Genomic DNA, 102,926 nt, shown 5'->3' with positions numbered 1-102,926 from the left:
TGCCTCTCAGCGGTCCAGCGTCTTCGAGGCAGTGCCGCGGTTCTTCCAGATCAACATGATGTTTCTGACATAGATGACGGTCGCGAGCGACTGTCCGAGGATGATGACCGGCTCGCGCTTCACGACGCCGTAGACCAGCGTCATCAGTCCGCCGCCCATCGAGCAGAACCAGAACGCCATCGGCACCACGCTGTTGCCGGCGCGCTCGCTCGCGATCCATTGCACCAGGAAGCGCGCGGTGAAGAACAGCTGCGCGACGAGGCCGAATGCCAGCCAGAAATCGAACTTGGCGACGAAGACGTCGTAGAGATAGTTGCTCAGCGCCTGACCGTATTGAATGATCATGCGTTCACCTCGGTCACCTCAGGAGTCGGCTTCTTGCGGCGGATCAGCCACCACACGCCGGCGAGATCCATGATGCCGATCCACAGCCGGTCGAAGAAACCGTAGTTCGACACGCCGGAATGACGTGGGCGGTCGATCACGTCGACATAGGCGATGTCGTAGCCTTCGCGGCGGACCAGCGCCGGCAGGAAGCGATGCAGCCCGTCGAAATAGGGCATCATCAGGAAAACGTCGCGGCGGAATGCCTTCAGACCGCAGCCGGTATCGCGCGTGCCGTCCTTCAGGATCGCGTTGCGGATACCGTTCGCCACGCGCGACTGAAATTTCTTGAAGCCGGTATCCTTGCGTCCGACGCGCTGGCCGGCGGCAAGGCCGACGCGCCCTGCTCCCTTCTCGACCGCCGAGATCAGGTCGGGCAGGAAGGCCGGGTTGTTCTGGCCGTCGCCGTCGAGCGTCGCCACGATCACACCGCGCGCCGCGCGCACACCGCTGCGCACGGCCGCGGATTGGCCGCCCGATCTGGCATGGCGGAGCTGGCGCAGATTGTCCCGCTGCGCCATGATCGCAGCGATCCGCTCGCCGGTCGCATCGGTGGAGCCGTCGTTGACGTAGATGATCTCATAGGCCCAGCGGCCATCGAGCGCCGCACCGATCTCCGCGATCAGCGGTGCGATGTTGTCGGCTTCGTTGCGCACGGGAACGACGATGGAAACCGAAGGCTGGGACGTCGACAAATGAAGCTCGTGGTTGGAATTGGCCTGCCACGGGAACCGGCGGTCCGGCAGGCAGCCGCTTTTATGGGGCGGATGCCCCGTGGGCAACCCTTTTGAGGCGGCCCGGTGCCGCTCCCGGAAGAGGCACGATGGTGCCGTCGGCGCGGATGGCAAAGCCGAGCCGTCGGGCCGCGAACCAGTAGCGCACCGCCATGGCGCCGACCATGCCGACCAGGGCGCCGGCCACGACGTCGCTCGGATGATGCGCGAGCAGCACGAGACGCGTCAAAAGGATCACGATTGCGTAAGTGAACATGAACACCCGGAGGCGCGGCCACAATGCCGACACGGCAAATGCCAGGGCGAACGCTGCTACTGCATGCCCGGACGGCAAGCTGGCATGAGCCCCCGTCCCCTCGAACGGTACAAAGTTGAACGGATTGGCCTTGCCTCCGACGAACGGGCGGCCGCGGCCGATGAGATATTTCAGGATCTCGCCGACGAACGCTGACACGGCAACAGACAGAAACATGTATTGGAGCCGCGTGCCCAAGCCGAGCAGCAGTGCGCGGCGAGTCCCGTGCAGCCCCGCAGCAACGAACGCCACAGCCATCAGCGCAGCCCCCAGCACGATCAGCAGATACTCGTCCTTGCCGAAATCGGTGAGGATGCGGATCGGCCACAGGCCGGGCGTGCCGCGCGCCGGCATCAGCTGGATCTCGGTCTGGTCGAACGCGACCATCAGAACGATGACCAGCGCTGCGCCCGCTGCGCTCAGCCACAACGAATGCCGCGCCAGCTTTCGGGCAGCCTCGGCCCGGCGCGAATGCGACGGCGACCGCACGAGCTGCTCCAGGGCACGCCACGATACGGCGAGCAATTGCGCGGCATAGCTCGCGCGCGCGCTGTCGGCGGGCACGGACATCCTACTCCGTGCCTTCCGAGCGGAAGATCGAGATCGAGATCGCGCGCCCTTGCGAGAAGTTATAGCCGTCGATGCGCGCGCCGACCTTGTAGCGCAGCCCGATCGCCTCGGCGCGCTGCACGAAGCTGCGCTCCGAGCGCTGCTCGATCAGCGCGAAGCGGCAGCTCCCCTGCCGCAGGAAATCCGCCGCACCGGAGCCGTCGGTGAGCAAGGTCTGGGTGCCCACCAGGAACACGAGGCTCGGCTCGTGATAACCGGCCGCAGCCGCCTTCGGTCCGACGCAGCTGACGTTGCGAAGCGCGCGCGCGATCTCGATGCTCGGAAATAGCGGCGTCAGTGAAGGCAGCACGATGCCGTAGACGGTCACCGCCAGCATCAGGGCTGCGACCAGCGCGTTGAGCAGCGAGCGCTCGGCCCGGTTGTTGTCGTAGAGCCACCAGGCGAACAGGCCGAAGATCAGCGAGGCCGCGATGAACGGCCAGGCCACGAAGGCCGGCTGCCGCGTCAGCATCACCGCGCCGACGACGGCGATGATCGAGGCGCCCGCGGGGATCGCGAACCACCAGGCCGAACCGCGCATCAACCAGGAGCGCGACAGCACGCGCCGCTCCACCGCGCCTGCGGTGAGGATCGCGATCGCCGGATAGAGCGGCAGCACGTAGTGCGGCAGCTTGGTCAGCACCGCCTCGAACACGATCCAGGACGGGATCAGCCAGGCCAGCAGGAACTGCGCGCCCGGCTCGCGCCGCGCCCGCCACACCGCGGGCGCCGCCATCGCAGCGAGCGGCGCGCCCGGCCAGAACGTGATCCAGAACAGCGCGAGGTACAGTCCGGGCGGCGCGCCATGGGATTCCTGGGCCCCCAACTTGCTCAGCATGTCGCCGCCGACGGAATCAGCGAAGAAGGCATCGCCCGCGCGCCAGAAGATCGCGACGAACCAGGGCAGCACCAGCACCAGCATCCACATCAGCCCCCAGAGCGGGCGCAGCTTCCACAGCCAGGAGGCGTCGCGGTCCTGGATCGCAAGCGCGACGATGGTCAGGCCTGCGAACATCAGGATCAGCGGACCCTTGATCAGGATGCCGACGGCGAGCGCGGTCCAGAAGATCGCGGGCCAGCTCCAGGGCGGATGCGTCTCGTCCTCGGCGCGCTGCCAGGACAGATAGGCCCGCGCCATCGCCCCCATCGCGGCGACGACGCAGAACAGCAGCATCGCATCGGTCTTTGCCAGCCGCGCCTCGACGCCGAGCAGCACGGAGGCGCACATCATCAGCGCCGCCAGCACCGCGGCGCGCCGCGTGACGAAGCCGAGCGCGGCCCAGTAGGTCATGAGCACGGCGCCGATTGCGCCCATCAGCGACGGCAGCCGGTAGACCCAGATCCGCAATTCGGCCTTCGGCAGCTTGAGCATCGATGCGGCTTCGACGGTCGCCGATTGCAACCAGTAGATGCCGACCGGCTTCTTGTAGCGGACGTCCTCCTGAAAGCGGATATCGACATAGTCGCCGCTCTCGACCATCTGCTTGGTGGCCTGGGCGAACCGTGCCTCGTCACGATCGATCGGCGGGATCGTGAAGAAGCCTGGCAGGAACAGCAGCAGCGCGCACAGCACCAGGAAGCCGACCGCGCGCGCATGGCTGGCCGTGGCGATGTCGAGCATGCGCACCAGTCCGCTGCCCGGATTTGCGGGCGATTTCGACTCGCGGGGGGCTCCAAAACGGGGGCTTGGGTAGGTCTCGGCCATTGGTTCCGCTTACGCTGAAACCGCCATCGCCACAACCGCTTGAGGCAGGGTCATTGAATTCGAATGACGACTGTGTCCGCGGCGCCCGTCGCGTCGATCACGGTGAGCCGGGCAAAGCCCGGACCGGGCGGATCGATCAGACGCTGACGGCGGCCGTCGATCTCGCCGAGCGCGGTGCCGTTAACCATGACTGTCATGGGCAGTACGCCGCCGGCGACTTTGACCGGCATGGCTGCGCTCTCCCGGCCACCCGATCGATCGACGTCGATCCGCGAGCCGTTGAGGGGAAACTGAATGTGCAGCGCCTGCTCGCTGCCGGTGCGCACCAGTTCCCCGGCCGGGCGGAACCGCTTCAGCGGCAGCGGCAGCTTGGCGTTGCTGGCCACCAGGGTTCCCCTGGGCGCCTTCGGCAATGGGGCGAGCGTCTTGCCGGTCCTGGCAAAGGCATCGAACAGGATCGGCGCGGCAGCGACCCGCCCGATCAGGCGGGGAACAGGGGTGCCGTCGGGCCGGCCGACCCAGACGCCGATGGTCATCCGGCCGTCGAACCCGACCGACCAGGCGTCGCGATAGCCGTAGGAGGTCCCGGTCTTGAAGGCGATGCGGTTGTGAGCGGCGTTCTCCGGCGGTGGCGTTCCCAGCAACACGTTGCCGACCTGCCAGGCCGCGACCTGATCGAGCAGACGGAGCGGCTCGCGGTCGTCCTTGTCCGTCATGACCTCGCGCAGCGGCTTGGTGGTGCCGAGGCGGGCGAAGCCCGCATAGAGCTGGGCGAGATCCCAAAGCGTCACGCCGACCCCGCCGAGACCCATGGCGAGCCCCGGCGCCTCGTCCCTGGGCAGAACCAGATTGCCGCCGGCCTGACGCAGCCGCGACGCCAACCGGCTGGAGCCGACGCGGTCGAGCAGCACGATGGCCGGCACGTTAAGCGACAATTGCAGCGCCTTCTTCACCGGCACCGTGCCCTGGAAGGTCATGTCGAAATTCTCCGGGGCGTAGGGGCCGAAGCGAACCGGCCGGTCCTCGATCAGGCTCTCGGGATGGACGAAACCGTCCTCGAAGGCGAGCCCGTAGATGAAGGGTTTCAGCGTCGAGCCCGGCGAACGGATCGCACGGGTCATGTCGACCTGCCCTGCCCGGCTCTCGTCGAAATAATCGGCGGAGCCGACGCGGGCGAGCACGTCGCCGCTCTCGTTGTCGACCACGATGATGCCGACCGAGATGTTCGCACCCAGCGCGATGGCGCGGTCGCGCGCCAGCGGCTCCAGCACCTTCTGCAAGTTCGCATCCAGGGTCAGCTTGATGACCGGCCTGTCCTTGACCGTCGAAAGCGCGGTGTCGGAGGCATGCGGCGCCAGGATCGGCATCGGCTTGCGCAGTTTCGGAATCGGAACGGCCTTGGCCTGCTTCGCGTCCTCCGCGCTGACCTGATGCTCCCCGACCATGCGGTCGAGCACGCGGTCGCGGGCGATGCGGGCTGCCTCGGGATGGCGATCGAGCCGGCGCGTCTCGGGCGATTGCGGCAGAGCCACCAGCAGCGCGGCCTCGGCCAGCGACAGCCGCTTCGGCTCCTTGCCGAGATAGGCGATCGAAGCCGCGCGGATGCCTTCGAGATTGCCGCCGTAAGGCGCGAGCGCGAGATAGAGATCGAGGATCTGCTCCTTGCTTAGCGTCCGCTCCAGCTCGATCGCGCGCACGATCTGCCGCAGCTTCGCATGAAGCGAGCGATGGCGCCGCGGCTCCATCAGCCGCGCAAGCTGCATGGTGATGGTCGAGCCGCCCGAGACGATGCGGCCGCGCGTTCCGAGTTGCAGCGCCGCGCGCCCCAGCGCCAGCGGGTCGAGGCCGTTGTGGGCGTAGAAGCGCTCGTCCTCATAGGCGAACAGCAGCTTCAGATAGGTCGGATCGACGTTTGTTTTTGTCTCGACCCGCAGCCGCCAGCGCCCATCCGCCATGGCATAGGCGCGCAGCAGCTTTCCGTTGCGGTCGACGATGGTGGTGGAGACTTGCCGAGCCTCGTCGAGCGGGAGAGGACCGAGCGAGTAGACCCAGCCGACGAAGGTGCAGATGGCGAGGATGAGGGTGAGGGCGAGGGCTGAGAGGAGGCGATGGCCCCTGCCCCGCGCTCCATTGCCGTCGTTCCGGGATGGTCCGAAGGACCAGATCCGGAACCTCGGGATTCCGGGTTCGGCTCTTCGAGCCGCCCCGGAATGACGAGAGCTATGATCCGCCTCGCTCATCCCACTATCACTCACTTCGCTGCCCGCACCTCGACATTACCCGTGCCGGTGCGACCATAGCGCGAGGGATTGTACATGTCCTCGACATAGGCCTGCGGCAGCACATATTTGCCGGGCGACACCGCGCGCACGACATAGGCGACGGTGAAGACCGATTTGGAATCCGAGGCCCGGTCGACCGCTGCGGTGAAGCGGTCGTCGCGGAATTCGGTATCCTCAGGCTCCTCGCCGTCCTCGATCCAGTCCAGCGTGCCGCTGTCGCCCGACGAGACCAGTTTGGGATTGTCGATCTCGAGACCGGCCGGCAGATAATCCGACACCATGATGTGACCGTATTCGGGCTTCGCCTCGGTGATCTTCAGCACCACGGCAAATCGCTGGTTCTGCTTGACCTTGCTGATATCGGCCGGCTTGCCGTCAAGCGTGAAGTAATTGCGCTCGATCTTGAAGCCGTTCGACGCCGCCGGCTCCGGCGTCACCGGCGAGCCCGACACCGAGACCACCGCCTGTACCGGCGCATCGCCGGTGTTGGTGATCTTCAGCGGCTTGCCGCTCAGCGTGTCCGCCTTGTAGCTGCGGTAGAGCGCAGTCTTGACCGGCTGGCCATCCACTTCCATGGAGAGATTCTCCTTTGCCAATGCCCGCGCCGCCAGCACCAGCCACGCGTTCTCCTGCGTGGAGGTGTAGGGCGTGAGCCCGCGCGCGGTCTCGACCCGCGACACTGCCTGCGTCAGCGTCGCCTTCGGCGCGTTGCCTTCGCTGGCGAGCGAGACGAGCGCTGCGGCATCGCGAAGCTGCGAGCCGTAGTCGGTGCGGCCGAACTCCAGGACCGGCTTGGGCGCGAGGCTGTCGAGCGCGGCACCATACACCCGCTCGGCGCGATTGCGGTCGCCGACCAGCGCCAGCGCCGCCGCAAGCTGCGACTTTGCGATCGGCGTCGCGAGGTTGTTCAGCTTGGTGTCGGCGAGATAGCGGAGATCACCGATCGGCGCCGCGCCATTGCGTGCCAGCACGTAGAGACCGTAGGCGAGATCGCGGCCGCCGTCCTTCTCGGGCTCGTTGGCATTGACCACGGAGTTTCGGATGCGGTCGAGCGCGTTCTTGAACAGCACGTCCGGCACCACAAAGCCCTTTTCGCGGGCGCGGGTGAGGAAGTCCGTCACGTAGGCATCGAGCCAGGCATCATCGCCGCCCGCCGACCACAGGCCGAACGAGCCGTTCGAGCCCTGGCGCGCCAAGAGCCGTTCGATCGCGTCGCGGATGCGCTGGTCGACTTCGGTGTCCATCGCGAGATGCGCACCGGCAGCGAGATCGTTGACATAGAGCAGCGGCATGGCCCGGCTCGTGATCTGCTCCGAGCAGCCATAGAGGTAGCGATCGAGCGCCTTGAGGATCGTCGCCGCATCGAGCGCGGTCGACAGGCTCGCCGAGACCGAGACGCTGCCCGTGCCCGGCACGAGGTCGGAGAACATGTCCGAGGTCAGCGTCAGGCTCTCCCCCTTGGCAAGCGTCCGGATCGAGCGCCGCGCCAGCACCTGCGTTGCCGCCTTGACGTCGAACGCGTAGTGGCGCGCCAGCGCGAGGCCATTCGGCCCCTTGATGTCGACGTCGAGCGTCGCCTGCCCTGCCGCGGTCGCATCGAGCGCGAGCGAGAACGCGTTGCGCTGCTTGGCCGCGAGCCTGACCCTGGTCGCGGGATTGCCGGTCATCTTCACCGGGCCGCCGGTCTGCACATTGACGACGTAGTCGCCGGCCTCGCCCTCGACATTGTCGATCTCGAGATTGACCGTGCCGTGGTCGCCATTGAGCAGGAAGCGCGGCAGGGTCGTGGTCAGCACCACGGGATCGCGGATCACGACGTCAGTGTTGGCGCGGCCGAGCTTCGTGGCGGTCCACGCCACCGCCATCACGCGGGCGGTGCCGGCGAACTCCGGAATGTCGAAGCTCACTTCGGCGGTGCCGTCGGCGGCGACCGTGACGATGCCGGAATAGAGCGCGAGCGGCTTTTGCGTGGGCGGCGAGCCCTGGAGCTCGGCAGCCCCGGCGTCGCCGCCGGACTTGATCTGGCCGCGCGTACCCGACATGCCATCGATCAGCTGGCCGTAGAGATCGCGGATCTCGGCGCTCAGGCGGCGCTGGCCGAGATAGTAGTCGTCGGGCGCCGGCGGCTTGTAGTTGGTGAGGTTGAGGATGCCGACGTCGACCGCGGCGATGACGATCTTGGCGTCCTCGCCCGGATTGAGCCCGTCGAGCTTGACGGGGATCTTCAGCGACGAATTCGGCCGGATCAGCGCCGGCGGCGTCAGCTTCACCTGCAGCGTGCGGGTCTGCTTGTCGATGCCGAACCATTTCAGGCCGATGGCGCGGCCCGGCATGCGCTGCGCAGCTGCATCGAGCGGACGGCGCAGCGTCGCCACGACGTAAGCACCGGTGCCCCAGTCCCTGCCGACCGGGAGCTTCACCTGCGCGGTGCCTTCCTTGACGTCAACGGTCTGGGTCGTCAGCAGGCGGTCGCCGAGCACGTTGATGGTCAGCTTGCCGGCGCTGCGGACATTGACCGACACCGTCATGGTGTCGCCGGAGGCATATTGCGGCTTGTCGATCGAGGTCTCCAAGAGATCCGGCGTGTCGGCGCTGCCGTCGGAATACCAGCCGACGTCGAACTGCACCGAGGTCACCGGGCCGTCGGCATCGTTCGACTTCACATCCAGCCGATAACGGCCAGGCTGCGGCGTCAGCGAGATGCGCGACGGCTTCTCGGCAGCGATCGTGACATCCCCGTCGGCGACCCGCAAGGTCGACTTGACCGGCTCGTACTCCCAGTAATTGTTCTGGCGATACCACTGGTAGCGCGACTCCATCTTCAGGAGCTCATAGCGCAAGCCGTCGCGGCGCAACCTCTCGCCCCCGGGCGAGACGAACACGACGTCGAACTCGGCCTTGTCGCCCTCGGCGACGTTCTTGTCGCCGAACAGCGGCTTGACGCCAATCATGGCAGTCGCCGGCGCGATCGGCAGCACGAGCTTGCGCTCGACGGCGCGGCCGCCGGTCTCGACCATGCGGACGAAGATCTGCGCCTCCTGCGGCCGGGTCGAGGCCGGCTGCTTGTCCAGCGTCACCGGGAAAGTCGCAACGCCATTGGCGTCGGCCTCCGGCAGGTTCTCGAGCGGCGCACGCTCATTCGAGGTGGTCTCCTCGTCGTCGACGCCGAATTGATAGCCGGCAAAGCCGGGACGTTCGCTCGCAGGCGCCACCAGCATGTCGCCTTCGAGTGCAAGACCCGAGGCCGGCGCGCCATAGAGGAAATGACCGTCCGCCTTAAGCTCCACAGGAATGTTAGCTTTGATCAGCTTGTCGTTGGCGGACAAGTCGAATTCGATCCGATCGGGGACGTAGTCTTCGACCATGAACGTGGTCTCGCCGACCGAAGCCCCCTTCGGATCGGTGAAGGCGCGCACCCGCCACGTTCCAGTGGGGACGGCCGAGTTGAGGGGCACGGCCAGCGTGCGGCCGCCGGCGCCCTGGTCGGGCAGCACGGCGCGGCGGAATTCGACGCCGTCGGGACGCTCGATGACGAGCGTCAGCGGGCCACCGGTGACGGCATTGCCCTGCCCGTCGCGCAACAACGCGGTCAGATAGACGGTCTCGCTGGAGCGGTAGACGCCGCGCTCGGCGTAGACGAAGGCGTCGGCCCCAGCCGGAACAGCGCGCCCCGAGACGCCGCGGTCGGACAGATCAAAGGCGGAGGCCTTCAGGCTGAGGAAGGCGTAGTCGGCCTTCTCGCCGGTGACGGTGAGCATCGCTGGCGACAGGCCGCCCTCGCCGCGCGCGAGCCCGGCTTCGAACAGCACGTGACCGCTGTCGTCGGTCTTGCGGGTGGCCAAAATCTCGTTGTTGCGGGCGACCAGCCGCACCTCCGCCTTGCCGACCGGATCGGTCGAGGCCAGCGAGTTGACGAAGACATGGATGCCGTCATTGCCGGAATAGGCGGAGACGCCGAGGTCGGAGACGATGAACCATTGCGTCGCGAGCTGGGACTCGTCGTCCGAGCCTGGGCCCTTGGCTGCGGCGGTCATGACGTAGACGCCGGGCTGCAGCTCGCCGAGCGCCTGGTCCACCGGGAATGCCGTGGTGACGTCCTGGTTCAGCGTCATCGCGGTCGCAAGCTCGCCGGACCAGACCTTGACGCCGCGCTCGTCGCCGAGATCGGAGAGCTGGTATTTCGACAGCGTCTTCTGGAAATCGCTGTCGACCACCGTGTTGATCAGGTTGCGATCGCCGATGCGGAAGACGTTGATGTTGACGGCGGGCGTATTGACGCTGACGACGGGGATGCCCCGCTGGCCGGTCTTCGGCAGCACATAGGCACGGCTGGTGAAGCGCACGAAGGGCTTGCGGTCGCGGACATAGATGTTGAACTCGGCCGATTTCGGCAGGCCCTCCTTCACGGTCGACGGCAGGCCGGCGCGCAGATTGACGTTGTAGCGCTCGCCGTGCTTCAGCCCGTCGACGCAGAGCTGCTTGCCTTCTGCCGACAGCGCCGGCTTGTCGGTGCCCGCCAGCGCCAGAAAGGGCGCGAAGTCGGTCCGCTTGGCAAGCTCTTCCGAGAACTGGAAGCAGGCGCGCGGGCTCGCCGAATCCGAGTCCACGGTATAGTCGAGCAGCCGGAAGCCGTGCTCGTCGCGCAGCTTCTCATATTGGCCGCGGACGTCGGCGACCTCGCGCATGTCGAGCGACAGCCGCAGCGAATCCAGCGCCGGCCGCCACAGCTTGCGTTCGGCCAGCGACTTGCCGAGCACCGCGAGCGCATCCGCCTCCTCGCCCGGATTGCCGGCGCGCTGATAGGCGATGTAGGCGGCGGTCGAGGCGCGCTCCAGCAGGAATGTCTGCTCGCTCGAGCTCTTCGGCGAGATCTGGAAGATGACCTTGGCGAGCCGTAGCCAATTTCCGGCATCGTCCGGCGTGGTGGCCGCGATCTGGCCGAGCACCGAGAGGCCGGTGCGATAGTCGTTGCGGCGGAACGCGGCATCCGCGTCGGTGCGCAGCATCGCACTTGTCCTGGCGACCGGCCCTGCCTCGCTCTTGATCTGGGCCTCCAGCTTGATCGCGGAATCGGCGAGATCGTCGCGCTTGAAGGCCTTGTCGGCGGCCTGCGCAGCCGAAAGGCCGAGCGCCAGCGCGGCGCAGATTGTGACGGCGCGAACAAGACCGATCATGGTTGGACTCCCGGAAATCGCGGACGAACGCCGCTTGTCGCAAGAAATGCGCGGAAAGGTGACGGACTCAAGGCGATGGAACCAAAGGATAAAATCGTCGCAATCGCCATGACAAGGCAAGCCCAGAGGAGACCGATCAAGATACCGCTGCGCACGCCGTCCTGATGGCGCAGCAATACCGGACCAGTCGACCGGCGGCGGTGTCCCGGAAGCTCTCCAACGGTCCCGGCGATGTGATCCATCGTCCAGTCCGCTGCCGCTCAACCCGGCACCCTGACACCCCACCGTTCCGCTTTGTCGCGGCATTGAGGAAAACGGTTCGGTTCAGGCTTGGCGAAACACCAGATTTTTCATATTGGCATGTTAGATGAACGGCCAGTCCCCCAAAGCCGGGCGGCTCAAGACGGTCCCGTAGCTCAACTGGATAGAGTAGCGGATTTCTACTCCGCGGGTTGCAGGTTCGAGTCCTGCCGGGATCGCCAGTCCTTATCTTGTCCACCAGCCTCGTTCGTGCATCAGCGTACGCTTCCCCTGCCGTATGATTGCTTGACGCGCCATACGACGCGCAGTCGCCGATCCATCGCCCTTCACGAACGCGTGGGTAACTCCGCTCAGGGCTTTCAACCGAGCGCATCGGCCCTATCTCTCCGCCGGGCGAAGTGTGCCCAAAAAGGATCCCGATGCCTCAACCCGAATGGACGAGAATGGCGATCGCATCTGCGGTGGCGATCGTCGCGATGTCGTACTTGGCGATCGACGCAGGCCTCGTGAATACCAATGTGGTCAAAAAGCCCATCGAGGTGGCGCAGGCATCGATCGTCGGCGCCGCAATGGGTCAGCATTACCTTGCCTTCGCCGTTCAGGAGTGGGCGCGTCGCGGCCACGAGAAACCCGCCTTGGAGCAATGTCTGGCGATCGATTGATGCGGGGCGCGGCTGTCGCCGATGCCGCGCATTCACCCTTCACCTCTGATGCGCCATCCACCACCGCGCAATTGCGGCGGCCAGATCATTCCAAAGCTCCGTCGGAAGATCCGGGACCGCCACCCGGACGCTATACTGGTCCGTGGTCGCATCGTGAAACCACTCGGTCGCCGCGAAATCGAAGCCGAAGCTGCCGGCGTGGCGGATGGGAAATCCCTCCCCGCGCAATTCGCTGCTCATGTCTTCGGCAGCCTGCCGCGCTGCCGCCTCGTTGAGCGCCCGCTTTCCTCGGAGAGTCACGTACAGGCCGTGGGTGAAATGAAGCTCGGCCGAGAGCGACGGAAGCTTCGCAGCAAAATATCGAGCCGCGCTGCGGCCGTTGCGCAAGATTGCCGCGACACGCCTCTGCGTGAGGGCCCAGCACGCCGCGCTGCCTGCGAAGGGCGGGAAGTGCGCCGGCAACGCCGCGCCGCCGAGCAGCCGCACCGCGTTTCGGGTTTCGGACGCGAGACGTGCCCACTCAACGCCCCCTGCCCGCCGCTGGTGATGCTCGTTCCCTTGCACGAAGACGGCTGAACCGAGCCGGCCATATTCCGCTCCGAGCGAATCGAGCTTGTTGTGGCTTCGCACCAACACCTGCGGGATTCCGTATCGCCGGGCCCATCTCAGGACGCGCCTGATGCGGCCTGACCTGCCGGCGAAGCATGTCGTGTCGAAAACCAGGAGATCGAGGCCCGAGCCGTTACAGCGCAGCGCCGCCTCGAAGGCGCCGGCGAAGGAGCAGGAATCCAACAGAAGTATTCGCGGCGAGTTCGCCGGAGCAAACGCATCGCTCAGCGGCAGGTTCAAGACCTCGAGCCGCAAATGCGGGACGAAGCCCCGGATCAGCTCCAGCGTCTCTCCATAGGAGCCTGGAAGCACCATGACATCGGCCTTCTCGACGATTTGCGCGGAGGCGAGCAGCACGGCGGAGATCGCGGCCATGCCCGAGGCGGTATAGACCGCGGTGCTCGTGCAGCCCCAGTCGAGCTCATAGAACAAAGGACCGCGCACCGTGAGATCGGCCCGCTGGTAGTCGTAACTGAACGCGAACGGCCCGCTGACGGGATCGGCCGTATGCGACCACGCTGTCTCCGTCGCCTTCCACTCCTGCAACTCGTGCTCCGCCCTCAGCGCGGCAGTGATCTGGAATTTGGACCTGACAACCTCGTCGACTGAACGCGGACACGGCAGATCGAACCGGCTTCTCAGGCAGTCATTCAACAGCCTGAGTTCCTCGTGCTTTCGCTCCAGATAGGCTCGAATGGTCTCCATGCGCTTCTCGACGGTTCCGATGGGACGTCAACGTCCGGAAAACGCCGTGGGTCCAACGCGCCCGCTGCAACGAACGCGCGTCCTCGCAGTTGAATCCACACAAGGAGGACAGCATGGCTGACATCAGAGAGCACATGAAGATCATCGGCAAGGACGGCGCACATGTCGGCACCGTCGATCGCGTCGAGGGCAATCGCATCAAGCTGACGCGCACGGACCATCATCACTACATCGATACGAAATATGTCGGTGCCGTCGAAGGCGATATCGTCAAGCTGTCGGTGAATGCCGACGCCGTACCGAAGACGGAAGCTGCCTGAAACACTGCTGAATCACTGAGCCCCTTCGGGGGCTTTTTGTTTGTTCACGATCCGACTCCGCTTCGTTCGGAAAGCACTAATCGCGATCGCAGATTGCGGGGCCGAGGATTCGTTAATGACCGGTTCAGCCAGGTCGGTCATGCACTCACGAGCACGGGCCGCAGCCGATAGGCATCGATCGCGGCATTCGACAGCAACAGCCTGCGTCGCTCACCACGCAACATCATGCGGTCGATCCGGTTCAAGATGAAGCGGGGCGGAATCCTTGTGCTCGCCCGTGAGCAGGCCGGACTGGTCGAGATATCGCCAGGCGATCTCGAAAGACTGTGCGCGTAGCTCGGGATCGGTCATAGCCGCACAACGCTGCCGTGGAACGAATGTTCCTGCGCGCCAAGCGCGCGAGCCGCGCAGGAGTTCAGCGCCGCGGATCGATGCGGAACGAACGCGCAATCAGGGCGTTGCACATCCGACTCGAGTGGTGCCGACCTGCCACCCCCGGTCGGCTTTGAAGAACCCTGTGCTTGTCCCCCGAGCACGGGGTTTTTCTCATCTCGGCCGCCCTATCCAACCGGAGCCATGCGCCCGGCCGAACACGAGGAGTCGGTCTGCTCATCGTGAGGATCGCGGGCGAGCTGATGCCATGCCAAGGCCAGCTGGATGAGCCGTTGCCGATCGGTCCCTTTGGCCTCCGCGGCCCGCTTCATCGCGGCCTCGGCTTCGTGCTGTGGATCGTACTCGGTGCACATGAGGCCGACGCTAGCCGGCCATCTGGACAAGCGCGTGGCAATTTCATCCGTATGATTGCGGGGTACTTTCGGGGCGTGGTAGAGCGATCTGTGAACTACGTCACAGCCTGCCCCCGACATCTCCGCTAAAAAGCGCTTCAACGCCTCGTGGGTGATGTCCGGTCATGACACCCAAAGCAGCCAGCGAAGTCATCGTCCCGAAACGACGACATAGCTCGGACCTGCTCGGCATCGCGTATCTCGGCACGATCGGCGTCGTGATGCTGGCCTGGATCGGCAGCCTGGTCTGGGCCACGATCGCATTCTTCAGCTGGCTCGTGTCCTGACATCCGAGGCGATTGGCGTGCCCGCCGCGCGCCCGGGCTGCGGACGCCGATTAGAACAGGCAGAGCAGCGCCTGAGAGAGTTTGATCCCGCCACAAACGATCATGGCCCAGAGCGCCAAGCTGATCTGGATCGCCTCCAGCATGTCCCACATCCCCCGAATCATCCCGACATTTTTCTTTTGAGACTTGCGCGAAGCGGCAGCTGGCGCCAACGCTTATTTGAAGCAATCGCCGGCAAACCAAAAAAAGAGGCGGGCCTGGGCCCGCCTCCGCGCTCCAATCCAACCTGGGAAAACTCAGTAGCACGCGCGGGGATCGGCCTGTACGTATTGGCCGTTCGGATAACGATAATAGCAGGTGCCCTGCGCCCAGTAGTAGCCGGGCTGGGATGCAGCGGTGGCGCCGGCGATGGCGCCCGTTGCGCCGCCGAGAACCGCGCCGGCGGCAGCCCCTGTTGCATTGCCCGAGATCAGGCCGCCCAGCACGCCGCCGACGATCGCACCGCCAAGCGCGCTGGCGCCGGGGTCAGCCGGTGGCGGAGGCGGAGGTGGTGGCGCATAGGCGACCGGAGGCGGCGCATAGGCCACCGGCACGTCGTCGATATAGTCCTCGGAGATGTAGGCAGGCGGGCCAGCCATCCGCTGCGGATAATAATACCAGACCCCACCAACGTCCCACCACCAGCCAGAGCGTCCGTTGTGGACTTCATGCCGCCAGCGCCCGCCTTCCCAGGCGAGATTGCCGCGATAGGTGTGTCCGCCCCAGTCCCGCGCCGGCGCCGGCGCGGGACCGCGGACGACGCGACGTCCCGACGGCGGGCCGCCGGCACCGTGCGGACCGGGACCCGCATGGGGCTGGCCAGCGGGCTGCGCGGACCGGACCGCCTGCTGCGGCGGAGGACCTTTGGGCATGTTCTGATGGGTCGGGGGCGGCGCCCCTGCGCCCCGGCCGGCCGGCGGCGGGCCAGCATCCTTCTGCGGCCTCGCGTCCTGAGCCTGCGCCGGAAGCGCGAGCAACGACATGGCCGAAACCAATGGAATGACGATCTTCATGCGGCTGGACGCACTCATGCGTGCTTGACCCCCTACTTCCTCGATTGCCGTGGCGCCTGCCGCGATGGACGATTCGCCTCGCGCTGGGCTTGATGCCGGCCGACATAAGTGACCTGCTTTGGTCGGCCAAGTCCCGTTACAAATGGTTAAGATCACGGCATTTTTTCGGCCCAAGCGCCATGCCGGAGCGCTCCTAGCGAGCCGGCTGGATCACGTTGCAGTTGCTTCGCCCGGACATCAGACAATCCTGCATCTTGCTGGCTGCGGTGAGATTCCGGGCAAGCCACCAGCCAACGCCCAGAATCATGATCGCGATGATCAGTCCGGCAATCGCACCGCGGCGATCGCCATCGGGCTGGCGCCTCGGTTGACGGTTGGGTCGAGAATTGGGCTTCTCGCCCAGTTCGGATCTGGACTCGGGCTTGGACATGGCCGCCTGATCGCGCTGGCGAGCCCGCTCTATCACCTCTGCGGCGTCGCGTCGCATCCGATCAGCCTGCCGAACTCAGCCTCGGGTCGGCGGGATCGCATCCTTGCGCGAGGTTTCGACCGCCGGGATCGCCCTCTGGACCCGCGGTGCGCAGGTCGTGAGCACGAATGCGGTCTGGCTGCATTCCCAGCCCGCTCCCAGCACGGCACTTTCGATGGGCTGCGGACGAGCGAGCTGCACGGCGGCGCCCGCCACGCTTGCCAGCACGAAAGCGATTGCGAGCGCCTTCAGGCTCGGTCTTGAGATCGTCATGCCCGTGCTCCGTCTCGTATCGGGCGGACGCTAGGCCCCGCCCTCGTGCTCCCTTATGAGGGACATCACAATTCGGCAGTTTTTTCGGGCTACGAGAGATCGTCGGGGGGCGATTTTTCGTTGACCTGATCGGCTGCGATTATGGGTGGCTTCACGACGCGCGCCGATGTACACGCTTCTGCGTCGCGTTGCGCCTGCTATGCCCAGCCGACGTACCAACAGGCACGGATGTAGTATCGAAAGCGAGGAAGACAAGGCTCGTCGATGAGTGGATTCAGGGAACCCGGCTTCACAGACCGGCAGAAGGCGGCACAGGAAGCCCGCAAAAATCTTTTGAACAAATTCAAGTCGCAACCGGGACCCGACGATCCGGCGGTGGCCGCGCGTCGTGCTGAACGCGAAGCACTCGCGGCCAAGCGTGCCGAGGCGAAGGCTGCGCGCGAGGCGGAAAAGGCCGAGCAGAAGCGTATCGAGGAAGAAGCCAAGGCCGCCGAAGCCGCACGGATCGCGCTCGAGGCTCAGGAAGCCGCCGAGAGACAGGCTGCCCTCGAAGCCGAGCAAAAGGCCAAGCGCGACGCGCGCTATGCGGCCCGCAAGGCCAAGCGCAAGTAAGGCGCGCGCCAGTCGCGTCCAATTGAAGTCGAACTGAAGCACCATTCCGGAGGCGGTCCTGAAGGCCGCCACCGGAATTCGGGAGTGCGCGGCCCCTGACTCGTTAGAATTGGGCAGATGCTGCGCGATGACGACGAAGGATCAATGCTTCTTCATCATCCCGTCGTCTTTCTTCATGCCGTCCTTCGACATGTGGTCCTTCTTCATGCCGTCGTCCTTGGACATGGTGTCCTTCTTCATCATGCCGTCCTTGGACATCGTGTCTTTCTTCATCATGCCGTCATCCTTGCCCATCTTGTCCTGGGCGAAGGCGGCCGGGGCAAGCGCGAGGCCAAGCGAGAGAGCGGCAGCCGAGACGCCGAGCACGATGCGGGTGCGAATGGTCATGGTTCATCTTCCCTTCGAGATAGTGGTTGTCAGCGACGGACGCCGCTATTCAATCTCGACGGATCGCCAGCCGGCGTTGTTACGCCGCGGCCGATAAATTTTCGGAGAGCCCCCCCTATCCGCCGTTCAGCGTACCCAAGCGCTCACAACCGGGATCGGAAGTGTGCAGCGCAGCACGGCCGGCACTTGCCGGGACATTCGGTCCCGAACTATCAGATGACAGAATATCGGGTGAAGGACCGGCTAGAATGGGCCACGTGCCGGTCTCGGGAATCTAAGCCCAATCACAAACAAGACTCGTCCAAGGAAATCACACCATGCTTACGCGCCGCCATCTGCTCGCGACTGCCGTCGCCGCGCCCGCCATCCTCCGCTTCGGCACCGGTACCGCGCAAGCCGCGACCACACTGAAAATCTCGCACCAGTTCCCGGGCGGCACCATCGACAAGGGCGATTTCCGCGACCGGCTCTGCCGCATGTTCGCCGCCGAGGTCAGCAAGCGCAGCAATGGCGACATCGCCGCCGAGATCTACCCGAACTCCTCGCTGATCAAGACCAACGCGCAGTTTTCCGCGATGCGCAAGGGCGCGCTCGACATCAGCCTCTATCCGATGCCTTATGCCGGCGGCGAGGTGCCGGAAACCAATATCGGCCTGATGCCGGGCCTCGTGACCACCTACGACCAGGGCCTGCGCTGGAAGAAGGAGCCGGTCGGCAAGGCGCTCACCGACTTCCTCGCCGACAAGGGCATCATCCTGCTCACCTGGGTCTGGCAGGCCGGCGGCGTCGCCAGCCGCTCCAAGCCGATCGTCGCGCCTGAAGACGCCAAGGGCATGAAGGTGCGCGGCGGCTCGCGCGAGATGGACATGGTGCTTCAGACCGCCGGCGCCTCGGTGCTGTCGGTGCCCTCCAACGAAATCTACGCGGCGATGCAGACCGGCGCCTGCGATGCCGGCATCACCTCCTCGACCAGCCTGATCTCGTTCCGCCTCGAAGAGGTCGCGAAGTCCCTGACCTCGGGCGCGGGCACCTCCTACTGGTTCATGCTCGAGCCCTTGATGATGTCGAAGGCGATCTTCGACAAGCTGCCGAAGAACCATCAGGACATCTTGCTCGCGGTTGGTACCGAGCTCGAAGCCTTCGGCCGCAAGGGAGCGCAGGACGACGACATCGAGGTCGCCAAGGTCTACGAGAAGGCCGGCGCCAAGGTCTCCGTGCTCGACGCCGCGACTGTCGGCAAGTGGCGGGACATCGCCCGCGACACCGCCTGGAAGGACTACGGCGCCAAGACCGCGACTGCGGCAAACCTGCTCAAGCTCGCCATCGACGTCGCGGCATGAGTCACGGTCCGCTTCCGGATCGTGACGACAAGACGATCGCCGCCGCAGGGACCGGCCTTGCGGCAGCGATTGATCGCGGTCTCGCCGTCCTCAACAGCATCATCGTGGCGATCGCGGCGATCGCGCTGGTCGCGGCCTGCGCCATCCTGAGTTACAGCGTCCTCAGCCGCGCCCTGTTCAAGGCCGCCAATTACTGGCAGGACGAGGCCGCAGTGTTCCTGCTGGTCGGGGCGACGTTCATGACGGCTGCCTACGTGCAGCAGAACCGCGGTCACATCGGCATCGAAGCTTTCGTCGGCCTGCTCTCGCCGTTGGCGAACCGGATCAGGCTGTGGCTGGTCGACGCCGCAACCTTCCTGTTCTGCGCCTTCTTCACCTGGAAATCCTGGACGCTGGCCCATGAGGCCTATGTCGACGGTCAGGTCTCGAACTCGATGTGGTCGCCGCCGCTCGCCATTCCCTATTCGCTGATGGCGTTAGGAATGAGCCTGCTCTGCATCCAGATCCTCGTGCAGCTTGCGCTGCCATTCGTCGGAGCCAGGCGGCCATGAGCGTTTTCGGTATCGGCCTCGCCTACGGCATCGCGACGCTGCTCGTGATGTTTTCGGGCATGCCGATTGCGTTCGCGCTCGGCGCGGTCGCCGTCGTGTTCATGGGCATCTACATGCCCTCAGCCTCGCTCGATACGGTGACGCAGAACGTCTACGAGGAAATGGCCTCGATCACGCTTCTGTCGATTCCGCTCTTCATCCTGAAGGGCGCGGCGATCGGCAAGTCGCGTGCGGGCCAGGATCTCTATTCGGCGCTGCATGCCTGGCTGCATCGTGTCCCCGGCGGCCTCGGCGTCGCCAACGTGTTCGCCTGCGCATTGTTCGCGGCGATGGCGGGCTCCTCGCCGGCGACCTGCTCGGCGATCGGCTCGGCCGGCATCCCCGAGATGCGCAAGCGCGGCTATTCCGGCGGCTTTGCCGCAGGGATCATCGCCGCCGGCGGCACGCTCGGCATCCTGCTGCCGCCCTCGATCACCATGATCCTGTTCGCGGTCGCGGCCGAAAAGTCGCTGGGACGGCTGTTCCTCGCCGGCATCGGACCTGGCCTGCTGCTGGTCACGCTGTTCGGTGCCTATGCCGTGATCCGCTTCCGAAACGAATACAAGGCGGCTGAGGTGATCTACAAGAATGGTGGCCCCGAGGCTGCGATCCTGACCCGCGACGAGTACACGCTCGCCGAACGCTTCAGCGTGCTGCCGCGGGTGATCCCGTTCGTACTGCTGCTGACCGGCGTCATGATCGCCCTCTATGGCGGCTACGCCACGCCGTCGGAGACCGCGGGGCTCGGCGGCCTCCTCGCGCTGGCGCTGATCGCTGCGATCTACAGCGTGTGGCGGCCGAGCGACCTTGCCCCCATCATGAAGTCGACGATCCGGGAATCGACCATGTTGATGATGATCATCGGCATGTCGCTGCTTTACTCCTACGTGATGAGCTATCTGCACATCTCGCAATCGGTCGCTGAATCCATCGTCGCGATGCACCTGCCGCGCTGGGAGCTGCTGTTCGCGATCCTGGTCATGGTCGTGGTGCTCGGCTTCTTCCTGCCGCCGGTCTCGATCATCCTGATGACGGCGCCGATCATCCTGCCACCCTTGCGCGCCGCCAATTTCGACATCATCTGGTTCGGCGTGGTCATGACCATCGTGATGGAGATGGGACTGATCCACCCGCCGGTCGGCCTCAACATCTTCGTCATCCGCAACGTCGCGCCGGATATTCCCCTGCGCGAGGTGATCTGGGGCACGCTGCCCTTCGTGCTGCTGATGATGCTCGCCGTGCTGCTGCTCTGCTTTGTGCCGGGGATCTCGACTTGGCTTCCGGATCTCGTGATGGGGCCGGACGGGAGCAGGTAACGCTGCCGCAGGGAGGGCAAAGCGTAGCCTGCCCACCAACTGTCAGCGGTTTGCGGAAGCGCGGTGGGCACGGCGCTACGGGCCTTCGCCCCATCCCACGATGGCAGCCGCCATCGTCATTGCGAGGAGCGAAGCGACGAAGCAATCCAGGCTGTCGCCGCGGCGGGATTCTGGATTGCCGCGCTCGCAATGACGGAGAACTACAAAGCCGCTCGCTTCTTCTTCGCATTCAGCGCGGACGCGACGCGGCTCACCGGCGGCTTGCCCAGCACGCCGCTCATCGCGTTGGTCGCCGCCAGCAGCTTGTCCATATCGACGCCGGTCCTGATGCCCATGCCTTCGAGCATGTAGACGACGTCCTCGGTCGCGACGTTGCCGGTGGCGCCCGGCGCGTAGGGACAGCCGCCAAGGCCGCCGGCCGCCGCGTCGATAACGCGAACGCCTTCCTCCAGACCGGCGTAGAGATTGGCGAGCGCCTGGCCGTAGGTGTCGTGGAAATGCATCGCGAGCCTGGCGGGAGGAATGCCGTCGCTGACGGCGCGCAGCATCTCTTTCGCCTTGCTTGGCGTGCCGACCCCGATGGTGTCGCCGAGCGAGATCTCGTAGCAGCCGAGCTCGAACAGCGTGCTCGCGAGATCGGCGACCGCCTTCGGCTTGATCTCGCCGTCGAAGGGGCAACCCAGCACGCAGGAAATATAGCCGCGCACCTTCACGCCATCGGCCTTGGCGCGCGCCAGCACCGGCTTGAAGCGCTCGATGGACTCCGCGACCGTGCAGTTGATGTTGGCGCGCGAAAATCCTTCCGAGGCCGCCGCAAACACAGAGACCACCTTGGCGCCCGCGGCACGCGCGGCGTCATAGCCCTTCTCGTTCGGCACCAGCACGTGGAATTCTGCGCTCTTGATGTGGCTGACGCCGCGCAGCACGGCATCCGAGCTTGCCATTTGCGGGATCGCCTTGGGCGAGACGAAGGCGCCGACCTCGACCGTACTGAGGCCGGCCCCCACCAGCGCCTCGATGAAGGCAATACGGACCTCGACGCCGACGGGCGTCTTCTCGTTCTGGAGCCCGTCGCGCGGCCCCATTTCGATGATGCGGACAGGATCGCTCATGTCACTCTCCCGAAGGCTCGACCACCGCGAGCTCGACACCCTCCTGCACGATGTCGCCGACCTTGCATTTGATCGACTTCAGCACGCCGGCAAAGGGCGCGCGCAGCGTCTGCTCCATCTTCATCACCTCGAGTGTCAGGATCGGCGCGCCCCTGTCGAGCTTGGCGCCCTCCTCGGCCAGCACGGCAACGACCGTGCCGGGCAAGGGCGCAGCAATCTTGTCCTCGCCGGTCTGCTCCTCAGTCTCGCCGCCGAACGGATCCACCCAATGCAAGTCGAAGCGACCGTTGCGGGTGCGCAAGTAGAGCTCATGGCCGTCGATCACGGCCGCGACCGACGATTTGACGCCGTCCAGCGTGAGGTCGAAGCCGCCGTCCTTCGCCGCGACCGTGAACGCCAGCTCGCGCTCGCCGATCACCAGCGTCGAGGGGCCGCTGCCATAGTTCAGCGTGACCTTCTGCTCCGGACCATGGCCGACTCGGAAGGCAAAGCTGCGCTGGCGCCGGCCGACCGGCTGCCAGCCGAAGGTCTGCCAGGGCGAATTCTCCTTCGCATGTGCCGCCTGTTGCTCTTCGTTGATCACAGCCGCCACCGCGGCGCAGAGCTCGAGCTCTCCGGGGGCCGGCACGGCCTGCGTCAGCACCGCGAGCTCACGCTCGATGAAGCCGGTGTCGATCGCATTGGCCCGCACCTTCGGATGCGTCATCAGCGCCGACAGGAACGGAATATTGGTGACGATGCCGCGAACGTCGGTCTCTTCCAGCCCGCGATTCAGCCGCTCGATCGCGACATCCCGCGTCGGCGCCCAGGCGATCATCTTGGCGAGCATGGCGTCATAGTACGGCGAGACCGCATCACCTTCGCGATAGCCGGCGTCGACGCGCAGGCCTCCGGCTTCCGCCGGCAACCGCCAGGTCGAGATTTTTCCGACCGACGGCATGAAGTTCTTGGTGGGATTCTCCGCATAGACGCGCGCCTCGACGGCATGGCCGTTGAGCCGGATCTCGTCCTGCCTCAGCGGCAGCGCCTCGCCGAAGGCGACGCGCAGCTGCCACTCGACGAGGTCGATGCCGGTGATCAGCTCGGTCACGGGATGCTCGACCTGGAGGCGCGTGTTCATCTCGATGAAGAACACGTCCCTGCCGTCGGAGACGAACTCGATGGTGCCGGCGCCGACATAGTTGACCGCGCCGGCCGCCTTTCGCGCGGCGGCGCAGACCGTCTCGCGCTGCGCCGCGTTGAGCGTCGGCGACGGCGCCTCCTCGATCACCTTCTGATGCCGGCGCTGCAGCGTGCATTCGCGCTCGAACAGCGAGAGCAGATTGCCGTGGCTGTCGCCGATCACCTGCACCTCGATATGCCGCGGATTGTCGACATATTTCTCGATCAACATGCGGTCGTCGCCGAATGCGGCCTTGGCCTCGCGCTTGGCGCTGACGATCGCGGGTTCAAGTTCGGCAGCCGATCGCACGATGCGCATGCCGCGGCCGCCGCCACCGGCGGAGGCCTTCACCAAAATGGGGAAGCCGATCCCCTCGGCAGCCTTCGAAAGCGTTGCCTCGTCCTGGGCTTCGCCGTGATAGCCGGGCACCAGCGGCACGCCGGCCTTCTCCATCAGCGCTTTCGAGCCGGACTTCGAGCCCATCGCCGTCATCATCCCGGCGGTCGGACCGACAAAGACGAGACCCGCATCGAAGCAGGCCCGCGCGAAGTCGGCATTCTCCGACAGGAAACCGTAGCCGGGATGCACGGCCTCGGCGCCGGTCTTGCGCGCGGCCTCGATCAGCCGCTCGACATTGAGGTAGCTGTCGCGGGCGCGCGCCGGCCCGAGCAGCATGGCTTCGTCCGCGAGCGCAACATGCATCGCGTCGCGGTCGGCCTCCGAGTAGACCGCGACCGTGCGCAGGCCCATGGCTCGCGCAGTGCGGATGACGCGGCAGGCGATCTCGCCGCGGTTGGCGATCAGGAGCGTGCGAAAACGACGGTAGAGTTTTGAGCGATCCATCGCATCACATCCTGAACAGGCCGAATTTCGTCGGCTCGATCGTCGCATTCGATGCCGCCGAGAGGCCAAGGCCGAGCACGAGGCGCGTGTCGGCAGGGTCGATCACGCCGTCGTCCCACAGACGCGCGGTCGCATAATACGGATGCCCCTGGCTCTCATATTGCGCGCGGATGGGCTCGCGGAATTTGTCTTCCTCTTCCCTGGACCAGCTGTCGCCCTTGGCCTCGATATTGTCGCGGCGGACCTGGCTCAGCACCATCGAGGCCTGTTCGCCGCCCATCACCGAGATGCGTGCGTTCGGCCACATCCAGAGGAAGCGCGGCGAGTAGGCGCGGCCGCACATGCCGTAGTTCCCGGCGCCATAGGAGCCGCCGATCACGACGGTGAACTTCGGCACCGAGGCTGTTGCCACCGCCGTCACCAGCTTGGCGCCGTCGCGCGCGATGCCGCCGGCCTCGTATTTCTTGCCGACCATGAAGCCGGTGATGTTCTGCAGGAACACCAGGGGAATGCCGCGCTGGCAGCACAGCTCGATGAAATGCGCGCCCTTGAGCGAGCTCTCGCTGAACAGGATGCCGTTGTTGGCGATGATGCCGACCGGATAGCCCCAGATATGGGCAAAGCCGCATACCAGGGTCGTGCCGTAGAGCTTCTTGAACTCGTCGAACTCGGAGCCATCCACCACGCGGGCGATGATGTCGCGAACGTCGAACGGCTTGCGACCATCGACGGGGACGACGCCATAGATTTCCTCCGCCGCAAACAGCGGCTCGCGCGGCGGATGCATGTTCAGATTCGGCCGCGCCGGTGGCTTCAAGGTGCCGACGATGCGCCGCGCGATGCCGATCGCGTGGGCATCGTTCTGGGCGTAATGATCGGTCACGCCCGACTGCCGCGAGTGGACGTCGGCGCCGCCGAGCTCTTCCGCGCTGACGACCTCCCCGGTTGCGGCCTTCACCAGCGGGGGGCCGCCGAGGAAGATGGTGCCTTGATTTCGCACGATGATGCTCTCGTCCGACATCGCCGGGACATAGGCGCCGCCGGCGGTGCAGGAGCCCATCACGATCGCGATCTGCGGAATGCCCTGCGAGGACATCTGGGCCTGATTGTAGAAGATGCGGCCGAAATGCCGCTCGTCCGGAAAGATCTCGTCCTGGAGCGGCAGGAAGGCGCCGCCCGAATCGACCATGTAGACGCAGGGAAGATTGTTCTGCCGCGCGATATCCTGCGCACGCAGATGCTTCTTCACGGTCATCGGATAGTAGGTGCCGCCCTTGATGGTGGCGTCGTTGGCGACGATCACGCATTCGCGACCCGAGATGCGCCCCACCCCCGTGATGACGCTCGCCGAATGCACATCACCGCCATAGAGGCCGTAGGCCGCGAGCGGCGACAGCTCCAGGAACGAAGTCCCGGGATCGACCAGCAGGTCGACTCGCTCACGCGCCAGCATCTTGCCGCGCGCGGTGTGGCGGTTGCGCGAGGCTTCGCCCCCACCGCCGGCGACCTGGCTCAACTTTTCCCGCAAGTCAGCGACGAGGGCGCGCATGGCCTCGGCATTGCGCGCGAAATCTGACGAAGACGGATCGATGCTGGAATGAAGCGGCATGGTAATTCCGATGAGGTGAACGTTTAAGCGGTCTCGGCCATCAGCTCGCGGCCGATCAGCATGCGGCGGACCTCGGAAGTGCCGGCGCCGATTTCGTAGAGTTTTGCGTCGCGCCAGAGGCGCCCCACAGGGAATTCGCTGGTGTAGCCGACCCCGCCGAGCGCCTGGATCGCCTCACCTGCCATCCACGTCGCTTTCTCTGCGGAATAGAGGATCGCAGCCGCGGCATCCTTGCGCAGGCTGCGGGCGTGGTCGGCGCGGTCGCAGGCGCGCCCCACAGCGTAGACGTAGGCGCGTGTGGCCTGCCAGGTCGAATACATGTCGGCGAGCTTGCCCTGCATCAGCTGGAAATCGCCGATCGGCTGACCGAACTGCTTGCGCTCGTGCATGTAGGGCACCACCGCGTCCATGCAGGCCGCCATGATCCCGAGCGGGCCGCCCGAGAGCACCGCGCGCTCATAGTCCAGGCCGGACATCAACACCTTGACGCCCTCGCCCACCTTGCCCAGCACGTTCTCCTCCGGGACCTCGCACTCGTCGAAGAACAGCGGATAGGTGTTGGAGCCGCGCATGCCGAGCTTGTCGAGATGCTGGCCGTGGGTGAAGCCCTTGAAGCCCTTCTCGATGAGGAAGGCGGTCATGCCGCGCGGCCCGGCCTCCGGATCGGTCTTGGCGTAGACCACCAGCACGTCGGCATCGCCGCCGTTGGTGATCCACATCTTGGAGCCGTTGAGCACGTAGCGATCGCCGCGCTTGTCGGCGCGCAGCTTCATCGAGACGACGTCGGAGCCGGCGCCAGGCTCGGACATCGCGAGCGCGCCGACATAGTCGCCCGAGATCAGCTTCGGCAGATAGCGCTGCCGCTGCGCGTCGTTGCCGTTGCGGCGGATCTGGTTGACGCAGAGATTGGAATGGGCGCCGTAGGACAGCCCTACGGCAGCCGAGCCGCGCGAAATTTCCTCCATGGCGACGATGTGGGCGAGATAGCCCATGTTGGAGCCGCCATATTGGTCCGGCGCGGTCATGCCGAGCAGGCCAAGATCGCCAAAGCGCTTCCAGAGGTCTGCGGGAAACAGGTTGGCCTTTTCGATCTCGGCGGCGCGCGGGGTGATCTCGGCCTGCACGAAGGCGCGAAGCGTGTCGCGCAACATGGTGATGTCTTCGCCCAGATCAAAGTCGATGCTCGGGATGTTCAAGGCGATTCCTCCGTATTTTGGGGTCCGAACCTAGCCCGGTCCCGGCCCTCTTGCAGTCGAAAAGGTTGCATTTTCCGCCAAACTTGGCGAGGATTTTCCAAAGGAACTTCCGATGCCTTTTCAAGCCGCCACCGCGATCCCGCGCCGCGCCGTGACCCCCGCCGCCTTCGTCCGCGGCGTGGTTGCAGCCTATGAACAATACGGCCGCGATCCCGCGGAGGCATTGAGCCGGGGCCAGGTCGCGGCGGAGCTCGTCAATTCTCCGGATGGGCGGGTCACAGCCGCCCAGTTCGAGGCGCTGGCCGGTCATGCCATGCGCGAGCTCGACGACGAGGCGCTCGGTTGGTTCTCGCGGCGGCTGCCTTGGGGCACCTATGGCATGCTGTGCCGCGCCTCGATCACGGCGCCGACGCTGGAGGTCGCGCTCAAGCGCTGGTGCCGGCATCACCGTCTGGTCACCGAAGACGTGCTGCTCGATCTCGAGGTTGGCGAAGAGACCGCCGTCGTGTCGATCCGTGAATTGCGCGACCTCGGGCCTTGCCGCGAGTTCTGCCTGGTCACCCTGTTCCGCTACGTGCTCGGCTTCTCGTGTTGGGCTGTCGACTCCCGCATCGCGCTTCGCGCGGCCGAATTCCCCTATCCGGAGCCCGGCCACGTCTCGGTCTATCCGACCATCTTCTGCCGGGCCGTCCGCTTCGATGCGGACCGAGCCAGCATCGTCTTCGACAAGCACTATCTGTCGCTGCCGCTCGCGCGCAGCGCGGCCGATCTCGACAGCATGCTCAAGGGCGCTCTCAAGCTGACCGTGCTGCCCTACCGGCGCGACCGGCTGCTGGTCGAGCGCGTGCGCCGCGTGCTCCGCAATGCGCGTGGGCGTCTTCTCGGCGCCGAGGACGTCGCGAGCGAGCTGGCGCTGTCCACCCGCACCATGCACCGGCGCCTGCGCGAGGAGGCAACCTCGCTGCGCGATCTCAAGGAGGAGGCAAAGTTCGAGCTCGCCAAGCAGGAACTGATGCGCGGCCGCACGCCGATCAAGCGCATCGCGGAGATCGCCGGCTTCCGCAACGAGAAGAGCTTTTCGCGCGCCTTCCGCAGCTGGACCGGCGCAAGCCCGCGCGAATTTCGCGGGCGATATCGGTGAAACGCACGCGAACGCGTGCGTTGCATCGTCGTCATGAATTGACGGCCCCCGAGATGGATCTCGGAGGCCGTAACGTCTCTAAACCGTCTCGATTGCAGCGTCAGTGCGAGTTGGACTGGCCGCCCGACCGAAGCTTGCGCGAGTGCGTCTGCTTCGGCTGCAAGGCGAACGCGTCGGTCGGGGTCTTGGCGCCTCCGCTCTGCGAGCAGGTGCCGCCGATACCGCCGGCCGCGGCGCGGCACGCTTCCATCGTCGGATAGCCGCAGCCATGAGCGGCCTGGGCGCCGTTGGTGATGCAGTATTCTTCCGCCTGAGCCGCGGGTGCGGTCATCATCAGAAACGCAGATGCAAACAGCGTCGCAGCAGATGCGACGAACGTTTTCGAAATCGATGTCATGGTGTCTTTCCTGCTTCAGGATCCCACAAAAGAGTCCTCGGCCTGCCAAGCATGCCGAGCTTCGCACCCTGCATCTAGGCGGCGCCGGGAAACCGACAATCACGGCCCGGCGCATTGCAGGACTTCCCAAATCACATGTCACAGTTAAGTTAGTAACTCATGTATTACGATTCGGATTGCATGAACTTCCGATTGTCCGCACGGGAGTTGCCGGATCCCTATCCCGCCGGCGCGGCGGCTTCCTGCAACGGCAGCGGCACGTCCTTCGCCACGCCGAGCACCGGGAAGCTGCGAACGTTCTTCACATCAGGCATCGCCGCGAAATGCAGGAGCTGCTGGCGCATGCTCTCGACGCTCGGCGCCACGCATTTGAGGAGATAATCGGTGTCGCCCGAAATCCGCCAGCACTGCTGGATGCGCGGGATCGCGCCGATCGAGCTCTCGAACGCCTCCAGCACCGGCTGGGCCTGGCTGCCGAGCTGGATCGAGACGAACGACACCACCTCATAGCCGAGCCGCCGCTCGTCGATGACGGCGCGCACCGCCCGGATCACGCCGCGGCTGAACAGCGACTTCAGCCGCCGCAGGCAGTTGGGCGCGGACACCCCGACACGCTGTGCCAGCTCATTGTTGCGCACCCGCCCGTCCTGCTGCAGCTCGGATAAGATCTTCAGATCGACGCCGTCGAGCTGGTCACGCCCCGCCATACCCCGCCTCGCCATGGTTCGTCATGCGAGGCAGCGAAGCACGCGGAGGAATTGATGCCAAGGGTGATGCGAAGGGTGATGCGAAGGGCAGAACCTGGGATGTCGGCCACCGGATGCGAGGTTATAACGTACGGGCGGGATGCCTCTCCGTCGTCATGGCGGACTCGTCCGGGACGAGCCCGGGCATGACGACGGCATCACGTCGTCTGAAGCCGACGCGGCCGGCCGCCCCTCAATGCGTCCAGGGCTCACCGCGCCGGAACGAAAAATTGTCGGCATAGGCAACCGGGCGGCGGATCGAATCCTGCGGCTCGATCACCTGGTAGGCGATGCCCTTGCGCTCGCAATAGGCGATCGCCTCTTCCTTGCTGTGGAAGCGCAGCGTGATCTGCTGCTTCATGTCGCCGGACGAAGTCCAGCCCATCAGCGGCTCGACCGAGCGCGGCTGTTCCGGCTCGTAATCGAGCTGCCATTCCCTGGTCTTGGACCGGCCGGATTGCATCGCGTTCTTGGCAGGCTTGAAAATGCGTGCGGTCATGGCTGGTCCGGGCCTCTTCGTCTTTTCGTTCGATTTCGATGCGTCACGGTGGCAGTTGGTGGAAATCTCGGGGATAGTATAGAGACACCCCGTGGGAACTGATCGGTGATTCCGGCCTCCCCCGGATGCCTCATCGACGGGTATAGTCATTATGCTGCACCGTGACAATTCCGTACCCGCCTTCCGCGCCGGGATCCCGCCTGGCGGCACTGCCTCGCCGACATCAGCATTTCCGTCCTCTCCGAGAGCTCCCGACGCATGGCCTTCCTGAACGTCAGCGCAACGCTTCCCGAAAAGGGGCGCGACCTCCGGCTCGACCTGTTTCGCGGTGTCGCGAACTGGGCGATCTTCCTCGACCACATCCCCGACAACGTGGTGAACTGGGTCACGACCCGCAACTACGGCTTTTCCGACGCCGCCGACCTGTTCGTCTTCATCTCCGGCTACACGGCGTCCTTCGTCTACGCGCGGATGATGCTGGAGCGCGGCTTCGTCGTCGGCGCCACCCGGCTGACCAAGCGGGTCTGGCAGCTCTACGTCGCCCACATCATCTTGTTCGTGATCTACATCGCCTCGATCAGCTATCTGGCGCTGCGCTTCGGCGATTCCGAGATGATCAACGAGTTCAACGTCGCCGGCCTCGTCGACAATGCCACCGAGACGCTGCGCCAGGGCCTGTTCCTGCGCTTCAAGCCGCTCAATCTCGACGTGCTGCCGCTGTACATCGTGCTGATGGGCCTGTTTCCGCCGGTGCTGTGGTTCATGCTGCGCAAACCCGACCTGACGATGGTCCTGTCGATCGCGCTGTGGCTGGCCGCGCGGCACTACGGCCTGAACCTGACCGCCTATCCGGCCGGCCAGTGGTACTTCAACCCCTATTGCTGGCAGGTGCTGTTCGTGTTCGGCGCCTGGTGCGCGATGGGCGGGGCCCGGCGCTCGATGACGCTGATCAATTCGCAGATCACGCTGTGGGTCTGCCTCGGCTATCTCTTGTTCGCTTTGGTCATGACCATGGCCGGCCGCTTCCCCACCTTCGGCAGCATGTTCCCGGAATGGCTGTTCTCGGCCTTCAACCCGAACGACAAGACCAACCTAGCGCCGTACCGCTTCCTCCATTTCGTCGTGATCGTGATCCTGGTGATCCGCTTCGTGCCGAAGGAGTGGCCGGGCCTGGAGTGGAGGGTGTTCGATCCCTTGATCGTCTGCGGCCAGCAGTCGCTCGCCGTTTTCTGCGTCGGCGTGTTCCTGTCCTTCGTCGGCCATTTCGAGCTATCGATGAGCTCGGGCTCGCTGCTCGCGCAGATCTTCGTCAGCATCGCCGGCATCGCGATCATGACGACGGTGGCCTATTACATCTCGTGGTCGAAGAAGCAGGACAAGCCGCTGAAGCCGCCCCCGCCCAAACCGGCGGCGGCTGCGGTCTGAGCCGGCCAAGCCCCTCCGAACGCGCCATCCGGCTGCCCCGCTTTTTGAGCCGGGATCGGATTGACATGAGTCAACAGAGGCGGCGCCGGCACGCATAGTGTCGCCGCGATATGCGCCGCCGCACAGACGTGGCGGCCTCCTCTGGTACAAGGCCCAAAAACATGCCCTCTCATTTCCACGCCGTGGTATGGATCGATCATTCGCAGGCCAGGATCTTCCATCTCGGCCTGAACGGCTCCGACGAAATCACGCTGCATCCGCAACTGGCGACACGTCATCTTCATCACAAGGCCAATACAATCGGCAGCGGCCACGCCGCCCCCGACAAGGCATTCTACATCGAGGTGACCAAAGCCGTCGCCGACGCCGGTGAGATCCTCATCATCGGTCCGGCGAGCGCGAAGACGGAGCTTGCCGGCCACATTCACGCGAGCGCCCCCGATCTGGCCAAGCGGATTGTCGCGGTGGAAGTGGCCGATCATCCCTCGGATGCCGAGATCGTCGCCTACGCAAAGCGTCACTTCAAGCTGCCGCTACCGCGCGTGCAGGCACCGGGATCGGCCGCGGGCGAGCGGCACTTGGGCTAAATCAGGACCGTACGGCCTCAACGATAATCCGGGGCGCGATGACAATTCTCATCGCGCTCAGGCCGCCTCTTCGCCGTCGAACTCGGTGAATTTCCTGTAGATCCAGTCGCGGCCGTCGTGGCGGCGCCAGACCTTGCCGACCACGAACTGGCCGTTGATGGAGCGGCGCGGCACGATCACGGTCCAGAGGTGCCAGATCTCGGTCCAGTTCGACTGCGGACCGACGGTCTTGAGGTTGCGATCGAAAGACATGGCGCAGAACTCGCTGGAGCAGAATTCAACTGACACGCGCGCCGCGACGAACCGTGCTGGGTGACGAACCGCGCTCTGTGTCGCACAGATTGAAGGCGGCCCATCGCGAGCCAGGACCGACCTGATAGCAGCCACTCAAACGACCGCAACAACCGCTCGCCTTTAACCTAACCGATCAACCTTACTTCTCGGGATGGTTCGGCGCGATCGGTTGAAAGCCAGTGCCGATTTTTCTAGAATGCATGTGATTTGAGAACGAGCGCGCTGTTTCTGCGCACGGTGATTTTTGAACTGACGTCGAACTTTGCAAGCAATCTGACGTTTGGAACTATTGGGTTGCGGGGAACAACAATCATGAAATTGCAATGTGCACGGCTGCGCCTCGCGCTGCGAATGACGCCGCCTGCGGCGGTCGTGAGGACGCCGTCACAAGAGCCGCCGCAAGCCGCCAACGACAACCAGGCGGCTTGGTCGTTGGTCCCGTTTCCGTCCGGCTGGTACGCATCGAACTGATCGGCACGGCCGGAAAAGCGCAACGCCGCGCAAGCGGAATATCATCGCTTGGCGGCGTCCGTTTAGATATTGGGCGCTGAAATCCCCAACATGCATATGTCTACGGCGATGCCCGGAAGGTTCGACGAGGCTTTGCTGATGCCGTGCGAAGCGGGCGTCAGGACGTGAAGAATCCGGGGCGGCGGGCGCGCTTCTTCGCGTCATCTCGCAACCAATCCCCGCGCAGCGAATTGCAGCTTTTCCTCACATGCCAGAGTCAGCTTGAGCCGGAGCGCGGCCGTGAATTTTCCCGAACCGGCAGAGAGCCATCATCAACAGACCGAGCGGCCGGGTGCGGTTGACGAGATCGAGGCCCCGGAAAAACGCTCCGACGCGCCGGAGACCGGAAGCTCCCTCTTCGCGCTCCGCGGGGCCAGGCGTCGTTGCAATGGTGATGCCGGGATGGATCTGCGCCCTCGCCTGGATCACCTGGCGCATTGTCGGTGAAATGCTGTCCTGAGGCGGCAGCGCCACATGACATTCAACCTCGGGACTGGTCGGGGCAGCTGGATTCGAACCAACGACCTGCAGTACCCAAAACTGCCGCGCTACCAGGCTGCGCTATACCCCGAATGTCCGGCGAGCCCCGTCGATACACGCTTCCCAAGGCGCCAGCAAGCTTCCAAAGCCGTCAGCAAGGCCGGCAATCGCACCGTCCGCCCTATTTGCTGCCGAACAGGGGATGGCCGACGCGGTCGCCGGGGCGGATGCCGTACTTCTGCGCCGTTCCCGCCACCACTTCCAGCACGGCCCGGGCCGGCCCCCGGGACGAGATGATCTTCGTCGACAGCGGCTCGGTGTTTTCGGCGATGCGCAGAATGCGGCCGTCCGCGCGGATGAAGATCATGTCGAGCGAGACATAAGTATTCTTCATCCACATCGACACTTCCTGCTCGGGATTGAAGTCGAACAGCATGCCCTTGCCGTCTGCCAGTTCCTTGCGATACATCAGGCCGGTCTGCTTCTCCTCCTCGGTCGTTGCCATCTCCACCGAGAATACCTGCACACCATTCTTGGTGACGATCTCGAGCGGCTGAAAGCTGGCGGCGCCGGCGGGCGGGCTGGCGACGGCACAGCCGATGATGACGAGGATGGCGGCAAGCCAGCCCTTTGCAACGGACCAGACGGCCTTTCGATCAAAATTCATGGGGCTCTCGAGGCGCGGGAACTGGGCCAGTCCTTACGCGGCGGCCGTCGAAAAAGAAAGAGGCGCGCCGGCCAGCCGGCACGCCTCAGCTGCTCACGATTGCGGGAATTAGTGTCCTGATAGCGTTTTCCAGCGAAGTGGATACCGGTTCGCGTGAAGAAAACGCGTCAAAACAAGAATCTAGACCTTCGGTTCTGATTCAAACAGAACCGAAGCTCTAGTGCGACTGCAGTCCCGGCGATCCGGTCTCGGGATGGATCTCGGCCGCCATCATGCCCTTGGAGCCAGGCCCGAAGCGGACCAGGACATACTGGCCGGGCCTGAGTTCGGTCATGCCGAAGCGGCGGAGCGTCTCCATGTGCACGAAAATGTCGGGCGTGCCCTCGCCGCAGGTCAGGAAGCCGAAGCCACGCAGCCGGTTGAACCATTTGACCTGGGCCCGTTCCAGCCCGCTGGTCGGGGTGACCGTGACGTGGGTGCGCGGCGGCAGCATCTGCGCCGGATGGATCGCGGTCGACTCGTCCATCGAGACCACGCGGAAGGCCTGGTAACCCTTGGCGCGCTGAATGCATTCGACGACGATGCGGGCGCCCTCATAAGCCGTCTGGAAGCCGTCGCGCCGAAGCACGGTCACGTGCAGAAGGACGTCCGGCCAGCCATTGTCGGGAACGATGAAGCCATAACCTTTGGAGGCGTCGAACCATTTGATGACGCCATGGACCTCGACGAGATTGGCGCTGGTCTCACCAAGCCCGCTGAAGGGACTGAGCGCGCTATCGCGGCCGGCACCACCATGTTCGCCCGGCGTCATTCGCCCGGGCGATACTCCCTGCCCGGGAACTCCGAGCTTCTTGGACTCAAATCCGTCCGACGACCCCATAACCCCGGACCCCACACTGCCATGCAACCCGCCACATTGGCGGCGCTCGAATCACGCGTCCCTAGAGAATCTTCTCAACTCGACGCGACGCGAATCTTTCGACTCAAAAGATAACACTCCCGGTTGCGAGGCATAGACAAAAAAGAGATTCGCCGGAACCTATGAACAGCTTGCACAGCCGCGAATCAAATTGATGCCTCAATTGCCGACAAAGGGCCCGAGCGTCTCGCCGATGTCGTGGTGGATGACGAGATCGGCGATGTCGTCCTGCTCGGTCGGCTCGCGGTTGATGATCACCAGACGTGCACCGGCGCGCTTGGCCATCATCGGAAAGCCCGCGGCCGGCCAGACCACGAGCGAGGAACCGATCGCGATGAAGAGATCGCAGGCTTGTGATAGCGCGGTCGCACGCTGCATTTCGTCGTCCGGCATCATCTGGCCGAAGGAGATCGTGGCGGTCTTCACCGGCTCGTCGCACGCGGTACAGTCGGGCGCCGTGCCATCGTCGTCGAAGCGGCGCCTCACCCAGTCGAGCGGATAGGCCAGCCCACACCCGATGCATCGCGCATAAGTGGTATTTCCGTGAAGCTCAACCACGTGCTCGCTGGCGAAGCCCGAGGCCTGGTGCAGATTGTCGATGTTCTGGGTGATGACGGCGGGAACCTTGCCGGCGCGGTAGAGCGAGGCCAGCGCGCGATGGCCCCGGCCGGGCTTCGCCGCGGCAAAGACCTCCTCCATCGCGAAGCGGCGGCGCCAGGATTCGTTGCGCGCTTCCCGACTCGCGACGAATTCGTCGAATGGGATCGGACGGTAACGCGTCCAAATTCCGCCCGGCGAGCGGAAGTCGGGAATGCCGCATTCGGTCGAGATGCCGGCGCCGGTGAACGGCACGATGGCCCTGGCCTCGGCGATCATGTCGCCGAGGCGCTCGACGCCGCTCTGGATATCCGATGCGATCAATCGCGCCTCCACGAGTCGCTTTGCCTGACAGCAACACGTGCAAGCGACAAGATCATTGACGTTCCTATCAAGCGCGAACGCAATGCGCCCGGCAATTTTTTCCAAACCTTCGCATATCACATTCCTGCAATGCCTCCTCCCCATTGACGCCCTATTCAGGAGCGCCAATGGATGTGTTGACGCGACTCAACGTGATTGCGGCGGCAGCGCTTGAGTTCAGAGGTGCACATACTCAGGTGTAGAGGGGATTTGACATGACCGAAGACGAAGAACGCAAGGCTCGTGAGCGCGATGAGATCGCCGCCCGTGTCGCCGCCTTCCGTGCCACGCAAGAAAAATTCAAGCGCGAGCGCGAAGAATACTTCGTGTCGACGCTGGAGAATGCCCGCAAGGTCGAGCGGCCATCGCTGTGGCCGTAGGCACCGTCGCGCAGGAAAACGCGAAGACGAGCGAATGAAAAAAACCCGGAGCAACGCTCCGGGCTTTTTCGCTATCGGCTGTTACCAATGGCGCCAGTGGTGATGGCGGTAGTACGGCCTGCCGTAATAGGCGTAGGGACCCGGTCCGTAATAATAGCCCGGGCCGCCATAGTAGGCGTAGCCGGGACCGTAATAGCCATATGGGTGGGAGGCTGCGACCGCACCCGCCGTGATCGCGCCGGCGGCAAGGCCGAATGCGAGGCCCGGGCCGATGCCGCGGCCACGCGCCTCGGCCGGCGCAGGGGCGGCGACCGCGGTCACGCCGACGGCCGCGATGGTAGCCAGAACTGCCAGTGTCTTCTTCATGCTCTTCTCCTTCGCGTCTCGCGGGGACAACCGCGAGCGCCTGCGATGGTTGCGCCATGGGGAACCGACCGCAGTGAAAATTGTCGGTGCAGCGGGAACGAAATCACCGGACACGGATTGACGTTCCGAGTGCGGGAGCCTCCGCCATCCGGGTTGAGGCAACGGCACGAAGACCCCGTCAGCATCTCCGCGATGCTGGCGGGGTTTTTCGGTTTCGGGAGCAACTGGCAGCAGACCACAATTATTGCCAGCGGGGCAGACGATCGAGGAGGAAAGTTTGCCGTTATTCGCTTTGCTGGCCCGTATCCGCAGGTTGGTTCCTAGATCCGACGATCAGCACTACGACGAAATCGTCCGCAGCTTCGGTGTCGGCACGCTGCACCCGCCGCCGACGCCGATGAGCGACCGCGAACTGGCGCGGGCGATCGCCGAGTTCCTGAAGGAGCAGCCGTCGAGCGAGTCCGTCGCGACCCTCGGCCGCCGGCTCGACCCCTCCTCTCCGGTATGAGTCCTTTTTATGAGAGCATGGAACCCGGATTGCGCGCGGACGTTGAGTCCCCTTCCCGCGCAGAACGGAAGAAAAAGAGGCCCGACATGCCCGCGTGGCTCGAAGTCTTGCTCAACCTGTCCGGCTATGCCGGCTTCGTGGCGCTCGCCTCGCGCGGCGCCGCCGGCCCGCAGGCGCCGGCCGACGATCGCAGCTACGGCGACGAGCGCTAATTGGCGCGCGCCGCTTGGCCCGCCGCCGTGCGCACCAGCCGGTCGGCCTTGACCGCAACGCGCGTGTCTTCGGCCTGCGGCCGCAGCGAGAAGCTGATCGCCACGAAAGCGATGCAGAACAGCGTGCCGACGATGGCGACGCGCCGGTAGGTGTGCCGGTCGCCTTGGTAAAAGGGCGGCTCTGAAAAAGGTGTCATGACAAAATTGCTTCTTGGCAAAGTCGTTTCTTGCTTGTCTTTGCCGGACACCTACTCCAACCCGCAGCCAGCGCAACGCGATTGGGCTTTTAACCTAACCGGATAGGGTTATCGGCGTCCGTGCAAGCTGTCGTTAGGCAAAGTAGATGCGGACACCTCTGTCGTCCGGACAGGTGAAAGACGCATTTGTTCCGGCTACGACACCATTTCGTTCTCGAAGAACGAATCGGAATCGCAGAAATCGGCGCGGAGCAGTTCTTAACAAACACTTTGCGGCCTCCATCGGAAACCAGCGCGCATCCATGCCGCTCCCCTCGCCTCACTCCATACGGAGGAGACATGGACGCGACTGTGCGAGACATCACGCCGTCTCGTTCCGATACGCGCGGCCGCATCGCCGCCGGCAGGCGCAACTTGTTCTGCATCCGACTCCATTTCGTTCTCGAAGAACGAATCGGAGTCGCGAAAATCAGCATGGAGCGATTCCTAACGATCCGTGAAAGCTCATGCTGACGCATCTTCGGCGGCAGGACTCATTTCGGCAAGCTCATCGTCTCCAAGCTCTTCGGTGACAAATCAGCGCAAACCGCCGGAACAAGATCGCGCTTGCGCGTTGCCGCGTGTCGTCGACGCGGATCACGCCGCCCGCTTCGCCTTGTCCCTTGAGAAGCATTCGAGGATCTGGATCCGGAGCTCTTCCGCGGCAGGACCCTCGAGCTTCCTGAGCTCGTTCCAGAGCCTGATCACCTCGCGCTGTTTTTCGACGGTCATGAGTCACCTCCAAATGATCCACCAAGGCGACCGCACTAGAACAAAATGAGAACAAAATGTCCAGCCCTTCAGACGGATTTTTGCAGGGGATTTCGCATTGAACCTTTTCGGCGCGCAAAGGACCCATGGAAGCTGGGGATTTCAGCGCCCAGTCACACGGCAGCGCCGCCTGACGAACATACTCCGTCACCGCGGCGCTGTTGCTTTTTGGAATTTCAACCTTAAGTTACAGCTGCGGCTGACGGTCAGGCGCTGAAATCCCAACGCCGTCGGCCAGAAGAGCCTCGCGCGAAAGCGCGGGGTTTTTTCTTTTTGAAGCCGGCAATTCGAGGGGCGCTCAAATCGGACGCTACCGGAGCGAGACCTCGCGCTTGCGCATTGAGCGGCCGAAATCCGGCGAGCCGGCAATCGCGCGGCTCAGCCATTCGGCCGCGGAAGCCTGCATCGCGAGCTTCGTCATCGAGTAGCCCGATGATCTGTGAATTTCGTGAGAACGAATTCCGCTTGGTCTTCGGTCCGCCCGACTTGCGGGCGACCGCAGGGCGCGCCCGGACGGAGCGAACGACGCTCCCTGTGTTTGTCTCGATCGTCGTGGTGATGCTCGGCATCGCGATCGCCGAGCGCCACCTTGTCTTCAGCCATTGCTCATTGCGCCGTCTCGCGGAAGAGGCCGCAGCAAGGACTTCGCCGCCGCCTCAGACGGCGTCCTTGGCCACCTTCAGCGGCGAGGCCTTGACCGATTTGCTCGCGGGCTTCGCCGCAAACTGCATCGGCTCCTTGGTGAAGGGATTGACGCCCATGCGGGCTTCGGTCGCCGGCTTGTTCACGACCGACATCTTCACGAAGCCGGGAATGACGAACTCGCCGGACTCGTTGAGTTCCTTGTAGCCGACCGTTGCCATGTATTCGATCACCGACTTCACGTCGTTCTTCGAAAGCTGCGTGCCCTCGGCAATTGCGTCGATCAATTGGGCCTTCGTCATCTTCGCCATGTCTGAATTCCTTTGAATGGGGGCGCGCGAGCAATTCCCGAAGAGGACGCGGCCGGACCGCGGGGACGCGCTGCTGATTCATGCCAGAAGTCATGAAGTGACCGGGCTTAGAACCCATCGAGCCCGAAAACGCAAGCTCGGGTTCTCAGGGACTCCCTGTCTCCTGTGAACGACGCCGCCCGACATTCCACTTCTTTCTGAACCATTCGGAGGCTGGCGGGTCTCATGATCGAAGTCGAAGTCCTCCGGCTTCGCCCACCAGAGAGACCGCTTCTCCACGGGCGGCGTTTTCGCTGTTCGAGACTCTTGTTTAACCCGCTCGCCGTGTCACCTCCCCGTGCAACCTGTGGCTCGGCCGGCGCTGTTGACACTTCAGTAACCTAACGCGGCCAAGCTCCAATCGGGTTCGTTGCGTTGGAGTATCCTCACAGTGCTGGATTTTAACGAGCTGCGTGAACTCGCGGCTGATGTTCGTATTTTCATCGACGTCGCCGAAGACAAGGCCGAAGCGCTCAGAGCCGTCATCGCGGCTTACGACGTGGTGCTGGCGATCTTCCCCACTGAAGAAGGCATGGGCCTCCACGTCATCAAGGGCGGCGAGATCCTGGACGGGATTGTGAGATCGCGGACACATGCGATGTACAGCCACACGGCGATCGCGGTTCCCGACCTCGCACATGCAGAAGCGCTCAAGTTCCTGACCGTCCCTGTCAACCGGCGGATTGCAGCCTAGAAGCATGATGCGGAAAACCGTGAAGCGGTTTTCCCTCGCGACAACACCGAACGCGTTTGCGCGGAGCTCATGCTCGAACAGAACTCAACCCGCTCGGGGCGGCTGCTTTTCAACCGAACGACGGATTTGTCATCGCCTGGCGCGACGTACATCCGGTTCGCCGTCCGCGTTCACCGAGCCACGAGCAGAGAACGTCTTCCCGACATTTCCGCTTCAATGATCCAGCAGAAAGGCCGCGAAGCCGATCACGATGCAGGAGAGACCGACGAAGGCGGTGGTGAGTTCGACAGCGTTCTCCAGGCGGAGCAACCTGACGATCGCGTCCCATGCGACGCCGAGGAGCGTTTCCACGATCGCGCTGAGCAGGCCCCGAAGCATGACGATTGGTCACAGCCGATCTCGCCGAGGTTCATCCGCCGCCATTCTCAGCCGCCCAGCGAGGTGCATTCTCTTTTGAACCTTCTTGCGGCTCGCGCGTCTTACAGTTGAAGCGTCCCCAAGCTTCACCCCGACAGAGAATCCCGCTTCCCCCAGGCGGGGTTTTCGCTTTTGGCGCTGCATCAGCTCGCCCGGAATTTCAAGCCTCTCTTTGCCGTTGACCCGGTTCCCCCGCCGAAGCACCCTCTCGGGAGGGTAGGGTTTTGAGGAGGTCTTATGCCGAGAACCCTTGTGGAATTCAGAGCGCAGAACCTTCGTTTGCTTGAACGGCTTTGTCCCGGCGATCGGCGATACATCCAGGCCTGGTTGAAGCAATTCGATGAGCAGAACGGGATCACACCCGAAGCTCGTCCGAAGTCCGGCAAAACCCGACGGACTTCTTCGCCGTCGCGAAAGGCGGCACCCCCTCGTCGAACCAGGTCATCGGCTTCCTCCTCGGTCTCACAGCGCTGATCAGCGCAACGACAAGCGCGCACGCTGTGACCTCGGTGCTGCGCGGCTCGAACCACTGCGTTGAACCGGCGACGTAACCGATGCGAAGAGCAACGACGCGAGGACATGGCCCCTCACGGAATGTCCGCGACCTTCCGGCTATCGCCGATTGAGACCGGCTTGTTCAGGAAATACTCGCGGTTGCCTGTCGCGGCCTCCGCGTACTGGTCGATGGCCACGATGATCGCCTGGACATGGGCATAGCACCACCCTTCGCGTGTCGCCCTTCTACGAACGTCCTCGAGCGCGGTCAGGAAGGGCGACAGCTCTCTCTCGTCGTCGAACCAGCGCCTGCTCACCATGTCCTCCCGCCGAGCACCCTGCCCTTGTTGTGATGCGGCTCTGCGCTCCTCAGCGCCGCACGCTGGGCGCACAGACTTTCAACCTTCGCCTCCATCCGCGACAGGAGCGCCTCGGCCGAGGCCGTCCCGACGCCGGCCCGCTGCAGCTGGAGAATCTCCTTTCTCTGCCTGCCAATCTGGATGCGCATCCGTTCGATCTCCCGCCTGACAAAGTCCAGGTCCGGCATGTTCAGCCCTCACGATTTGAATATGGCCAAAGAGAACAAAAACGGAACGATGAGTCGAGTCCGGCGTTTGACGGAGAAGGAGATTTTCGATGGCGGACTACATCCGGAAGGAACCGAAGGATTGGGTTTCCGGGGACGACCCGATGACGGGCGCCCAGGAATCCTATCTCAAGACCCTCGCCGGGCAGGCACATCAGGATCTGTCCGAGGCGGAACTGACCAGGGTCGAGGCCCCGGAACTGATCGACGAGATGCGGCAAAAGGCCGGGCTGGAACGGTCACCCGTATTCTTGCGGGAATCCGGAGCCATGTGTATGCAAACGAAATTGGGAATCGAAAATGCCTTATTTCGTTTGCGCCCGCGACGGAGCGGGCCAGATCATTTTGAAGCGCGACACCAGGGAAGCGGCCGAGAAGAAGGCCGCCGAGCTCCGCGACATGGGCTATTTCGAAGTCGAGATCATCGTGAAGGCTGTCGAGAAGGCAGCGTGAGGGAGTGGGCACGGTCGGCGGAGTTGGCCCCAAGGCGCAGCAACCCCTCGCAATCTCTCCCATCATCTGAAGCCAGCGCTTCATGCTTCCCTCAGCACCTTAAAGGCGCTGAGCATGACGAAAGCGCCAAGACCGTAGGTCAGTGCGTTCACGACCCAGGAGATGGCTATGCCGAGGAAGGTGAACCCTCCGACTGCCCCCCAGAAAAAATAAGCCGCGGTGATGCCCGGCCATTCCAGCGAGAGGAACGCGAAGTCGGTCAGCGGCTCCAGGACAAGGAGCACCGTCGAGATGAGCGCCCCGATGGCCAATGCGATGATGAGGCTCGCTTTAACGGAGTACATCACAATCCCAGCAGGCCGGCGATGACCAGATTGAGATTACGGTGACAGTGCTGTCACCGTAATACCGTAATACTGGTTGAAGCAATTCGATGAGCAGAACGGGATCACACCCGAAGCTCGTCCGAAGTCCGGCAAAACCCGACGGACTTCTTCGCCGTCGCGAAAGGCGGCACCCCCTCGTCGAACCAGGTCATCGGCTTCCTCCTCGGTCTCACATCGCTGATCGGCGCAACGACAAGCGCGCACGCTGTGACCTCGGTGCTGCGCGGCTCGAACCATTGTGCCGAAGCCGTCCCGACGCCCGCCGCTGCTGCTGCTGAGGGATCACTTTCCTCTGCCTGCCTGTCCGGGCGACGAAGCTGTGTCTCCGGGCGAGCGCCAAATCCCGACAGTCGCCGCTCAATCCTCCTTCATGAATATCTCGCGCCGCAGCTGTTTTTGTCCCGCCTTGAAATGACCGGGCACCCATTCCTTCCAATCCTCCTTCAGGAAGCCGGCGTCCGGATCGCCTTTGCCCGCCTCCTTGATCTTCTTGACGACATAACGGGAGTAGAAGTGGTCGAAGACGCGCATGAACTCGCCGAAATAGATGTCGGCGACTCTCGTGTTCCCGCGGATGACGAGCATATTCTCGTCGTTGGCGTTCTGTGACGGCTGGCTGAAATTTGCGGTGCCGGTGACGACGACCGGGTCGGAACTCAAGGGATCGACCAACAGAAACTTGTCGTGAACGTAGAAGTTGCGGTTGAAACCGGTCAGCTTCTCGCCGAGGAAGAATTCGAGATCGCCCTTTGAAAGCTTGGCCCCGGGCGCCATGACACTGTTGCCCGTCACTCTGATTTCGTCGGCAAACTCATCTCCCGGATCCTTGTCGAAGAGCGAGTAGCGGAGCGTATCATCGTCCTTGGCCAGCGCCTTGTAGAAGAAGTCGTCCAGGTTGAAGGCGAAGGTGATGCAGGCCATTCGCTTGGCGTCGGCGATGAGATCCGCATACCATTCCAGGGTCGTGGGCTTGGTCTTTTCGTCGCGCGGCGAGTACAGCTGCAAGATGCGATTCTTCGGCGGCAGGGTATGGCGCGCAGGCGTCGCATCGACAGCGAGATTGGCTGTCTTCAGAGGAGCCAGCGTCACGTCCGGTGCAGCGAGGCGCTCCCAATAGTCGAGGAAGCCCTGTGCGATCTCACCGTCCCATATGACGTGGCCGACATTGGAATGGCCGAAGATTCCGCCCGAGGAAATGTTCGTCGATCCCGTCCAGACGGCGATCGGCACGTCGTTGTGGAGCAGAACGATGAACTTGTTGTGCCTGATACCGGCGCGCGACTTCTGCGGCGTGCAGATGCTCTTGATCTTGGCCGCAGCTATCATCTCCTCGTTTTCGTCCACATAGCTTTGTGCCTCGTAGCGGATATTGACGTCGACGCCGGCATTCTTCGCTTTCTTGAATGCCAGGCCGACGGGCTTGTAGCGAAACTCGTAAAGCATCGCCCGCAGGGCGTACTCACCGGGGTCTTGCAGCGTCGAGGGATATTCGATGAACTTGACGAGCGCCTCGAACAGGCCACGGGAAAGCCATTTCATCGCGTCCGAGGCGGGATCGTCCTCATCGAGCTCGGTCTTGCCGAACTTGCGCGCGAAGGCCTGGGACCCGGCCGCGCCACGGTTGAAGTAGATATCGTGGGTGGTTTCTCCGGGCTTCTTGCCGCCCTCTTCGGCCTCCGTACTCACACGAATTTTGGTCGCCGATGCGACGTCGAGTTCGAGCAATTTCGGCTTGCCGTAGACCGGGATGACGCTGAACTCGTAGGTCGTCTCGGGCTTCGCCGTGTAGTCGCCCCACTGAAATGTCTGAATCGGATGCTCCGACGTCGGCACTGGAGTTCCTGGAGCCAGTCCTTCATCCTTGTGCTTGAAGCGCTTGATCCCCCGGATGAAGTAGCGCTCGTGCACATTGTCGTTCTTGTCGAACTCGGTGCGCTCGATGGCGAAGCCCAACAGTCCGGTCTTCTTGGCTTCCTGGCCCGGCGCGAAGTCCCAGGCCAGCGTAACGACGTGCAGTCCAGCAATTGCGCGCACGTACAATACGGCGCCCTCTTCAAATTCGCGCACGGAAAAGCCCCCCATTTTGTCCCCGCGCAATATGCAGGGAGGTCGCGCTTCTCAACGAGACACGTGCATCCTTTCACGAGAACAATCCAAAGTCGAGATGCCTTGCCCAGGATCACAGCCGGTATGGCTATTTGCGCTTTCGCGATGCTTCGGGCCGCGCGCACACTGCCTCTGCCCCCTGCCCCTCCTCCACAATTCCTGCTATCCCTCCCTCCGCCGGCTCCGCCGCCAAAACCCTCCACCCCCAGGGAGCAACAACCATGCGATACCTCCACACCATGCTGCGCGTGCGCAATCTCGATGTCGCGCTGAAATTCTATGTCGATGCTTTCGGCTTGAAGGAGGTGCGGCGGATCGAGAACGACAAGGGTCGGTTCACGCTGGTGTTCCTGTGCTCGGCGGACGATCTCGAGGCGCTGAAGAAGCAGCCGCCGACGCGCGGGGCCCCGCTGGTCGAGCTCACCTATAATTGGGATGAGGAAAAGTACGGCGAGGATCGCTTCTTCGGCCATCTCGCCTATGAGGTCGACGACATCTACGCCACCTGCGAGAAGCTGATGAAGGCCGGCATCACGATCAACCGGCCGCCGCGCGACGGCAACATGGCCTTCGTTCGCTCGCCGGACCTGCACTCGATCGAGCTGTTGCAGAAGGGCGATCCGAAGCCACCGCAGGAGCCTTGGGCGTCGATGCCCAACACCGGCCACTGGTAGGTTTGCGCGCGGGAACAAGCGCTCGCGGCCCGCGTTCACCCTCCAGTGATGCAAATGGAGGAGGATGCGATGGCGAGAGGGCTGTTGCTGTGGATGCTTGGCGTGCCGATCCCGGTGATCATTCTGTTGTGGCTGTTCTTCGGCCGCTGACCGTCGGGTTGAACCTTGCAATGAAAGCTCCGCCCCGTGCGGAGCTTTTTGCATGAGGGGCGCGCCGCAACGCGCATCGCTCCAAGCACCGAATTCCGCTATCACCCGCAGCAAGCGACAATGCGGGGGAGACGCTTCATGCCTGACACCAAGCTGACGATCTGGGGCCGCGCCAATTCGGTCAACGTGCAGAAGGTGCTGTGGTGCCTCACCGAACTCGGTCACTCCTACGAGCGCATCGACGCCGGCATGCAATACGGCAAGACCCGCGAGGCCGGGTATCTCGCGATGAATCCCAACGCGCGGATCCCGACGCTGGTCGAGGGCGACTTCGTGCTGTGGGAGTCCAACTCGATCATGCGCTATCTCTGCCTTGCGCATGGGCGCGGCACGTCGATCTACCCTGACACGCCGAAGCAGCGCGCCGGCGTCGACCGCTGGCTCGACTGGACGCTGTCGACCGTGCAGCCGGTCGATCGCCCGGTGTTCTGGGGCATCGTGCGCACGGCGCCCGCCGAGCGCGACATGGTCCAGGTGCAGCGCGATGCCGATGCCGCCGCCGAGGTCTGGGCCATCGCCGACCGCCTGCTCGCCACGCGCCGCTTCATGGAGGGCGATGCGTTCACGCTCGCGGACATCGCGATCGGATCCTATGCGCGGCGCTGGCTCGGGGTCGAAGGCATCAGCCGGCCCGCGCAGCCGCACCTCACCCGCTGGCTCGCCGAGCTCGGCAAACGGCCCGGATTTGCACAACATGTCGCGCCGCCAATGTCATGAACCGGTGATGCAGCTCAAGTTGCGGTGACGACACGAGGAAACGTCATTTCGGCACAGACCGTCCGGCCTGGTCTCGGCACTTGACGGCTACTGTGCATGGGGTTGTTTTCGCAGTTTTTGTTCTGGGCCCCTAGCGCCAGCCGCGCTCGACCAGCAGCACGCAGACGATCAAAACCAGCGTCACCGCGGCGGTGGCGAGGCGCGCGGTCCAGCCGAGGCCGCGGCCGACCCACCACAGTAGCGCGCAATACATCAGCACGGGGACGATGATATCGAGCCGCACCAGATCCGCCGGCATGGGCCTTCAGCGCCTGACGGTGGTGTCGATGCTGATCGAGCCACCGATCTTCACGCAGGTCCCGGTGCCCTCGACCATGACGAAGCGCGCGCCGTAGGAGGCGCAGGAGCCCGCTCCTGCCTTGCCGGTGGCGCTCTTCAACGGCAGGGCTTTGCCCGCTTGTGGCCGCTCGGCAGGCGGCAGGCGCAAGGCTTCCGCGGCGGCCACGGAGGTTGCCGGGAACGAGATCAGGGTCAGGATGAGGAGTGGCCCACGCATGGCAGCGTTTTAGCCCGGACAGGTGCCGCGCGCCATCGGGGCCGTCCGCGTTCGCAATCAGATGAACTTGACGCCGGCCGACTTGCCGCGGCGCCAGACCACCTGGCAGCTCCGCCCGGTGCGCGCGTCGCGAGCGAACGCCATCCGGATCACGCCCGGAAGCTGGCTCGCGTCCTCGTCCATCGTGATTCTGGCACCCGAGTCCGAGATGTCCTGGACCAGGCAATGCCGCGCGGCGAAGCCGCCGTCGAGCGTGATCCAGGCGTGCTGCGACAGCAGCTTGCGGGCGGCGCGCTTCTTCGGCGGTGGCATTGGCGAAAAATCTCCCTGCCCAGCGCTACGCAGGGAACCCTAAGAAACCGTTGAAATCGCCTCCGAATGATCCCGGGCCGGCGCTGTCCACCGGAGGCAAGAGTCCGTTCCCGAACGGCTTGCCCAGGAACGCAAAGGCCACTATACGTTCGCCCGCTGCAAGCCGCCGGGCGCTGTTCGGCCGGCCAGCGGCCGTACCGCGGAAAGCGGCGGGGCCCTGCGTTTGCTCCCTTCGTCTATCGGTTAGGACGCCACCCTTTCACGGTGGAGAGAGCGGTTCGATTCCGCTAGGGAGCGCCAGCCGCGCGAAGCCTCGCCGGCGGCAATAAATCCACCGCCGCGGCATGAACCTCCCCCCCCTCCGACCAAGCTCCGATCGGAACCGGTAGAGGCCCATGGCACCCCCATGGCGCGGCGCGAGATCATCCCGGAAGGCCCGTCCGGTGCTGCTCGGGCTGGTCCGAACGCCACCGCCCGGATCACGCGATGACGGCATTGTGACGTTACGCCGCGAACTCGCCGCGCGACTTCCGCCTGCGCGTTTACCGGAAATTTACCCCTGCTCATGTGCGCCGGTATCAATTGCTTAGAGTTTGGCCGCTACCCGTGGAAACACGGAAATCATCCAAAATAGATTGGCGCTCATGTCCGTCGCAGAGTTCCTCAGGCAACGAGCCGTAGACGTTGCGGTGAGCGGCAGCTACTCGCTGCCCCGCTGGTACGATTGCGAGGGCAAGCTCCGCAGCTTCGCCTGCCGGACCAAGCGCGTCTCGCCCTTCCGCATGATCGTGGACGTGCCTGTCGTCGGCAAGGTCGGCGAGCGCGTGACCTCCTACTTCCAGGATTTCGGCGAATTCCAGTGCACCATCAGCGCGACACTGAAGTCGGGCCTCCTGATGGAGCTCGACATGACGCGGGCGCGGCGCGCCTGGATGTCGGAAAAGCTGACCTGGCTCGAGAAGAAGCAGAAGGATGCCAGCGTTCGAGAACTGCGGCGTGACGCGCGTTTCGTTCCGCAGGTCTCGCACACCGTCCTGACCCTCGCGGACGGCAGCACTCATCCATGCTTCATCATCGACGTCTCGACGGCCGGCGTCGCAGTGTCCTCCGAGTACGACCCGCCGGTCGGAACCGCGCTTGCGGTCGGCGCCTGCGTCGGGCGGGTGATCCGCAAATTCGAGCACGGCTTTGCGGTCAAGTTCGCCGAGAGGCAGTCCCGGGACGACCTCGCCCGCCTGATCGCGCGCTCGGCCGTATCACAGCCGGCCTGACCCGCCGCATCTCCGCCCTATCGCGGCCCCATTGCGGGATCAGCTTGTGAAGGTCTGTGCCTCGGCCCGGACGTCATTTTGCAGACTCGCGATCGGGGGACCGAATGGCAGTCGACAAGATCACAGTTGGCAAGATCACAGTGGGGAAGATCACTTGGGACAGGGTCGGCCGGGTCACCGAGCCCGGACGGTACATGTACACGTTCGGCTGGCTCACCATCACCGCCGGCGATCTCGAGATCTGGAAGCGATACCCACAGGCGGCGTTCACGCTGCTGGCGCAACCGGCCGATCCCGACGCATCGATCAGCGAAGAATTCCATCTCGGCGCCTTCGATGTCGCGCCCGGCGCGACGTCGCAGTTCACCACGCATTGAAGAACGAATTCGAGACCGCCGGGTCGCTGCTGCGCGAGCAGCGGTTCCTGGCAAGCGCTGCGCCGAGCGCCGACATCCCGGGAACGCTTGGCACGGGCGTTGCTTTATCATTGCCATGATACATATCCCTGCCGTCGATCAGGCCTTCCTGCTGCTGCTCATCGTCTCTTGCCTCGGCACGTGCCTCGTACGTGCCTTCTGGGAGCTGGAGCAGGTGCGAGCCCGCTGGATCGCCGCCCGGCCCCGCGGGCGCACAAGGAAGCGGGACTAGCCCATCGGCCGGCGCCCCCTGCCGCGGAAGGAGACCATCCCGCCCGCGGATTCGCCACGGGGACGGGCGCGCAGCAAATCGAGGAAACCGGCGCACCTCCTTGATTTGGCTTGCCGATCTGGATTCGATATGGGGCGCGCGGTCGTTGCCATGGATGACGAGCATTTTTTGCCATGCAATTGATTGCGCTTGAATTCTAGATCTTCGCGGGCGACCCAGATGAATGGAGGCTGTCGCGCGTGTTAAGCGAGCCGACAGCGGGCGCATGACAGATGGTCGCATCGGGTGGACGTAGATAAGCGGATCGAGGGAACCTATTTTCGGCGCCGATGTATTTGATTGAAGCGCTACCCACCGTCATTGGAACTGCCGCCATTGCCCCGGCGCTGCTGATGCTGTGGCTTGTCATCGCCGCCGAAGAGCGTCCCGGTCCGCCGGCCCAGGTCTGGACTGCCTTCCTGCTCGGCGCGGCCAGCATTTCGCTGCTGGGTCTCGCCCGCGCCCCCTTCGCCAAGATGGTCGCAGCCCCCGACGACCCCTGGGCCGCGCTCGCCATGCATTCGGTCTTCGGCGTCGCGCTGCCCGAGGAGGCCGTCAAGGTGATCGCCATCGTGCTGGTTTCATCGACCAAGCGGCGGACCTTCTCCAATCCGATGGATACCGTGGTCTATGGCGCCGCAGTCGGCCTCGGCTTCGCCGCGTATGAGAACCTTGCCTATCTGGTTCAGCACGCGGAGATGTGGCGCTCGCTGGCTGCCCTGCGCAGTGTACTGACGGTGCCGTTCCACGGCGCGCTCGGCATCATAGCGGGCGCCTACCTGACGATCGCACGCGCCGGTACGGCACTCGGCGCGAACCGCCGCCATCGCGATTGGGCCCGTCTTTCCAGCCGGCTACTGATCTTCGCCGGCCCGCTTGCGCTGCATTCGGCCTTCGACTTCCCGCTACTGGCGCTCCAGCGCATGCCCGATCTCGATCCGACGCTGCGAATGTGGCTGGGCGCCGCGAGCCTCCTGGTCGGCTTCAGCTCGATTGCTTTCGCCATCCGTCTGGTCCGGCGCGTGGCGCGCCACCATGCGCCGCGGACCGATGTCGCACGTGAGCGGCTCAGCCAGCTCCGCCGGATGTGGGCACTGCTGCTCGCCGGCGGCGGCCTCGGCTTTCTGGGCCTCGCCTTCGTGCTGACGTCGATCCATCACTGGCTGATCAATCCCGAGCGCAACCTGACGCTGGCGCTGATCCCGATTGGTTTCGTCTCGATCCTGCTCGGCCTGGCGCTTCTGATTGTCACAACGGCGATCTACATTCTCGGCCGCAACCGCATCCGCACCAGCGCGGAAGGTTTTTCCTCGGCGCCCGGCGGCGGCTGAGGGCGCGATGGCAAGCGCGGTGCACATAGACTAGATTGATCCGCCTGAGCTGCTTACGAGATCGAGACCATCATGACATCGCCTGAGGAATTTTCACGGCTCCGATCCACCATGAACCAGGCGGTCAAGGCGCATTGGAAGGCCTTCCTGTTCGAGGGTATCCTGCTTGTGGTTCTCGGCGTTGCCGCATTGATCCTCCCGCCGCTCGCGAGTCTTGCGACCGCGATCTTCCTCGGCTGGATGTTCCTGATCAGCGGCATCGGCGGACTGATCGCGACTTATTGGGCGCGCAGCACGCCAGGCTTCTGGTGGTCGCTGATCTCGGCCGCGCTGGCCGTGCTCACCGGCATGCTGCTACTGGCCAGGCCGATGCAGGCCGTGCTGACGCTGACCATCGTGCTCGGCGCCTATTTCCTTGCCGAGGGCGTCGCCACCATCATGTACGCGCTGGAGCACCGTCGCGAGCTGAGCGGCCGCTGGTCGTGGCTCCTGATCTCCGGCCTCGTCGACATCGCGATCTCGTTCATGGTGATCACGGGACTGCCGAGCTCGGCGGACTGGGCCATCGGCGTCCTCGTCGGTATCAACCTGCTGTTCGGCGGCGCCACCCTGATCGGCATGGCGTTGGCGGCACGCAACAGCAACACCTGAGGCGCCTCGTCGCTTCCCGCGCCGTTTGGGGGGTGACAACCCGCCTACGGCACGCTATATGGCCAGTCATGATCACCGTCGCCATCAGCTATTTTTGGTACTTTAGCTACGACAGCTCGCTGGCGGCGGGAGGATCGCGCTCAATCTGACACATTGCAGCAAACGTCCGAACAAGCCGCCAGACCTGGCGGCTTTTTGTTGGCCGGCAGGTTTCCAAAAACAGACAGGAGCCCGCCGTGCTGAGCACGACCGACGATCTTCGCATCCGTGAACTGAAAGAGCTGAGCACGCCGGAAGAGGTGATGCGGGAGGTCCCGCGCACGCTCACCGCGACGCGCGTGGTGATGGCCGCCCGCAACGCCATCCACGCCATCCTGGGCGGTCAGGACGACCGCCTGTTGGTCGTGGTCGGCCCCTGCTCGGTGCATGATCCCAGGGCCGCGCTTGACTACGCCGAGCGCCTTGCGCGCCTGCGCGAAGACCTTGCCGACCAGCTCGAGATCGTGATGCGGGTCTATTTCGAGAAGCCGCGGACCACCGTCGGCTGGAAGGGCCTGATCAACGACCCCAATCTCGATGGCAGCTTCGACATCAACAGGGGCCTGCGGCTGGCGCGCAACGTGCTGTCGGCAGTGAACAATCTCGGCCTGCCCGCCGGCACCGAATTCCTGGACATGACGACGCCGCAATACATTGCCGACCTCGTCTCATGGGCCGCAATCGGTGCACGCACGACCGAGAGCCAGATCCATCGCGAGCTGGCCTCGGGACTGTCCTGCCCGGTCGGCTTCAAGAACGGCACCGACGGCAATGTGCGGATCGCGGCTGACGCGGTGAAGTCGGCCTCGCATCCGCATCATTTCATGGCGGTGACGAAGCTCGGCCGCTCGGCAATCGCCTCGACCGCCGGCAACGAGGATTGCCACATCATCCTGCGTGGCGGCAGCAAGCCAAACTACGACGCGGCAAGCGTTGCGGCCGCCTGTAATGAATTGACCAAATCCGGCGTCGCGCCGCTCGTGATGGTGGATGCAAGCCATGCCAATTCGAGCAAGAAGCCGGAGAACCAGCCGCTGGTGATGGCCGACATCGCCCGTCAGATCTCGGGCGGCGAGAGCCGCATCATGGGCGCGATGATCGAGAGCAACCTCGTCGCCGGTCGCCAGGACGTGGTGCCGGGCAAGCCGCTCACCTACGGCCAGAGCATCACCGACGGCTGCATCGACTGGCCGACCACGGCAACCGCGCTCGAGCAGCTCGCCGACGCGGTCGAGATCCGCCGCAACGCCCGGCGCGCAGGGCTGCACGAGCGGTCGGCGTAAGGCACTACGAAGATGGGTCGGCTCACTCTCACCTCTCCCCGCTGGGGCCCAGTGCGGGGAGAGGTCGAAGCCTCAGCAGCCGCGGCAGATGCTCTTGATCTTGCGATCGAGCTCCGCATCTTCCTTGTTGGCGGGGGTGTTCGGATTGCTCAGATTCTTCTCGCTCGGTACGTCCGCCGCACGCGGCTGGCGGTGACCGACGGGCGCCGGCAACACTGTTCCAGGGATTGCGCCGCCGGATGTCGCTCCCTTCGAGCCGTTGGTCTGCGCAAGCGCCGCGCCATCAAGCGAGACCACGAGCGATGCTGCCAGCATGATCTTCTTCATCTTCACGTCTCCATTCTCAAACCGGCGCACGTCCCACCCCGCTCAGGTCTCGGGCGGATAGAGATGAACGTCGCCGCAATAATCCACGATACGATAGCGCGTTTCGGCTCCCGCAGCATCCGCATCGGGTGCGGTATTTTGCGGCGCCGAGACGTAGCTTGGCCCCACGGGCGATTTGCCGGCGCCGCCGGGAATGTCGATGACATAGTCCGGCTGACACAGTCCTGACACCCGCCCGCGCAACTGCCGCATCAGGTCCTGTCCCTCCGCCAGCGTCGTTCGCAGATGCGCCGTGCCCGGTGCCAGATCGCCGTGATGCAGATAGTAGGGCTTGATCCGGCATTCGACGAAAGCTCGCATCAAATCCGACAGAGCGCCGATGTTGTCATTGACGCCGCGCAACAGCACGGACTGGCTCACCAGGGGAATTCCGGCATCGGCGAGCCGCGCGCAGGCCGCACGCGCGAGCCCTGAAAGTTCGCGCGCGTGGTTGGCGTGCACCGCCAGCCAGGTGGTCGCGCCCGCGACCTTCAATGCCGCAACCATCTCCTTGCTGACGCGCACGGGCTCGACCACCGGCACGCGGGTGTGAAGACGGATGATCTTGACGTGATCGATCGCGGCCAGATCGGCCATGATCTCGCTCATTCGTCGCGGCGACAGCATCAGGGGGTCGCCGCCGGTCAGAATCACTTCCCAGATCTCGTCGTGTGCGCGGATGTAATCGATCGCCGCGCGATAGGCGCTGTCCGACAGCGCATTTTCCTTGCCGGGCCCCACCATCTCGCGGCGGAAGCAGAAGCGGCAATAGACCGCGCAGACGTGAACGAGCTTGAACAACACGCGGTCGGGATAGCGGTGCACGATCCCGGGAACCGGCGAATGCGGGTGGTCGCCGATCGGATCGGCGTTTTCGCCCGGCTTCAGGTCCAGCTCGGCTGCGGTCGGAACGAATTGTCGCGCGATGGGATCGTCGGGATCGGTCGTGTCGATCAGCTCGACCAGATCAGGCGTGATCGCTACGGCATAACGCGCGGCAACCCGTTCGAGCGCCGGCAACGCGGATGCAGGGGCCAGACCCTCGGCCACCAGCTCGGCAGGCTCGCGCAGAGTGCGTGCAAGGATTGTCTTCGTCATCTCTCATCCGCAGGCGGAGTCCACACCACCTGATCAATTCGTGTTGCGCCGCTCGCCAGCATGACCAGCCGGTCGAAGCCAAGTGCGACGCCACTCGCCTCCGGCATTGCGGCAACGGCAGCCAGAAAGTCCTCGTCGAGCGGATAGGCTTCGCCGTAGCGGCGCTGCTTCTCCGCCATCGATTCCGTGAAGCGTTTTCGCTGCTCCTCGGCATCGGTCAGTTCGCCAAAGCCGTTGGCGAGCTCCACGCCGCAAGCATAGACCTCGAACCGCTCGGCGAGCCTCGGATCGTCCACCTTCACCCGCGCCAGCGCCGCTTCTGGAGATGGGTATTCAGACAGGATGGTCAAACGCCCCTGCCCCAGATGCGGCTCGACATGCTCGACCAGGATCTTGCTGAAAATGTCGGACCAGGTGTCGTCCTCGGCTATACGGATCTTGCAGCGGGCCGCTGCGGCGAGCGCGGCACGGTTACCCTCGCCGTCCGAAATTGTCGACAGCAGGTCGATGCCGGCGAAGCACTCGAAGGCGCCCGCGACCGTCAGGAGTTCCGGCTCGGCGAAGGGATCGGCGGTCCGGCCGCGGAAGGAGAAGGTCCCGATGCCGGTCGCCTGCGCCGCACGAGAAATGACGACGACGGTATCGGCCATGATGGCATCATAGGGGGCACCCGCCCGGTACCATTCCAGCATCGTGAATTCGGGCAGGTGCAGGTCGCCGCGCTCGCGGTCCCGGAACACCCGGGCGAACTCGAAAATCCGCGTCTCGCCCGCCGCCAGCAGCTTCTTGCAGGCGAATTCGGGCGAGGTCCGCAGGTATCGGCCGGCCCGACTGCCGTCGGGTCGCATGATCTCGGTCCGGGGGGCGTGCAGATGGGTCTCGTTGCCCGGGGAGACCTGAAGGACGGAGGTTTCGACCTCCGTGAAGCCCTGCTCGGCGAAAAAGGCCCGCAAAGCTCCGGTCACGGCGCCCCTGGCCTGGAGGAACGGCCGCCGGTCGAGGTGCCTGCCGGGCGACCAGAACGGCGACATCGGCTTGTCCCCCGACATCAACCGACCACCCCGGCCGCCAGCAAAGTGCTGGCATCCAACGGCAAAATCAGTATGTTGCGGCCCGAAACGGGCGCCGAGGTCCGATTTGAGGCCCTAAGTCCCCCATCGATTTGACCAGGTCCTGGCCGCAGCCGGGCCAAGTAAGCAGGAAATACAGCTTTGAGAGTCATCGCCAGTTCTATTCGCAAGGGCAACGTGATCGAGCAAGACGGCAAGCTTTATGTCGTCGTGAGCGCCGAAAACATCCATCCTGGCAAGGGCACCCCGGTCAGCCAGATCGAAATGCGCCGAATCTCGGACGGGGTAAAGATCTCCGAACGCTACAAGACCACCGACCAGGTCGAAAAGGCCACGATCGAGGAGCGCAACTATACCTACCTCTATGAGGACGGCGACGGCTACCACTTCATGAACCCGGAGACCTACGATCAGGTCCAGGTTTCCAAGGACGTCGTCGGCGACGCCGCCGCGTATCTCCAGGAGAGCATGACCGTCAAGCTGTCCATGCACGACACCAATCCGGTGTCGATCGCGCTGCCCCAGCGCGTGACGCTGGAAGTGGTCGACACCGAGCCCGTGACCAAGGGTCAGACCGCCTCCTCCTCCTACAAGCCGGCGGTGCTGTCCAATGGCGTGCGCACCACCGTGCCGCCGCACATCACGGTCGGCACCCGCATCGTGGTGATGACCGAGGACGGCTCCTACGCCGAACGCGCCAAGGACTAAGCGAGCAATCGAGGATCGGAACAGGTACCGCCGGGGGGCGAGGCAGTGGGCAGGAAGAGTCTCCGCTTCGTCTCGCTTCTCCTGGCGTTGCTGTCGCTCCTCGTCGCCGCGCCGCTCGCTGCGGATGAATTCCGCAACCCCTCGCTCACTGCCCTGCGCGTCGACTGGCGGGCAGCGCTCGACCAGCTCCGTGTCGAGATCAACAGCCGCCCCCAGGTTGCGGGCGACTTCATCTTCGCACCCCGCCGTTCGGTGCCGCGCTACGATCCGCGCGCAACGCCCGCGCTGGTGCAGCTCAACGCGATCTCCTTGCGCTTCTTCACCGGCATTACCCGAAGTGCCATACCCGTGCTGCTGCCGTTCGACGCCGCGGCGTACCTCGAGGCGCAGCGCAGCGGCGCGCCGGCGACGCTCGCCCTGTCGCGCTACCAGGCTGACTTCAATCCCGTTGACATGTTCGATGCCGGCCCTGCCGGCTACAGCGCGACCTTCGCGCTCGAACCCGGCGCCGGCGAGGGCATGCCGAGCCGGGTGTTCGCAAGGCCGGTCGAGGTTCAGATCACGGGCTCGGCCCTCGTCTACGACATCGCCGATCCCGCCGGCGGCAAGGGCGAGCCGGTCAAGCCGCTCGCGACAACCTACCCAGACCTGCGCAAGTTCATCCGGGAAGGCTATGTGCGCTACGCCTTCACCCGCTTCGGCGTCGCCTATGTGGTGTCGATCCAGTGCCTCGACAGCATCGCCAAACCGCGACGGCTCGCCTGCAAGGAAGCCTACCCGGTCGCCGAGCGCTTCCTGAGGGCGCTGCGTGTCGCAGGCGGCCAGCGCATGCGGCCGCTGACGGACATTGCCTCCAACGTGCTCGACCGTCCGGCCGAGCGTTCACCGGACTTCGGCTACCGGCCAAGCGGCGACATCATCCCGAACACGGGCTACCGCAACAAGAGCGGCCATCCCGACATGATGGCCTATGCCCAGATCCGCTTTCCCCTCGAGAAGGTGCCCGCCTTCGTGCGCTCGCAATCCTACGGCAAGCGCGACAGGAGCGAAGGCCCGACCGCCTACCCCTGGCGCGACAATTTCTGCGAGTCGCGCGGTTTCGAGGTGTGGCAATGTGGCGGAGGCTACGGCCACCAGGGCGAGGACATCCGCGCCGCCGACTGCCCGCCGCCCGGTGAAGGCCGCGAGCCCTGCGATCCCAAGCAGCGCGCCGTCGTCGCCGTGCGTGACGCGATCGTCATCCGCGGAGCCAAGGACCAGGCCGCGACACTTCAAGTCAATAGTCGCACCGAGCACATCCGTTTCCGCTACATGCACATGAATCCGCAGGTGATGAACGCCGATGGCGTGCTCAATGGCCGCTTCGTCACCGAAGGCGAGAAGATCGGTGTGATCTCGAACTATCTCGATCATCCCGCCGGCACGTCGATGCACCTGCATTTCGATGTTCAAGTGTTCACCCGCGACGGCTGGATCTGGGTCAGCCCCTACGTCACGCTGGTCTCCGCCTATGAACGCCTGATCCGCGCCCGCGGCCGCGAAGTCGGTCCGGAGGTTGCGGAGACCCCGCAGCCTGTGGCGCACGCGCTGCCCGAGGACGTGATCAAGCCGGACCCGCGCGAGGGATCGGGCGGCGAGGACAATTGACAGCTTGCTCGTTCTGATGCCGGGCGGTGCAAGAGCGTGTTGTCGCGCGCACCGCCGGCTCGAACGCAGAAGGGACAGGATTGATGAGTGTCGGACTGATCGGTCTTCTCGACGATGTCGCGGCGATCGCAAAGGTGGCAGCAGCTTCGCTCGACGATGTGGCGAGCCAGGCCGCCAAGGCGGGCGCAAAGGCGGCTGGCGTGGTCATCGACGACACGGCCGTCACGCCGAACTACGTCATCGGTTTCGCCTCGAAACGCGAACTGCCGATCGTCGGTAAGATCGCGGTCGGATCGCTGCGCAATAAATTACTGATCCTGCTGCCGATTGCCCTGCTGCTTGGTTATTTCCTTCCCGCCGCGATCACGCCGCTGCTCATGCTGGGCGGCGCCTTTCTCTGCTACGAGGGCGCCGAAAAGGTGCTCGAAGCCGTGATGCCGCATCATGCGCACCACCACGAAACTCAGCTCCAGCCGATCGCGTTGAATGCCCGGTCGATGGAGGACGAGAAGGTCGCGAGCGCCATCAAGACGGATTTCATCCTGTCGGCGGAGATCATGGCGATCACGCTCGCGGCCCTCCCGGCGGGCAGCATCTGGACGCAGGCGCTGGTGCTGGCGCTGGTCGGCCTCTTTATCACCGTTGGGGTCTATGGCGTGGTCGCCCTGATCGTGAAGGCGGACGATGTCGGCGTGGCCCTCGCGCGCCACGACGGCGCCTCTGTCATTGGCGGTGCGATCCGCTGGCTTGGACGCGCGCTCGTCCGCGGCATGCCCACCTTCCTGGCGGTGCTGAGCACCGTCGGCACCGCCGCCATGATCTGGGTCGGCGGCGGCATCATCCTGCTCGGCATCGAAAAATACGGCCCGCCCGTGATCGGCCGCACGGTCCATGCCGCAACCGAGGCTGCCGCACACGTCCTTCCATCCGTTGCCGGCATCATCGAATGGTCGGTCGAAGCAGCCATCTCGGGCGCACTTGGACTGCTTGTCGGCGCACTTGCGATTCCGGCCGTTGAATACAGTCTCACACCGGCCTGGAAGCGGCTGAGGCGATCGCAGTCGGCCTGAACATTGCGGTTGCGAATTGCGAATGCGGCTACTCCAGGAACGTCGTCAGTTGCGCGCCCTCATCTGCGACGAACACCGCGATCAACTCCGCCGGCTCCGTCATACTGGCATTGGCTGAGACCAGATGCGTCGAGCCGGGCGGCTCAAAGAAGGACTGGCCGACGCCGAACGTCTCGACCGGGCCGCCGCCGAGCTGAGAACGAATCTCGCCCTTGGTGATGTAGGCCGTGACGGATCCCGAGTGACGGTGCGGCCGCGAAAATCCGCCGGGACCGTACGACACGCGCACGATGGTGACGCGCTTGCCCGGGACGTTCGGAAGCGCATAGGAGCCGATCGGCTCGACCTTGTCGAGCGGCGACCCCTCCGCCGCCGTGGCGCAAAGCGGGGCCAGCACGCCTGAGACGGTGTCCATCGTCACCGGCAGCGCCTTGCCGATCGCAAGCGCGCAGGCAAGCCCTGCGACGGCGGCGAGCGCCGTCGAGCGTGACGGCATCGGACGCGGCACGGCAGGAAGGCTCATTGCTGTCATCGTGATCTCCCCCTGTCGCCATCAGGATGCAGCGGCGGCCGCTGCGACCGGCCGCCTTGCAGGCGTCCAGCGGAACGCTGCACCGAAACGATTCCAGACATTGATCGAGGCGACCGCCGAGGTCAGGTACGTCAGTTCCGTCTCGGAAAATTCGCCGGACGCTTCCGCGTAGACCTCCTCGCTGATCCCGTCGGGCAGACAGGTCAGCGCCTCGGCCCAGGCCAGCGCAGCACGCTCGCGCGGCGAAAAGATCGGCGCCTCGCGCCAGACCGCGACCAGATGGAGCTTGTCGACCGGAACGCCAATCCGTTCCGACAGCAGGACGTGATGCTGCACGCAGAAGGCGCAGCCGTTGATCTGCGACGAGCGCAGTTTGACGAGTTCCAGAAGCTGCTTGTCGAGCCCGGCCTTGGCCGCAAGCTGGCCCAGCGCCAGCACCACATCATAGGCATCGGGAGCGATCTTCTTGAAATCCTCGTATTCGCTGCGGGCGTGTGACATTGCCGTTCACCTCGTCTTGTTATAAGAGTGCGTATATCTTATAAGAGCTCTTATATGTCACGCAAGATCAATGACGTCACGAGATCGCAATCGGGACGAAGGCCGGTCGAAGACGGCGCCGTGCATGTTCCCGCTCCCGGGGAAGGCAAGCGGGGCGAGCAAGGCTATCTCGGCTATCTGCTGCGACAGGCCCACGCCGCGGTTCGCCTGACGATGGAGCGGACTCTCGCCGATCTCGGCGTGACGCCGCCGCAGTTCGCGGTACTGACCATGCTGAACGCCTATCCGGGCCTGTCGGGCGCCGATGTCGCCCGCCTCACCTTCCTGACGCCACAGACCGTCGGCGTCATCATCCGCAACCTCGAACGCGACGGCGCGATTGCGATGACACCTCATCCGGTCCACGGCCGCATCCAGCAATGGACGCTGACGCCGCGCGGCGCGACGCTGTTGAAGGCGTGCCGGCACCGTGTGCTCGAATTGGAGAAGCGCCTCGCTCGTGATTTGGATTCAAAGGCGGAAACAACCATCCGGCGTTGGCTTGCCGGAATCGCGGCCGACCTGAAGGAGGCTTAGGCCGCCGACATTCGCAGTCGTTGATTGCAGCTTCTGCTGCCTCAGCGCGCCCTACCCGCCTTTCAACGCATTCTTGACCTCGCCATCGGGCCAGGTCTTGTCCGTCGCGATCACCCGCACGCGGCTTTGATCGGCGGTATTCACCAGCACGTGCGAACTCATCCGGTCACCGCTCGGCTCGAGACGCAAATCGGTTTCGGGCTTCCAACTCAGCGTGGTCGCGAGGTCGCCGGGGAAAATCTGCCATTGCGATCCGTCGTCGAGTTCGACGACATGGCTTTCCGCATGTGCGCGTATCTTCATTCCACCCCGATTCGATCTGCCGATCCTGCGACGAAGGGCCCCGGCATCAAGCCGGGGCCCGGTTCCGTCAGTCATTGTCGTGATGAATGACGGTCTTGCTGCGATTGCCGAATTCATCTTCCTTCTTGATCACCGTGGTACGATCGGCGGGCTCGCGTTCCCTGATGACGGTGGTGTGGTCGCGGTCCCGCTCACGATATTCGTGGGACTGGCCAACCGTCACGCCGGCGCCGACCGGGCCGACATGGACGCCGACTTCATCGGCAAACGCAGGCGCCGCAACGGCGGTGGCAATGGCGGCAGCAAGCAGAAATTTCTTCATCTTCTCCTCCTCATTCTCATGTGGGGGAATGCAGGACTGCGACAGTTTGTTCCGACAAACGACGCGTGGATCGGGCCTGCAGATGTTCCAGAACCGACTCACACGGGCCATGTTTCCGGCTAGAATGCGCCCATGAAGCACGCTGATTCCTCGCCCCGTCACACGCGCCGCGCCCTGCTCCAATCGGCGATCGGTGCAGCCGCCTTGCTCGCCGTCCCGACACGCGCTCTCGCCGCGCCTTCGGGCTTCGACGAATGGCGCGAGAGCTTTCGCGCACGCGCGATGGCGAAGGGTATTTCAGCAGCGACCTGGCAGCGCGCGATGGGACGGGTCGAGCCGGACATGAGCGTGTTCAAGCAGATGCGCAACCAGCCCGAATTCCACGAACAGGTCTGGCAATACATCAATCGCCGCGTCTCGGACTGGCGCATCATCAACGGCAAGATCGCGCTGAAGAACAACGAGGCATTGTTCGCCCGCATCGAGCGCGATTTCGGCGTAGAGCGCGGCACGCTGCTGGCGCTGTGGGGCGTCGAGTCCGCCTATGGCGATCCCTTGGTGCAGCAGAACCACATGAGGCCGGTGTTTCCCTCGCTGGCCGCGCTCGCCTGGAACGAGCCGCGCCGCAAGGCCTATTGGGAGACCGAACTGATCAACGCGCTGCGGATCGTCGACAAGGGCTGGAGCACGCCCGAGCAAATGCGCGGATCCTGGGCCGGCGCGATGGGGCATTCGCAATGGATGCCGGAGGTCTGGCTCAATGTCGGCATCGACTATGACGGCGACGGCAAGGTATCGCCGTTCGGCAAGCCCGACGACGCGCTGGGCTCGACCGCGAAATATCTCGTCAATCGCGGCAAATGGCATCGTGGCGAGCATTGGGGCTATGAGGTGCGCGCGGCGGGCAATATGAGCGGCAGCCGCACCTATGCGGCCTGGCAGGCGGCCGGCGTCACCCGCGCCGACGGCCAGCCGTTTCCACAGCCCAACGCATCCGCGCAGATGTGGACGCCTGTCGCGGGCGGGCCGACCTTTCTGCTGGGACCGAATTTCTATTCGGTGAAGAGCTATAACCCTTCCATGAACTACGCGCTGGCGATCTGCCATCTCGGCGACCGCTGCCTGGGCGCACCACCCTTCATCCAGCCCTTCCCCGGCTCGGAGCGCGCGCTGACGCTCGCCGAGGTGCAGGAGATGCAGACGCGCTTGACCAAGGCCGGCTTCGATACCGGCGGCACCGATGGCCGCGTCGGCAACGACACGATGAAGGCGATCAAGGATTTTCAGCAGCGCGCCGGCATCACGCCGGCGGATGGCTATGGCGGGCTGAAGGTGCTGGCGAAGTTGCGGCAGGGATCGTAGGCGGTCTCAGTGCCGGTACTGCGGCTCCTCCGCATCCAGCTGCCGCCGGATCGCAGCGAGATGCAGCCGCGCGGATTCGGAATCGCCTTCGCGCATCTGCCTGTAGGTCTCGGCCGCGATCGCGGCATCGACCGGCAGCACTTTCCGTCCCGTCGACATCGCCAGCACCTGCACCTCGGCGGCGCGTTCGAGGTAGTAGAGATCGTCCCAGGCCTCCGCGATGGTCGGGGCCAGCACCATCACGCCGTGGTGCTTCATGAAGACGATGTCGGCGTCGCCAACGTTGGAGGCAATCCGCGCGCCTTCGCGGCTGTCGAGCGCAAGGCCGTTGTAGTCGCGGTCGACCGCCGTGCGGCCATAGAATTTCAGCGCGGTCTGGCCGGCCCAGATCAGGGGATCGCCCTCGGTCATCGACAACGCTGTCGCGTAGGGCATGTGGGTGTGGAAGGCGACCTTGGCGCGCGGCAGGCATTTGTGCATCTCGGCATGGATGTAGAAGGCGGTGGCCTCGGGCACGCCCTCGCCGTCGAGCACGTTGCCGTGGAAGTCGCAGATCAGGAGCTTGGAGGCAGTCAGTTCGCGGAAGGCGTAGCCATAGGGATTGACGAGGAACAGATCGTCATGGCCGGGCACGACGGCCGAGAAGTGATTGCAGATGCCTTCCTCGAAGCCGTTGCGCGCCGCCATACGGAAGCATGCGGCGAGATCCTCGCGCGCGGTGCGGATCGCGTCGGTCGCGAGGTCCGGCCGGTTGGAGCGGAATGGAGCGGGCGCGGGTGAGGAAGCGTGAAGGCTGTGCGCCATGGCGAAGGACACCTCTGTCGATCGAAGAGCTACCCACGTTCTACAGGGGCCACGCCCGCGCGTCAGCCCCCGTGCGTGCCACCCTGCCCTGCACAGCTCAAGCCCGCCGCGGCACGCCCCCTGCGTTCATGCCACCGTCGATGACGAGCTCGCTGCCGGTGACGTAGCGCGAGGCATCGGAGGCGAGATACAGCACGCCGGAGGCGATCTCCGCGGCCTGGCCGGCACGGCCGAGCGGCGTGACGACACGGGCGCGCTCCTCCGGATCGATCGGGGCGTTCTGACCGGCGCCGGTCGCCCCCGTCGGAATCTTGCCCCAGATCGGGGTATCGATGATGCCCGGGTGAACCGAGTTGACGCGGATGCCGTCGCCCGCCGCCGCGCACTCCATCGCGATCGATTTGGCGAACAGCCGCACGCCGCCCTTGGTCGCAGAATAGGCCGACAACCCGGGCGAGCCGCGCAGGCCCGCCAGCGAGGACATCATGACAATCGAGCCGCCGCCGGTCTTGCGCATCAAGGGCAGGCAATGCTTCACCGAGAGAAACACGCCGTCGAGATTGATCGCATTCTGCTTGCGCCAGTCAGAGAGCGTCATGTCGACGATGGAGGGCACGGCGATGCCGATGCCGGCGTTGGAGACCATGATATCGAGCCGGCCGTAGCGCTTGCCGACCTCAGCGACGATCGCGATCCAGCGCTCCTCGCTGGTGACGTCCTGCTCCAGGAAGATCGCCTTGCCGCCAGCCTTGATGACGCGCCTGGCGAGCTCAGGGCCTCTCAGCTCGTCGATGTCGGTGATGACGACCGAGGCGCCTTCGCGCGCGAACAGCTCGACGATGGCTTCGCCGATGCCGGACGCGCCGCCTGTCACCAGCGCGACCTTGCCCTCAACCTGCCCTGCCATGTTCACTCCCTTTCTTTCCTTTTTGTTGTTTGCGGCCGTCGCTATCTAATCACGGATGGCCCCTGGTCCGGTAGCGCGACGTCGACGACGCGGAATTGCACACGCTCGGCGCCCTGGTAGCGGTCGACCGAGAGCGAGCCCGCGACGTGCATCTGCTGGCCGCGATTGGCGAGCAGTGCGTTGCCAAGCTTCTGGCCGACCGAACGGAACGCGATGCCGTTGACGATGGCGCCGTCGCCCGACTTGAAGCGCAGGCGCAGATGCGCCTGCCCGACTTCGTCGGCAAACACGAGCTGGTGCGCCGGCAGCGCCAGCACGGGCTCCGGATTGCCGCTGCCGAACGGACCGGCGCGGTTGAGCGTCGTTGCAAGCTCCGGCGTCACCGCACGTGCGGAGACCGCGCCGTCGATATAGAGCTCGTTGACGTGGCGCGCCTCGGCGACGTCGCGTGCCAGCGCATTTTCGAGATAGGCGCGGAATTCGGCGAGCTTCTCTTTCCGCAGCGTGACGCCGGCGGCCATCGCGTGGCCGCCGCCTTTCAGCAAAATACCGTCGGCAACCGCCTGCCGCACCGCCTTGCCGAGGTCGACGCCGGCGATCGAGCGACCCGAACCGGTGCCGATGCCGCCAGGCTCCAGCGCAATGGCGAAAGCGGGCCGCGAAAACTTCTCCTTCAGGCGGGAGGCGACGAGGCCGACCACGCCGGGATGCCAGCCTTCCGAGGCGGTGACGATCACGGCGAGCTTGTCCTCCAGCCCGATCGAGGCCAGTGCCTCGGCTTCAGCCTGGGCTTCGGCCGCCTGCTCGATGACACGGCGTTCGCTGTTGAGGCGGTCGAGCTCCGCGGCGATCCGCGCCGCCTCGACGCTGTCGCCTTCGAGCAGCAGCCGCACGCCGAGATCGGCGCGGCCGATGCGGCCGCCGGCATTGACGCGCGGTCCCAGCATGAAGCCCAGATGCCAGGCCTCCGGCGGGCCGTTGAGCCGCGCCACGTCCATCAGCGCGGTATGCCCGACATGGTCGCGCCGTCGCATCGCGATCAGGCCCTTGGCCACGAAGGCGCGGTTGAGCCCGATCAGCGGCGCGACGTCGGCGACCGTGCCGAGCGCGACGTGATGCAGCATGCCGAGCAGATCGGGCTCCGGCATCTCTGCGCTCCAGAAGCCGCGCTGGCGCAGCTCGCGGTTGACGGCGACAAGCGTCACCAGCACGAGGCCGACGGCGGCGAGATGGCCGAGGCCGGAGAGATCGTCGAGCCGGTTCGGATTGACCAGTGCGTCAACCTCCGGCAGCACATCGCCGGCCTGATGATGATCGATCACGACGACGGACATGCCGAGGCGTTTGGCCTCGGCGAGCGGCTCGATGCTGGTGGTGCCGCAATCGACGGTGACGAGCAGCGTCGCGCCCTTTGCCGCCAGCCCACGAACGGCCTCGACGTTGGGGCCGTAGCCTTCGAATATCCGGTCGGGAATGTGGATCAGCGGATCGAGTCCGCAATGACGCAGGTGCCAGGCGAGCAGCGCCGCCGAGGTCGCGCCGTCGACGTCGTAATCGCCGAAGATCGCGACCTTCTCGCCCCTCGCCGCCGCATCGGCGATCCGCTTGGCCGCGGCTTCCATCTCCGTCACGGTGAACGGATCCGGCAGCAGCTTTCGGATGGTCGGATCGAGAAAGTCGGGTACGGCGTCGATATCGACCCCGCGGCCGGCCAGCACCCGCGCCAGCAGTTCCGGCAATTGGTACCGCTGCACGATGGCGAGCGCCTGCGCAGCCCCGCGCCCGTCCAGACGGTCGCGCCAGAGCTTGTCGGTCAGCGAGCGCGCCACACCCAGGAAAGCCTGGGGCGCTTCGACGGGCAAGGCGGAGGCGGGCGGCGTCATGACGGGAGGGAGGTTGCGGGGAACTCGAAGGTCCAGGCGATCACGCGGACGCAAGGTCACTGGCTTTCTGGGATTGGTCGGCAATCGGCCCGGATTTGCAACGCCCCAGCCGCACAAAGCGGTGGATGAGCCGTCCTCACCGCGCGGAGTGACTATCATTTAGGCATTCGGCCGAACAGCAAATTAAGCAGGCGTTAGGCGGAATCCTCGAAAAAGAATCGTATTCGATCTGTAAGTCGTTGTACTCCGTTCATTGCAGATCAGGCCTCATTGCCAAGGGAAGCTCCCCGATGTCTGCTGCGCTGGGTCTGAAGGCCAAGCCGATTGCCGCCGAACCCGCTGACGACGATTCCGACATCTCCGCATTGATCAATCGCCTCACGGCGGAGGTCAATCAGATCGCGATCGACAAGACCAAGTCGATCCAGCAGATCACCAACCAGATGAAGATGCTGGCGCTGAACGCGCTGATCGAAAGCTCGCGCGCCGGCGCGCAAGGCGCGGGCTTCGCGGTGGTGGCGCAGGAGGTGCGCGGCGTCGGCCAGCAGGTCGAGACCATCGCGCGCGAGCTCGAAACCCAATTGACAAAACGCACGGGCGATCTCGTCGCCTCGATCGAGCGCATGAGCCAGCGCTCCCGCGGCGAGCGGATGGTCGATCTGTCGCTCAACGCCATCGAGCTGATCGATCGCAATCTCTATGAACGCACCTGCGACGTGCGCTGGTGGGCGACCGATTCCGCCGTGGTCGATTGCGCGGCCTCACCGGGCGCTGCGACCGTCTCCCATGCCTCGCAGCGGCTGGGCGTGATCCTCGGAGCCTACACCGTCTATCTCGACCTCTGGCTCTGCGACCTCGACGGCAACGTCATCGCCAACGGCCGGGCCGACCGCTTTCGCGTCGTCGGCCAGAACGTCGCCCACACCAAATGGTTTCGCGAGGCGCGGTCGTTGCGCTCCGGCGACGACTATGTCGCCGGCGACGTCGAGAACCAGCCGCTGCTCGGCAACGCGCAGGTCGCGACCTATTGCGCGAGCGTCCGCACCGGCGGCCAGACCAACGGCGCGCCGATCGGCGTGCTCGCCATCCATTTCGACTGGGAGCCGCAGGCCCGCGCCATCGTCCAGGGCGTGCGCGTCGGCGACAGCGACAAGGCCCGCGTGCTGCTGGTCGACTCGAATTTTCGCGTGATCGCGGCCTCCGACGGCCAGGGCATCCTCAGCGAGCGCATCTCGCTCTCGCTGGACGGCCAGCGTTCCGGCTTCTATCAGGATCGCTCCGGAATGGTCGCCTTCCACGCGACGCCCGGTTACGAGACCTATCGGGGCCTCGGCTGGTACGGCGTGATCGTCTGCGGGGCGTAGGGCTGCAAGCCTGCCCGATCAAGAAACGCGAGAACAACCCCATGCACAGTAGGCAGAGGGTTGTTTTCGCTCGAGTTTTTCCTTCGCCGAACATTTTTGACACGTCAGGCAAAACAGGAGCATTGTGCGATCGTCGCCCAGCCCGAGACGGTCGCGCCGGAGCGGCTTCACTTCAGACCTCCTCTTCACTTCAGACACCACGCTGCAGCAGCACGACGGCATCGGCCTCTTGCCGGGACGAGACCAGGCGGCCTCGCCTTGCGGATCACATGTGATCGCATCGGCTCCTCCAGCGCTCTCGCGATAGCCCAATGTTCGCACCATGGAATACGCGCAGCGCCAGGCCGCTGAGGCGATTGCAATCCCACGTCGCATGACCACAGACCACAATCGCGACACAATCGCTGATTGTTTTCGATCAGCCGCCGATCACTCCCAAACCAATTCCACTTGCGAGCTTGTCTGAACCGGCGCAGCATCTTGGTGCCGGCCTCGGGCCGAACATCACGCGCGAAACATCGTGCGGATCAAATCAGAAATGGAGGAAACGAATGACACTCGATGTCTCACGTCGGTCCCTGCTCACGCTCGGTGCCGGCCTTGGCGTCGGTCTTGGCGCCAGCGCGCTCCTTGGCGGCAGTGCGATGGCACGCGCACCCAAGCTCGGCACCCAGACTCCCTACTGGCACCGCTTCGTTCTCGGTGATGCCGAGGTAACAGTCGTGTCCGACGGACCGCTCCCGCTCGGCGATCCCTCCGGCACGTTCACCGGCGTTCCCAAGGAAGACGTCAAGAAGATGCTGGCCGACAATTTCCTGTCGCCCGAAAATGTCGTGCTCGAGCAGAACTCGCCGATCGTGAACACCGGCGACAAGCTGATCCTGTTCGACACCGGCATGGGCTCATCCAAGATGTTTGGCCCCACCACCGGCCGGCAGCAGAAGAGCATGATGGAGGCCGGCATCAAGCCGGAGGACATCGATGCCGTGGTCTGCTCGCACGCGCATATCGACCATATCGGCGGCATCGTGGACGCCAACAACAAGCCGCTCTTCCCGAACGCGCAGATCTACATCTCGCAGACCGATTTCGACTTCTGGACCGACGAAGGCAAGCTGGGCAGCCCCGCCAAGGACTTCGTCCTGCACGCCCGCAAGAACCTGCTGCCGGTCCGCGACCGCATCAAGTTCTTCAAGGACGGCGAGGAATTCCTGCCCGGCGTGCAGGCGATCGCAGCGCCCGGTCACACCGTCGGCCACACCATCTTCATGGTCTCCTCGGCCGGCAAGTCGTTCGCCTTCCTCGGCGACCTCTCGCACCATTCGGTGCTGCTGCTGGAGCGGCCGCGCATGGAATTCTCCTACGACACCGACCCGAAACAGGCCGCCGATTCGCGGGTCAAGCTGCTCACCATGCTCGCGGCCAACAAGACGGCCGTGATGTCCTACCACTTCGCCTGGCCCGGCTACGGTCATGTCGCCAAGGCCGGCGAGGGATTCCACTATTATCCCGAGCCGATGCAGATGACGCTGTAGCCAATGACAGCAAGCCCGGGCCGCCCATGTTCGGCCCGGGCGCACGGCAGAGCGGAATAATCCCTGACCAATTCCTGCCGCCCGGCATCTCTGGAGCATTTTTTGGCAAGCCAGGCCCGTTCCAGGCAAGAGCCCGCCTCATTGCTCGGGTAGAACTCTGCCCCGCATCATCATCATCGACGCGAGCACGTAGGCTCCTTGCCCGCTCGCATTCGAAAATGCTCGGGAGACAGGCCATGAAGATCGTCGTGATCGGCGGCAGCGGGTTGATCGGATCCAAGCTCGTGGCGAGGCTGAAGCAGCAGGGACATGATGCCGTGGCGGCTTCGCCGCGGACGGGCGTGAACGCGGTCACCGGCGAAGGCCTCGCGGCCGCGCTGGCCGGCGCGGATGTCGTGGTGGACGTCGCCAACGCGCCGTCCTGGGAGCCGGCCGCCGTGCTCGACTTCTTCCAGCAGTCGAGCCAGAACCTTGCGACGACGGAGGCCGCAGCAGGCGTCAAGCATCACGTCGCGCTGTCGATCGTCGGGACGGACCGCTCACCCGACATCGCCTATTTCCGGGCCAAGCTCGCGCAGGAGCGCATCGTCAAAGCTTCTTCAGTCCCCTACTCGATCGTGCGTGCCACGCAGTTCTTCGAATTCATCGGCGCCATTGCCGAGACGGGTGCCACGGAGGGGCGGATCGTCGTGCCGTCGGCGGCGTTCCAGCCGATCGCATCCGACGACGTGGTCGCTTGCCTCGCAGAGGTCGCAACCGGACGCCCGCTCAACGGCACGATCGATATCGCCGGACCTGAAAAGGCGCCCTTCAACGAGTTCGTCGCGCGGCGCCTGAAGGCGGCCGGCGACCGCCGCCCGGTGGTGGGTGACGCCAAGGCTGGATATTACGGCTCCCCCATCGAGGACACCTCGCTGGTCCCGCTCGGCGAAGCCAGACTCGGGACAACGCCGCTCGCCGCATGGCTGGCGACAGCCTGAGCATTCGCGACTCCAGCGTCACTGCAACGACGGCAATGAAGGACATCCCATGCGCAGACTGTTGATCGCGACGGCGGCGTCCGCCGTAGTTTGTCTGACGGCTCTTGCCGCCGGGGCGCAGCCCGCAGCCAAGTCGGCCAAGGTGAGCGTGGTGTTCGACCACGCACTACCGAACGTTCCGGGCAAGAGCATGAAGGGCGTGCTCGTCGAGTATGGTCCCGGCGGCTTCTCGCCGGCCCACGTCCACGCGCGCTCCGCGTTCATCTACGCCACGGTGCTGGAGGGCGCGATCCGAAGCCAGGTCAATGACGAGCCCGCCATGGTCTACCAGAAGGGCGAGAACTTCTTCGAGAAGCCCGGCGATCGCCACGCCATCAGCTCCAACGCCAGCGACACCGAACCGGCGAAGCTGCTTGCGGTGTTCGTTGTGGACACGGCCGATACCGAGCTGACGACACCGATCACGAAGTGACGGCGGCTGTCGGCCGCCAGACCTGTGCTGGTGCGATTTCGCATTCGCCCGATTATCCTTGCCGTCCTCTGTCGGCTGAATTGATGGCGCGTTAGACGTGAAGCTCTCCTGCTTCACGTTCCACGAGCAACGCAGCTCGCCTCAAGCCAACGGAGACCATCATGACCAAACCCGGCATCGTTTTCGCACACGGCCTCTGGGCTGACGGATCGTGCTTCGGCAAGCTGATCCCGACGCTGCAGGCCGAAGGACATGAGGTCATGGCGAGCCAGCACGGCCTCGATTCGCTCGCAACCGACGTCGCCGCCGTGACGGCATGTCTTGGCCGCGTTCCCGGGCCGGTGGTCCTCGTCGGTCACTCCTACGGCGGCACGCTGATCACCCACGCCGGAACCGATCCGCGGGTGGCCGCGCTGGTCTACATCGCAGCGCTCGCGCCCGATGCCGACGAAACCTCCCAGAGCCAGCTCGCCAAGTTTCCGACGACAGAGGTGTTCAGCCATCTCGACGCGCCGCAGGGGCGCATCTGGTTGAAGCCAAGCGGCGTCAAGCATTTTGCCGGAGACCTGCCCGAGGCCGAGCAGAAGCTGGTCTATGCGACGCAGGGCGCGCCGGTGGCAGACCTCTTCGACCAGAAGGTCGATGGCACGGCGTGGAGATCCAAGCCGAGCTGGTATGTCCTCGCGATCCGGGACCAGACGGTTCACCCGGACCTGCAGCGTGCTGTCTCGACGCGCATGAACGCCACCGTGACCGAAGTCACCTCGTCCCACGTTCCCATGCTGTCGAAGCCGGATGTGGTCCTTGACGTGATCCGCAAGGCCGCGAGCGCGGTCTCCAGGAGCTGACATCGGTGCCGCTGCCGGCCCGATGCGGAGGCCGTCGCAGCTTCCAGGATCAGGCCGGGCGATGCATGTCGCCGGCCCTGCGATCTACTCAGCGGGTCGCCGGCGCCGCGGGGATGTCGAAGAAGACGCTCTATAAGCTGTTCGAGAGCAAGACCGAGCTGTTCCGCGCCATGCTGTTGCGCAGCCTGCCGCCGGTGCATTTCGCGGACGCGCCGATCGAGGGGCCACCATCGGCCCGCTGCGACACGCCCTTCGGAAGATTGCGGACGTGGCGCTGGCCGCCGGCGAGATCGCACTGCATCGCCTGATCATCGGCGAGCGCCAGGCCTCACCGGGCCTTGGCCGCATGTTCGCGGAGGTCATTCTGGAGAATGGCACGGACGACATCGCCGACATGCTGAAGGCCGTTCGTCTCGAGCCGCGCCTCGAAGGCCTGCCGCCGCGCTCCGTCGCCGAGATGCTGCTCGGCATGGTGTTCAGCCACGATCATTTCAGGCTGCTGACCGACGACAGCTTCCGGCCCAACCGGCGTGCGCTGGACAAGCGGATCGACCTTGCGATTGCGATGTTCTGCGCGCCTGAGGCGCAGGAGCCGCAGGCAGCCGTGTGATCGCGCGTTTAGGACCGCTCAGCAGCCGAGCCTGTCGGCGATCCCGCCGAAATCCTTCGCGACGATATCCCAATTGCCGGTCGCCTCGAAGTCCACCTTCTGCAACGGCCCGTATTCCGTCGGCCGCGCCACGAAGGCGGTCTTCAGCCCGTTCTTCTGCGCAGCGGCGAGATCGCCGTTGTGGGCGGCGACCATCATCACCTCTTCCGGCTTGAGGCAGAGCAGGCGCGCGGCGCCGAGATAGGTTTCCGGATCCGGCTTGTAGTGCTCGAACAGCTCGGCCGACATGACGAGATCCCACGGCAAGCCGGCGAACTTCGCCATGTTGGTGAGGAGCGCGACGTTGCCGTTCGAGAGCGGCGCGATCACGAATTTCGTCTTGAGCCGCGTCAGGCCCGCGACGCTGTCGGGCCAGGGATGGAGGCGGTGCCAGCCCTTGGTGAGGTAATCGAGATCGGCATCCGTGAGGCCCTTGACCGCGAACTTCTCGACCAGCTTCTCCAGCGAGCGGCGGTGCAGGTCATCGAGCATGACATAGCCGCGCTCGGGATGCTTGCGCACGTCATCCATGGAGGCGACGTACATGCCGCGCCAGCCGTCGACGAGCGCGGTCCAATCAGCGCTGACGCCGCGCTGCTTGCCCCACCACATGAAGTCGGTGATGAGGCTGGTGCGCCAATCCACGACGGTGCCGAACACGTCGAACACGAGGGCCTTGACGGCGGAGAGATCGGACATGCGCTTCCTCTTGTTCTTGTCGTGGTCATTCCGGGGCGCGCAGAGCGCCATCACGGAATCTCGCGCTACAATCTCTGGCTTCCGGGTTCTCAGGGCCGCGCTTCGCGCGGTCCCATCGCCCCCGGAATGACCGAGAACATCAGTCCAAATGGAACTTCGCCAGCTCGCGGTGCTCGGCCTTGATGTAGCGCACGGTGCCGGTGACGGAACGCATCACCACCGTCTCGGTCTCGATCACGCCGTCCTTGCGGAACTTGACGCCTGACAGCAGCGAGCCCGTGGTGACGCCGGTGGCGGCGAACAGGCAGTCGCCGCGCGCCATATCCTCGATGCCGTAGATCATCTTGGGATCGTTGACGCCCATCTTGGCGGCGCGCTCGCGCTTCTCCTCGGAGTCGAGGATCAGGCGGCACTGCATCTGGCCGCCGATGCAGCGCAGCGCCACGGCCGCGAGCACGCCTTCCGGCGCACCACCGGTGCCGAGATACATGTCGACGCCGGTGTTATCAGGGTCGGCGCAATGGATCACGCCGGCGACGTCGCCATCGGTAATCAGGCGCACGGCGGCGCCGGTCGAGCGCACGCTCGCGATGATGTCGGCATGACGCGGACGGTCGAGCACGAGAACGGTGATGCCTTCCGGCTTGACGCCCTTGGCCTTGGCGAGGCGGCGGACGTTGTCGGCAGGGCTCGCATCGAGATCGACGACGCCCTTGTCGTAACCGGGGCCGATCGCGAGCTTCTGCATGTAGACGTCGGGGGCATGCAGCAGCGTGCCGCCGTCGGCCATCGCCATGGTGGCGATCGCGCCCGGCATGTTCTTGGCGCAGAGCGTGGTGCCTTCGAGCGGGTCGACCGCGATGTCGACCTGGGGACCGGCATTCATCCCGACCTTCTCGCCGATGAAGAGCATCGGCGCCTCGTCGCGCTCGCCTTCGCCGATCACGATGGTGCCTTCGATCGGCAGCTTGTTGAGCTCGCGGCGCATGGCGTCCACGGCGGCCTGATCAGCCTGCTTCTCGTTGCCGTGCCCGCGCAGTCGCGCCGACGACACCGCCGCCCGCTCCGTCACCCGCACGATCTCCAGCGTGAGAATGCGCTCGAGCAACGCTTGCGGCGGGACTGAAATATGGGTCGACATCGGCTCACTCCTTCAAACAGGTTCGGGACAGAAGTCTCTGCCCGCATCAACTCGCAACGCCCCCGGTTCGTTCGTCCGAACCGCCTCAGTTCTTCTCGATCCGGATCACCTGCGGCCGTCCGCTGATCACCTTATCCTTTTGCACGGCGGCAAGCGCGCGACGCACGGCGTCCTCGTGCGTGGCGTAGGTGATCAGGATGACCGGCACGGGGACCGCCTTGCCGTTATCGGACGCAACACCGCCATTGGGATGACGCTGCACGATCGACTCGATCGAAATCTTCTGCTCGGCAAGCCGGGTCGCGATCGCGGCCGCAGTACCGGGGAAATCGCGCGCCAGCAGGCGGATGTAATAACCGCCCTCGTGCCGCTCCATCGGCGCCTTCCTGGTGTCGCGCAGCTGCGCGATCGGCCGGCCGAAAGGATTGGCGCGGATGCCGCGCGCGACGTCGGCGATGTCGGCGACGACCGCGGACGCCGTCGCGGCACCGCCTGCACCGGGGCCGACCAGCGTGATCGGCGGAATGCCCTCGCCGTCGATCGTGACCGCGTTGGTGACACCCATCACCTGCGCGATCGAGGAGGATTTGGGAACCATGGTCGGATGCACGCGCTGCTCGATGCCCTTGGCGGTGCGAACCGCGACGCCGAGCAGCTTGACGCGGTAACCGAGATCGGCGGCGGCGCGAAGATCTTCGGGCGCGATGGATGAGATACCTTCGACATACACCGCGCTTTGAGCAACTTTCGTGCCGAAGGCGAGGCTGGCGAGAATGGCGAGCTTCTGCGCGGTGTCGTGGCCGTCGACGTCGAAGGACGGATCGGCCTCGGCATAGCCGAGCCGCTGCGCGTCCTTCAGGCATTCGGCGAAGGACAGGCCTTCCTGCTCCATCCTCGTCAGGATGTAGTTGCAGGTGCCGTTGAGGATGCCGTAGACGCGGTTGATCCCGGTTCCGGCGAGACCCTCGCGCAAGGTCTTGATGACCGGGATCGCAGCGCCGACCGCTGCCTCGAAATTCAGCGCGCCGCCGTGCTTTTCAGCCGCCTTGGCGAGCTTGAGGCCGTGCCTGGCCAGCAGCGCCTTGTTGGCGGTGACGACCGACTTGCCGGCGTTCAGCGCGGCTTCGACCGCCGACAGCGCCGGGTCGCCCGCGCCGCCCATCAGTTCGACGAAGCAGTCGACCTCGGGATGGGTGGCGAGGGCAAGTGGATCTTTCGCCCATTCGACGCCGCGCAGATCGATGCCGCGCTTCTTCGCCTTCGAGCGCGCGGTGACGGCGACGACGCGAATGCCGCGGCCACTGCGGCCCGCGAGCACGCGCGCCTGCGTTTCAATCAAACGGATAACTTCGGCGCCCACGGTGCCGAGCCCCGCTATACCCACTTTCAGGGGTGCAACCATGATGTCTTAGAAAACCTGCCGAAGAGAACTCAACGCCGATTGGCGAGCGGAACGACGTTGTGCAACGTTTCGATGCCGCTTTCAAGGAAGCGGCGCACGCCGCGCGCGGCCTGCCTGATCCGTTGCTCGTTTTCCACCATGGCGATGCGGACATATCCTTCACCATGCTCACCGAAGCCGACGCCGGGCGAGACCGCAACGCCGGATTTCTCCACCATCAGGGTCGCGAACTGCATGCTGCCGACGCTGCGGAAGGCTTCCGGCAGCGGCACCCAGGCGAACATCGAGGCCTGCGGCGGCGGAATCTCCCAGCCGGCGCGCCCGAACGATTCCACCAGCGCGTCGCGGCGCTTGCGGTAGGTGTCGCGCATCTCCTTGATGCAATCGTCCGGACCGTTCAGCGCGGCGGTCGCCGCGACCTGGACCGGCGTGAACGCGCCGTAGTCGAGGTAGGATTTGACGCGGGCGAGCGCCGCGATCACGCGCTCATTGCCGACCGCAAACCCCATGCGCCAACCGGCCATCGAGTAGGTCTTCGACATCGAGGTGAATTCGACGGTGACATCCATCGCGCCGGGCACCTCGAGCACCGAGGGCGGCGGGTTGTTCTCGTCGAAATAGACCTCGGCATAAGCGAGATCGGACAGGATCAGGATCTCATGCTTCTTCGCAAAGGCGACGAGATCCTTGTAGAAATCGAGGCTCGCGACATAGGCGGTCGGGTTCGAGGGATAGCAGACGACCAGCGCCAGGGGCTTGGGGATCGAATGCACGATCGCCCGCTCCACAGCCTCGAAGAATTGCGGCGTCGGCTCGGAGGGCACCGAGCGGATCACGCCGCCCGCCATCAAAAAGCCGAAGGCGTGAATCGGATAGCTCGGGTTCGGACAGAGGATCACGTCGCCGGGCGCGGTGATCGCCTGCGCCACGTTGGCGAAGCCTTCCTTCGAGCCCAGCGTCGCCACGACCTGGGTGTCGGGGTTCAGCTTCACCCCGAAGCGGCGGGCGTAATAGGCGGCCTGGGCCCTGCGCAGTCCGGGGATGCCGCGGGAGGCCGAGTAGCGGTCGGTGCGCGGCTTACCCAGCGTCTCCTTCAGCTTCTCCAGCACATGCGGCGGTGCCGGCAGGTCGGGATTACCCATGCCGAGGTCGATGATGTCGGCACCGGCATTCCGCGCGGCCGCCTTGGCCCGGTTGACCTGTTCGAACACATAAGGCGGCAGGCGACGGATGCGGTAAAACTCTTCCATGGCTCTCCAGGGCTCCGGGCAACCGGTCAGGACAGAATCGACAGGCCACGAGGGCCCTTCGACAAGGCGCTCATTGTCATCGCGAAAATCACTCACAATCAAATACTTAGAGCAATCGTCGACGACGGAGACTGAAGTCGTTCGTTCTGACTCTTGGCTGAACCGAAGTCTTTTAGCACGGCAAGGCGGAGGCGCCAGCGATTACCTTGCAGCGCCTCATTTGGCGTCCTTGGCAGCCACCGCCTGGCGGTCGCGCGCCGCGGCGAGCTCGGCCTCGATTTTGGCGCGCTGCTCCGGCGGGATGACCGCCTGATCGCGATCCGGAGGCAGGTCATGCACCGGCAGATAGCTGCCGGGCTCCCTGGCAGACGCCTGCGCATCCGCGGGTGTCAGATCCGCGAGCTGGCTCGAGCAGCCGCCCAGAGCGAGCGCCGCGATCAGCAGCGCCCCGCAAATCGGCAGCGTCTTTTGCAGGTCCCACAACGCCAACACTTGGGAAATCCCCTACTCGTCCCAAAGCACGGCCCCGGGCAACCTTACCCAAGACCGCGCCCAAGCTCAAACCATTGCTGCCCAAATGGCGTGAGCGAGAAAACAGCCAGTCCCCACCAAGCCGAGCGGTGCGGCCCGATTGTGACGGAACCAAGAAGATTTGTCGCAGTGCAACACATCTTCGAGAGTGTTTAACGTCAAACATGCGAGCTTCGCGGTGACGAATACGGAATGAATCGTTACTGTTCAGCTCATGAGCATGGCCACGACCGACACGCCGAAACCTGGGACGAAGTTCGACGCGGAAGCCTTCGCGATGAATGTCGCGCGGGCGATGGAGAGCGGCGGCAAGGCGCTCGCCGCCTACCTCAAGCCGCGCGAGAGCGGCGAAGTGCAGGATCGCCCGCCGGCCGAGCTTGCCGAGGTCGTCAAGACCTTCACGTCGGTCGCCGAATATTGGCTGTCGGATACATCCCGCTCCTCCGATCTCCAGACCAAGCTCGCGAAGGACTATCTCGACCTCTGGGGCTCGGCGGTGCGCCGCATGGCCGGTCAGGACGCCCAGCCCGCGATTGCGCCCTCGCCGCGCGACAAGCGCTTTGCCGATCCGGAATGGAAGTCCAACCAGTTCTTCGACTTCGTCATGCAGCTCTATCTGCTCACGACCAAATGGGCGCAGGAGCTGGTGCGGGATGCCGAAGGGCTCGATCCGCAGACCCGCCGCAAGGCGGAGTTTTATGTCCAGCAGGTCATCAACGCACTATCGCCCTCCAACTTCGTGCTGACCAATCCGGAGGTGCTGCGCGAGACGGTGGCGAGCAGCGGCGAGAATCTCGCGCGTGGCCTGAGGATGCTGGCCGAGGACATCGCGGCGGGCAAGGGCATGCTGAAGATCCGCCAGTCCGATCCGGACAATCTCGTCGTCGGCGTCAACATGGCGACGACGCCGGGCAAGGTGATCTACCAGAACGAGATGATGCAGCTGATCCAGTACGCTCCGACCACGGAGACCGTGCTGCGCACCCCGCTCCTGATCGTGCCGCCCTGGATCAACAAGTTCTACATCCTCGATCTGAAACCGGAGAAATCCTACATCAAGTGGTGCGTCGACCAGGGCATCACCGTGTTCGTGATCTCATGGGTCAATCCCGACAAGCGGCTCGGCAACAAGAGCTGGGAAGACTACATGAAGGAGGGCCCGCTCACGGCGATGGACGTGATCGAGAAGGTCACCGGCGAGATGAAGGTGCACACCGCGGGCTATTGCGTCGGCGGCACCATGCTGGCGACCACGCTGGCCTGGCTCGCCGAGAAGCGCCGCCAGCGCGTGTCGTCCGCGACGTTCTTCGCCGCCCAGATCGACTTCACCCATGCCGGCGACCTCCTCGTGTTCGTCGACGAGGAGCAGATCGCAGCGCTCGAGCAGGACATGAAGGCAGCCGGCGTGCTCGAAGGCTCGAAGATGGCGATGGCCTTCAACATGCTGCGCTCGAATGACCTGATCTGGTCCTACGTCGTCAGCAACTATCTGAAGGGCCAGCAGCCGAGCGCGTTCGACCTGTTGCACTGGAACTCCGACGCGACACGGATGACCCAGGCGAACCATTCCTACTATTTGCGCAACTGCTATCTGGAGAACCGCCTGTCGACCGGCACGATGGTGCTGGACAACACCCTGCTCGATCTGTCCAAGGTGAAGGTGCCCGTCTACAATCTTGCCACCCGCGAAGACCACATCGCGCCCGCTGAATCAGTGCTGTACGGCTCACAGTTCTTCGGCGGTCCGGTGAAGTACGTCCTGTCCGGCTCGGGCCACATCGCAGGCGTGGTCAATCCGCCCGCCTCGAACAAGTACCAATACTGGACCAACGACAACATCAAGGACGTCAATATCGCGCAGTGGATGAAGGGCGCCGTGGAGCACAAGGGCTCATGGTGGCTGGACTGGCGCCAATGGCTGGGCGGGCTCGATCCCGAGGAAGTACCGGCTCGCGCGGTCGGCAGCGAAGCATTCCCACCGATCGAGGACGCGCCCGGCAGCTATGTCAGGGTTCGCGCATAGCGGAATCTCCCGCGCTTGTGTAAGCTCGCTTGCAGCACCGCGGCGACAGAGGGGATCGGACTATGACGCGCGAATTGTTCTGGCTGACACTGACGGTGATCCTGACCGGGATTCTCTGGATTCCCTACATCATCAATCGCTGCCAGGTTCGCGGGCTCAGCGGTGCCATGGCCAACCCGTCGCGCGGCGACAAGCCGCAGGCGGAGTGGGCGAACCGGTTGATGTTCGCGCATGACAACGCGGTCGAGAACCTCGTGATCTTCGCGCCGCTGGTGCTGATCCTGAACGCGATCGACTATTCCACGAAATGGACCGTGCTCGCCTGCGCCGTCTATTTCTGGTCGCGCGTCGCGCATCTCATCGTCTACGCGATGGGAATCCCGGTGTTCCGCACGCTGGCTTTCACCGTCGGCTTCCTCGCGCAGGCCGTGCTGGCGCTGGCGATCTTTAGGGTTCTGTGACCTTGTGTCCCGGACGCGCAAAGCGCGAGCCGGGACCCAGAAGGCTGCAAACGAAGCTGGAAATATGGGCCCCGGCTCTGCAGCGCATCACTGAAGAAGTGCTGCGCCGCGTCCGGGGCATGAGAGTGCCCTACTGATCAGCAAGGCCCAGCATCAGCCGCATGTTCTGCACGGCTGCGCCGGACGCGCCCTTGCCGAGATTGTCGAGCCGGGCGACCAGCAACGCCTGATGATACTTGTCGCTGGCGAAGACGAAGAGCTCGAGCATGTTGGTCTCGTTCAGCGCCTCCGGTTCGAGCCGGCCGCCCCTGGTCGCCTCGTTCTGGAGCGGCATCACCTTGACGTATTTCGAACCGGCATAACGCTTTGCCATCGCCGCTTGCAGGTCGGCACCGCCGGGCTTGCCCGGCAGCGTGTCGAGCTGCAGCGGCACCGAGACCAGCATGCCCTGCCGGTAGTTGCCGACCGAGGGAATGAAGATCGGCCGCCGCGTCAGGTTGGAGTAGAGCTGCATCTCCGGCAGATGCTTGTGCTCGAAGCCGAGACCGTACAACTCGAAGGACGGTGCGCTGCCATCCTCGAAGCTTGCGATCATCGACTTGCCGCCGCCGGAATAGCCGCTCACTGCGTTGACGGTGACGGGATAATCTGATGGCAGCAGGCCGGCATCGACGATCGGTCGCAGCAGCGCGATCGCGCCGGTCGGATAGCAGCCGGGATTGGAGACCTTCTTCGCCGCCTTGATCTTGCCGGCCTGGTCCGGTGTCAGTTCGGGAAAGCCATAGGCCCAGTCCGGCGCGACCCGGTACGCGGTCGAAGCATCCAGCACTTTCGGCGCAGAAGTGCCCATGCTGTCGACAAGAGCGACCGTTTCCTTGGCGGCATCGTCCGGCAGGCAGAGGATGACGAGGTCCACCTCCTCCATCAGCGCCTTCTTGGCCGCGGGGTCCTTGCGCTTGTCGTCGGCAATGGTCTTCACGACGACATCGTTCTGGAGCTTCAGCCGCTCGTTGATGCCGAGCCCGGTGGTGCCGGAGCCGCCGTCGACGAAGACGGTCGCGGGCTTCTTGGCCACGCTGGTGGTCGGGGTTTTCGTGGTCTCAGCGAGGCCGGTTTCAGAAAGGCTCATGGCGCGCTCCTTTCGAGCATGTTCGTGTCGTCTGCAAAAGCTTGTTCTGCGAAGGCTTGCTCTGCGAAGGCTTGCGGCCTGGCCTGCCGCATCAAATGCGAGATCTGCCTGGCGTCGGCATCGCCGGCGCTGAGCGCATCGGCGATCGCTACATGGTCGGCGTCCGATTTGTGCTGGTTCAGCTTGAAGCTGCCTTCGACCTCCTCAACCGTCATCACCAGCCCCACGATCCCCTTCTTCATCGTCTCCAGCCGACCCGCCGTCATCTTCGCCGATGTCCACGGCTTCTTCGGCAACAGCCAGCTCTCGAACTTGTCGCTGAGCGTGTCGACCTGCACCGACAGCTCGTCGTCCGACAACAGCCGCACCGGCCCGCTCAGATGCACCGACTGATAGAGCCAGGTCGGCACCTGGTCCGGCGAGACGTACCAGTCCGGCGATACATAGGCATCGGGCCCGTTGACCGCGAGCAGCCACGAGGTCGCGCCATCCGCAAGCTTTAGCAGCGGATTGTGACGGGCGACATGAAAGGCAGCCTGCGGCGTGCCGTCGGCGGCGTAGGTCAAATAGAACGGCAGCGGCGAAGCAATCGGCTTCTTGCCGTCGAAGGCGCACATGGTGCCGAAGCCGCGCTCGTCGGCGAACTTCAGGCTCGCGGCGCGGTCCTGCTTGAAATGGGGTGGCGTGTACATCGTGGTCTCCTGCTGGGCCTCCTCGGGGGAGCCACCGGATCAGATCGCGCTGACAGGAGAGAGATTGCCGCGGATCGGATCCAGCGGCAAAGACGATGATCTCAAACGCGATCGACCGCCCAAACCGCTAGACTGCGGCGGCGGCGACGGGCGAACAGGATGGTCGCGGCGTTGATCATGGCGCGCGGCTATAAGGCCAGATCGGGTTCCCGTCAAGGCGACGGTTGTCAGATCACCCGCCAGATCCATTCCATGATCTTGGCGAGCACGTCACCGAACAGCAGGAGCACGGCCGACCAGATCAGGGCCGAGACGAAATTGGCGGCCTGGAAACTCCAATAGGGCATCTCGAAGATGCCGGCCGCGAGCGGCACGGAGGCACGCAAAGGGCCGAAGAAGCGCCCGATGAAGATGCTGGGTATGCCCCAGCTGCGCACGAAAGCCTCGCCTCTGGGCAGCAGGTCCGGATAGCGCGAGAGCGGCCACATCTGGGCAACCCTCTCCTTGTAGCGATAGCCGAACCAGTAGGAGACCCAGTCACCCAGCGCCGCGCCGAGGCCGCCGGCGATCCAGACCGGAAAGAAGCTGATGCCGCTGACCCCGATCAGCGCGCCGATGGCCACCAGCGCGCCCCAGGCCGGAACCAGCAGCGAGATGAACGCAAGGGACTCTCCGAAGGCGAGCAGGAACACGATCGGCGCCGCCCAAGCCTGGTGAACGCGCACGAAATCAGCCAGGGCGTGCGCAAACTGCTCCATCAAAAATAGCCTTCCCGCCCCATCTCAAGGTGCTGCTCGATGAAAAGGACTGGTAAGCCAAGGACTTGTGTGACATCAAGTCACAAAGCCCGACATGGACCGGAGTGACCCGTCAAATTGCCGGGAACTTGTGGGCCTGCGGCGTAAAATCGCCGGGATCGACGCCCAACCCACACCGCCAGGCCCGCCTGCGGTAACCTTTCCAAGGCAGAAGTGGCATAGTCGGCCTAACCGATTCGCCGCTCATGCGGCCCTCAAAACGCATCAAGATATATGTCCAAGCAGTTGAAGCCCAAAGCAAAAGACGACTTTTTCGGCGGCGACGAGCCGAAACCCCGCGCCGCCAAGGCGGCGCCGCGCGCGAGCGGCGGCGAAGCCGACTACACCGCGGCCGACATCGAGGTGCTCGAAGGCCTGGAACCGGTGCGGCGCCGGCCCGGCATGTATATCGGCGGCACCGACGAGAAGGCGCTGCATCACCTGTTCGCCGAAGTCATCGACAACTCGATGGACGAAGCGCTGGCCGGGCACGCGACCTTCATCGAAGTCGATCTGAGCGCTGACGGGTTCCTGACCGTGACCGACAACGGCCGCGGCATCCCGATCGATCCTCATCCGAAGTTCCCGAAGAAGTCGGCGCTCGAAGTCATCATGTGCACGCTGCATTCGGGCGGCAAGTTCGACAGCAAGGTCTACGAGACCTCGGGCGGTCTGCACGGCGTCGGCATCTCCGTGGTGAACGCCCTCTCCTCGCGTCTCGAGGTCGAGGTCGCGCGCAGCCAGAAACTCTACCGCATGTCGTTCGAGCGCGGCCATCCGAAGGGCAAGCTCGAGGACCTCGGCAAGGTCAACAACCGCCGCGGCACGCGCGTGCGCTTCAAGCCCGACACCGACATCTTTGGGCCTAAGGCCGCGTTCAAGCCGCAGCGCCTGTTCAAGATGACGCGCTCGAAAGCCTATCTGTTCGGCGGCGTCGAGATTCGCTGGAATTGCGCGCCCGAGCTGCTCAAGGGCATCGAGGACGTGCCGCCGGAAGCGACGTTCCACTTCCCCGGCGGCCTCAAGGACTATCTCGCCGCGGCGATCCACGCCGACACGCTGGTGCATCCCGACATCTTCTCCGGCAAATCGGGCCGCAACGGCGCGCACGGCGCCTGCGAATGGGCGGTGGCCTGGACCGCGGATGCGGACGGCTTCCTCTCCTCCTACACCAACACCGTGCCGACGCCGGATGGCGGCACCCATGAATCCGGCCTGCGCAGCGCATTGCTGCGCGGCCTGAAGGATCACGCCGAGCGCGTCGGCCAGGGCAAGCGCGCGGCCTCCGTCACCTCCGAAGACGTGATGGTCGGAGCCGCCGTAATGCTTTCGGTGTTCGTGCGCGAGCCCGAATTCCAGGGCCAGACCAAGGATCGTCTCGCCACCGCAGAAGCGCAGCGCATCGTCGAGCAGGCGATGAAGGATCCGTTCGACCATTGGCTGTCGGGTAATCCGAACATGGCCAACCGGCTGCTCGACTTCGTCATCGACCGCGCCGAGGAGCGGCTGCGCCGCCGCCAGGAGAAGGAGACGGCGCGCAAGACCGCCGGCAAGAAGCTGCGCCTGCCCGGCAAGCTCGCCGACTGCACCGACGCCGGCACCGAAGGCTCCGAGCTGTTCATCGTGGAGGGCGACTCGGCCGGCGGCAGTGCCAAGCAGGCGCGCGACCGCAAGACCCAGGCCGTGCTGCCGCTGCGCGGCAAGATCCTCAACGTCGCCTCCGCCGGCAAGGACAAGCTGACGGCGAACGCCCAGCTCTCCGATCTGGTGCAGGCGATCGGCTGCGGCCAGCTCGCGCATTACCGCGAAGAGGATCTGCGCTACCAGCGCATCATCATCATGACCGACGCCGACGTCGACGGCGCCCACATCGCATCGCTCCTGATCACATTCTTCTACCGGCAGATGCGGCCCTTGATTGACCAGGGCCACCTCTTCCTCGCGGTGCCGCCGCTCTACAAGCTGACGCACGGCACGAAGTCGGTGTACGCGCGCGACGACAAGCACAAGGAAGAGCTGATCAAGAGCGCGTTCAACGCCAACGCCAAGGTCGAGGTGAACCGCTTCAAAGGCCTCGGCGAGATGATGCCGGCGCAGCTCAAGGAAACCACCATGGATCCGGGCAAGCGCACGCTGCTCAAGGTGGTGCTGCTCGCCGACGATCGCGACACCACCGCCGATTCCGTGGAGCGCCTGATGGGCACCAGGGCCGAGGCGCGCTTCGCCTTCATCTCGGACAAGGCCGAATTTGCCAGCGAAGAGCTGCTGGACGTCTGAGGCATTGACCGCAATCCCGCACCGGCCCCGGACAATTCGCCGGGGCCTTTCGCGTTCTGACATCGACAGTGAGACGGTTCGCGCCCACACTCGAATCTCGCGATTCTTCGCGCGTTGAAATGCCCAGCTTGGACGCTTGCGACACTACTCTGCTGCCGACGTCAGCGGGAACCGAATTGCGACAATGTGGCACGCCCTTCGAGGGCGCAAGAACAGCCATTCACAACCCAATGTGTCGTCAAGACTACAGCCGTCCTGCGCGGGCCTACGCTATTTTCCATTCATTCTTCATCGGAGTGATTGAAAATGAGAAAGCTAGGTTTATCGCTTCTGGCGCTCCTGCTCGGCACGGCCGGTGCCTCTGCCGCTGATCTCGCAGCGCGACCCTATACGAAGGCTCCTCCACCTGTGGTGGCCGCTTACAACTGGAGCGGATTCTATCTCGGTGTGCACGGCGGCTGGATCGAATCCGATCCGCGCTTCGACTTCGTCGGCGTCGGTCATTACAATACGCTGCCGGGTCAGAGCTTCGGTCTGAAGGCAGATGGTTTCATGGTTGGTGGCCATGCCGGCTACAACTGGCAGATCGACAAGTTCGTGCTCGGCATCGAGGGATCCGGTTCCTACACGGACATCAGCACCAATGCGATCAGCCCGTTCTTCCCGGCAAGCGATACTTTCCACGCCAAGATGCGTTGGATGGCGACTGTGACGCCGCGTCTCGGTGTGACCAGCGGCCCGGTGCTCTTCTATGTCAAGGGCGGTGTCGCTTTCGCCGATCTGTGGACGAGGATCGAGGATACGTTCGACTACAACGAGCGCAGCGAAACTCGCGTTGGTTGGACGGTGGGCGGCGGATTGGAGTGGATGGCTACGCCGAACTGGATCGTCGGTGTCGAAGGCAACTACTATGATTTCGGCAATTGTTGCGGCGGTTTGCAGGAGAGCCGGGTCCTCGCAACCAACGCTTTGGCGGGGGTGTTCAGCAATCACAGCACCAAATTCGATGCCTGGTCCGTGCTGGGCCGCGTCAGCTACAAGTTCGGTGGTCCAGTGATGGCGAAGTACTGAGCCGCCGCTGCTTCGAACACCAGCCCCGGCCTCGGCCGGGGCTTTTTGCTTTTTGGTCCACCACGAAATCGGCCCCGCCCGGATGGCTCGATTCGCGTTCGGACCGGGCGACTCAGCCATCGACCCGGGAGCTCAAAAGCCGAGGCAGGATTGCATCCCTTTCGGACAGCGCCGATTTGCTAACGAGATGTTACCTCAGATTGAAACCCTCAAACTCCTACAACTCATTGAAATTTCTAATCTTTTCTGACTACGAGCAATCGCGCCTCAAATACCCAAGCACCGGCGTTTTCCAGCGACTGTGCCTGCCCGGCAACAGCATTTCGGCAAGAACCGTCTATAGTTCGGGTCATCAGATGACACGAATTCAGTGCGCTCGCGCCTGCTGCGCCGGACCAAGGTTGGGGATTTTGACATGAAGAAGACTTTGCTCGCTCTGACGGCGGTTGCGGCGATGACCGGTTCGGCCTCGGCGGCCGACCTTGCGGCCCGTCCCTACGTGAAGGCTCCGATGCCCGCGCCCGTCGCGAACTGGACCGGCTTCTACGTGTTCGGCGGTGGCGGCGGCGGCCTCTCGAATGCCGACCAAAGCGTTGTCGACACCACCACGGGCACCCCGCTGACGATCACCCAGCGCCAGGGCGGTTCGGGCTGGTTCGGCACCGTCGGCGCCGGTTACGACTGGCAGTTCAGCGGCACCTGGGTCGCTGGTGTGTTCGCCGACGGTCAGTTCGGCAGCATCCGCGCCACCATCCAGGATCCGACCCTCGGCATCACTGGCAACCAGAAGCTGGAAACCTCCTGGGCCGCGGGTGTTCGCCTCGGCTGGCTGGTCGCCCCGAACGTTCTCTCCTACGTCAACGGCGGCTACTCCGGCGCTCACTTCGGACAGACCAATTTCACCACGCTGGGCGGTACGCCCGTGGGCGGCCACCTCAACAGCTACGATCGCCACGGCTGGTTCATCGGCGGCGGCGTGGAGAACAGCCTGAACATCTTCGGCATCACCTCGCCCGGCTGGTTCATGAAGACCGAGTACCGTTCGGCCTTCTACAATGCCAAGACTCAGGATGAGATCTCCGATGCCACGGGCCTGCCGACCGGCGTGAACAGCATCCGCGCCAACAGCTGGAACCAGACGATCTCGACCTCGCTGGTCTACCGCTTCAACTGGACCGGTCCGGTCGTCGCGAAGTACTGATCCGATCTCACGATCAAACGTCAAAGCCCTGGCATCGCCGGGGCTTTTTCGTTTTTGGGCCGAGCGGCCGAGGCTCGCCTGCATCGACTTGTACGGCGAGCCGGGCTCCGCTCGCCGACTATCGGTACTGCCGATCGTCTAGCCGCGAATTGCCTTTCCAGGGACACGCTTCCTCCCCCGCCGGCGGCTTTGCCGCCGGTGCCATTGTATCCGAACCGAAGCTACGGTTAGTGTGCGCTCAAGCTTTCGCAGCGCGCCGATCCTTCATCGCCGCGCCGCTGACAGAAGCGGACCGATGGGAGGAATCCATGCGGAGATTGCTGCTGGTTGCAGGCCTGCTTGCGACTGCCGTCGGGCTGCTCTGGATCGGACAGGGCACGGGCACCGTTCCGTGGCCGCGATCGAGCTTCATGGTCAACCAGCTGCAATGGGCCGGCTATGGCGCAGCCATCGCCGCCTTCGGGCTGGTGCTGATCTGGCAGAGCAGCCAATAGAAGAAACCAGGGCAAGAAAAGGTACTGAAAGCATGACATCCAGCCGGTTCGATCTCCGCGGCAAGGTCGCGATGGTCACGGGAGGCAATGGCGGCATCGGGCTCGGCATGGCGCGCGGCCTTGCCGATGCCGGCGCCGACATTGCCGTGGTCGGACGCAACGAGACTAAGTCCGCCGCCGCCGTGGCCGATCTCAGCCAGCGCGGCGTGAAGGCGATCGCCATCGCCACCGACGTGACCGACAAGGCGGCGGTCGCGGCCATGGTCGACCGCGTCGTCAGAGAACTCGGCCGCATCGACATCCTCGTCAACAATGCCGGCATGAGCATCCGCAAGCCGCCGCACGAGCTCGAGCTCGACGAGTGGAACAAGGTGATCGACACCAACCTCACCAGCGCCTTCGTGTGCTCGAAACTGGCCTATCCGGCGCTGAAGGCGTCCGGCAACGGCAAGGTGATCAATATCGGCTCGATGATGTCGATCTTCGGTGCAAGCTTCGCGACGGCCTATGCGGCGAGCAAGGGCGGCATCGTGCAGTACACCCGCGCCTGCGCCAACGCCTGGGCGCCCGACAACATCCAGGTCAACGCCATCCTGCCGGGCTGGATCGACACCGATCTCACCCGCGGCGCGCGGCAGCAGGTCTCGGGCCTGCACGAGCGCGTGCTCGCGCGCACGCCCGCGGGACGCTGGGGCGACATCGACGACTTCGCCGGCATCGCCGTCTTCCTCGCCTCGCCCGCGTCGAACTTCGTCACGGGCACCGCGATCCCCGTCGATGGCGGCTTCTCGGTGATGGCCTGAGACCTGCGCCACGCAAAAAAAAGCCCCGGACCAGGCCGGGGCTTTTGAATTTTGGCAGTGCTTTTTTTGATCGTTGGTCGCGTTGCGTCGACGTGCTCAGTAGCGGGCGATGGTCGGCGCGTCGAACTTGTAGCTCGCGCGCACCACGGCCCACTGGATGTCGCGCGGCTTGGCATCGAAGGTGTAGTTACCGGAGGTGCCGCCGAGCTGATAGGTCTGGCTGCCGAAGGCCGCGTAATTGTATTCGAGGCCGACGATCCAGTTGCGGGTGACGCCGTATTCCCAGCCGGCGCCGACCGTCCAGCCGTTGGCCCAGTGGGTCTGTTCGCCCGAACCCGTCGCCACGCCGACCGTGTCGGAGACCGAGAGGCGGTTGTTCACGCCGGCATAGCCGCCCTTGATATAGAAAAGGTTGTTCTGCACGGCGAAGCCGGCGCGCCCGACAACGGTCGCGAGCACGTTGGCACGCCAGGAGAACACGTCGTCCCCGGCGCCAAACACGGTGTTGACGACCGTACCCTTGTTGTCGAGACCGGAGATCGTCCCTTCCACGCCGAACACGTAGTTGTTGGCCTGCCAGTTGTAGCCGATCTGGGCGCCGCCCATGATGCCCGAATTGCGCTGACGGAAGCTGTCGCCCGGCGAAAGATCGCCGAATGGCGCGCCGGTCCCGTTGTTGGTGAACTGCTCGTTGGTCCAGGCGCCACCGATATGGCCGCCGACATAGAAGCCGGTCCAGGTGAACAGCGGCTCGACATAAGCGGGCGCCTTCGTGTAGCGCGCACCGAGATCTGCGGCGGAAGCCGCGCCGGTCGAAACCAGCGCCGTCGTGCAGGCGAAGGCGGCAATCAATTTATTACGCATGGTACAACCCCGTGTCCTTTGATGGGCATACGGTCACAGACGGCTCTTACTAAAATTGAAATCAACACGGTTAACGTGGCAGATGAATCCGCGTCGGCCTGTGAATCCGCCGGCGCTGTTGCAGGCGCGCAACGCGCCGCTCGCGATTTAGCACGGCGTTATTCCTACCGAAGTCCTGCGCTAAGATCCCGGCGCGGCCCTCGAATGCACATGCTCGGGACGCACGCCGAGCGCAAGCAGCCGCGCCGGAATGCCCTGAAGCCACGGCAGCGCGGTGATGAGGCGCACGATCAGCGGCACCTTCAGCGGTCGGTCGCCGCCTTGCAGGGCGCCGCTGATGATGTTGTTCTGGACGATCACCTGCATTGCTTGCGTCATCTTCACCGGAAACTCGCGGCGACGCCTGATGGCATCGAGCTCATCCTCGGACGGGCAGCCATGTTGCAGCTTGTCCACCAGCAGATTGGCAGTCGCGACCGCGTCCTGCACTGCGAGATTGACACCGACGCCGCCGACCGGCGACATCGCATGCGCGGCGTCGCCGATGCAGAGCAGGCCCGGCTGCGTCCAGCGCTCCAGACGGTTGATCGCGACGGTGAGCAGCTTGATATCGTCGAAGCTCTTCACGTCAGTGATGCCGGATCGGAGGATCGGCGCCATGCGCACGATGTCGTCGAGCAGCGCCTGCAATCCCCTCGCCTTCACCGCATCATACCGTCCCTTGGCGATAACATAGGCGCATTGCCAGTAATCGCCGCGGTTGAAGGTGATCATCATCTTGCCGGGCTCGACTCGCGCGAACACGCTCTCGGTCTCGTCCGCCCTGCGGCCGGCGCGAAACCAGAGCACGTCCATCGGCGCGCCGATCTCCTCGAGCGCAAGGCCCGCGCGCTCCCGCACCGTCGAATGCCGACCGTCGCAGGCAATGGTGAGATCGGCCTCGATGTCGATGAAGCCGTCAGGCGTCTTCGCCCGCACGCCGGCGACCGTCTCGCCGCGGCGGATCAGATCGACCGCCTCCGCGCTCATCATGACCTCGAGCGAGGCAAAGCGCTTGCCGGCCTCGCGCAGGAAATTCAGAAAATCCCATTGCGGCATGAAGGCGATGAACGGATATTTCGTATGGAGCCGGCTGAGGTCGGCGATGCGCACCGGCGTGCCGCCGAACAGGCCGTCGATCTTCTGCAAGCGCTGGTGCGGCAGCTTCAGGAAGCCGTCGATCAGGCCGAGCTCGTCCATCACCTGAAGCGTCGAGGGATGCACGGTGTCGCCGCGGAAGTCGCGGAAGAAATCGGCATGCTTCTCCAGCACCACGACGTCGATGCCGGCCCGCCCCAGGAGATAGCCGAGCATCATGCCGGCCGGCCCGCCGCCGACGATGCAGCAGCGGACTCTCTTGGTCCCGTCGGATTGTTGGTCGGATGTCATTGCCGCCGCGATCCGCGATGTGAGTATCGATCAAGGTCCGCCGGACGATACTAGCGCAATTCAGGCCGAAGGCAGTCTCAATCTGCAGGCAAAAGCCCGTCCTGGCCGGTTCTTGCAGCGGCAAACAAGCCGCCGACAAAAAGGCCCCCAGAAGGCGGGCCTTGCCTGAAACGGAACCAGCTATTTCTGATCCTCATTGCTGGTCCCGGTGCCAGGGCTGCCGATCGGCAATCCGTTGGCGGCATGACCGACGCCCATGTTTCGCTCGGCCTGCGCTGCTGCCGGCGTGTTGCCGTTCGGAGTCGAGGGCTGAACGTTCGGATTGACCTGGCCATTATTGGTGTTGAGGTTGGCCCCCGTGGTGGTGCCATGCGTTCCCATTCCGGACGGAGCCGACGGCCCGGAGTTGGCACTGCTGGATGATGTGCCCATTCCGGCACCCGAGCTCGTGGCGGATCCGCCGCCGGCGCCGGCACTGGCACCGCCCCCCGCACCACCGCCGGCACCACCTCCCCCGCCGCCACCTTGCGCGAGGGCGGCCGTCGAAAGTGCAGCACAAGCGATCGTCACGAGGATTGATTTGCGGATCATGGATCGTCTCCCTGGTTTGGCAGACAATCCAGGTCACCGGAAGATGTTCCGTCATCCGCTCATTGCGCCGCGGCCAACGAAGACCTCAATTATTACTGCGGTTCGCGCTGCGGAAGCTCTTGATCTCCGAGACGCTGCCGTCGCGATAGGTCAGTTCCACCGAGACAGATTGCGTGCTTGGCGCGAGCTTCATGTAGAGCGGCATGCCGGCGGTGATTGCGCTGGGATCGCGCGTGTCGCAAGGCGGCATCTTCAGCACCTGGTTGGGCACGGCGGTGTCGATGCCGATGCGTACCTCGCGGATGGCGCAGCGATAGGATACGAGGTGCGTGTAATAGAGCAGCAGCCCGTTGAACTCGCGGAACGACAGCCAGCTCGTCGACGTCATATCGAGGATCTTGCGCTGATCGCGGATCAGCGCGGCCTCGGGATCGAACCTGATCGGGAACGGCCCCCGCATCTCGCCGGCCTGATCGACATAGCGGACCTCGATGGTGCCGGCCTGCGCATCCGGCGGCAGCTCGATCGACGGGTTCGGCATCCGCTTGCGCGTGCGCGGATCGAGCGTGTCGATGAATCCGGTCTCGCGGAAATCGCCCTTGCCGGCCATACGCCAGGAAATGCCGAGCGTCGGGTCGGCGAAGGAGAACACCACGCTCCAGCCGCCATTGTGCCGCGAGAAGCTCGCGATCGGCGCGTTGACGGCCTCCTCCCTCGGCAATTGTGGCACCGACACCGGAGGCAGCGCCGCAAGCTTCTGCGGCGGCGGATCGGCCGGCCGCGCGGCGGCGTCTTTCGCCGTGCCGCTCAGGAAGACGTCGTCGACCATCTGGTCGAAATAGACCGGCACCTGCCTGTGCTTGACGGTGTCGGCCATCTCGCTGACCAGGCGGCGGGTGCGCTGCGCAACCTGCACGAGGTTCTCGCCGGGCTGGAGCAGCTCCTTGGCGAAAGCGCGCGTGAACACCGAATTCGGATTGGTGTCATCATTGGACAGACGATCGAGCGCGGTCTGGCGGGGACCCGCCGAGAACACCGAGAACACGCCTTCGGGCAGTTGCGTCATCGGCGCGAGCCCGCCGCCGCCGGCGACTGCGCGGGTCCCCTTGCGCTCGAACGGGTTGTTGCGGCAGGCGTCGAACACCAGGATCGAGGTCCGCGCCTTCTTGTTCTGCAAGCGCTCGACGATACGGTCGGCCAGGATCGAGGCGTCGCGCACCAGCTCTTCCTGTCCTTCCGTCGCCGCCGGCACGTCGGTCGGCAGCAAATAATTCTGGCCGGCGATCTCGAAGCCGTGGCCGGCATAGAAGAAGAACGCGGTGTCGCCCGGCTCGATTGCCTTGTCGAACGCAAGCAGCGTCTCGGAGAATTGCTGCCGGCTCTGGTTCTCCGCGACCATCACCGAGAAGCCGAGCTGCTTCAGCGTGTCACCCATGGTGCGAGCGTCGTTGACCGCCTTGAGCAGCTTCGGGACGTTCCTGTATTCATTGTTGCCGACGACGAGCGCGACGCGTTTGTCGGCATAGGCGGGAGCTGCGAAGCCGCTCAGGCTCGCCGCGAGCCCAAGGGCCGCCAGAATTCCGAAAAACCGACGCGTCATCGCAAATTTCCCGTTGCCGAACGGCCCTACGCCGGTTCCTTCGAACGCGGTCCATGGGCTCCCCTGCCGCTGTGTGATAGTCGGCCCAGACGCAACGACGGTTCAAGGGGGCTCGGCTCCGATTCCACGATCTGGCTATGGCAGATTGCGTTGGAATCTGTTTCTTCTTGGACAATTTCACCGGAAACGAGGGGCAGCCGTGTTTCGCTGGTGTACAGACGAGGTAGAGCCGCGCGACCGCTTCGACTATTGGCGCGAGGTGCGCGCCAAGGGGTTGTTCGGCGTCACCGCCGAGCTCGAGCGCGAACGGCGCGCGGACTTCTTCGGCGAATTCTCGCTGCGCCAGCTTGGCGGCGCCGGCCTCGTCGAGCTGAAGGCCTCGCCCTACGCGGTCGAGCGCAGCAACTCGGACATCGCCTACGCGCCGGGCGACAGCATCTGCGTCTACCAGCAGCTCGGCAGCGGCGGCTGGTTCGGCGGCATGCGCGCAAGCGACTTTTCAATCGGGAGCGGCAGCTTCGCCACCAGCCATACAGATCTGCCCTACCGCACCGCGCCGCTCGGCGCCGGAGGCTTCCACCTGCGGATCCTGAAGATTCCCGTAAGCAGCATCCCGGCGCAGGACAAGCGCATGCGCGAGCTTGCGCCGCGGACATTCAACGATCCGGCGCTGGCGCCGCTGCTCGCTGCCTGCTTTGCCGATCTCGGCGAGGCCGCCGCGGATGATGCCACCGCCGATGCGACCTCCCTGGTTCAGGCTTTGGCCCATCTGGCGCTGATCGAGCGCGGCATCGTGCGGCCCGGCAGCCGGCGCGGACAGGCTGCGCTGCGGACCGCCCGCCTCTCGCAGGCCCGGCGCCTGATCGTGCGCCACCTGCAAAACCCGGACTTGGTGCCGACGATGGTGGCCGACCAACTCGGCGTGTCCGTGCGTCACCTGCACATGCTGTTCGAGACGGCAGAGAAGAGCTTCTCGCAGACCGTGACCGACGAGCGTCTGAAACAGAGCCGCCGCCTGATGCGCGAAGCGCCGGACCGGCTGATCGCCGACGTCGCGACCGCCTGCGGCTTCGAGAGTCTCGCGACCTATTACCGGGTCTTCAACGCCGCCTATGGCATGGCCCCCGGCGACTTCCGGGCCAAGGGCTCGGATGGGGGCTAGGCGACGTCTTGGCGGATCGGGTCGGGTGACGAGGCTGGGCGGAAAAGTCGAGCCGCGCCCGCGATTTGGGCAAAAACCTCAGGTTTTTTAGGGCCTTCCCGCGTCCGCTCCATTGACTTTGGCCAATTCCTCCCTATGTTCCGGGGCGACGCGGCTCAGATCGAAGAGCGATTCTTGAGCCTTGCGCTTTGTTCGCGTGAGTCAGCACCCCCAGCTTCCTAGAGAGCGCGCCGTTTCGGGGTGGAGCGCGACAGCCTTATTACCCTCGATTCCGAACGGCGGTTTCGACCAGAGGCTCAATGTCCTTTTCAAATCTCGGACTGTCCGAAAAAGTCCTCGCCGCAGTGGCGGCCACCGGTTACACCAACCCCACCCCCATCCAGGAACAGGCGATCCCCCACGTCCTCGCACGCAAGGACGTGCTCGGCATCGCCCAGACCGGCACCGGCAAGACCGCGGCCTTCGTGCTGCCGATGCTCACCATCCTCGAGAAGGGTCGAGCCCGGGCGCGCATGCCGCGCACGCTGATCCTCGAACCGACCCGCGAGCTTGCGGCCCAGGTGAAGGAAAACTTCGACCGCTATGGCGCCGGCCAGAAACTCAACGTCGCCCTGCTGATCGGCGGCGTCTCGTTCGGCGACCAGGATGCCAAGCTGATGCGCGGCGTCGACGTGCTGATCGCCACCCCCGGCCGCCTGCTCGACCACACCGAGCGCGGTGGCCTCTTGCTCACCGGCGTCGAGCTGCTCGTCATCGACGAAGCCGACCGCATGCTGGACATGGGCTTCATTCCTGACATCGAGCGCATCTGCAAGCTCGTCCCGTTCACGCGGCAAACCCTGTTCTTCACCGCGACCATGCCGCCGGAAATCCGGCGCATCACCGAAGCCTTCCTGCACAATCCGCAAAAGGTCGAGGTCTCCAGGCCAGCCACCACCGCCGTCACTGTCACGCAAGCCCAGGTGCCTGCCGGACGCGAGGCGCACGAGAAGCGCGAGCTGCTTCGCCGCCTTCTGCGCGAAGCCAAGGACCTCAAGAACGCGATCATCTTCTGCAATCGCAAGCGCGAGGTCGCGATCGTTCACAAATCGCTTCAGAAGCATGGCTTCAGCGTCGGCGCGCTGCACGGCGACATGGACCAGCCGGCCCGCATGGCCGCGCTCGACCAGTTCCGCAAGGGTGAGCTGCCACTGCTCGTCGCCTCCGACGTCGCCGCCCGCGGCCTCGACATTCCCGAGGTCAGCCACGTCTTCAATTTCGACGTTCCCCATCACGCCGACGACTACGTCCACCGCATCGGCCGCACCGGCCGCGCCGGGCGAACCGGCACCGCGATCTCGATCGTGACACCGCTCGACCAGAAGTCGATGGCGGCGATCGAAAAGCTGATTGGCCAGAGCATTCCGCGCGCCGAAGGCGATTACGAAGTCCCGGTCGAGTCTTCCGAGGCGAGCGAGCGTCCGCGCGAGCAGCGCGGCCGTGAACGTTCACGCGGCGGCGGACGCGGCAAGCCGCAGCGCGGCCGCGACCGTGAGCGCAGCCACGAGCCGCGCGAGGCGCGGGGCGAGGCAAGACATGCCTCCGAATCAAGGCCTTCTTCGGAGGCGCGACAGCCCGCCGAATCAAGGCATCGGTCCGACGACAAGCGTCGGGCGGAGCCACGTCAGGCGGCGCGCCAGCAGGCCAACACCTCGCATGTACCCTCGATCGGCCGTCCCGAGCCGCGCCGCCAGCGCGAGGTCGACACCGAGCCGGGCGATCACTCGCACCTGCCGGCGTTTCTGCTGCGGCCGGTACGCTCCCCTGCCGGCGCCTGAAGCGCGACGCGCTCCAGATTTCGGTTGAGCAAACCCGCCGCACACTTTATTAGACGCATTCGTGAACGTATATTTACGGGGCGTTCACGATCGTCCGTTAGCCTACAAACATAATTTAAGCATTGCTGCGGTCGGGGGCGCACCGACCGCTGTGGGGTATGTTCTGTGATCAAGGTGCTTGATGAACACGAACGCACGATGGCGTTCGCCGAGGTGGCGCTCGGCCAGATCCGATCGCTTCGGCAGACGGCAATTCCCCGCAACTACGAGATCTGGTACGTCTATGCCACCGGCTACAACGCGCCGCTCAACAAGATCATCAACGAGACGCTGGCGCGCAGCGGCAAGCTGACCGAAGCCGATCTCGAGCAGATCTACGAGACCTATCTCTCCCATATCAAGACCACCGACCGCATCGACAAGGTCGGCGCGCGCGTCATCGGCGAGATCGACGACGTGATGAAGATCCTGGGCGACGCGCTCGGCATGACCGGCGCCTACGACGCAAGCCTGTCGGGCGCGGCCGAGAAACTGTCGTCGGCCAAGGGCCGTGACCAGGTCAAGGCGATCGTCGAGGCGCTGCTGCGCTCGACCGGCGAGATGCGCCAGACCAACAAGGCGCTGGAAGACCGGCTGACGCTGTCGAAGAATGAGATCAGCAATCTCCAGCAGAGCCTGGAAGCGATCCGCGCCGAGAGTCTGACCGACCCGCTCACCGGCCTCGGCAACCGCAAATATTTCGACCGCATGATCGGCATGGCCGTGCAGAGCGCGCTCGCCTCGGGCGAGCCGCTGTCGCTGCTGCTGTTCGACATCGATCACTTCAAGTCGTTCAACGATTCCTACGGCCATCTCACCGGCGACCAGGTGCTGCGGCTCGTCGGCCTGTCGCTGAAGCAGACCATCAAGGGCCAGGATATCACCGCGCGCTATGGCGGCGAGGAATTCGCGGTCGTGCTGCCCAACACCGCGCTACGCCAGGCCCTCACGGTGGCCGACCATATCCGCCGCGCCGTGATGGCGAAAGAATTGAAGAAGAAATCGACCGGCGAGATCCTCGGCCGCGTCACCATCTCCGTCGGCGTCTCCATGCTCAAGGAGGGCGACGACACCGACGCGCTGATCGAGCGCGCGGATGCCTGCCTCTACGCCGCCAAGCGCAACGGCCGCAACCGCGTGATCTGCGAAGCCGATCCGGAATACGCGGTCGAGACGCATAGCCGAGTGGCGTAAGCACCCCGTCCGCGCTTGACTTTCCGGACTGACGACCGGCATCTTCCCCGCCGCCGTGGCACCTGACCGCGAGCATCGAGGACGTATCGCCTTGTCCAATCCTCACGATTTCCACATGCCGCAACCGTCCTACACCAGGGACGAGCTGCTGCGATCGAGCGAAGGCGGCTATTTCGGCCCGGGCAATGCGCAATTGCCGGCACCGCCGATGCTGATGATGGATCGCATCACCGAGATCAGCATGGACGGTGGCGCATACGGCAAGGGCCATATCGTCGGCGAGCTGGACATCGCGCCAAGCCATTGGTTCTTCCAATGCCACTATCGAGGCGACCCGATCATGCCGGCCTCCTTGGGCCTCGACGCCATGTGGCAGATGATCGGCTACTGGCTCGGCTGGTCCGGCTCGCCGGGCAAGGGCCGCGCCATCGGCGTCGGCGAGGTGGAGTGCACGGGAACCATTGCGCCCGACACGAAACGTGTGCGTTACGAGGTCGCGATGCGCATGGTCCGGCGCGGCAAGCTGGTGCTCGGAATTGCCGATGGCCGGGTGCTTGCCGACGGCACCTGTGTTTTCACGGCCAAGGACATGAGGGTCGGCCTGACCAAGGCCGTGGATTGAAGGTCACGCCTTTCGCTTGGCGCGCTTTCGATCCGAACGCTTCCTGATCACGCTTTTCGGCGCTTTCGCAGGCTTGGCAGCCTTCTTCGCGGGTTTGCTCGCCGCCTTCTTCGCCTTCGGCCGCTTCCTTACCTTGGCGCGCTGCGCCGCGGCGAGCGCCCCTCGCGCCCATTGTGCAAGCTCTGCGGAATCGTCGAACAGTCGTGCAGGCAGTTCCCAGTAGGAGTTCACCGTCACGATCTTGGCGCGGGTGGAATATTGAAAGGGCTTCGAGCCCTCGGCCTCAAACTCCGGGATGGTCACCTCGTCGGCACGGAAGAACAGGCCCGCGCGCAAGGACAGCGCGAAATTGACGCCGTCGGCGGAGATGCCGTAGCCGGAGAACATCTTGCGGATGGTGACCGGGCCGAAATCGGCAAACAGGTCGATCAGGAATTCGCGGTCCATCGCCCAACTCTCTCGCCAGCGTCGTCCCCGCGAACGCGGGGATCCATAGCCACAGGGAGGAGCTTAGCGAAGACTGCCAGTCGTGCCAGTGGTGATGCTCGTCACCGAGAGATCAGGCGGTACGGGTCCCGGCGTTCGCCGGACGACGACAGCATGATTGGCGCGAGCCTGGCTTACCCGTCGATCTTGGCTGGCCGCAGCTCGACCGATTCGCCGCAGCCGCAGGCGGAGATCTGGTTGGGATTGTTGAAGACGAACTGGGCCTGCATCTTGTCGGCCTTGTAGTCCATCTCGGTGCCGAGCAGGAACAGCACGGCCTTGGGATCGACCAGGATCTTGACGCCCTTGTCCTCGACGACCTCGTCGGTCGGGCGGATCTCGTGGGCGTATTCGACCGTGTAGGACTGGCCGGCGCAGCCACCGTTCTTCACACCGACTCGCAGGCCCACGATCTCGGAGTCTGCCCGCTGGGTCAGCTCAGTGATACGCTGGGCAGCGGCATCCGTCAGCCGCATCACCTGCGGGCGCGGCCGCCGCGGCTTCGGAGTGGAGGATGCTGGTGTCGAGCCTGACGAAATCTGGGTCATGTTATTTATGTGGTCCGTTGCCGAGCGAATTCAATGCGGGCAGAGGCTGTCACCACATGTTGAGCACGAGGCGCGCCTCGTCGCTCATGCGCTCGGGCGACCACGGCGGCTCCCAGACGACCTTGACGTCGACCACGCCGACGCCGGGGACGCTGGCGACCGCGTTCTCGACCATGGTCGGCAGTTCGCCTGCGGCCGGACAGTTCGGCGTCGTCAGCGTCATCAGCACGTCGACCGAGCGGTCGTCCTTGATCTCGACCTTGTAGATCAGGCCGAGCTCGTAGATGTCGGCCGGGATTTCCGGATCGAACACAGTCTTGAGCCCGGCGATGATCTCGGTGGTCAGACGCTCGGTCTCCTCCGGCGGCAGCGCCGAATGGGTCTCCATCGGATTGGCTTTGATTTCGGCCGTGTCACTCATGCGAACAAATCCCGCGCCTTGAGAAGCGCCTGTGCCAGATGATCGACTTCTTCCCGCGTATTATACATGCCGAACGACGCGCGGCAGGTGGCGTTCACGTTGAACCGCTCTAAAAGCGGCATCACGCAATGGGTGCCGGCGCGCACCGCGATGCCCTGGCGGTCGATCACGGTGGCGACATCATGGGCATGCGCGCCCCTCAGCTCGAAGGAGATCACCGGGCCCTTGCCCCGCGCCGTGCCGATCAGCCGCAGCGAGTTGATCTCGCGCAGGCGCTCCTGGGCATAGGTGGTGAGATCGTGCTCGTGGGCGGCGATGCGCTCCTTGCCGATCGAATTGACATAGTCGATGGCGGCGCCGAGTCCGACGGCCTCGACGATCGCGGGCGTGCCCGCCTCGAATTTGTGCGGGGGATCGCCATAAGTAACGACATCGCGCGAGACTTCGCGGATCATCTCGCCGCCGCCGTTGAAGGGGCGCATCGCGACGAGGTGGTCGTACTTGGCCCAGAGCACGCCGATGCCCGTAGGACCATAGACCTTGTGGCCGGTGAAGACGTAGAAGTCGCAGCCGATGTCGTGGACGTCGACCGGCAGATGCACCGCGCCCTGGCTGCCGTCGACCAGCACCGGAATGCCGCGGGCATGGGCGATTCTGACGACATCCTTGACCGGCACGATGGTGCCGAGCGCATTCGACATCTGCGTGATCGCGACCAGCTTGGTCTTCGGCGTCAACAGCTTCTCGAATTCGTCGATGAGGAAATTGCCCTCGCCATCGACCGGAGCCCATTTGATCACCGCACCCTGGCGCTCCCTGAGGAAATGCCAGGGCACGATGTTGGAATGGTGCTCCATGATCGAGATGACGATCTCGTCGCCTTCCCCGATGTTCGGCCCGCCCCAGGACGAAGCGACCAGGTTGATCGCCTCGGTCGCGTTGCGGGTGAAGATCACTTCTTCGGTGCGGGGCGCGTTGATGAACTGCGCGACCTTGGCGCGGCCGCCCTCATAGGCTTCGGTCGCGGCGTTGGCGAGGTAGTGCAGACCGCGATGCACATTGGCGTATTCGCTCGTATAGACCTGCGTCATGCGATCAAGCACGGACTGCGGCTTCTGGGCCGAAGCGGCATTGTCGAGATAGACCAGCTTCTTGCCGTAGACCTGCAAGGCGAGCGCCGGGAAATCCTGGCGCACGCGCGCAACGTCGTAGGCGCCGTTCTTGACGGCCGGATGCGTGCTCATGACCGCCGCTCCAGCCAGCGCTCGGCCATGCCGATGACGTGCTCGCGCAAGCCGTCGTCGGCGATCTGCTCGATCGCCTCGCCAACGAAAGCCTGGATCAGCAGCGCCTGGGCCTGCTTCTCCGGCAGGCCGCGCGCCTTGAGATAGAACAGCAGGCTGTCGTCCAGCGCGCCGGCGGTGGCGCCGTGGCCGCAGGAAACGTCGTCGGCGAAGATCTCGAGCTCGGGCTTGTTGTCCGCCTCGGCTTCGTCCGACAGCAGCAGCGCCCGGGTCATCATCTTGCCGTCGGTCTTCTGCGCGTCGGGACGAACGATGATGCGACCCTGGAACACCGAATGGGCGCGGTCGTCGATCACGGCGCGGAAGATCTCGCGGCTGACGCAGTTCGGAACGGCATGGTCGACCACCAGCGTGGTGTCGCCGTGCTCCGTCTTCTTCAACAAGTTCACGCCGTTGATGCAGAGCTCGCTGCCCTCGCCCGCCAGCGTGATGAAACCCTGCAAGCGGCTGACCGCGGCGCCGCTGGTCATGTTGAAGAAGTTGAGCCTCGTGTTGGCGCCGACGGTGACGAACTGCGAGGTGATGTTCACCGCATCGGGCGCATCGTCCATCAGACGGATATAGGCGACGTCGGTGTCATCGCCGACCGAGATGATGACGGCATCGTTGGCCTGGTAGGCCTTGGCGCCGGCCGCGACGAAACTCTCGATGATGGTGGCGCGGGCGCCCTTCGCGATCGCGATCTGCGAGCGGGTGAAGGCCGATGCCGAAGCAGCGGTCGCCACATGGATGATCTGGATCGGCGCAGGGAGCTGCGCACCCTCCGCGATCGACAGCACCACGCCGTCGGTCGCCAGCGCCGAGTTCAGCGCGATCACGGCGTCTGTGGACGCGGTCTTCAGCAGACCGGCATCCTTCTCCAGCGTCTCCCGCAGGGTCTCGAAGCCTGCCTCGGCGACAAGCGCCTTCACGTCGGACAAGTCGGCCGCGAAGACGCCGTCGACCAGCACCAGCTTGCGGGCGCCCGCGATTGCGTGCGCCTTGACCGCTTCCGCACCGCGCTTCAGCGCGGCCGCATCGGGCGCGGCTGCCAGCGGCAGCACCTCGCCGACGAGCGCGCGCAGGTCGGTGTATTTCCATTCCTCGATCCGGCGGTGCGGCAGGCCGAGACGCTCATAGGTCTCGAACGCCTCGCGGCGCGCCGCGATCACGGCCGGCGACCCCGGCAAGCGGCCTTCGGCGCTGGCGAAGAGATCGCTCACCGCACGGCCGTTCCCGGTCTTTGCCACAGCAACGTTCATTGCAACCAATCCTTACGCGGCCTCGAACTGGGCGTAGCCGGAGGCTTCCAGCTCCAGCGCCAGCTCCTTGCCGCCGCTCTTCACGACGCGGCCTCTCGACATCACGTGCACGACGTCGGGAACGATGTAGTTCAGCAGCCGCTGATAGTGGGTGATGACGACCATCGCTCGCTTGGGCGAGCGCAGCGCGTTGACGCCGTCGGCCGCGATGCGCAGCGCGTCGATGTCGAGGCCGGAATCCATCTCGTCGAGGATGCACAGGCTCGGCTCGAACAGCGCCATCTGCAGCACCTCGTTGCGCTTCTTCTCGCCGCCGGAGAATCCGACATTGACGCCGCGCTTGAGCATGTCCTGCGGGATGTTCAGCGACTTCGAGACCTCGCGGACCTTCTTGAGGAAGTCCGGCGTCGAATATTCATCCTCGCCGCGCGCCTTGCGCTGCGCGTTCAGCGCGGTGCGCAGGAAGTTCATGGTGGCGACGCCGGGAATCTCGACCGGATATTGGAACGCCAGGAACACGCCCTTCGCGGCGCGCTCCTCCGGCGCCATCTCCAGCAGGTCCTCGCCCTTGAACAGGATCTGGCCGTCGGTGACTTCGTAGCCGGGCTTGCCGGCAATGACGTGGGAGAGCGTCGACTTGCCGGAGCCGTTCGGCCCCATGATCGCGTGCACCTCGCCCTCGTTCACGGTCAGCGTCAGCCCATGGAGGATCTCGCGCTCCTCGACACGAACCTTGAGGTCTTTCACTTCAAGCAAAGCCATCATTTTTTTCCATCTATCTCCTCATCCTGAGGAGCGCCGCAGGCGCGTCTCGAAGGATTGAGGCCACCAATCTTTCCGGTATCCATCCTTCGAGACGGCCGCTTGCGCGGCCTCCTCGGGATGAGGTCCGAGCTAACCGACCGACCCTTCCAGCGAGATCGAGATCAGCTTCTGCGCTTCCACCGCGAACTCCATCGGGAGCTGCTGCAGCACGTCCTTGACGAAGCCGTTGACGACGAGGCCGACCGCCTCTTCCTGCGAAAGCCCGCGCTGGATGCAGTAGAACAGCACGTCCTCGGAGATCTTCGAGGTCGTCGCCTCGTGCTCGAACGTCGCCGAGGAGTTCTTGGCCTCGATGTACGGCACGGTGTGCGCGCCGCATTTGTCGCCGATCAGCAGCGAGTCGCAGGCCGTGAAGTTGCGCGCCCCTAGCGCTTTCCGGTGCGCCGTGACGAGACCGCGATAGGTGTTCTGCGACTTGCCGGCTGCGATGCCCTTGGAGATGATCCGGCTCGAGGTGTTCTTGCCGAGATGGATCATCTTGGTGCCGCTATCCACCTGCTGGAAGCCGTTCGAGATCGCGATCGAGTAGAACTCGCCGCGGGAGTTGTCGCCGCGCAGGATGCAGCTCGGATATTTCCAGGTGATCGCCGACCCCGTCTCGACCTGGGTCCAGGAGATTTTGGAGTTGGCGCCGCGGCAGTCGCCACGCTTGGTGACGAAATTGTAGATGCCGCCCTTGCCTTCCGAATTGCCCGGATACCAGTTCTGCACCGTCGAATATTTGATCTCGGCATCGTCATGCGCGACGAGCTCGACCACGGCGGCGTGCAGCTGGTTCTCGTCGCGCTGCGGCGCGGTGCAGCCTTCGAGATAGGAGACGTAGGAGCCCTTGTCGGCGATGATCAGCGTGCGCTCGAACTGGCCGGTGTTGCGCTCGTTGATGCGGAAATAGGTCGACAGCTCCATCGGGCAGCGCACGCCCGGCGGCACGTAGACGAACGAGCCGTCGGAGAACACCGCCGAGTTGAGCGTCGCGTAGAAATTGTCCGAGGTCGGAACCACCGATCCCAGATATTTCTGCACCAATTCAGGATGCTCGCGGATCGCCTCCGAGATCGGCATGAAGATCACGCCAGCCTTCTTCAGCTCCGCCTTGAACGTGGTCGCAACCGAGACCGAGTCGAACACCGCATCGACCGCGATCTTGCGGCGCGCGGGATCTTCCTCGCCCACCTTCGGCTCGACGCCCTCGAGCATGGCGACCTCCCGCAGGGGAATGCCGAGCTTCTCGTAGGTCTTCAGGATCTCCGGATCGATCTCATCCAGTGACGAGACCGTCTTCTTCGGCTTCGGCGCCGCGTAGTAATAGAGATCCTGGAAGTCGATCCTGGGATAGTCGACACGCGCCCAGGTCGGCTCCGTCATGGTCAGCCAGCGCCGATAGGCTTCCAGCCGCCACTGCAGCATCCAGGCGGGTTCGTTCTTCTTCTGCGAGATGAATTTTACGATCTCTTCCGACAGCCCCTTGGGGGCCTTCTCGGAGTCGATCAGGGTCTCAAACCCATAACGATACTGGTCGACGTCGATGCGCTTCACGCGCTCGACCGTCTCTTGTACGGCTGGCATTCCATCCTCCGCTCGCGGTTTCAAGGACCGCGGTGGATCAAACTCGGACGAGTATTACGATATTTCTTGGCGGAAAGCACGGGCTTAGAACCGTTCAAGCCGTGTTTCGTCGCTCAACCCTTAAGTAGGGTATTACCAAGCTTTCGCCAAGCCTCTAACGCCCTGTTGATGTCCTCTGGTCCCGTGGACCAGCCCAGACTGAGACGCACCGCTCCCTGGGCCATCGCGGGATCGTAGCCCATCGCCGACAGGACATGGGACGGCTGGACCTTTCCGGAGGAGCAGGCGGAACCGGAGGAGACCGCGATACCTTCCAGGTCGAAGCCGATCACGGCGGTTTCGGCCTTCAGGCCAGGCGCGGTGAAGAGCACGGTATTCGGCAAGCGCGCCACGTCGTCCGCGAAGACCGTCGCCCCGGCAATGCCGCGAAGGCCATTTTCCAAACGATCTCTGAGAGTTGCCATTCGCTTCACATCCTCCGGCAGAGCCTGAAGCGCGACCTTTGCCGCGGCCCCGAAG

General features: G+C 64.5%; 110 protein-coding genes, 3 tRNA genes and 1 pseudogene (1 of these 114 running past the window's edge). 48 read left to right on the top strand and 66 right to left on the bottom strand.

Annotated elements, in window-relative coordinates:
* Positions 1-6: 6 nt before the first annotated feature.
* From XH87_RS36580 to XH87_RS36555, 6 genes are all read right to left on the bottom strand, one after another.
* Positions 7-345 (bottom strand): lipid-A-disaccharide synthase N-terminal domain-containing protein, encoded by a 339-nt coding sequence (locus XH87_RS36580; RefSeq protein ID WP_035713788.1) that lies wholly within the window; start codon positions 343-345, stop codon positions 7-9.
* Complete coding sequence (locus tag XH87_RS36575; protein WP_271590905.1) at positions 342-1,079, bottom strand: glycosyltransferase family 2 protein; 738 nt, start codon at positions 1,077-1,079, stop codon at positions 342-344. Before XH87_RS36575 ends, XH87_RS36580 begins: the two co-directional genes overlap by 4 nt.
* Positions 1,080-1,140: 61 nt before the next feature.
* The gene (locus XH87_RS36570; RefSeq protein ID WP_271590904.1) at positions 1,141-1,983 is read right to left on the bottom strand and encodes a phosphatase PAP2 family protein; all 843 of its coding nucleotides are present in this window, start codon (positions 1,981-1,983) and stop codon (positions 1,141-1,143) included.
* Between the two features lies 1 nt (position 1,984).
* A complete protein-coding gene (locus XH87_RS36565) occupies positions 1,985-3,727 on the bottom strand; it encodes an ArnT family glycosyltransferase (protein WP_271590903.1) in 1,743 nt (580 codons plus the stop codon).
* A 50-nt stretch (positions 3,728-3,777) separates the two neighbouring features.
* A complete protein-coding gene (gene pbpC / locus XH87_RS36560) occupies positions 3,778-5,967 on the bottom strand; it encodes a penicillin-binding protein 1C (protein WP_271590902.1) in 2,190 nt (729 codons plus the stop codon).
* Between the two features lie 11 nt (positions 5,968-5,978).
* Positions 5,979-11,183 (bottom strand): alpha-2-macroglobulin family protein, encoded by a 5,205-nt coding sequence (locus XH87_RS36555; RefSeq protein ID WP_271590901.1) that lies wholly within the window; start codon positions 11,181-11,183, stop codon positions 5,979-5,981.
* Between the two features lie 405 nt (positions 11,184-11,588).
* On the opposite strand from XH87_RS36555, the gene XH87_RS36550 reads away from it, so the two are divergent.
* Positions 11,589-11,665: transfer RNA gene (locus tag XH87_RS36550), tRNA-Arg, on the top strand.
* A 222-nt stretch (positions 11,666-11,887) separates the two neighbouring features.
* On the top strand, positions 11,888-12,106 hold the full coding sequence (locus XH87_RS36545) for a hypothetical protein (RefSeq protein WP_245333239.1): 219 nt from the start codon (positions 11,888-11,890) through the stop codon (positions 12,104-12,106).
* 39 nt (positions 12,107-12,145) lie between these two features.
* Here the strand turns inward: XH87_RS36545 and XH87_RS36540 are convergent, their stop codons facing one another.
* Entirely contained in the window at positions 12,146-13,420 is a 1,275-nt protein-coding gene (locus XH87_RS36540; protein WP_271590900.1) for a hypothetical protein, read from the bottom strand.
* A 113-nt stretch (positions 13,421-13,533) separates the two neighbouring features.
* On the opposite strand from XH87_RS36540, the gene XH87_RS36535 reads away from it, so the two are divergent.
* Together XH87_RS36535 and XH87_RS36530 are read left to right on the top strand one after the other, a co-directional pair.
* Positions 13,534-13,740, top strand: a complete 207-nt coding sequence (locus tag XH87_RS36535) for a DUF2171 domain-containing protein (protein ID WP_271590899.1) — start codon at positions 13,534-13,536, stop codon at positions 13,738-13,740.
* Positions 13,741-14,650: 910 nt separating this feature from the next.
* Entirely contained in the window at positions 14,651-14,812 is a 162-nt protein-coding gene (locus XH87_RS36530) for a hypothetical protein (protein ID WP_271590898.1), read from the top strand.
* A gap of 296 nt (positions 14,813-15,108) precedes the next feature.
* Here XH87_RS36530 and XH87_RS36525 read toward each other — a convergent pair whose 3' ends face one another.
* From XH87_RS36525 to XH87_RS36515, 3 genes are all read right to left on the bottom strand, one after another.
* Positions 15,109-15,882, bottom strand: coding sequence for a hypothetical protein (locus XH87_RS36525; RefSeq protein WP_271590897.1), 774 nt, complete (start codon positions 15,880-15,882; stop codon positions 15,109-15,111).
* A gap of 175 nt (positions 15,883-16,057) precedes the next feature.
* Positions 16,058-16,294, bottom strand: coding sequence for a DUF2273 domain-containing protein (locus tag XH87_RS36520; RefSeq protein WP_271590947.1), 237 nt, complete (start codon positions 16,292-16,294; stop codon positions 16,058-16,060).
* Between the two features lie 75 nt (positions 16,295-16,369).
* Complete coding sequence (locus tag XH87_RS36515; protein WP_035714941.1) at positions 16,370-16,606, bottom strand: hypothetical protein; 237 nt, start codon at positions 16,604-16,606, stop codon at positions 16,370-16,372.
* Positions 16,607-16,870: 264 nt separating this feature from the next.
* Between XH87_RS36515 and XH87_RS36510 the strand changes: the two genes are divergently transcribed.
* A complete protein-coding gene (locus XH87_RS36510; protein WP_035714936.1) occupies positions 16,871-17,218 on the top strand; it encodes a DUF6481 family protein in 348 nt (115 codons plus the stop codon).
* A gap of 141 nt (positions 17,219-17,359) precedes the next feature.
* On the opposite strand, the gene XH87_RS36505 is transcribed toward XH87_RS36510, so the two are convergent.
* On the bottom strand, positions 17,360-17,605 hold the full coding sequence (locus XH87_RS36505) for a pentapeptide MXKDX repeat protein (protein ID WP_035714932.1): 246 nt from the start codon (positions 17,603-17,605) through the stop codon (positions 17,360-17,362).
* A 317-nt stretch (positions 17,606-17,922) separates the two neighbouring features.
* Between XH87_RS36505 and XH87_RS36500 the strand changes: the two genes are divergently transcribed.
* Genes XH87_RS36500 through XH87_RS36490 form a run of 3 tightly spaced genes read left to right on the top strand, consistent with a single transcriptional unit; the run spans position 17,923 to position 20,851 of the window.
* Entirely contained in the window at positions 17,923-18,945 is a 1,023-nt protein-coding gene (locus XH87_RS36500; protein ID WP_271590896.1) for a TRAP transporter substrate-binding protein, read from the top strand.
* Positions 18,942-19,496: a TRAP transporter small permease gene (locus tag XH87_RS36495; protein ID WP_271590895.1), complete on the top strand. Its 555-nt coding sequence runs from the start codon at positions 18,942-18,944 to the stop codon at positions 19,494-19,496. Before XH87_RS36500 ends, XH87_RS36495 begins: the two co-directional genes overlap by 4 nt.
* Positions 19,493-20,851: a TRAP transporter large permease gene (locus tag XH87_RS36490; protein ID WP_158669913.1), complete on the top strand. Its 1,359-nt coding sequence runs from the start codon at positions 19,493-19,495 to the stop codon at positions 20,849-20,851. Before XH87_RS36495 ends, XH87_RS36490 begins: the two co-directional genes overlap by 4 nt.
* 200 nt (positions 20,852-21,051) lie before the next feature.
* Here XH87_RS36490 and XH87_RS36485 read toward each other — a convergent pair whose 3' ends face one another.
* Genes XH87_RS36485 through XH87_RS36470 form a run of 4 tightly spaced genes read right to left on the bottom strand, consistent with a single transcriptional unit; the run spans position 21,052 to position 26,773 of the window.
* Positions 21,052-21,963 carry a hydroxymethylglutaryl-CoA lyase gene (locus tag XH87_RS36485; protein WP_271590894.1) on the bottom strand — a complete coding sequence of 304 codons (912 nt, stop codon included), beginning with the start codon at positions 21,961-21,963 and terminating at the stop codon, positions 21,052-21,054.
* Position 21,964: 1 nt separating this feature from the next.
* Complete coding sequence (locus XH87_RS36480; protein WP_271590893.1) at positions 21,965-23,968, bottom strand: acetyl/propionyl/methylcrotonyl-CoA carboxylase subunit alpha; 2,004 nt, start codon at positions 23,966-23,968, stop codon at positions 21,965-21,967.
* Positions 23,969-23,972: 4 nt separating this feature from the next.
* Entirely contained in the window at positions 23,973-25,577 is a 1,605-nt protein-coding gene (locus XH87_RS36475; RefSeq protein WP_035714905.1) for a carboxyl transferase domain-containing protein, read from the bottom strand.
* Between the two features lie 23 nt (positions 25,578-25,600).
* Positions 25,601-26,773, bottom strand: coding sequence for an isovaleryl-CoA dehydrogenase (locus tag XH87_RS36470; protein WP_333909215.1), 1,173 nt, complete (start codon positions 26,771-26,773; stop codon positions 25,601-25,603).
* Between the two features lie 112 nt (positions 26,774-26,885).
* On the opposite strand from XH87_RS36470, the gene XH87_RS36465 reads away from it, so the two are divergent.
* Positions 26,886-27,914: an AraC family transcriptional regulator gene (locus XH87_RS36465; RefSeq protein WP_271590892.1), complete on the top strand. Its 1,029-nt coding sequence runs from the start codon at positions 26,886-26,888 to the stop codon at positions 27,912-27,914.
* 100 nt (positions 27,915-28,014) lie between these two features.
* Here XH87_RS36465 and XH87_RS36460 read toward each other — a convergent pair whose 3' ends face one another.
* From XH87_RS36460 to XH87_RS36450, 3 genes are all read right to left on the bottom strand, one after another.
* Positions 28,015-28,311, bottom strand: a complete 297-nt coding sequence (locus XH87_RS36460) for a DUF3551 domain-containing protein (protein ID WP_158671050.1) — start codon at positions 28,309-28,311, stop codon at positions 28,015-28,017.
* 218 nt (positions 28,312-28,529) lie between these two features.
* A complete protein-coding gene (locus tag XH87_RS36455; RefSeq protein WP_035714993.1) occupies positions 28,530-29,018 on the bottom strand; it encodes an Lrp/AsnC family transcriptional regulator in 489 nt (162 codons plus the stop codon).
* A gap of 232 nt (positions 29,019-29,250) precedes the next feature.
* Positions 29,251-29,556, bottom strand: a complete 306-nt coding sequence (locus tag XH87_RS36450; protein ID WP_212085072.1) for an ETC complex I subunit — start codon at positions 29,554-29,556, stop codon at positions 29,251-29,253.
* Positions 29,557-29,814: 258 nt separating this feature from the next.
* Between XH87_RS36450 and XH87_RS36445 the strand changes: the two genes are divergently transcribed.
* Positions 29,815-30,981 carry an OpgC domain-containing protein gene (locus XH87_RS36445; protein ID WP_271590891.1) on the top strand — a complete coding sequence of 389 codons (1,167 nt, stop codon included), beginning with the start codon at positions 29,815-29,817 and terminating at the stop codon, positions 30,979-30,981.
* 161 nt (positions 30,982-31,142) lie between these two features.
* Positions 31,143-31,568, top strand: coding sequence for a translational machinery protein (locus XH87_RS36440; protein WP_271590890.1), 426 nt, complete (start codon positions 31,143-31,145; stop codon positions 31,566-31,568).
* 57 nt (positions 31,569-31,625) lie between these two features.
* Here the strand turns inward: XH87_RS36440 and XH87_RS36435 are convergent, their stop codons facing one another.
* The 6 genes from XH87_RS36435 to XH87_RS36410 all read right to left on the bottom strand — a co-directional run bounded on the left by XH87_RS36435 (position 31,626) and on the right by XH87_RS36410 (position 35,359).
* On the bottom strand, positions 31,626-31,820 hold the full coding sequence (locus tag XH87_RS36435; protein WP_158671052.1) for a hypothetical protein: 195 nt from the start codon (positions 31,818-31,820) through the stop codon (positions 31,626-31,628).
* A 756-nt stretch (positions 31,821-32,576) separates the two neighbouring features.
* Entirely contained in the window at positions 32,577-32,810 is a 234-nt protein-coding gene (locus tag XH87_RS36430; protein WP_271590889.1) for a hypothetical protein, read from the bottom strand.
* Positions 32,811-32,866: 56 nt separating this feature from the next.
* Positions 32,867-32,943, bottom strand: a tRNA-Pro gene (locus XH87_RS36425).
* A 90-nt stretch (positions 32,944-33,033) separates the two neighbouring features.
* Entirely contained in the window at positions 33,034-33,519 is a 486-nt protein-coding gene (locus tag XH87_RS36420; protein WP_035714880.1) for a DUF192 domain-containing protein, read from the bottom strand.
* A gap of 217 nt (positions 33,520-33,736) precedes the next feature.
* Positions 33,737-34,399: a cold-shock protein gene (locus XH87_RS36415; RefSeq protein ID WP_035714876.1), complete on the bottom strand. Its 663-nt coding sequence runs from the start codon at positions 34,397-34,399 to the stop codon at positions 33,737-33,739.
* A gap of 198 nt (positions 34,400-34,597) precedes the next feature.
* Entirely contained in the window at positions 34,598-35,359 is a 762-nt protein-coding gene (locus tag XH87_RS36410) for an SIR2 family NAD-dependent protein deacylase (protein WP_199763222.1), read from the bottom strand.
* Between the two features lie 254 nt (positions 35,360-35,613).
* On the opposite strand from XH87_RS36410, the gene XH87_RS36405 reads away from it, so the two are divergent.
* On the top strand, positions 35,614-35,778 hold the full coding sequence (locus tag XH87_RS36405; protein ID WP_162832225.1) for a hypothetical protein: 165 nt from the start codon (positions 35,614-35,616) through the stop codon (positions 35,776-35,778).
* Between the two features lie 81 nt (positions 35,779-35,859).
* Here the strand turns inward: XH87_RS36405 and XH87_RS36400 are convergent, their stop codons facing one another.
* Positions 35,860-36,144: a hypothetical protein gene (locus XH87_RS36400; protein ID WP_035714986.1), complete on the bottom strand. Its 285-nt coding sequence runs from the start codon at positions 36,142-36,144 to the stop codon at positions 35,860-35,862.
* 277 nt (positions 36,145-36,421) lie between these two features.
* On the opposite strand from XH87_RS36400, the gene XH87_RS36395 reads away from it, so the two are divergent.
* Complete coding sequence (locus XH87_RS36395; protein WP_035714983.1) at positions 36,422-36,652, top strand: hypothetical protein; 231 nt, start codon at positions 36,422-36,424, stop codon at positions 36,650-36,652.
* 86 nt (positions 36,653-36,738) lie between these two features.
* Positions 36,739-36,864 carry a hypothetical protein gene (locus XH87_RS36390; RefSeq protein ID WP_271590888.1) on the top strand — a complete coding sequence of 42 codons (126 nt, stop codon included), beginning with the start codon at positions 36,739-36,741 and terminating at the stop codon, positions 36,862-36,864.
* Here the strand turns inward: XH87_RS36390 and XH87_RS36385 are convergent.
* The 3 genes from XH87_RS36385 to XH87_RS36375 all read right to left on the bottom strand — a co-directional run bounded on the left by XH87_RS36385 (position 36,861) and on the right by XH87_RS36375 (position 38,824).
* Complete coding sequence (locus XH87_RS36385; RefSeq protein WP_333909217.1) at positions 36,861-37,061, bottom strand: hypothetical protein; 201 nt, start codon at positions 37,059-37,061, stop codon at positions 36,861-36,863. The two genes, XH87_RS36390 and XH87_RS36385, sit on opposite strands and share 4 nt — an antisense overlap.
* A 636-nt stretch (positions 37,062-37,697) precedes the next feature.
* A complete protein-coding gene (locus tag XH87_RS36380; RefSeq protein WP_271519747.1) occupies positions 37,698-37,832 on the bottom strand; it encodes a hypothetical protein in 135 nt (44 codons plus the stop codon).
* Positions 37,833-38,527: 695 nt separating this feature from the next.
* Positions 38,528-38,824, bottom strand: coding sequence for an HU family DNA-binding protein (locus XH87_RS36375; RefSeq protein WP_035714869.1), 297 nt, complete (start codon positions 38,822-38,824; stop codon positions 38,528-38,530).
* 430 nt (positions 38,825-39,254) lie between these two features.
* Between XH87_RS36375 and XH87_RS36370 the strand changes: the two genes are divergently transcribed.
* Positions 39,255-39,557 (top strand): hypothetical protein, encoded by a 303-nt coding sequence (locus XH87_RS36370; protein ID WP_271590886.1) that lies wholly within the window; start codon positions 39,255-39,257, stop codon positions 39,555-39,557.
* A gap of 213 nt (positions 39,558-39,770) precedes the next feature.
* Here XH87_RS36370 and XH87_RS36365 read toward each other — a convergent pair whose 3' ends face one another.
* The 3 genes from XH87_RS36365 to XH87_RS36355 form a co-directional block, all read right to left on the bottom strand.
* Positions 39,771-39,935 (bottom strand): hypothetical protein, encoded by a 165-nt coding sequence (locus tag XH87_RS36365; protein ID WP_157461145.1) that lies wholly within the window; start codon positions 39,933-39,935, stop codon positions 39,771-39,773.
* 626 nt (positions 39,936-40,561) lie between these two features.
* Entirely contained in the window at positions 40,562-40,789 is a 228-nt protein-coding gene (locus XH87_RS36360) for a hypothetical protein (protein ID WP_271590885.1), read from the bottom strand.
* Complete coding sequence (locus XH87_RS36355) at positions 40,783-41,016, bottom strand: hypothetical protein (protein WP_035716799.1); 234 nt, start codon at positions 41,014-41,016, stop codon at positions 40,783-40,785. Before XH87_RS36355 ends, XH87_RS36360 begins: the two co-directional genes overlap by 7 nt.
* Before the next feature lie 89 nt (positions 41,017-41,105).
* On the opposite strand from XH87_RS36355, the pseudogene XH87_RS36350 reads away from it, so the two are divergent.
* Together XH87_RS36350 and XH87_RS36345 are read left to right on the top strand one after the other, a co-directional pair.
* Positions 41,106-41,273, top strand: a pseudogene (locus XH87_RS36350) (DUF3072 domain-containing protein); the annotation flags it as partial.
* 82 nt (positions 41,274-41,355) lie between these two features.
* Positions 41,356-41,508, top strand: a complete 153-nt coding sequence (locus XH87_RS36345; RefSeq protein ID WP_157461211.1) for a hypothetical protein — start codon at positions 41,356-41,358, stop codon at positions 41,506-41,508.
* Positions 41,509-41,588: 80 nt separating this feature from the next.
* Here the strand turns inward: XH87_RS36345 and XH87_RS36340 are convergent, their stop codons facing one another.
* Both XH87_RS36340 and XH87_RS36335 read right to left on the bottom strand, forming a co-directional pair.
* A complete protein-coding gene (locus XH87_RS36340) occupies positions 41,589-41,852 on the bottom strand; it encodes a hypothetical protein (protein WP_035716801.1) in 264 nt (87 codons plus the stop codon).
* 399 nt (positions 41,853-42,251) lie between these two features.
* Entirely contained in the window at positions 42,252-43,961 is a 1,710-nt protein-coding gene (locus XH87_RS36335; protein WP_271590884.1) for a hypothetical protein, read from the bottom strand.
* Between the two features lie 260 nt (positions 43,962-44,221).
* On the opposite strand from XH87_RS36335, the gene XH87_RS36330 reads away from it, so the two are divergent.
* Both XH87_RS36330 and XH87_RS36325 read left to right on the top strand, forming a co-directional pair.
* On the top strand, positions 44,222-44,674 hold the full coding sequence (locus tag XH87_RS36330) for a VOC family protein (RefSeq protein WP_271590883.1): 453 nt from the start codon (positions 44,222-44,224) through the stop codon (positions 44,672-44,674).
* A gap of 288 nt (positions 44,675-44,962) precedes the next feature.
* Positions 44,963-45,601, top strand: coding sequence for a glutathione S-transferase family protein (locus XH87_RS36325; RefSeq protein ID WP_271590882.1), 639 nt, complete (start codon positions 44,963-44,965; stop codon positions 45,599-45,601).
* A gap of 130 nt (positions 45,602-45,731) precedes the next feature.
* Here the strand turns inward: XH87_RS36325 and XH87_RS36320 are convergent, their stop codons facing one another.
* Genes XH87_RS36320 through XH87_RS36310 form a run of 3 tightly spaced genes read right to left on the bottom strand, consistent with a single transcriptional unit; the run spans position 45,732 to position 46,469 of the window.
* Positions 45,732-45,899 carry a hypothetical protein gene (locus XH87_RS36320; RefSeq protein ID WP_271590881.1) on the bottom strand — a complete coding sequence of 56 codons (168 nt, stop codon included), beginning with the start codon at positions 45,897-45,899 and terminating at the stop codon, positions 45,732-45,734.
* Positions 45,900-45,905: 6 nt separating this feature from the next.
* Positions 45,906-46,157 (bottom strand): hypothetical protein, encoded by a 252-nt coding sequence (locus XH87_RS36315; RefSeq protein WP_035703630.1) that lies wholly within the window; start codon positions 46,155-46,157, stop codon positions 45,906-45,908.
* A gap of 57 nt (positions 46,158-46,214) precedes the next feature.
* On the bottom strand, positions 46,215-46,469 hold the full coding sequence (locus XH87_RS36310) for a PilZ domain-containing protein (RefSeq protein WP_035703631.1): 255 nt from the start codon (positions 46,467-46,469) through the stop codon (positions 46,215-46,217).
* A 225-nt stretch (positions 46,470-46,694) separates the two neighbouring features.
* Here XH87_RS36310 and XH87_RS36305 point away from each other — a divergent pair.
* The 6 genes from XH87_RS36305 (at position 46,695) to XH87_RS36280 (ending at position 51,731) form a co-directional block, all read left to right on the top strand.
* A tRNA-Glu gene (locus XH87_RS36305) sits at positions 46,695-46,769 on the top strand.
* 344 nt (positions 46,770-47,113) lie between these two features.
* Positions 47,114-47,740 carry a PilZ domain-containing protein gene (locus XH87_RS36300; protein ID WP_271590880.1) on the top strand — a complete coding sequence of 209 codons (627 nt, stop codon included), beginning with the start codon at positions 47,114-47,116 and terminating at the stop codon, positions 47,738-47,740.
* A gap of 104 nt (positions 47,741-47,844) precedes the next feature.
* Positions 47,845-48,117, top strand: coding sequence for a hypothetical protein (locus XH87_RS36295; RefSeq protein WP_271590879.1), 273 nt, complete (start codon positions 47,845-47,847; stop codon positions 48,115-48,117).
* A gap of 600 nt (positions 48,118-48,717) precedes the next feature.
* Entirely contained in the window at positions 48,718-49,758 is a 1,041-nt protein-coding gene (locus tag XH87_RS36290) for a PrsW family intramembrane metalloprotease (RefSeq protein WP_271519780.1), read from the top strand.
* A gap of 72 nt (positions 49,759-49,830) precedes the next feature.
* Positions 49,831-50,409 carry an HdeD family acid-resistance protein gene (locus XH87_RS36285; RefSeq protein WP_035703637.1) on the top strand — a complete coding sequence of 193 codons (579 nt, stop codon included), beginning with the start codon at positions 49,831-49,833 and terminating at the stop codon, positions 50,407-50,409.
* Between the two features lie 236 nt (positions 50,410-50,645).
* On the top strand, positions 50,646-51,731 hold the full coding sequence (locus tag XH87_RS36280; RefSeq protein WP_271590878.1) for a 3-deoxy-7-phosphoheptulonate synthase: 1,086 nt from the start codon (positions 50,646-50,648) through the stop codon (positions 51,729-51,731).
* A gap of 72 nt (positions 51,732-51,803) precedes the next feature.
* Here the strand turns inward: XH87_RS36280 and XH87_RS36275 are convergent, their stop codons facing one another.
* The 3 genes from XH87_RS36275 to epmA are packed head-to-tail and all read right to left on the bottom strand — an operon-like array spanning position 51,804 to position 54,244.
* On the bottom strand, positions 51,804-52,058 hold the full coding sequence (locus XH87_RS36275; protein ID WP_035703641.1) for a hypothetical protein: 255 nt from the start codon (positions 52,056-52,058) through the stop codon (positions 51,804-51,806).
* A gap of 42 nt (positions 52,059-52,100) precedes the next feature.
* On the bottom strand, positions 52,101-53,195 hold the full coding sequence (locus tag XH87_RS36270) for a lysine-2,3-aminomutase-like protein (RefSeq protein ID WP_035703643.1): 1,095 nt from the start codon (positions 53,193-53,195) through the stop codon (positions 52,101-52,103).
* Entirely contained in the window at positions 53,192-54,244 is a 1,053-nt protein-coding gene (epmA, locus tag XH87_RS36265) for an EF-P lysine aminoacylase EpmA (protein WP_271590877.1), read from the bottom strand. The genes XH87_RS36270 and epmA overlap by 4 nt, the downstream gene beginning before the upstream one ends.
* A gap of 162 nt (positions 54,245-54,406) precedes the next feature.
* On the opposite strand from epmA, the gene efp reads away from it, so the two are divergent.
* The 3 genes from efp to XH87_RS36250 all read left to right on the top strand — a co-directional run bounded on the left by efp (position 54,407) and on the right by XH87_RS36250 (position 57,690).
* The gene (gene efp, locus XH87_RS36260; protein WP_035703646.1) at positions 54,407-54,973 is read left to right on the top strand and encodes an elongation factor P; all 567 of its coding nucleotides are present in this window, start codon (positions 54,407-54,409) and stop codon (positions 54,971-54,973) included.
* 45 nt (positions 54,974-55,018) lie between these two features.
* On the top strand, positions 55,019-56,620 hold the full coding sequence (locus XH87_RS36255; RefSeq protein ID WP_271590876.1) for a M23 family peptidase: 1,602 nt from the start codon (positions 55,019-55,021) through the stop codon (positions 56,618-56,620).
* Positions 56,621-56,703: 83 nt separating this feature from the next.
* Positions 56,704-57,690 carry a DUF808 domain-containing protein gene (locus XH87_RS36250; protein ID WP_271590875.1) on the top strand — a complete coding sequence of 329 codons (987 nt, stop codon included), beginning with the start codon at positions 56,704-56,706 and terminating at the stop codon, positions 57,688-57,690.
* A gap of 28 nt (positions 57,691-57,718) precedes the next feature.
* On the opposite strand, the gene XH87_RS36245 is transcribed toward XH87_RS36250, so the two are convergent.
* On the bottom strand, positions 57,719-58,222 hold the full coding sequence (locus XH87_RS36245; RefSeq protein WP_271519793.1) for a cupin domain-containing protein: 504 nt from the start codon (positions 58,220-58,222) through the stop codon (positions 57,719-57,721).
* Positions 58,223-58,243: 21 nt separating this feature from the next.
* Positions 58,244-58,723: a carboxymuconolactone decarboxylase family protein gene (locus XH87_RS36240; protein WP_271590874.1), complete on the bottom strand. Its 480-nt coding sequence runs from the start codon at positions 58,721-58,723 to the stop codon at positions 58,244-58,246.
* Positions 58,724-58,777: 54 nt separating this feature from the next.
* Between XH87_RS36240 and XH87_RS36235 the strand changes: the two genes are divergently transcribed.
* Positions 58,778-59,299 (top strand): MarR family winged helix-turn-helix transcriptional regulator, encoded by a 522-nt coding sequence (locus XH87_RS36235; RefSeq protein WP_035703656.1) that lies wholly within the window; start codon positions 58,778-58,780, stop codon positions 59,297-59,299.
* A 51-nt stretch (positions 59,300-59,350) separates the two neighbouring features.
* On the opposite strand, the gene XH87_RS36230 is transcribed toward XH87_RS36235, so the two are convergent.
* Together XH87_RS36230 and XH87_RS36225 are read right to left on the bottom strand one after the other, a co-directional pair.
* Positions 59,351-59,677, bottom strand: a complete 327-nt coding sequence (locus XH87_RS36230) for a hypothetical protein (protein ID WP_244429563.1) — start codon at positions 59,675-59,677, stop codon at positions 59,351-59,353.
* Positions 59,670-59,924: a hypothetical protein gene (locus XH87_RS36225; protein WP_035703659.1), complete on the bottom strand. Its 255-nt coding sequence runs from the start codon at positions 59,922-59,924 to the stop codon at positions 59,670-59,672. The genes XH87_RS36230 and XH87_RS36225 overlap by 8 nt, the downstream gene beginning before the upstream one ends.
* Before the next feature lie 132 nt (positions 59,925-60,056).
* Between XH87_RS36225 and XH87_RS36220 the strand changes: the two genes are divergently transcribed.
* The gene (locus XH87_RS36220) at positions 60,057-61,286 is read left to right on the top strand and encodes a lytic murein transglycosylase (protein WP_271590873.1); all 1,230 of its coding nucleotides are present in this window, start codon (positions 60,057-60,059) and stop codon (positions 61,284-61,286) included.
* A 6-nt stretch (positions 61,287-61,292) separates the two neighbouring features.
* Here XH87_RS36220 and XH87_RS36215 read toward each other — a convergent pair whose 3' ends face one another.
* The 3 genes from XH87_RS36215 to recJ all read right to left on the bottom strand — a co-directional run bounded on the left by XH87_RS36215 (position 61,293) and on the right by recJ (position 64,880).
* Complete coding sequence (locus XH87_RS36215; RefSeq protein WP_271590872.1) at positions 61,293-62,090, bottom strand: aldolase; 798 nt, start codon at positions 62,088-62,090, stop codon at positions 61,293-61,295.
* Positions 62,091-62,187: 97 nt separating this feature from the next.
* Complete coding sequence (locus XH87_RS36210; RefSeq protein WP_271590871.1) at positions 62,188-62,997, bottom strand: SDR family NAD(P)-dependent oxidoreductase; 810 nt, start codon at positions 62,995-62,997, stop codon at positions 62,188-62,190.
* A gap of 41 nt (positions 62,998-63,038) precedes the next feature.
* Positions 63,039-64,880, bottom strand: coding sequence for a single-stranded-DNA-specific exonuclease RecJ (gene recJ / locus XH87_RS36205; RefSeq protein WP_271590870.1), 1,842 nt, complete (start codon positions 64,878-64,880; stop codon positions 63,039-63,041).
* Positions 64,881-65,170: 290 nt separating this feature from the next.
* On the opposite strand from recJ, the gene XH87_RS36200 reads away from it, so the two are divergent.
* The 7 genes from XH87_RS36200 (at position 65,171) to XH87_RS36860 (ending at position 70,689) form a co-directional block, all read left to right on the top strand.
* Positions 65,171-66,244 carry a methyl-accepting chemotaxis protein gene (locus tag XH87_RS36200; protein ID WP_271590869.1) on the top strand — a complete coding sequence of 358 codons (1,074 nt, stop codon included), beginning with the start codon at positions 65,171-65,173 and terminating at the stop codon, positions 66,242-66,244.
* A 551-nt stretch (positions 66,245-66,795) separates the two neighbouring features.
* Complete coding sequence (locus XH87_RS36195) at positions 66,796-67,779, top strand: MBL fold metallo-hydrolase (protein ID WP_158667933.1); 984 nt, start codon at positions 66,796-66,798, stop codon at positions 67,777-67,779.
* A 236-nt stretch (positions 67,780-68,015) separates the two neighbouring features.
* Positions 68,016-68,759, top strand: a complete 744-nt coding sequence (locus XH87_RS36190) for an SDR family oxidoreductase (protein WP_271590868.1) — start codon at positions 68,016-68,018, stop codon at positions 68,757-68,759.
* Between the two features lie 49 nt (positions 68,760-68,808).
* Positions 68,809-69,231, top strand: coding sequence for a cupin domain-containing protein (locus XH87_RS36185; protein WP_271590867.1), 423 nt, complete (start codon positions 68,809-68,811; stop codon positions 69,229-69,231).
* A gap of 161 nt (positions 69,232-69,392) precedes the next feature.
* Entirely contained in the window at positions 69,393-70,079 is a 687-nt protein-coding gene (locus tag XH87_RS36180; protein WP_271590866.1) for an alpha/beta fold hydrolase, read from the top strand.
* A 113-nt stretch (positions 70,080-70,192) separates the two neighbouring features.
* A complete protein-coding gene (locus XH87_RS36865; protein ID WP_442868335.1) occupies positions 70,193-70,387 on the top strand; it encodes a hypothetical protein in 195 nt (64 codons plus the stop codon).
* Positions 70,348-70,689: a TetR/AcrR family transcriptional regulator C-terminal domain-containing protein gene (locus XH87_RS36860; protein WP_442868334.1), complete on the top strand. Its 342-nt coding sequence runs from the start codon at positions 70,348-70,350 to the stop codon at positions 70,687-70,689. Before XH87_RS36865 ends, XH87_RS36860 begins: the two co-directional genes overlap by 40 nt.
* An 18-nt stretch (positions 70,690-70,707) precedes the next feature.
* Here XH87_RS36860 and XH87_RS36170 read toward each other — a convergent pair whose 3' ends face one another.
* The 5 genes from XH87_RS36170 to XH87_RS36150 all read right to left on the bottom strand — a co-directional run bounded on the left by XH87_RS36170 (position 70,708) and on the right by XH87_RS36150 (position 75,712).
* Positions 70,708-71,427 carry a haloacid dehalogenase type II gene (locus XH87_RS36170; protein WP_271590865.1) on the bottom strand — a complete coding sequence of 240 codons (720 nt, stop codon included), beginning with the start codon at positions 71,425-71,427 and terminating at the stop codon, positions 70,708-70,710.
* A 139-nt stretch (positions 71,428-71,566) separates the two neighbouring features.
* Positions 71,567-72,568, bottom strand: a complete 1,002-nt coding sequence (gene glpX, locus XH87_RS36165) for a class II fructose-bisphosphatase (RefSeq protein ID WP_035703675.1) — start codon at positions 72,566-72,568, stop codon at positions 71,567-71,569.
* An 85-nt stretch (positions 72,569-72,653) separates the two neighbouring features.
* On the bottom strand, positions 72,654-73,970 hold the full coding sequence (locus XH87_RS36160) for a homoserine dehydrogenase (protein ID WP_271590864.1): 1,317 nt from the start codon (positions 73,968-73,970) through the stop codon (positions 72,654-72,656).
* A 29-nt stretch (positions 73,971-73,999) separates the two neighbouring features.
* Positions 74,000-75,220 (bottom strand): LL-diaminopimelate aminotransferase, encoded by a 1,221-nt coding sequence (locus XH87_RS36155; protein WP_271590863.1) that lies wholly within the window; start codon positions 75,218-75,220, stop codon positions 74,000-74,002.
* A gap of 216 nt (positions 75,221-75,436) precedes the next feature.
* On the bottom strand, positions 75,437-75,712 hold the full coding sequence (locus XH87_RS36150) for a hypothetical protein (RefSeq protein WP_035703682.1): 276 nt from the start codon (positions 75,710-75,712) through the stop codon (positions 75,437-75,439).
* A gap of 253 nt (positions 75,713-75,965) precedes the next feature.
* Here XH87_RS36150 and XH87_RS36145 point away from each other — a divergent pair, with 253 nt between their 5' ends.
* Both XH87_RS36145 and XH87_RS36140 read left to right on the top strand, forming a co-directional pair.
* A complete protein-coding gene (locus XH87_RS36145; RefSeq protein ID WP_035703684.1) occupies positions 75,966-77,774 on the top strand; it encodes a PHA/PHB synthase family protein in 1,809 nt (602 codons plus the stop codon).
* 62 nt (positions 77,775-77,836) lie between these two features.
* A complete protein-coding gene (locus tag XH87_RS36140) occupies positions 77,837-78,235 on the top strand; it encodes an MAPEG family protein (RefSeq protein WP_271590862.1) in 399 nt (132 codons plus the stop codon).
* A 130-nt stretch (positions 78,236-78,365) separates the two neighbouring features.
* On the opposite strand, the gene argC is transcribed toward XH87_RS36140, so the two are convergent.
* The 3 genes from argC to XH87_RS36125 form a co-directional block, all read right to left on the bottom strand.
* Positions 78,366-79,364, bottom strand: a complete 999-nt coding sequence (argC, locus tag XH87_RS36135; protein WP_271590861.1) for an N-acetyl-gamma-glutamyl-phosphate reductase — start codon at positions 79,362-79,364, stop codon at positions 78,366-78,368.
* Positions 79,361-80,056 (bottom strand): FMN-binding negative transcriptional regulator, encoded by a 696-nt coding sequence (locus XH87_RS36130; protein WP_271590860.1) that lies wholly within the window; start codon positions 80,054-80,056, stop codon positions 79,361-79,363. The genes argC and XH87_RS36130 overlap by 4 nt, the downstream gene beginning before the upstream one ends.
* A 227-nt stretch (positions 80,057-80,283) precedes the next feature.
* Positions 80,284-80,814 carry a DedA family protein gene (locus XH87_RS36125; RefSeq protein WP_035703691.1) on the bottom strand — a complete coding sequence of 177 codons (531 nt, stop codon included), beginning with the start codon at positions 80,812-80,814 and terminating at the stop codon, positions 80,284-80,286.
* Between the two features lie 273 nt (positions 80,815-81,087).
* Here XH87_RS36125 and parE point away from each other — a divergent pair, with 273 nt between their 5' ends.
* The 5 genes from parE (at position 81,088) to XH87_RS36100 (ending at position 86,699) form a co-directional block, all read left to right on the top strand.
* The gene (gene parE / locus XH87_RS36120; protein ID WP_271590859.1) at positions 81,088-83,130 is read left to right on the top strand and encodes a DNA topoisomerase IV subunit B; all 2,043 of its coding nucleotides are present in this window, start codon (positions 81,088-81,090) and stop codon (positions 83,128-83,130) included.
* Between the two features lie 306 nt (positions 83,131-83,436).
* Positions 83,437-84,201 carry an outer membrane protein gene (locus XH87_RS36115; protein WP_271590858.1) on the top strand — a complete coding sequence of 255 codons (765 nt, stop codon included), beginning with the start codon at positions 83,437-83,439 and terminating at the stop codon, positions 84,199-84,201.
* A 415-nt stretch (positions 84,202-84,616) separates the two neighbouring features.
* Complete coding sequence (locus tag XH87_RS36110) at positions 84,617-85,402, top strand: outer membrane protein (RefSeq protein ID WP_271590857.1); 786 nt, start codon at positions 84,617-84,619, stop codon at positions 85,400-85,402.
* A gap of 308 nt (positions 85,403-85,710) precedes the next feature.
* On the top strand, positions 85,711-85,896 hold the full coding sequence (locus XH87_RS36105; protein WP_271590856.1) for a hypothetical protein: 186 nt from the start codon (positions 85,711-85,713) through the stop codon (positions 85,894-85,896).
* 32 nt (positions 85,897-85,928) lie between these two features.
* Positions 85,929-86,699, top strand: a complete 771-nt coding sequence (locus tag XH87_RS36100; protein WP_271590855.1) for an SDR family NAD(P)-dependent oxidoreductase — start codon at positions 85,929-85,931, stop codon at positions 86,697-86,699.
* Positions 86,700-86,795: 96 nt separating this feature from the next.
* On the opposite strand, the gene XH87_RS36095 is transcribed toward XH87_RS36100, so the two are convergent.
* From XH87_RS36095 to XH87_RS36080, 4 genes are all read right to left on the bottom strand, one after another.
* Positions 86,796-87,563 (bottom strand): outer membrane protein, encoded by a 768-nt coding sequence (locus XH87_RS36095; RefSeq protein WP_035703700.1) that lies wholly within the window; start codon positions 87,561-87,563, stop codon positions 86,796-86,798.
* A 180-nt stretch (positions 87,564-87,743) separates the two neighbouring features.
* The gene (locus XH87_RS36090) at positions 87,744-88,991 is read right to left on the bottom strand and encodes an FAD-dependent oxidoreductase (RefSeq protein ID WP_271590854.1); all 1,248 of its coding nucleotides are present in this window, start codon (positions 88,989-88,991) and stop codon (positions 87,744-87,746) included.
* 180 nt (positions 88,992-89,171) lie between these two features.
* Positions 89,172-89,582, bottom strand: coding sequence for a hypothetical protein (locus tag XH87_RS36085; protein ID WP_158669968.1), 411 nt, complete (start codon positions 89,580-89,582; stop codon positions 89,172-89,174).
* Between the two features lie 85 nt (positions 89,583-89,667).
* Positions 89,668-91,182 (bottom strand): caspase family protein, encoded by a 1,515-nt coding sequence (locus XH87_RS36080; RefSeq protein WP_271590853.1) that lies wholly within the window; start codon positions 91,180-91,182, stop codon positions 89,668-89,670.
* Between the two features lie 199 nt (positions 91,183-91,381).
* Here XH87_RS36080 and XH87_RS36075 point away from each other — a divergent pair, with 199 nt between their 5' ends.
* The 4 genes from XH87_RS36075 to fabA all read left to right on the top strand — a co-directional run bounded on the left by XH87_RS36075 (position 91,382) and on the right by fabA (position 96,016).
* Positions 91,382-92,344, top strand: coding sequence for a helix-turn-helix transcriptional regulator (locus XH87_RS36075; protein ID WP_271590852.1), 963 nt, complete (start codon positions 91,382-91,384; stop codon positions 92,342-92,344).
* A 299-nt stretch (positions 92,345-92,643) separates the two neighbouring features.
* Entirely contained in the window at positions 92,644-94,161 is a 1,518-nt protein-coding gene (locus XH87_RS36070) for a DEAD/DEAH box helicase (RefSeq protein ID WP_271590851.1), read from the top strand.
* A gap of 165 nt (positions 94,162-94,326) precedes the next feature.
* On the top strand, positions 94,327-95,394 hold the full coding sequence (locus XH87_RS36065; protein WP_035703709.1) for a GGDEF domain-containing protein: 1,068 nt from the start codon (positions 94,327-94,329) through the stop codon (positions 95,392-95,394).
* Positions 95,395-95,485: 91 nt separating this feature from the next.
* On the top strand, positions 95,486-96,016 hold the full coding sequence (gene fabA, locus XH87_RS36060; protein ID WP_158671099.1) for a bifunctional 3-hydroxydecanoyl-ACP dehydratase/trans-2-decenoyl-ACP isomerase: 531 nt from the start codon (positions 95,486-95,488) through the stop codon (positions 96,014-96,016).
* Between the two features lie 3 nt (positions 96,017-96,019).
* On the opposite strand, the gene XH87_RS36055 is transcribed toward fabA, so the two are convergent.
* The 8 genes from XH87_RS36055 to XH87_RS36020 all read right to left on the bottom strand — a co-directional run.
* A complete protein-coding gene (locus tag XH87_RS36055; protein WP_035703712.1) occupies positions 96,020-96,463 on the bottom strand; it encodes a TfoX/Sxy family protein in 444 nt (147 codons plus the stop codon).
* Positions 96,464-96,636: 173 nt separating this feature from the next.
* On the bottom strand, positions 96,637-97,050 hold the full coding sequence (locus XH87_RS36050) for a HesB/IscA family protein (protein WP_271590850.1): 414 nt from the start codon (positions 97,048-97,050) through the stop codon (positions 96,637-96,639).
* A gap of 49 nt (positions 97,051-97,099) precedes the next feature.
* Entirely contained in the window at positions 97,100-97,471 is a 372-nt protein-coding gene (locus XH87_RS36045; RefSeq protein ID WP_028177247.1) for an SUF system Fe-S cluster assembly protein, read from the bottom strand.
* The gene (locus tag XH87_RS36040) at positions 97,468-98,715 is read right to left on the bottom strand and encodes a cysteine desulfurase (protein WP_271590849.1); all 1,248 of its coding nucleotides are present in this window, start codon (positions 98,713-98,715) and stop codon (positions 97,468-97,470) included. The genes XH87_RS36045 and XH87_RS36040 overlap by 4 nt, the downstream gene beginning before the upstream one ends.
* Positions 98,712-100,016, bottom strand: coding sequence for a Fe-S cluster assembly protein SufD (gene sufD / locus XH87_RS36035; protein WP_271590848.1), 1,305 nt, complete (start codon positions 100,014-100,016; stop codon positions 98,712-98,714). Before sufD ends, XH87_RS36040 begins: the two co-directional genes overlap by 4 nt.
* A 12-nt stretch (positions 100,017-100,028) precedes the next feature.
* A complete protein-coding gene (gene sufC / locus XH87_RS36030; RefSeq protein ID WP_035703745.1) occupies positions 100,029-100,778 on the bottom strand; it encodes a Fe-S cluster assembly ATPase SufC in 750 nt (249 codons plus the stop codon).
* A gap of 132 nt (positions 100,779-100,910) precedes the next feature.
* A complete protein-coding gene (sufB, locus tag XH87_RS36025) occupies positions 100,911-102,407 on the bottom strand; it encodes a Fe-S cluster assembly protein SufB (protein ID WP_271590847.1) in 1,497 nt (498 codons plus the stop codon).
* Positions 102,408-102,520: 113 nt separating this feature from the next.
* A protein-coding gene (locus XH87_RS36020; RefSeq protein ID WP_271590846.1) for a cysteine desulfurase family protein crosses the window boundary here: on the bottom strand, positions 102,521-102,926 show its 3' end. The gene runs 734 nt beyond the window's last position; only the last 406 of its 1,140 coding nucleotides appear in the window; its start codon lies off the right edge, out of view — the gene reads right to left on this strand; it ends in the stop codon at positions 102,521-102,523.

Source organism: Bradyrhizobium sp. CCBAU 53415, from assembly GCF_028128735.1.
In the GTDB taxonomy this organism is placed as follows: domain Bacteria; phylum Pseudomonadota; class Alphaproteobacteria; order Rhizobiales; family Xanthobacteraceae; genus Bradyrhizobium.
The sequence above is the reverse complement of the archived record's forward strand: the minus strand, read 5'-3'. Positions and strand labels throughout refer to the sequence as shown.

What these genes read in the sequence shown, in the direction of transcription:
- XH87_RS36225 (WP_035703659.1), bottom strand. Translation starts at nt 59,924, where the DNA reads ATGAAGAAATTTCTGCTTGCTGCCGCCATTGCCACCGCCGTTGCGGCG.
- XH87_RS36070 (WP_271590851.1), top strand. Translation starts at nt 92,644, where the DNA reads ATGTCCTTTTCAAATCTCGGACTGTCCGAAAAAGTCCTCGCCGCAGTG.
- XH87_RS36450 (WP_212085072.1), bottom strand. Translation starts at nt 29,556, where the DNA reads ATGACCGCACGCATTTTCAAGCCTGCCAAGAACGCGATGCAATCCGGC.
- XH87_RS36430 (WP_271590889.1), bottom strand. Translation starts at nt 32,810, where the DNA reads ATGCGCCAGGTGATCCAGGCGAGGGCGCAGATCCATCCCGGCATCACC.
- XH87_RS36345 (WP_157461211.1), top strand. Translation starts at nt 41,356, where the DNA reads ATGCCTTATTTCGTTTGCGCCCGCGACGGAGCGGGCCAGATCATTTTG.
- XH87_RS36245 (WP_271519793.1), bottom strand. Translation starts at nt 58,222, where the DNA reads ATGACAGCAATGAGCCTTCCTGCCGTGCCGCGTCCGATGCCGTCACGC.
- XH87_RS36375 (WP_035714869.1), bottom strand. Translation starts at nt 38,824, where the DNA reads ATGGCGAAGATGACGAAGGCCCAATTGATCGACGCAATTGCCGAGGGC.
- XH87_RS36330 (WP_271590883.1), top strand. Translation starts at nt 44,222, where the DNA reads ATGCGATACCTCCACACCATGCTGCGCGTGCGCAATCTCGATGTCGCG.
- XH87_RS36125 (WP_035703691.1), bottom strand. Translation starts at nt 80,814, where the DNA reads ATGGAGCAGTTTGCGCACGCCCTGGCTGATTTCGTGCGCGTTCACCAG.
- XH87_RS36275 (WP_035703641.1), bottom strand. Translation starts at nt 52,058, where the DNA reads ATGAAGAAGATCATGCTGGCAGCATCGCTCGTGGTCTCGCTTGATGGC.
- XH87_RS36085 (WP_158669968.1), bottom strand. Translation starts at nt 89,582, where the DNA reads ATGATCCGCAAATCAATCCTCGTGACGATCGCTTGTGCTGCACTTTCG.
- XH87_RS36455 (WP_035714993.1), bottom strand. Translation starts at nt 29,018, where the DNA reads ATGGCGGGGCGTGACCAGCTCGACGGCGTCGATCTGAAGATCTTATCC.
- XH87_RS36415 (WP_035714876.1), bottom strand. Translation starts at nt 34,399, where the DNA reads ATGGGGTCGTCGGACGGATTTGAGTCCAAGAAGCTCGGAGTTCCCGGG.
- XH87_RS36285 (WP_035703637.1), top strand. Translation starts at nt 49,831, where the DNA reads ATGACATCGCCTGAGGAATTTTCACGGCTCCGATCCACCATGAACCAG.
- XH87_RS36520 (WP_271590947.1), bottom strand. Translation starts at nt 16,294, where the DNA reads ATGTCCAAGCCCGAGTCCAGATCCGAACTGGGCGAGAAGCCCAATTCT.
- XH87_RS36235 (WP_035703656.1), top strand. Translation starts at nt 58,778, where the DNA reads ATGTCACGCAAGATCAATGACGTCACGAGATCGCAATCGGGACGAAGG.
- sufB (WP_271590847.1), bottom strand. Translation starts at nt 102,407, where the DNA reads ATGCCAGCCGTACAAGAGACGGTCGAGCGCGTGAAGCGCATCGACGTC.
- XH87_RS36095 (WP_035703700.1), bottom strand. Translation starts at nt 87,563, where the DNA reads ATGCGTAATAAATTGATTGCCGCCTTCGCCTGCACGACGGCGCTGGTT.
- XH87_RS36460 (WP_158671050.1), bottom strand. Translation starts at nt 28,311, where the DNA reads ATGACATCGATTTCGAAAACGTTCGTCGCATCTGCTGCGACGCTGTTT.
- XH87_RS36465 (WP_271590892.1), top strand. Translation starts at nt 26,886, where the DNA reads ATGCCTTTTCAAGCCGCCACCGCGATCCCGCGCCGCGCCGTGACCCCC.
- XH87_RS36250 (WP_271590875.1), top strand. Translation starts at nt 56,704, where the DNA reads ATGAGTGTCGGACTGATCGGTCTTCTCGACGATGTCGCGGCGATCGCA.
- sufC (WP_035703745.1), bottom strand. Translation starts at nt 100,778, where the DNA reads ATGGCTTTGCTTGAAGTGAAAGACCTCAAGGTTCGTGTCGAGGAGCGC.
- XH87_RS36500 (WP_271590896.1), top strand. Translation starts at nt 17,923, where the DNA reads ATGCTTACGCGCCGCCATCTGCTCGCGACTGCCGTCGCCGCGCCCGCC.
- XH87_RS36565 (WP_271590903.1), bottom strand. Translation starts at nt 3,727, where the DNA reads ATGGCCGAGACCTACCCAAGCCCCCGTTTTGGAGCCCCCCGCGAGTCG.
- XH87_RS36185 (WP_271590867.1), top strand. Translation starts at nt 68,809, where the DNA reads ATGCGCAGACTGTTGATCGCGACGGCGGCGTCCGCCGTAGTTTGTCTG.
- XH87_RS36270 (WP_035703643.1), bottom strand. Translation starts at nt 53,195, where the DNA reads ATGACGAAGACAATCCTTGCACGCACTCTGCGCGAGCCTGCCGAGCTG.
- XH87_RS36215 (WP_271590872.1), bottom strand. Translation starts at nt 62,090, where the DNA reads ATGGCGCACAGCCTTCACGCTTCCTCACCCGCGCCCGCTCCATTCCGC.
- XH87_RS36530 (WP_271590898.1), top strand. Translation starts at nt 14,651, where the DNA reads ATGACACCCAAAGCAGCCAGCGAAGTCATCGTCCCGAAACGACGACAT.
- XH87_RS36190 (WP_271590868.1), top strand. Translation starts at nt 68,016, where the DNA reads ATGAAGATCGTCGTGATCGGCGGCAGCGGGTTGATCGGATCCAAGCTC.
- XH87_RS36145 (WP_035703684.1), top strand. Translation starts at nt 75,966, where the DNA reads ATGAGCATGGCCACGACCGACACGCCGAAACCTGGGACGAAGTTCGAC.
- XH87_RS36045 (WP_028177247.1), bottom strand. Translation starts at nt 97,471, where the DNA reads ATGAGTGACACGGCCGAAATCAAAGCCAATCCGATGGAGACCCATTCG.
- XH87_RS36580 (WP_035713788.1), bottom strand. Translation starts at nt 345, where the DNA reads ATGATCATTCAATACGGTCAGGCGCTGAGCAACTATCTCTACGACGTC.
- XH87_RS36495 (WP_271590895.1), top strand. Translation starts at nt 18,942, where the DNA reads ATGAGTCACGGTCCGCTTCCGGATCGTGACGACAAGACGATCGCCGCC.
- XH87_RS36385 (WP_333909217.1), bottom strand. Translation starts at nt 37,061, where the DNA reads ATGACACCTTTTTCAGAGCCGCCCTTTTACCAAGGCGACCGGCACACC.
- XH87_RS36490 (WP_158669913.1), top strand. Translation starts at nt 19,493, where the DNA reads ATGAGCGTTTTCGGTATCGGCCTCGCCTACGGCATCGCGACGCTGCTC.
- XH87_RS36510 (WP_035714936.1), top strand. Translation starts at nt 16,871, where the DNA reads ATGAGTGGATTCAGGGAACCCGGCTTCACAGACCGGCAGAAGGCGGCA.
- XH87_RS36405 (WP_162832225.1), top strand. Translation starts at nt 35,614, where the DNA reads ATGACCGAAGACGAAGAACGCAAGGCTCGTGAGCGCGATGAGATCGCC.
- XH87_RS36240 (WP_271590874.1), bottom strand. Translation starts at nt 58,723, where the DNA reads ATGTCACACGCCCGCAGCGAATACGAGGATTTCAAGAAGATCGCTCCC.
- XH87_RS36195 (WP_158667933.1), top strand. Translation starts at nt 66,796, where the DNA reads ATGACACTCGATGTCTCACGTCGGTCCCTGCTCACGCTCGGTGCCGGC.
- glpX (WP_035703675.1), bottom strand. Translation starts at nt 72,568, where the DNA reads ATGTCGACCCATATTTCAGTCCCGCCGCAAGCGTTGCTCGAGCGCATT.
- XH87_RS36325 (WP_271590882.1), top strand. Translation starts at nt 44,963, where the DNA reads ATGCCTGACACCAAGCTGACGATCTGGGGCCGCGCCAATTCGGTCAAC.
- XH87_RS36315 (WP_035703630.1), bottom strand. Translation starts at nt 46,157, where the DNA reads ATGCGTGGGCCACTCCTCATCCTGACCCTGATCTCGTTCCCGGCAACC.
- XH87_RS36220 (WP_271590873.1), top strand. Translation starts at nt 60,057, where the DNA reads ATGAAGCACGCTGATTCCTCGCCCCGTCACACGCGCCGCGCCCTGCTC.
- XH87_RS36230 (WP_244429563.1), bottom strand. Translation starts at nt 59,677, where the DNA reads ATGACTGACGGAACCGGGCCCCGGCTTGATGCCGGGGCCCTTCGTCGC.
- XH87_RS36570 (WP_271590904.1), bottom strand. Translation starts at nt 1,983, where the DNA reads ATGTCCGTGCCCGCCGACAGCGCGCGCGCGAGCTATGCCGCGCAATTG.
- XH87_RS36300 (WP_271590880.1), top strand. Translation starts at nt 47,114, where the DNA reads ATGTCCGTCGCAGAGTTCCTCAGGCAACGAGCCGTAGACGTTGCGGTG.
- XH87_RS36290 (WP_271519780.1), top strand. Translation starts at nt 48,718, where the DNA reads ATGTATTTGATTGAAGCGCTACCCACCGTCATTGGAACTGCCGCCATT.
- XH87_RS36310 (WP_035703631.1), bottom strand. Translation starts at nt 46,469, where the DNA reads ATGCCACCGCCGAAGAAGCGCGCCGCCCGCAAGCTGCTGTCGCAGCAC.
- XH87_RS36435 (WP_158671052.1), bottom strand. Translation starts at nt 31,820, where the DNA reads ATGTCTTTCGATCGCAACCTCAAGACCGTCGGTCCGCAGTCGAACTGG.
- XH87_RS36545 (WP_245333239.1), top strand. Translation starts at nt 11,888, where the DNA reads ATGGCGATCGCATCTGCGGTGGCGATCGTCGCGATGTCGTACTTGGCG.
- XH87_RS36295 (WP_271590879.1), top strand. Translation starts at nt 47,845, where the DNA reads ATGGCAGTCGACAAGATCACAGTTGGCAAGATCACAGTGGGGAAGATC.
- XH87_RS36050 (WP_271590850.1), bottom strand. Translation starts at nt 97,050, where the DNA reads ATGACCCAGATTTCGTCAGGCTCGACACCAGCATCCTCCACTCCGAAG.
- XH87_RS36080 (WP_271590853.1), bottom strand. Translation starts at nt 91,182, where the DNA reads ATGACGCGTCGGTTTTTCGGAATTCTGGCGGCCCTTGGGCTCGCGGCG.
- XH87_RS36200 (WP_271590869.1), top strand. Translation starts at nt 65,171, where the DNA reads ATGTCTGCTGCGCTGGGTCTGAAGGCCAAGCCGATTGCCGCCGAACCC.
- XH87_RS36445 (WP_271590891.1), top strand. Translation starts at nt 29,815, where the DNA reads ATGGCCTTCCTGAACGTCAGCGCAACGCTTCCCGAAAAGGGGCGCGAC.
- XH87_RS36100 (WP_271590855.1), top strand. Translation starts at nt 85,929, where the DNA reads ATGACATCCAGCCGGTTCGATCTCCGCGGCAAGGTCGCGATGGTCACG.
- XH87_RS36555 (WP_271590901.1), bottom strand. Translation starts at nt 11,183, where the DNA reads ATGATCGGTCTTGTTCGCGCCGTCACAATCTGCGCCGCGCTGGCGCTC.
- XH87_RS36480 (WP_271590893.1), bottom strand. Translation starts at nt 23,968, where the DNA reads ATGGATCGCTCAAAACTCTACCGTCGTTTTCGCACGCTCCTGATCGCC.
- XH87_RS36340 (WP_035716801.1), bottom strand. Translation starts at nt 41,852, where the DNA reads ATGTACTCCGTTAAAGCGAGCCTCATCATCGCATTGGCCATCGGGGCG.
- XH87_RS36505 (WP_035714932.1), bottom strand. Translation starts at nt 17,605, where the DNA reads ATGACCATTCGCACCCGCATCGTGCTCGGCGTCTCGGCTGCCGCTCTC.
- XH87_RS36055 (WP_035703712.1), bottom strand. Translation starts at nt 96,463, where the DNA reads ATGGACCGCGAATTCCTGATCGACCTGTTTGCCGATTTCGGCCCGGTC.
- parE (WP_271590859.1), top strand. Translation starts at nt 81,088, where the DNA reads ATGTCCAAGCAGTTGAAGCCCAAAGCAAAAGACGACTTTTTCGGCGGC.
- XH87_RS36420 (WP_035714880.1), bottom strand. Translation starts at nt 33,519, where the DNA reads ATGAATTTTGATCGAAAGGCCGTCTGGTCCGTTGCAAAGGGCTGGCTT.
- XH87_RS36400 (WP_035714986.1), bottom strand. Translation starts at nt 36,144, where the DNA reads ATGAAGAAGACACTGGCAGTTCTGGCTACCATCGCGGCCGTCGGCGTG.
- XH87_RS36115 (WP_271590858.1), top strand. Translation starts at nt 83,437, where the DNA reads ATGAGAAAGCTAGGTTTATCGCTTCTGGCGCTCCTGCTCGGCACGGCC.
- XH87_RS36365 (WP_157461145.1), bottom strand. Translation starts at nt 39,935, where the DNA reads ATGCTTCGGGGCCTGCTCAGCGCGATCGTGGAAACGCTCCTCGGCGTC.
- XH87_RS36380 (WP_271519747.1), bottom strand. Translation starts at nt 37,832, where the DNA reads ATGACCGTCGAAAAACAGCGCGAGGTGATCAGGCTCTGGAACGAGCTC.
- XH87_RS36155 (WP_271590863.1), bottom strand. Translation starts at nt 75,220, where the DNA reads ATGGAAGAGTTTTACCGCATCCGTCGCCTGCCGCCTTATGTGTTCGAA.
- XH87_RS36180 (WP_271590866.1), top strand. Translation starts at nt 69,393, where the DNA reads ATGACCAAACCCGGCATCGTTTTCGCACACGGCCTCTGGGCTGACGGA.
- XH87_RS36040 (WP_271590849.1), bottom strand. Translation starts at nt 98,715, where the DNA reads ATGAGCACGCATCCGGCCGTCAAGAACGGCGCCTACGACGTTGCGCGC.
- XH87_RS36140 (WP_271590862.1), top strand. Translation starts at nt 77,837, where the DNA reads ATGACGCGCGAATTGTTCTGGCTGACACTGACGGTGATCCTGACCGGG.
- recJ (WP_271590870.1), bottom strand. Translation starts at nt 64,880, where the DNA reads ATGACGCCGCCCGCCTCCGCCTTGCCCGTCGAAGCGCCCCAGGCTTTC.
- epmA (WP_271590877.1), bottom strand. Translation starts at nt 54,244, where the DNA reads ATGTCGGGGGACAAGCCGATGTCGCCGTTCTGGTCGCCCGGCAGGCAC.
- XH87_RS36475 (WP_035714905.1), bottom strand. Translation starts at nt 25,577, where the DNA reads ATGCCGCTTCATTCCAGCATCGATCCGTCTTCGTCAGATTTCGCGCGC.
- XH87_RS36535 (WP_271590899.1), top strand. Translation starts at nt 13,534, where the DNA reads ATGGCTGACATCAGAGAGCACATGAAGATCATCGGCAAGGACGGCGCA.
- XH87_RS36485 (WP_271590894.1), bottom strand. Translation starts at nt 21,963, where the DNA reads ATGAGCGATCCTGTCCGCATCATCGAAATGGGGCCGCGCGACGGGCTC.
- XH87_RS36515 (WP_035714941.1), bottom strand. Translation starts at nt 16,606, where the DNA reads ATGACGATCTCAAGACCGAGCCTGAAGGCGCTCGCAATCGCTTTCGTG.
- XH87_RS36540 (WP_271590900.1), bottom strand. Translation starts at nt 13,420, where the DNA reads ATGGAGACCATTCGAGCCTATCTGGAGCGAAAGCACGAGGAACTCAGG.
- XH87_RS36360 (WP_271590885.1), bottom strand. Translation starts at nt 40,789, where the DNA reads ATGGTGAGCAGGCGCTGGTTCGACGACGAGAGAGAGCTGTCGCCCTTC.
- XH87_RS36390 (WP_271590888.1), top strand. Translation starts at nt 36,739, where the DNA reads ATGCCCGCGTGGCTCGAAGTCTTGCTCAACCTGTCCGGCTATGCCGGC.
- XH87_RS36440 (WP_271590890.1), top strand. Translation starts at nt 31,143, where the DNA reads ATGCCCTCTCATTTCCACGCCGTGGTATGGATCGATCATTCGCAGGCC.
- XH87_RS36210 (WP_271590871.1), bottom strand. Translation starts at nt 62,997, where the DNA reads ATGGCAGGGCAGGTTGAGGGCAAGGTCGCGCTGGTGACAGGCGGCGCG.
- XH87_RS36170 (WP_271590865.1), bottom strand. Translation starts at nt 71,427, where the DNA reads ATGTCCGATCTCTCCGCCGTCAAGGCCCTCGTGTTCGACGTGTTCGGC.
- XH87_RS36130 (WP_271590860.1), bottom strand. Translation starts at nt 80,056, where the DNA reads ATGTACACGCCACCCCATTTCAAGCAGGACCGCGCCGCGAGCCTGAAG.
- XH87_RS36105 (WP_271590856.1), top strand. Translation starts at nt 85,711, where the DNA reads ATGCGGAGATTGCTGCTGGTTGCAGGCCTGCTTGCGACTGCCGTCGGG.
- XH87_RS36865 (WP_442868335.1), top strand. Translation starts at nt 70,193, where the DNA reads ATGTCGAAGAAGACGCTCTATAAGCTGTTCGAGAGCAAGACCGAGCTG.
- XH87_RS36090 (WP_271590854.1), bottom strand. Translation starts at nt 88,991, where the DNA reads ATGACATCCGACCAACAATCCGACGGGACCAAGAGAGTCCGCTGCTGC.
- sufD (WP_271590848.1), bottom strand. Translation starts at nt 100,016, where the DNA reads ATGAACGTTGCTGTGGCAAAGACCGGGAACGGCCGTGCGGTGAGCGAT.
- XH87_RS36525 (WP_271590897.1), bottom strand. Translation starts at nt 15,882, where the DNA reads ATGAGTGCGTCCAGCCGCATGAAGATCGTCATTCCATTGGTTTCGGCC.
- pbpC (WP_271590902.1), bottom strand. Translation starts at nt 5,967, where the DNA reads ATGAGCGAGGCGGATCATAGCTCTCGTCATTCCGGGGCGGCTCGAAGA.
- XH87_RS36160 (WP_271590864.1), bottom strand. Translation starts at nt 73,970, where the DNA reads ATGGTTGCACCCCTGAAAGTGGGTATAGCGGGGCTCGGCACCGTGGGC.
- XH87_RS36355 (WP_035716799.1), bottom strand. Translation starts at nt 41,016, where the DNA reads ATGCCGGACCTGGACTTTGTCAGGCGGGAGATCGAACGGATGCGCATC.
- XH87_RS36320 (WP_271590881.1), bottom strand. Translation starts at nt 45,899, where the DNA reads ATGCCGGCGGATCTGGTGCGGCTCGATATCATCGTCCCCGTGCTGATG.
- argC (WP_271590861.1), bottom strand. Translation starts at nt 79,364, where the DNA reads ATGAGCCTTTCTGAAACCGGCCTCGCTGAGACCACGAAAACCCCGACC.
- XH87_RS36110 (WP_271590857.1), top strand. Translation starts at nt 84,617, where the DNA reads ATGAAGAAGACTTTGCTCGCTCTGACGGCGGTTGCGGCGATGACCGGT.